The sequence below is a fragment of the Streptomyces flaveolus genome (genome assembly GCF_014648815.1).
Taxonomy (GTDB): domain Bacteria; phylum Actinomycetota; class Actinomycetes; order Streptomycetales; family Streptomycetaceae; genus Streptomyces; species Streptomyces flaveolus.
The window spans coordinates 56,750-172,092 of record NZ_BMRV01000014.1 but is presented as its reverse complement, the minus strand read 5'-3'; the positions used below and the strand labels follow the sequence as shown (position 1 = coordinate 172,092).

95 protein-coding genes, 1 pseudogene and 1 riboswitch (2 of these 97 running past the window's edge) are annotated in these 115,343 nt (G+C 72.3%); of the genes and pseudogenes, 27 read left to right on the top strand and 69 right to left on the bottom strand.

Features of this window, described 5'->3' with window-relative positions:
- The 6 genes from IEZ05_RS28555 to IEZ05_RS28530 all read left to right on the top strand — a co-directional run.
- Positions 1-369, top strand: the 3' portion of a protein-coding gene (locus IEZ05_RS28555) for an SCO5717 family growth-regulating ATPase (protein WP_189233142.1). The gene continues 2,628 nt to the left of window position 1, outside the view; 369 of the gene's 2,997 nt are visible here — the last part of the coding sequence; its start codon lies beyond the left edge, outside the window; the stop codon is at positions 367-369.
- A 358-nt stretch (positions 370-727) separates the two neighbouring features.
- Positions 728-2,611, top strand: coding sequence for an ABC transporter substrate-binding protein (locus IEZ05_RS28550; RefSeq protein WP_189233141.1), 1,884 nt, complete (start codon positions 728-730; stop codon positions 2,609-2,611).
- 12 nt (positions 2,612-2,623) lie between these two features.
- Positions 2,624-3,703 (top strand): ABC transporter permease, encoded by a 1,080-nt coding sequence (locus IEZ05_RS28545; protein ID WP_189233140.1) that lies wholly within the window; start codon positions 2,624-2,626, stop codon positions 3,701-3,703.
- On the top strand, positions 3,700-4,614 hold the full coding sequence (locus IEZ05_RS28540) for an ABC transporter permease (RefSeq protein ID WP_189233139.1): 915 nt from the start codon (positions 3,700-3,702) through the stop codon (positions 4,612-4,614). The genes IEZ05_RS28545 and IEZ05_RS28540 overlap by 4 nt, the downstream gene beginning before the upstream one ends.
- On the top strand, positions 4,611-5,609 hold the full coding sequence (locus tag IEZ05_RS28535) for an ABC transporter ATP-binding protein (RefSeq protein ID WP_189233138.1): 999 nt from the start codon (positions 4,611-4,613) through the stop codon (positions 5,607-5,609). The genes IEZ05_RS28540 and IEZ05_RS28535 overlap by 4 nt, the downstream gene beginning before the upstream one ends.
- On the top strand, positions 5,606-6,616 hold the full coding sequence (locus tag IEZ05_RS28530) for an ABC transporter ATP-binding protein (RefSeq protein ID WP_189233137.1): 1,011 nt from the start codon (positions 5,606-5,608) through the stop codon (positions 6,614-6,616). Before IEZ05_RS28535 ends, IEZ05_RS28530 begins: the two co-directional genes overlap by 4 nt.
- A gap of 79 nt (positions 6,617-6,695) precedes the next feature.
- Here IEZ05_RS28530 and IEZ05_RS28525 read toward each other — a convergent pair whose 3' ends face one another.
- From IEZ05_RS28525 to rimP, 9 genes are all read right to left on the bottom strand, one after another.
- The gene (locus IEZ05_RS28525) at positions 6,696-7,652 is read right to left on the bottom strand and encodes a bifunctional riboflavin kinase/FAD synthetase (RefSeq protein WP_189233136.1); all 957 of its coding nucleotides are present in this window, start codon (positions 7,650-7,652) and stop codon (positions 6,696-6,698) included.
- Between the two features lie 137 nt (positions 7,653-7,789).
- The gene (locus IEZ05_RS28520) at positions 7,790-12,055 is read right to left on the bottom strand and encodes a trypsin-like peptidase domain-containing protein (RefSeq protein ID WP_229869900.1); all 4,266 of its coding nucleotides are present in this window, start codon (positions 12,053-12,055) and stop codon (positions 7,790-7,792) included.
- A 262-nt stretch (positions 12,056-12,317) separates the two neighbouring features.
- Positions 12,318-13,223 (bottom strand): tRNA pseudouridine(55) synthase TruB, encoded by a 906-nt coding sequence (truB, locus tag IEZ05_RS28515; RefSeq protein WP_189233135.1) that lies wholly within the window; start codon positions 13,221-13,223, stop codon positions 12,318-12,320.
- Positions 13,220-13,675 (bottom strand): 30S ribosome-binding factor RbfA, encoded by a 456-nt coding sequence (gene rbfA / locus IEZ05_RS28510; RefSeq protein WP_189233134.1) that lies wholly within the window; start codon positions 13,673-13,675, stop codon positions 13,220-13,222. Before rbfA ends, truB begins: the two co-directional genes overlap by 4 nt.
- A gap of 47 nt (positions 13,676-13,722) precedes the next feature.
- A complete protein-coding gene (locus tag IEZ05_RS28505; protein WP_189233133.1) occupies positions 13,723-14,016 on the bottom strand; it encodes a DUF503 domain-containing protein in 294 nt (97 codons plus the stop codon).
- Positions 14,017-14,218: 202 nt separating this feature from the next.
- Positions 14,219-17,296, bottom strand: coding sequence for a translation initiation factor IF-2 (infB, locus tag IEZ05_RS28500; protein ID WP_189233132.1), 3,078 nt, complete (start codon positions 17,294-17,296; stop codon positions 14,219-14,221).
- 174 nt (positions 17,297-17,470) lie between these two features.
- Positions 17,471-17,752 (bottom strand): YlxR family protein, encoded by a 282-nt coding sequence (locus IEZ05_RS28495; RefSeq protein WP_189233131.1) that lies wholly within the window; start codon positions 17,750-17,752, stop codon positions 17,471-17,473.
- 137 nt (positions 17,753-17,889) lie between these two features.
- Positions 17,890-18,888 carry a transcription termination factor NusA gene (gene nusA / locus IEZ05_RS28490; protein ID WP_077801910.1) on the bottom strand — a complete coding sequence of 333 codons (999 nt, stop codon included), beginning with the start codon at positions 18,886-18,888 and terminating at the stop codon, positions 17,890-17,892.
- A 2-nt stretch (positions 18,889-18,890) separates the two neighbouring features.
- Positions 18,891-19,409 carry a ribosome maturation factor RimP gene (gene rimP, locus IEZ05_RS28485; protein ID WP_189233130.1) on the bottom strand — a complete coding sequence of 173 codons (519 nt, stop codon included), beginning with the start codon at positions 19,407-19,409 and terminating at the stop codon, positions 18,891-18,893.
- A gap of 235 nt (positions 19,410-19,644) precedes the next feature.
- Here rimP and IEZ05_RS28480 point away from each other — a divergent pair, with 235 nt between their 5' ends.
- From IEZ05_RS28480 to IEZ05_RS28470, 3 genes are read left to right on the top strand one after another with little or no spacing between them, the layout of a single operon-like run.
- Positions 19,645-20,175: a hypothetical protein gene (locus IEZ05_RS28480; protein ID WP_189233129.1), complete on the top strand. Its 531-nt coding sequence runs from the start codon at positions 19,645-19,647 to the stop codon at positions 20,173-20,175.
- Entirely contained in the window at positions 20,172-20,636 is a 465-nt protein-coding gene (locus tag IEZ05_RS28475; RefSeq protein ID WP_189233128.1) for a ferritin-like domain-containing protein, read from the top strand. Before IEZ05_RS28480 ends, IEZ05_RS28475 begins: the two co-directional genes overlap by 4 nt.
- Positions 20,637-20,677: 41 nt before the next feature.
- Positions 20,678-21,577, top strand: a complete 900-nt coding sequence (locus IEZ05_RS28470; protein ID WP_189233127.1) for an aminoglycoside phosphotransferase family protein — start codon at positions 20,678-20,680, stop codon at positions 21,575-21,577.
- 87 nt (positions 21,578-21,664) lie between these two features.
- Here the strand turns inward: IEZ05_RS28470 and IEZ05_RS28465 are convergent, their stop codons facing one another.
- The 7 genes from IEZ05_RS28465 to IEZ05_RS28435 form a co-directional block, all read right to left on the bottom strand.
- Positions 21,665-23,368, bottom strand: coding sequence for a proline--tRNA ligase (locus tag IEZ05_RS28465; RefSeq protein ID WP_189233126.1), 1,704 nt, complete (start codon positions 23,366-23,368; stop codon positions 21,665-21,667).
- Between the two features lie 106 nt (positions 23,369-23,474).
- On the bottom strand, positions 23,475-24,008 hold the full coding sequence (locus IEZ05_RS28460) for a GNAT family N-acetyltransferase (protein ID WP_189233125.1): 534 nt from the start codon (positions 24,006-24,008) through the stop codon (positions 23,475-23,477).
- A gap of 54 nt (positions 24,009-24,062) precedes the next feature.
- Complete coding sequence (locus tag IEZ05_RS28455; RefSeq protein WP_189233124.1) at positions 24,063-24,911, bottom strand: GNAT family N-acetyltransferase; 849 nt, start codon at positions 24,909-24,911, stop codon at positions 24,063-24,065.
- Between the two features lie 248 nt (positions 24,912-25,159).
- Positions 25,160-26,317 (bottom strand): flavodoxin-dependent (E)-4-hydroxy-3-methylbut-2-enyl-diphosphate synthase, encoded by a 1,158-nt coding sequence (ispG, locus tag IEZ05_RS28450; RefSeq protein ID WP_189233123.1) that lies wholly within the window; start codon positions 26,315-26,317, stop codon positions 25,160-25,162.
- A gap of 210 nt (positions 26,318-26,527) precedes the next feature.
- The gene (locus IEZ05_RS28445; protein WP_189233172.1) at positions 26,528-27,820 is read right to left on the bottom strand and encodes a M50 family metallopeptidase; all 1,293 of its coding nucleotides are present in this window, start codon (positions 27,818-27,820) and stop codon (positions 26,528-26,530) included.
- Positions 27,821-27,828: 8 nt separating this feature from the next.
- Positions 27,829-29,085: a 1-deoxy-D-xylulose-5-phosphate reductoisomerase gene (gene dxr, locus IEZ05_RS28440; protein ID WP_189233122.1), complete on the bottom strand. Its 1,257-nt coding sequence runs from the start codon at positions 29,083-29,085 to the stop codon at positions 27,829-27,831.
- A gap of 125 nt (positions 29,086-29,210) precedes the next feature.
- Complete coding sequence (locus tag IEZ05_RS28435; RefSeq protein WP_189233121.1) at positions 29,211-31,157, bottom strand: acyl-CoA dehydrogenase family protein; 1,947 nt, start codon at positions 31,155-31,157, stop codon at positions 29,211-29,213.
- 334 nt (positions 31,158-31,491) lie between these two features.
- Here IEZ05_RS28435 and IEZ05_RS28430 point away from each other — a divergent pair, with 334 nt between their 5' ends.
- Positions 31,492-32,505, top strand: a complete 1,014-nt coding sequence (locus IEZ05_RS28430; RefSeq protein ID WP_189233120.1) for a LacI family DNA-binding transcriptional regulator — start codon at positions 31,492-31,494, stop codon at positions 32,503-32,505.
- A 372-nt stretch (positions 32,506-32,877) separates the two neighbouring features.
- Positions 32,878-34,920: a glycoside hydrolase family 31 protein gene (locus tag IEZ05_RS28425; RefSeq protein ID WP_189233119.1), complete on the top strand. Its 2,043-nt coding sequence runs from the start codon at positions 32,878-32,880 to the stop codon at positions 34,918-34,920.
- 56 nt (positions 34,921-34,976) lie between these two features.
- On the opposite strand, the gene IEZ05_RS28420 is transcribed toward IEZ05_RS28425, so the two are convergent.
- Genes IEZ05_RS28420 through IEZ05_RS28390 form a run of 7 tightly spaced genes read right to left on the bottom strand, consistent with a single transcriptional unit; the run spans position 34,977 to position 45,923 of the window.
- Positions 34,977-35,684: a glycoside hydrolase family 12 protein gene (locus tag IEZ05_RS28420; RefSeq protein WP_189233118.1), complete on the bottom strand. Its 708-nt coding sequence runs from the start codon at positions 35,682-35,684 to the stop codon at positions 34,977-34,979.
- Positions 35,685-35,722: 38 nt separating this feature from the next.
- The gene (locus IEZ05_RS28415) at positions 35,723-37,996 is read right to left on the bottom strand and encodes a glycosyl hydrolase family 95 catalytic domain-containing protein (RefSeq protein WP_189233117.1); all 2,274 of its coding nucleotides are present in this window, start codon (positions 37,994-37,996) and stop codon (positions 35,723-35,725) included.
- Entirely contained in the window at positions 37,993-39,972 is a 1,980-nt protein-coding gene (locus IEZ05_RS28410; protein WP_189233116.1) for a beta-galactosidase, read from the bottom strand. Before IEZ05_RS28410 ends, IEZ05_RS28415 begins: the two co-directional genes overlap by 4 nt.
- Positions 39,969-42,164: an exo-alpha-sialidase gene (locus tag IEZ05_RS28405; protein ID WP_189233115.1), complete on the bottom strand. Its 2,196-nt coding sequence runs from the start codon at positions 42,162-42,164 to the stop codon at positions 39,969-39,971. Before IEZ05_RS28405 ends, IEZ05_RS28410 begins: the two co-directional genes overlap by 4 nt.
- Positions 42,165-42,223: 59 nt before the next feature.
- A complete protein-coding gene (locus tag IEZ05_RS28400; RefSeq protein ID WP_189233171.1) occupies positions 42,224-43,159 on the bottom strand; it encodes a carbohydrate ABC transporter permease in 936 nt (311 codons plus the stop codon).
- Between the two features lie 14 nt (positions 43,160-43,173).
- Positions 43,174-44,211 (bottom strand): ABC transporter permease, encoded by a 1,038-nt coding sequence (locus IEZ05_RS28395; protein ID WP_189233114.1) that lies wholly within the window; start codon positions 44,209-44,211, stop codon positions 43,174-43,176.
- A 26-nt stretch (positions 44,212-44,237) separates the two neighbouring features.
- Positions 44,238-45,923, bottom strand: a complete 1,686-nt coding sequence (locus IEZ05_RS28390; RefSeq protein ID WP_189233113.1) for an extracellular solute-binding protein — start codon at positions 45,921-45,923, stop codon at positions 44,238-44,240.
- A gap of 336 nt (positions 45,924-46,259) precedes the next feature.
- Between IEZ05_RS28390 and IEZ05_RS28385 the strand changes: the two genes are divergently transcribed.
- The gene (locus IEZ05_RS28385; protein WP_373298861.1) at positions 46,260-49,151 is read left to right on the top strand and encodes a glycoside hydrolase family 3 C-terminal domain-containing protein; all 2,892 of its coding nucleotides are present in this window, start codon (positions 46,260-46,262) and stop codon (positions 49,149-49,151) included.
- A gap of 78 nt (positions 49,152-49,229) precedes the next feature.
- Here the strand turns inward: IEZ05_RS28385 and IEZ05_RS28380 are convergent, their stop codons facing one another.
- The 3 genes from IEZ05_RS28380 to IEZ05_RS28370 form a co-directional block, all read right to left on the bottom strand.
- Positions 49,230-50,675 carry an aldehyde dehydrogenase family protein gene (locus IEZ05_RS28380; protein WP_189233111.1) on the bottom strand — a complete coding sequence of 482 codons (1,446 nt, stop codon included), beginning with the start codon at positions 50,673-50,675 and terminating at the stop codon, positions 49,230-49,232.
- Positions 50,676-50,836: 161 nt separating this feature from the next.
- Positions 50,837-52,519: a PucR family transcriptional regulator gene (locus tag IEZ05_RS28375; protein WP_189233110.1), complete on the bottom strand. Its 1,683-nt coding sequence runs from the start codon at positions 52,517-52,519 to the stop codon at positions 50,837-50,839.
- 135 nt (positions 52,520-52,654) lie between these two features.
- On the bottom strand, positions 52,655-54,796 hold the full coding sequence (locus IEZ05_RS28370; protein WP_189233109.1) for an ATP-binding protein: 2,142 nt from the start codon (positions 54,794-54,796) through the stop codon (positions 52,655-52,657).
- Positions 54,797-55,046: 250 nt separating this feature from the next.
- On the opposite strand from IEZ05_RS28370, the gene gabT reads away from it, so the two are divergent.
- Positions 55,047-56,381, top strand: a complete 1,335-nt coding sequence (gene gabT, locus IEZ05_RS28365; RefSeq protein ID WP_189233108.1) for a 4-aminobutyrate--2-oxoglutarate transaminase — start codon at positions 55,047-55,049, stop codon at positions 56,379-56,381.
- Positions 56,382-56,832: 451 nt separating this feature from the next.
- On the opposite strand, the gene IEZ05_RS28360 is transcribed toward gabT, so the two are convergent.
- Positions 56,833-57,639, bottom strand: a complete 807-nt coding sequence (locus IEZ05_RS28360; protein WP_189233107.1) for a tetratricopeptide repeat protein — start codon at positions 57,637-57,639, stop codon at positions 56,833-56,835.
- Positions 57,640-57,683: 44 nt separating this feature from the next.
- Between IEZ05_RS28360 and IEZ05_RS28355 the strand changes: the two genes are divergently transcribed.
- Positions 57,684-58,358: a phosphatase PAP2 family protein gene (locus IEZ05_RS28355; protein ID WP_189233106.1), complete on the top strand. Its 675-nt coding sequence runs from the start codon at positions 57,684-57,686 to the stop codon at positions 58,356-58,358.
- Here IEZ05_RS28355 and IEZ05_RS28350 read toward each other — a convergent pair.
- The 8 genes from IEZ05_RS28350 to IEZ05_RS28315 all read right to left on the bottom strand — a co-directional run bounded on the left by IEZ05_RS28350 (position 58,297) and on the right by IEZ05_RS28315 (position 67,977).
- Complete coding sequence (locus tag IEZ05_RS28350; protein ID WP_189233105.1) at positions 58,297-60,108, bottom strand: chitinase; 1,812 nt, start codon at positions 60,106-60,108, stop codon at positions 58,297-58,299. The two genes, IEZ05_RS28355 and IEZ05_RS28350, sit on opposite strands and share 62 nt — an antisense overlap.
- 87 nt (positions 60,109-60,195) lie before the next feature.
- Entirely contained in the window at positions 60,196-60,654 is a 459-nt protein-coding gene (locus IEZ05_RS28345; protein ID WP_189233104.1) for a hypothetical protein, read from the bottom strand.
- Between the two features lie 127 nt (positions 60,655-60,781).
- Positions 60,782-62,209, bottom strand: coding sequence for an NAD(P)/FAD-dependent oxidoreductase (locus IEZ05_RS28340; protein ID WP_189233103.1), 1,428 nt, complete (start codon positions 62,207-62,209; stop codon positions 60,782-60,784).
- Positions 62,210-62,242: 33 nt separating this feature from the next.
- Entirely contained in the window at positions 62,243-63,043 is an 801-nt protein-coding gene (locus tag IEZ05_RS28335) for an ABC transporter permease (protein WP_189233102.1), read from the bottom strand.
- A complete protein-coding gene (locus IEZ05_RS28330) occupies positions 63,044-63,973 on the bottom strand; it encodes an ABC transporter permease (protein ID WP_189233101.1) in 930 nt (309 codons plus the stop codon).
- Positions 63,973-65,133 carry an ABC transporter ATP-binding protein gene (locus IEZ05_RS28325; RefSeq protein WP_189233100.1) on the bottom strand — a complete coding sequence of 387 codons (1,161 nt, stop codon included), beginning with the start codon at positions 65,131-65,133 and terminating at the stop codon, positions 63,973-63,975. The genes IEZ05_RS28330 and IEZ05_RS28325 overlap by 1 nt, the downstream gene beginning before the upstream one ends.
- Before the next feature lie 5 nt (positions 65,134-65,138).
- Positions 65,139-66,386, bottom strand: coding sequence for a polyamine ABC transporter substrate-binding protein (locus IEZ05_RS28320; RefSeq protein ID WP_189233099.1), 1,248 nt, complete (start codon positions 66,384-66,386; stop codon positions 65,139-65,141).
- A 55-nt stretch (positions 66,387-66,441) separates the two neighbouring features.
- On the bottom strand, positions 66,442-67,977 hold the full coding sequence (locus IEZ05_RS28315) for a gamma-aminobutyraldehyde dehydrogenase (protein WP_189233098.1): 1,536 nt from the start codon (positions 67,975-67,977) through the stop codon (positions 66,442-66,444).
- A gap of 244 nt (positions 67,978-68,221) precedes the next feature.
- Here IEZ05_RS28315 and IEZ05_RS28310 point away from each other — a divergent pair, with 244 nt between their 5' ends.
- Complete coding sequence (locus IEZ05_RS28310) at positions 68,222-68,800, top strand: NADAR family protein (RefSeq protein ID WP_189233097.1); 579 nt, start codon at positions 68,222-68,224, stop codon at positions 68,798-68,800.
- 241 nt (positions 68,801-69,041) lie between these two features.
- On the opposite strand, the gene IEZ05_RS36565 is transcribed toward IEZ05_RS28310, so the two are convergent.
- Positions 69,042-70,073, bottom strand: coding sequence for a DUF4190 domain-containing protein (locus IEZ05_RS36565; protein WP_229869899.1), 1,032 nt, complete (start codon positions 70,071-70,073; stop codon positions 69,042-69,044).
- A gap of 168 nt (positions 70,074-70,241) precedes the next feature.
- Between IEZ05_RS36565 and IEZ05_RS28300 the strand changes: the two genes are divergently transcribed.
- Together IEZ05_RS28300 and IEZ05_RS28295 are read left to right on the top strand one after the other, a co-directional pair.
- Positions 70,242-71,303 (top strand): adenosine deaminase, encoded by a 1,062-nt coding sequence (locus IEZ05_RS28300; RefSeq protein WP_189233096.1) that lies wholly within the window; start codon positions 70,242-70,244, stop codon positions 71,301-71,303.
- Between the two features lie 23 nt (positions 71,304-71,326).
- Positions 71,327-72,052: a glycerophosphodiester phosphodiesterase gene (locus IEZ05_RS28295; RefSeq protein WP_229869902.1), complete on the top strand. Its 726-nt coding sequence runs from the start codon at positions 71,327-71,329 to the stop codon at positions 72,050-72,052.
- A 95-nt stretch (positions 72,053-72,147) separates the two neighbouring features.
- Here IEZ05_RS28295 and IEZ05_RS28290 read toward each other — a convergent pair whose 3' ends face one another.
- Complete coding sequence (locus IEZ05_RS28290) at positions 72,148-73,338, bottom strand: polyamine ABC transporter substrate-binding protein (protein ID WP_189233094.1); 1,191 nt, start codon at positions 73,336-73,338, stop codon at positions 72,148-72,150.
- Positions 73,339-73,497: 159 nt separating this feature from the next.
- A complete protein-coding gene (locus IEZ05_RS28285; RefSeq protein ID WP_189233093.1) occupies positions 73,498-74,937 on the bottom strand; it encodes a gamma-aminobutyraldehyde dehydrogenase in 1,440 nt (479 codons plus the stop codon).
- Positions 74,938-75,137: 200 nt separating this feature from the next.
- Between IEZ05_RS28285 and IEZ05_RS28280 the strand changes: the two genes are divergently transcribed.
- The 7 genes from IEZ05_RS28280 to IEZ05_RS28250 all read left to right on the top strand — a co-directional run bounded on the left by IEZ05_RS28280 (position 75,138) and on the right by IEZ05_RS28250 (position 82,015).
- Positions 75,138-75,653, top strand: a complete 516-nt coding sequence (locus tag IEZ05_RS28280; RefSeq protein WP_189233092.1) for an Lrp/AsnC family transcriptional regulator — start codon at positions 75,138-75,140, stop codon at positions 75,651-75,653.
- A 2-nt stretch (positions 75,654-75,655) separates the two neighbouring features.
- Positions 75,656-77,029 (top strand): aspartate aminotransferase family protein, encoded by a 1,374-nt coding sequence (locus tag IEZ05_RS28275; protein ID WP_189233091.1) that lies wholly within the window; start codon positions 75,656-75,658, stop codon positions 77,027-77,029.
- A 206-nt stretch (positions 77,030-77,235) separates the two neighbouring features.
- Positions 77,236-78,003 carry an ABC transporter ATP-binding protein gene (locus IEZ05_RS28270; RefSeq protein ID WP_189233090.1) on the top strand — a complete coding sequence of 256 codons (768 nt, stop codon included), beginning with the start codon at positions 77,236-77,238 and terminating at the stop codon, positions 78,001-78,003.
- Positions 77,985-79,463 carry a hypothetical protein gene (locus IEZ05_RS28265; RefSeq protein ID WP_189233089.1) on the top strand — a complete coding sequence of 493 codons (1,479 nt, stop codon included), beginning with the start codon at positions 77,985-77,987 and terminating at the stop codon, positions 79,461-79,463. Before IEZ05_RS28270 ends, IEZ05_RS28265 begins: the two co-directional genes overlap by 19 nt.
- Positions 79,464-79,570: 107 nt before the next feature.
- Positions 79,571-79,978 carry a VOC family protein gene (locus tag IEZ05_RS28260; protein ID WP_189233088.1) on the top strand — a complete coding sequence of 136 codons (408 nt, stop codon included), beginning with the start codon at positions 79,571-79,573 and terminating at the stop codon, positions 79,976-79,978.
- 26 nt (positions 79,979-80,004) lie between these two features.
- Positions 80,005-81,159 (top strand): LOG family protein, encoded by a 1,155-nt coding sequence (locus tag IEZ05_RS28255; RefSeq protein ID WP_189233087.1) that lies wholly within the window; start codon positions 80,005-80,007, stop codon positions 81,157-81,159.
- A 145-nt stretch (positions 81,160-81,304) separates the two neighbouring features.
- A complete protein-coding gene (locus IEZ05_RS28250) occupies positions 81,305-82,015 on the top strand; it encodes an LAETG motif-containing sortase-dependent surface protein (protein ID WP_189233086.1) in 711 nt (236 codons plus the stop codon).
- A 61-nt stretch (positions 82,016-82,076) separates the two neighbouring features.
- Here IEZ05_RS28250 and IEZ05_RS28245 read toward each other — a convergent pair whose 3' ends face one another.
- The 6 genes from IEZ05_RS28245 to IEZ05_RS36560 form a co-directional block, all read right to left on the bottom strand.
- Positions 82,077-82,874 carry a maleylpyruvate isomerase family mycothiol-dependent enzyme gene (locus tag IEZ05_RS28245; RefSeq protein WP_189233085.1) on the bottom strand — a complete coding sequence of 266 codons (798 nt, stop codon included), beginning with the start codon at positions 82,872-82,874 and terminating at the stop codon, positions 82,077-82,079.
- A 25-nt stretch (positions 82,875-82,899) separates the two neighbouring features.
- On the bottom strand, positions 82,900-83,919 hold the full coding sequence (locus tag IEZ05_RS28240; protein ID WP_189233084.1) for an ABC transporter ATP-binding protein: 1,020 nt from the start codon (positions 83,917-83,919) through the stop codon (positions 82,900-82,902).
- A 2-nt stretch (positions 83,920-83,921) separates the two neighbouring features.
- Entirely contained in the window at positions 83,922-85,523 is a 1,602-nt protein-coding gene (locus IEZ05_RS28235) for an ABC transporter permease (protein ID WP_189233169.1), read from the bottom strand.
- A gap of 68 nt (positions 85,524-85,591) precedes the next feature.
- Positions 85,592-86,680, bottom strand: coding sequence for a thiamine ABC transporter substrate-binding protein (locus tag IEZ05_RS28230; RefSeq protein ID WP_189233083.1), 1,089 nt, complete (start codon positions 86,678-86,680; stop codon positions 85,592-85,594).
- Positions 86,681-86,759: 79 nt separating this feature from the next.
- Positions 86,760-86,865: riboswitch (TPP riboswitch) on the bottom strand.
- 36 nt (positions 86,866-86,901) lie between these two features.
- Complete coding sequence (gene rlmN / locus IEZ05_RS28225) at positions 86,902-88,008, bottom strand: 23S rRNA (adenine(2503)-C(2))-methyltransferase RlmN (RefSeq protein WP_189233082.1); 1,107 nt, start codon at positions 88,006-88,008, stop codon at positions 86,902-86,904.
- Positions 88,009-88,098: 90 nt separating this feature from the next.
- On the bottom strand, positions 88,099-88,605 hold the full coding sequence (locus IEZ05_RS36560) for a VOC family protein (protein WP_229869898.1): 507 nt from the start codon (positions 88,603-88,605) through the stop codon (positions 88,099-88,101).
- Between the two features lie 17 nt (positions 88,606-88,622).
- Here IEZ05_RS36560 and IEZ05_RS28215 point away from each other — a divergent pair, with 17 nt between their 5' ends.
- Positions 88,623-89,069: an SRPBCC family protein gene (locus IEZ05_RS28215; RefSeq protein ID WP_189233081.1), complete on the top strand. Its 447-nt coding sequence runs from the start codon at positions 88,623-88,625 to the stop codon at positions 89,067-89,069.
- Positions 89,070-89,075: 6 nt separating this feature from the next.
- Here the strand turns inward: IEZ05_RS28215 and IEZ05_RS28210 are convergent, their stop codons facing one another.
- The 5 genes from IEZ05_RS28210 to rpsB form a co-directional block, all read right to left on the bottom strand.
- Positions 89,076-90,239 carry a phosphatidate cytidylyltransferase gene (locus tag IEZ05_RS28210; RefSeq protein ID WP_189233080.1) on the bottom strand — a complete coding sequence of 388 codons (1,164 nt, stop codon included), beginning with the start codon at positions 90,237-90,239 and terminating at the stop codon, positions 89,076-89,078.
- Positions 90,239-90,796, bottom strand: coding sequence for a ribosome recycling factor (frr, locus tag IEZ05_RS28205; RefSeq protein ID WP_189233079.1), 558 nt, complete (start codon positions 90,794-90,796; stop codon positions 90,239-90,241). Before frr ends, IEZ05_RS28210 begins: the two co-directional genes overlap by 1 nt.
- A gap of 181 nt (positions 90,797-90,977) precedes the next feature.
- Entirely contained in the window at positions 90,978-91,736 is a 759-nt protein-coding gene (gene pyrH / locus IEZ05_RS28200; RefSeq protein WP_007444937.1) for a UMP kinase, read from the bottom strand.
- 206 nt (positions 91,737-91,942) lie between these two features.
- Positions 91,943-92,779: a translation elongation factor Ts gene (gene tsf / locus IEZ05_RS28195; RefSeq protein WP_189233078.1), complete on the bottom strand. Its 837-nt coding sequence runs from the start codon at positions 92,777-92,779 to the stop codon at positions 91,943-91,945.
- Between the two features lie 95 nt (positions 92,780-92,874).
- The gene (gene rpsB / locus IEZ05_RS28190; RefSeq protein ID WP_189233077.1) at positions 92,875-93,792 is read right to left on the bottom strand and encodes a 30S ribosomal protein S2; all 918 of its coding nucleotides are present in this window, start codon (positions 93,790-93,792) and stop codon (positions 92,875-92,877) included.
- Between the two features lie 273 nt (positions 93,793-94,065).
- Here rpsB and IEZ05_RS28185 point away from each other — a divergent pair, with 273 nt between their 5' ends.
- On the top strand, positions 94,066-94,680 hold the full coding sequence (locus IEZ05_RS28185) for a murein hydrolase activator EnvC family protein (RefSeq protein ID WP_189233076.1): 615 nt from the start codon (positions 94,066-94,068) through the stop codon (positions 94,678-94,680).
- Positions 94,681-94,787: 107 nt separating this feature from the next.
- Here IEZ05_RS28185 and IEZ05_RS28180 read toward each other — a convergent pair whose 3' ends face one another.
- From IEZ05_RS28180 to IEZ05_RS28100, 17 genes and pseudogenes are all read right to left on the bottom strand, one after another.
- The gene (locus IEZ05_RS28180) at positions 94,788-95,345 is read right to left on the bottom strand and encodes a TetR/AcrR family transcriptional regulator (RefSeq protein ID WP_189233168.1); all 558 of its coding nucleotides are present in this window, start codon (positions 95,343-95,345) and stop codon (positions 94,788-94,790) included.
- Positions 95,346-95,473: 128 nt separating this feature from the next.
- Entirely contained in the window at positions 95,474-96,316 is an 843-nt protein-coding gene (whiG, locus tag IEZ05_RS28175; RefSeq protein WP_189233075.1) for an RNA polymerase sigma factor WhiG, read from the bottom strand.
- Between the two features lie 286 nt (positions 96,317-96,602).
- Positions 96,603-97,832: a DNA-processing protein DprA gene (gene dprA / locus IEZ05_RS28170; RefSeq protein WP_189233074.1), complete on the bottom strand. Its 1,230-nt coding sequence runs from the start codon at positions 97,830-97,832 to the stop codon at positions 96,603-96,605.
- Complete coding sequence (locus IEZ05_RS28165) at positions 97,829-99,454, bottom strand: YifB family Mg chelatase-like AAA ATPase (protein ID WP_189233073.1); 1,626 nt, start codon at positions 99,452-99,454, stop codon at positions 97,829-97,831. Before IEZ05_RS28165 ends, dprA begins: the two co-directional genes overlap by 4 nt.
- A complete protein-coding gene (locus tag IEZ05_RS28160; RefSeq protein WP_189233072.1) occupies positions 99,454-99,816 on the bottom strand; it encodes a YraN family protein in 363 nt (120 codons plus the stop codon). Before IEZ05_RS28160 ends, IEZ05_RS28165 begins: the two co-directional genes overlap by 1 nt.
- Positions 99,817-99,904: 88 nt before the next feature.
- Positions 99,905-100,213, bottom strand: coding sequence for a DUF2469 domain-containing protein (locus tag IEZ05_RS28155; protein WP_003965949.1), 309 nt, complete (start codon positions 100,211-100,213; stop codon positions 99,905-99,907).
- Positions 100,214-100,269: 56 nt separating this feature from the next.
- Positions 100,270-100,791, bottom strand: a complete 522-nt coding sequence (locus IEZ05_RS28150; RefSeq protein ID WP_189233071.1) for an NUDIX hydrolase — start codon at positions 100,789-100,791, stop codon at positions 100,270-100,272.
- Positions 100,781-101,557: a signal peptidase I gene (gene lepB / locus IEZ05_RS28145; RefSeq protein ID WP_189233070.1), complete on the bottom strand. Its 777-nt coding sequence runs from the start codon at positions 101,555-101,557 to the stop codon at positions 100,781-100,783. Before lepB (IEZ05_RS28145) ends, IEZ05_RS28150 begins: the two co-directional genes overlap by 11 nt.
- A 91-nt stretch (positions 101,558-101,648) precedes the next feature.
- Positions 101,649-102,641: a signal peptidase I gene (gene lepB / locus IEZ05_RS28140; protein WP_229869897.1), complete on the bottom strand. Its 993-nt coding sequence runs from the start codon at positions 102,639-102,641 to the stop codon at positions 101,649-101,651.
- Positions 102,532-103,614, bottom strand: a pseudogene (lepB, locus tag IEZ05_RS28135) (signal peptidase I); the annotation flags it as partial. The gene lepB (IEZ05_RS28140) and the pseudogene lepB (IEZ05_RS28135), both read right to left, overlap by 110 nt.
- Positions 103,607-104,335: a signal peptidase I gene (lepB, locus tag IEZ05_RS28130; RefSeq protein ID WP_189233068.1), complete on the bottom strand. Its 729-nt coding sequence runs from the start codon at positions 104,333-104,335 to the stop codon at positions 103,607-103,609. The pseudogene lepB (IEZ05_RS28135) and the gene lepB (IEZ05_RS28130), both read right to left, overlap by 8 nt.
- Before the next feature lie 45 nt (positions 104,336-104,380).
- Positions 104,381-104,731, bottom strand: coding sequence for a 50S ribosomal protein L19 (gene rplS, locus IEZ05_RS28125; RefSeq protein WP_108015375.1), 351 nt, complete (start codon positions 104,729-104,731; stop codon positions 104,381-104,383).
- 136 nt (positions 104,732-104,867) lie between these two features.
- A complete protein-coding gene (gene trmD, locus IEZ05_RS28120) occupies positions 104,868-105,701 on the bottom strand; it encodes a tRNA (guanosine(37)-N1)-methyltransferase TrmD (protein WP_189233167.1) in 834 nt (277 codons plus the stop codon).
- Entirely contained in the window at positions 105,701-106,255 is a 555-nt protein-coding gene (gene rimM, locus IEZ05_RS28115; protein WP_189233067.1) for a ribosome maturation factor RimM, read from the bottom strand. The genes trmD and rimM overlap by 1 nt, the downstream gene beginning before the upstream one ends.
- A gap of 86 nt (positions 106,256-106,341) precedes the next feature.
- Positions 106,342-106,581: an RNA-binding protein gene (locus IEZ05_RS28110; protein ID WP_009190870.1), complete on the bottom strand. Its 240-nt coding sequence runs from the start codon at positions 106,579-106,581 to the stop codon at positions 106,342-106,344.
- A gap of 2 nt (positions 106,582-106,583) precedes the next feature.
- Positions 106,584-107,003: a 30S ribosomal protein S16 gene (rpsP, locus tag IEZ05_RS28105; protein ID WP_189233066.1), complete on the bottom strand. Its 420-nt coding sequence runs from the start codon at positions 107,001-107,003 to the stop codon at positions 106,584-106,586.
- A 209-nt stretch (positions 107,004-107,212) separates the two neighbouring features.
- Positions 107,213-107,809, bottom strand: a complete 597-nt coding sequence (locus IEZ05_RS28100; RefSeq protein ID WP_189233065.1) for a hypothetical protein — start codon at positions 107,807-107,809, stop codon at positions 107,213-107,215.
- A gap of 671 nt (positions 107,810-108,480) precedes the next feature.
- Here IEZ05_RS28100 and IEZ05_RS28095 point away from each other — a divergent pair.
- Positions 108,481-109,347, top strand: coding sequence for an SAM-dependent methyltransferase (locus IEZ05_RS28095; protein WP_189233064.1), 867 nt, complete (start codon positions 108,481-108,483; stop codon positions 109,345-109,347).
- Between the two features lie 73 nt (positions 109,348-109,420).
- Here the strand turns inward: IEZ05_RS28095 and ftsH are convergent, their stop codons facing one another.
- From ftsH to IEZ05_RS28080, 3 genes are all read right to left on the bottom strand, one after another.
- Complete coding sequence (gene ftsH, locus IEZ05_RS28090; protein WP_189233063.1) at positions 109,421-111,364, bottom strand: ATP-dependent zinc metalloprotease FtsH; 1,944 nt, start codon at positions 111,362-111,364, stop codon at positions 109,421-109,423.
- Between the two features lie 121 nt (positions 111,365-111,485).
- Positions 111,486-113,036, bottom strand: a complete 1,551-nt coding sequence (gene ffh, locus IEZ05_RS28085) for a signal recognition particle protein (RefSeq protein WP_189233062.1) — start codon at positions 113,034-113,036, stop codon at positions 111,486-111,488.
- Between the two features lie 120 nt (positions 113,037-113,156).
- Positions 113,157-115,343: the 3' portion of a [protein-PII] uridylyltransferase gene (locus IEZ05_RS28080; RefSeq protein ID WP_189233061.1), read on the bottom strand. It continues 249 nt past the right edge of the window; the window shows 2,187 of its 2,436 coding nt (coding positions 250-2,436); its start codon lies off the right edge, out of view; the stop codon is at positions 113,157-113,159.

Sequence of the window (115,343 nt, the reverse complement as noted above, 5' to 3'; positions counted from 1 at the left end):
TGGACGTCCGACGGCAACCCGCCGCCGGTCGCCGCGCCGCCCATGCCGGGCCACGAGTTCCCGGGGCAGGCGATGCCGGGTCAGCCCGGACCTGGGCAGGGCTGGCCCGGACAGGCCCCCTATCCGGGCCAGCCGTACCCGGGGCAGCCGGGTGCGGGCCAGTTCGCGCCCCAGCCGCCCCATCCCGGGCAGCCCCAGCCGGGACAGCCGTACCCGGGACAGCCCCAGCAGTACGGGCAGCCCGCCCAGGGGCCGGGGCAGCCGTACCCCCAAGAGCCCGGGCAGCCGTACCCCCAGCAGCCCGGCCACCCCCAGCAGCCGCAGCACCCGCAGGGCCAGACCCCGCCCCCTCCCCCACCACAGCAGTGAGCCTGCGGTCCCCGGGCCCGCGTCGTCACCCGACGGCGCGGGCCTTCGCGCGTTCGCGGTCAGAACCGGCGGGAACGCGCCGCCACACTCTCACCAGCAAGGCGTCAATGGTCTCCACCAATGTGGGCGACCCGGCGGTGAACTCGTCGTTTCCGCAGGCCACATGGGGTTTGACACACCGTTGACGCGCGCAGACTGCCGCTGATAGACACACACTTCATTCCGTCGGCGTCAACCGATCAAGCTTCACACAAGGCTGCTCAAGCACGTTCACGTCTGTTCGCACCTGTTCAAGCCCGCCCCGTGTGGCACGCCGAGCGAGCGTCCCGCGCGAGTGATGACGCGAGGTCTCCGAACCATGAACACACAAGATCAGCACGGCAGAGGACGTATCGGCTCCCGCCTGAAGAGGATGCGGCTGCCGGCCGCCGCGGGCGCTGCCGCCGCCCTCGTCCTCGCGTCCGGCCTCGCCACCCCGACGGCCTCGGCCGGACCTCGCAGCGGCCCGGTACAGGCCGGGGAGGGCGAGGGCGGCAAGGTCCTCACCGTCGCGGTCGCGCAGAGCGTCGACTCGCTCAGCCCGTTCCTCGCGGTACGGCTGGTCAGCACGAGCATCCACCGGCTGACGTACGAGTACCTGACCAGCTACGACCCCAAGGACAACCACGTCATCCCCGGCCTGGCCACCCAGTGGCAGTCGTCCCCGGACAAGCTGACCTGGACCTACACCATCCGCTCCGACTCCAAGTGGTCGGACGGCCGGCAGGTCACCGCCGAGGACGCGGCGTGGACGTTCAACAAGATGATGACCGACGACGGCGCCGCCACCGCCAACGGCAGCTTCGTCACCAACTTCGAGAAGGTCACCGCGCCCAGCCCCACCCAGCTGGTGATCAAGCTGAAGACGCCGCAGGCCACGATGACCGCGCTCGACGTGCCGATCGTGCCCAAGCACGTGTGGGAGAAGGTCGACGACTTCTCCGAGTTCAACAACGACAAGAACTTCCCGCTCGTCGGCGACGGACCGTTCTTCCTCACCGACTACAAGCCGGACAGCTATGTGCGGCTGAAGGCCAACAAGGACTACTGGCGGGGCGCGCCGAAGTTCGACGAGCTGGTCTTCCGCTACTACAAGGACCAGGACGCCGCCGTCGCCGCCCTGCGCAAGGGCGAGGTGTCCTTCGTCGCCGGGTCCCCGTCGCTGACCCCCGCGCAGGCGGACTCCCTCAAGGGCGACAAGAACATCCACGTCAACGACGCGCCAGGACGCCGCTTCTACGCCCTCGCCACCAACCCGGGCGCGCAGTCCAAGGACGGCACGAAGTTCGGTGACGGCCACCCGTCGCTGCTCGACCAGCGGGTGCGCAACGCCCTGTTCATGGCGGTGGACCGCAAGACGATCGTCGACAAGGTCTTCCAGGGCCACGCGGTCCAGGGCGAGGGCTACATACCGCCACGCTTCTCCTCGTACTTCTGGAAGCCCTCGGCGAGCCAGGAACTCGCCTACGACCCGGCCGCGGCGGGCAAGCTGCTCGACGAGGCGGGCTACCGGAAGAACGCCGACGGCAAGCGCGTCGGCAAGGACGGCAAACCGCTGAACTACCGCGTCCTGTGCCACGCCACCGACCCCAACGACAAGGCGGTCGGCAAGTACCTCCAGGAGTGGTGGGGCGAACTCGGCATCGAGACCACCCTGAACTGCCTCGACAACGTGACCGACCCATGGCTCGCGGGCAAGTACGACCTGGCCTTCGACGGCTGGTCCGTCAACCCGGACCCCGACTTCGTGCTCTCCATCCACACCTGTGCCGCCCGTCCGCAGACGCCCAAGGACACCGGCGCCACGGACAACTTCATCTGCGACAAGACGTACGACGACCTCTACGCCAAGCAGCTCGCCGAGTACGACCCGGCCAAGCGGGCGGAGATCGTCAAGCAGATGCAGTCGCGGCTGTACGACCTGGGCTACATGAACGTCATGGCCTATCCGAACGCCGTGGAGGCCTACCGCACGGACCAGATCAAGTCGATCACCACGATGCCCTCAAAGGCGGGCAACATCTACGGCCAGGACGGCTACTGGAGCTGGTGGTCCGCCGTCCCCGCGGACTCCGGTGACTCCTCGGACGATTCGTCGTCGACCGGCGTGGTGATCGGGATCGCCGCGGGCGTCGTCGTACTCGTCGGACTCGGCGTGCTGCTCGCGGTGCGCCGCCGGTCCACGGCGGAAGAGCGTGAGTAGGCGGGCCCGCTCATGACCGCGGAAGCGACATCCTCCTCGCTCGGGACAGCGGCCGCGGCCGGTCCGGTGAAGTCCGGACCGGCCGGGGCGGGGCGCGCGTCACGGGCCGGCGCCGGGGCCGCGTACCTGCGGTACGTGGCCGGCAAGCTGGCCGGTGCGGCCGTCTCGCTGTTCGCCGTCCTCGTCACCAGCTTCTTCCTCTTCCGGCTGATCCCGGGCGACCCGGTGAAGTTCATGACCGGCGGCCGCCCGGTGTCCGCGGAGCAGATCGCCTCCTACCGGCGGGAGTTCGGTCTCGACCTGCCGGTGTGGCAGCAGTTCACCCAGTACTGCGGCAAGGCGTTGTCGGGGGACCTGGGGACCTCGTACCAGTTCCACGGCCCCGTCGTCGACAAGATCACCGAGGCGCTGCCGAACACGCTGCTGCTCACCGGCACGGCCTTCGTGCTGTACACGGCCCTCGGCATCTTCCTCGGCACCCGCTCCGCGTGGCGGCACGGCCGGCTCGGCGACCGGATCAACACCGGGCTGGCGCTGACGCTCTACTCCATCCCCTCGTTCTGGCTGGGGCTGCTGCTCATCATCGTGCTGTCGGTCGGCGTGGGCCCGATCCCGGGCATGTTCCCGACCGGGGGCATGGAGTCGGGCGGTGAGCAGGGCTTCGCGTACGTCCTCGATGTCGCCCACCACCTCGTCCTGCCGGTCGTGACGCTGGTGGCGGTGGAGTACGGGCAGACGCTGCTGGTCACCAGGTCGGCGCTGCTCGACGAGATGGGCGGCGACTATCTGACCACGGCGCGCGCCAAGGGCCTCAGGGACGACCTCGTACGGCGCCGGCACGCCGTGCCGAACGCGCTGCTGCCGACCGTGACGCTGATCTTCGTCAACCTCGGCCGGACCGTCGCCGGTGTCATCCTCGTCGAGACGGTCTTCTCCTGGCCGGGGCTCGGTGGGCTGTTCTACCAGGCGCTGAGCGTGCCCGATCTGCCGTTGGTACAGGGGCTGTTCTTCGTCTTCGCCTCGGCGGTGATCCTGATGAACACCCTGGCCGACCTCCTGTATCCACTGCTCGACCCGAGGGTGGCCCGATGACCGCCGAGACCGCTCCGCCGCTCGGCCCGCGCATGCTCGCGTGGCAGCGCCGCCGGGCCTCCGCCGCACGTTTCTGGAAGGAGTACCGACGGCACCGCGCGGGCCTGTTCGGGCTCGCCGCGCTGGTGCTGTTCGGGCTGCTGGCACTGACCGCGCCGCTGACCGTCGGGTCGGACGTGCAGAGCGTGACCGACGCTCCCGGGCAGCCGCTGGAGGCTCCCAGCGGCCGGTTCCCGCTGGGGACGGACCAGTTCGGGCGCAGTCTGCTGGGGCTGCTGATCTGGGGGTCGCGCGTCTCCCTGCTGGTCGGGCTGCTCGCCGCGGTGCTGTCGGTGGCCATCGGCGCGCTGATCGGCATCACCGCCGGGCACTTCCGCGGGTGGTACGCCACGGTGGTCATGCGCGTCACGGACTGGTTCCTGGTGATGCCGACGCTCGTGCTCGCCATCGTGCTCGCGACCGTCATGTCCCGTTCGCTGGGCACGATCGTCCTGGCGATCGGCGTCACCACCTGGCCGACGACCGCGCGGCTGGTGCGGGCCCAGACGCTGGCGGTGGAGTCGCGGCCGTACATCGAACGCGCGAAGGCGCTCGGCGGCGGGCACGGGCACATCATGTCCCGGCACGTGCTGCCGAACGTGATGCCGCTGATCCTCGCCCAGACCACCCTGATCATCTCCTCCGCGATTCTCGCCGAGGCCACCCTGGCGTTCCTGGGGCTCGGGGACCCCTCGGTCGTGTCGTGGGGCGGGCTGCTGCAGGACGCGCGGGAGGCGGGGGCGGTCAGCTCCGGCGACTGGTGGTACCTGGTGCCGCCGGGTATCGCGATCGCGGTCGTCGCGCTGGCGTTCACGCTGTGCGGGCGTGCGGTCGAGTCCGTTCTCAACCCCAGGCTGGGGGTGTCCCGTTGAGTCTGCTCGACGTCCGGAATCTGGAAGTGACCTACCCGGGCGGCGCGGCCGCCGTACGCGGGGTCGACCTGAGCCTCGCCGCGGGCGAGAAACTCGGCATCGCGGGCGAGTCCGGCTGCGGCAAGTCCACGCTGGCACTGGCGCTGCTGCGGCTGCTGCCCGCCGGCGCCCGGGTCGGCGGCGAGATCCTCCTCGACGGGGAGGACGTGCTGACGATGAAGTGGGGCCGGGTCCGGGCGGTGCGCTGGGCCGGGGCGTCGATCGTCTTCCAGGGCGCGATGCACTCCCTCAACGCCGTGCACCGCGTCGGCGACCAGATCGCCGAACCGATCCTGTTGCACCGCAGGGCCACCTCGGCGGGCGCGCGCAGGAGGGCCGGTGAGCTGCTGGAGCAGGTGGGCCTGCCGGCGGCACGGGCGTCCGCCTACCCGCACGAGCTGTCCGGAGGGCAGCGGCAGCGCGTGATGATCGCGATGGCGCTGGCCTGCGATCCGCGTCTGATCGTCGCCGATGAACCCACCACCGCACTCGACGTGATGGTCCAGGCCCAGATCCTCCGCCTGATCGAGGAGCTGGTGAGCGAGCAGGACGTGGGCCTGGTGATGATCAGTCACGACCTCGCCGTCCTCGCCGACACCTGCGACCGGCTCGCGGTGATGTACGCGGGCCGGGTGGTCGAGGAGGGCCCGGCACGGCTGGTCTACGACGACGCCCGGCACCCCTACGGCAGGGCGCTGTCGGAGGCGTTCCCGAGGATCGGCGACCCGCGGTCGCGGTTCGCGCCGCGTGGGCTGCCCGGCGACCCGCCCGACCCCGCCGCGGTCCCGTCCGGCTGCGCCTTCCACCCGCGCTGTCCCGTCGCGCTGGACGTCTGCGCGACCGACGACCAGGCGCTGCGCGCGGCGGGCGCGGACCGGCGGGCGGCGTGCGTGCACGTGTCCGCGGGGACACCGGCGGCCACGGAGGAAGCAGAAGTGAGGAGCAGCACCGCATGACGACCACGCCACCGCTGCTGAGCGTCGAGGACCTGCACGTCACCTTCCCCGGACGGCACGGCGCACCGCCCGCCCGGGCCGTGGACGGGGTCGACCTCGACATCCGGCCGGGCGAGATCGTGGCGCTGGTCGGCGAGTCCGGCTGCGGCAAGACGACCCTGGCCCGGTCCCTGCTGGGGCTGGTCCCGCCGGCCTCGGGCCGCGTCACCTTCGACGGGGCGCCGCTCGGCTACTCCTCACGCGCGCTCAAGGCCTACCGCAAGCGTGCCCAGCTGGTCCTCCAGGACCCGAGCGGCTCCCTCAACCCGCGGCACACGGTGTACGACGCCGTCGCCGAGGGGCTGCGCATCCACGGGCACGGCGGTGACGAGCGGGCGGCGGTCGCCGGTGCCCTGGCCCGGGCGGGGCTGCGGCCGCCGGAGCGGTTCTTCCTGCGCTACCCGCACGAGCTGTCGGGCGGCCAGCGCCAGCGGGTCGTCATCGCGGGCGCGCTGGTCCTGGAGCCCGAACTGGTCGTCGCCGACGAGCCGGTGGCGTCCCTCGACGCCTCGGTGCGCGGCGAGATCCTCGCGCTGCTGCTGCGCCTGCGTACCGAACTCGGGCTGTCCGCGCTGGTGGTGACCCACGACCTCGGTCTGGCCTGGAACATCGCCGACCGGGTCGCGGTGATGTACCTCGGCCGGATCGTGGAGACGGGCGAGGTCGAGCAGGTGCTGACGGCGCCGCGGCACCCGTACACCCAGGCCCTGCTGTCCGTCCTGCCCGAGGCCCCCGGGGCCCCGGTCGTCCTCACCGGCGAGCCCCCGGACCCGTCCCGGGTCCCCGGCGGCTGCCGCTTCCACGCCCGCTGCCAGGTCCTGGCGAGCGGCGAGGCGTCCCGCGTGGGCGTCGCCGACGCGTGCCGGACCCGGGACCTGGAGATTCTCGACGGCGGCGGGGAGGCGCAGGTGGCGTGCCACTGGGCGCGGGCGCAGGAGCAGGCGGGGGCGGAGACCGGGGCGGTCTGAGGGCGCCGGACGGCCCGTAGGCGGGTGGCCGCGACCGACGGCCACCCGCGGGGTCACCGTCGCCCGGTGCCGGGCGGGGTCAGGCCCGCTTGTCGTCCGCCGCGATGATCTCGCGGCACTCCTGGACGTCCTCGGCCATCCGCTCGAGGAGCGCGTCCAGCGTCTCGAACTTCGCCTGGCCCCGCACGAAGGCCAGGAAGTCCACGGCGACGTGCAGCCCGTACAGGTCGAGGCCGACGCGGTCGATGGCGTACGCCTCCACCGTGCGCTCGGTGCCCTCGAACTGCGGGTTGGTGCCGACGGAGATCGCGGCCGGCATCACCTCGCCCTGGGCGTGCAGCCGGCCGGCGTACACGCCGTCGGCGGGGATCGCGGTGTGCGGCAGGGTCTCCACGTTGGCCGTGGGGAAGCCCAGCTCCCGGCCGCGCTGGGCACCGCGGACGACCACGCCCTCCACCCGGTGCGGCCGGCCCAGGATCTCGGCGGCGCCCCGGACGTCGCCCTCGGCGACCAGGCGGCGGGTCAGGGTCGAGGAGAACGGCTCGCCGCCGCCCGCCTCGCCGGACACGTACAGGTCGACGACCTCGACCTCGAAGTCGTAGATCCGGCCCTGCTCGGTCAGGAAGTCCACGTTCCCGGCGGCCTTGTGGCCGAAGCGGAAGTTGGGGCCCTCGACGACGGCCCTGGCGTGCAGCTTGTCGACCAGGACCTTGACCACGAAGTCGGCCGCGGACAGCTTCGAGAACTCCGTCGTGAAGGGGAGGATCAGCACCGCGTCCACGCCCAGCTCGGCGCAGAGTTCGGCGCGGCGGTGGTGCGGGGCGAGCAGCGGCGGGTGGCTGCCGGGGCGGACGACCTCGCTGGGGTGCGGGTCGAAGGTGACGACGACGGCCGGAACGCCCAGCTCACGGGCGCGGTCCACGGCATGCTTGATGATCAGCTGGTGTCCGCGGTGGACTCCGTCGTAGGAGCCGATGGTGACGACGCTGCGCCCCCAGTCCTCGGGGATGTCCTCCAAGCCACGCCAGCGCTGCACTGTGTCTGCTCCTTGTCGCACACTCGTCGGAGTCGAAGCCTTCGATGCAGGTCTAAGGGTGCCATGCCGGGCGCCTCCCGCCCGCATCGGCATGGGTGCTGTGACCGGCCGCACGCCGCGCCGCGCCCCGGCCGCGGTCAGGCGGGGACGCGGGTGCCCGCCAGGCTCTCGATCGTGCGGCGTGCGCTCGGGCCGACCAGTGCCGCCCACTCGTCGGGGGCGTCCGCCAGCCAGCCGGTCACCCGGCCGGCGAACCCGGGGAGGTGGCGGGCCAGATCGACCAGGCCGCGGTCGAGGCGGGTGGTGCCGTCCGGGGTGCGGACCAGGAGCAGGGCGGTGCGGTGGACGAGGGCCCGCCCGCCGTCGCCGCCCTGGGAGGCGGCGGCGCGCAACAGGGCGTCCAGGACGGCCGGGTCGTCCTCGTGGGCCAGGAGGTGGTCCCGCAGCTCCCGGCGGAGGGAACCGGAGGCGGGGGCGCCGTCACCGGCGAGGACACCGGCCAGCGCGGCCCGCACCGGCTCCGGCCCGCCGTCGAGCAGTCCGGTGACCAGCGGGAGGAGTACGCCACGGGCGGCGGGGCCCTGGTCCAGGCGCCGGTCGGTGTACGCGGCCACGTGCCCGGCGGTCTCCGGACGTTCCGTCACGGCCTCCCCGATCAGTACGGCGACCCGCCGGGCCAGCTGAGGCGTGGTGGCGTCGAGGAGCCTGCGCAGCGCCTCCCCGGCGTCCGGGCCGCGCAGCCGGGCCCGGAAGGCGTCGAGGACCGGGTCCGGGTGGGTCGGCAGGGCGGCGGCCACCGCGCTCGGCGGCAGGTACGGGTCGCCCGCCGCGAAGTGGTCCAGCGCCCGCGGGAGGTGCCGGTCGCGGCTGCCCGGGTCCTGGACGAGCAGGGCGAGGGCGCCGCCGTGCAGCAGGCCGTCGGCGGGGCGGGTGAGCAGGACGAGGGCGGCGTGGCGCAGCAGGGTGCGGTCGGCGGCGGTCCGGGCGTGGGGCGCGGCGCGCAGCCCGTGGGTCACGGCCGCCGAGTGCCGGGCGGGGCGCTCGTCACGCGCCCACCGGTCGACGGCCCGGCACACGGCGGACGGCTCCTCCTCGGCCAGGACGGCGAGCAGCTCGTCGGCCCGTCGGTGCGTGCTGTCGGCGAGCACCTCGGTGAGGCCGTCCAGACCGCGGTGGCGGTGGGTGTGCAGCAGCGCCTGGGCGGCGGTGGCCACGGTGGCGTGCGGGGTGGCGGGCAGCGGGCGTTCGTCCTCGAACCAGCGGACGAGGAGCGGCTGGACGGTCGCGGGATCGGCGGCGAGCAGGCGGGCGACGGTGTCGAGGTGGCGGGGGCCGGCCTCGTGCGGGGCGCCGTCGGCGAGGAGCAGGCGGCGCAGCAGGTCGAGCCGCGTGGCCTCCGGCAGCCGCAGGTCCGTCCAGAACGCGGGCCCGAACTCCGCGGGCGCGGGGCGCCCTCCGCCCCGCCGCTCCGCGATGCCGTCGGCGAGCAGACGCAGCACCTCCGTGTACGGCGTCGCGTCGGGCACGCGCGTCAGCGTCCCGGCGAGGAGCCGGCCGGCCCACCAGGAGTGCGGCTCGGCGTCCAGGGCGTGCACCAGCTCCTCCAGTGTCAGCGCGAGCTGGGGAACGCCGTACTGCCGGCCGAGGTGCAGCAGGGCCTCGACGACGGGGCCGATGCGATGGCGCGGGACGGGGACGGTGTGGATGTCCTGCGGGGCATGGCGGTCGTGGACGAGGACGCGCAGGGCCTCGTCCAGGTCGAGGTGGGTGCCCTGGATCCAGTCGGCGAACTCCTCGTGGGCGAAGCGGTAGCCGCTGCCCGCGGTGACGAGGAGGCCTTCGGCGAGTACGGCGTAAGCCCATCCGGTGCCGCCGCCGAGCCGGGCCGGCGCCGGACCCCAGGGGAACAGCTCCCCGAAGGACTCCCGGTCCAGCTCACCCTGCCCGGGGCCGAGACTGCGCCGGGCGGCCTCGTGGACCTGCCCGGAGACCCGCGCCGCGAGCCGGCGTACGGCGGTGCCGCGCAGGCCGTTCTCCGCGGCCAGCCGGGCCGCGACGCGCAGGCACATGAGGTCCAGATAGGCGCCGAAGGCGGCGTCGCGATCGATGCGGACGGGTGGCAGGGCGGCGCCCGGGAGGGCGGCCTGGACCTCGGAGAGCAGGCGGAGGGTGAGGGGGTGGCGCCCGTCGCCGTCCGACAGAATGCCCTCCGCGATGCGGTAGCGCGCCCGCGCCTCCCGCGCCTCGTCGTCCCGCAGGTCACCGAGACGCACACAGGGCGGCAGCGCGCCGCACCCGACGGCGTCCGCTGCGGGACGCCGGGCGCCCACGGTCGGCAGCCTCACCGGGACAGCCCCGGACCACCCCGGGCTCCCGACGGTGGTCTGCGGCCCCAGCCGCGAGGGACCACCCCCGGACCCCGCAGAGTCCCGGGGGCCGGCCTCCGCCCCATTGCCCGGCCGGACTTCCCCCGAACGCCTCCAGCCTCCGACGGCCGCCTCCGCGCCCGACCCCGACGAACCGCCCCCGATTCCGGCAGAGCCTCCTCCGGGACAGGGGCGGGACGTCGCGGGCTTGCGGCTCGAGGCCGGCGGCGCGGGTGCGGTGCCGGCCGCGCCGGGTGCGGGAGGCGTCCGGACCGAGCCCGGCGATCGGAGGGACGGCAGGGTGGGAGACGCGCTCGAGGCAGGGGGTGGGGCGTCGGGCCCGAGGCCGGAAGAGCATGCTGCCGGTCCCGCGGGAAAGGCAGCGGACGCCGGGTCGGTCGGAACGCCGGCCTCCGTTCCCACGTCCGATGAGAAGGCCCCGCATCGGTCGAACGCCCCGGCAGCCCCCTCCGCCCCAAGGGGCCGGGAACCCTCGGCGCCGGTACCGGCCGCCCCCTCCCCGCCCGGCACCCGACGGGGCGCCGGCCCCGCATCACCGTCTCCGGACCCCAGCCCCCGCGCAGTCACCCCGGACAGCTCCCCTGCCTCCGCCGCCCAGGACGGCACCGGTCCCCACAGCCGCTCCCCCCGCCCGCACACAGCCGCCGGTTCCCCGGCCGCCGCACCGTGCAGCACCTCCCGTGGAAACTGCGCCCCCGCCCGCTCCCAGTACTCCGCCCGGCACGCCACGACCAGCCGTGCCCCCGTCTCCCTCAGCCACACCGTCGTGCCCTCGGTCCACTCGGCGAGGCGATGGGCCAGGACCGGCGGCATCTCCTCCGGGCCGTCGAGGAGGATCAGCAGGGGACGGCCGGCGGAGCCGGCGAGGCGGGCGAGGCGCTCCGGGGTGATGTCACCGAAACCGGCCGGGCGGGGCCGGTCCGAGGCGGCCACGACGCGCGCCGCGCGGGCCAGCGACCTGCGCGCCGCGTCGGCCACCGACGTGTCGTCGCCGCACAGATCGGCGCCGCGCAGCCACAGCGTGGGCGCGGGTTCCGGGCCCCGGGAACGGCGGGCGGCGAGGGCCGCCAGTTCGGTCGTGCGACCGGTCCCGGGCGCGCCGACGAGCCCGAGGACATGGACCGGCCCACCCGTGCGGGCGGCGAACGCGGTGAACTCGCGGGCGGGCGCGTCCCGTCCGACCGGTGCGGCAGGACCCGACGGATCCGAGCCGGCCAGGTCCACCGGCAGTACCGGCCCCGCCCCGTACGCGCCGTCACCCCGCATCGACGTCGCCGTGAGTTCGAGGATTCCCGCCAGGTTGAGGTCGGCGCCGTACGCCGGAACCGTCTCCGCGTTCTCGGCGAGCAGGTCGGCGAGCGGGCCGGTGGACGCGCGCAGCGGCACGGCGAAACCGACGTCGCGGTGGCCGGAGGTCAGGGCGGTGCCGAGGACGCCGAGGACGGTGCCGGTCGTGACGTCGAGCACGGGTCCGCCGGCGGCGCCGCCGCCCAGCCGCAGCGCGTCCCGCCCGGACGTGCCGAGCGCCAGCTCCAGGGCATCGCCGACGTGGTGGAAGCGGTCGGTGGCCGTGTAGGTGACGTCGGTGGTGCCGAGGACCCGCGCCTCGCGCCAGCAGCCGGCGGCGATCCGGACGTAGGTTCCCGCCTCGACGCGGTCCCGCACGGTGACGGGCAGCGGGCCGGTGCCGAGCCCTTCGGCGCGTACCAGGGCCAGGCCGAGGTCGGGCAGGGGGGTCACGTCCGCGGCGGCCACGACCAGGCGGCGGTCCCCCGCGGTGAGCAGGACGAGCCGGGTGAGGCCGTCGACCGCTTCGTGGCTGGTGATCACGGTGCCGTGGTGGTCGGCGGCGAATCCGGTGCCGCGGGGGCGGCCGGCCAGGTCCTGGATGCGGACCAGGGCGCCGTCCGCGTCGTCCGGCGACGGCAGGGCATCGTCCTGCGTGCCCGGGAGGTCGTTCCGCGGCAGTCGTCGTGCGCTGCCGTCCGCCTCCCGGGACCGGTTCCGCGACGCCATCGCCGCACCTCCCCGCCGTACCGCCGTACACCCGTGCTCTGTATGACGGTAGGCAGGTGAAGATCGGCGGGGCAGATCTCCTCGCGAACGCGCCCCCTTCCGCTCCCCCGGTTCACTCCGAGCGCCTGCCCGGACGGGTGAACAGAAGGGAGAGGTTGGATACACCCTAGGGGGTGGGGGAACCGAGGGGGACCGTGGAGCGGCGGAAACAGGCAGTCCCCGTGACCGCCGCTCCACGGACGGGAGTTGACGGGCCGTCGGCTCAGCCGAAGACGGCCAGGCTCTTCGCCTTGCCCCGGTGCTCCTCCACCAGCGCGAGGAAGCGGCCCTCGGGGTCGAAGACGGCCACGGCACCGGCGCCCGCGTAGGAGTCGGGCATCTCCAGCCGCACCCCGTTGAGGAGCAGCCGGGCCCGCTTGACGTCCACGTCCCAGCGCGGGAAGGCGGCGGCCGCCGCGTCGGCGACCGGCATGACCGCAAGGTCCTGCTGGAGCTGGTCCAGCGTCTTCGCCGCGTCCAGCTTGTACGGGCCGACGCGGGTGCGGCGCAGCGCGGTGAGGTGGCCGCCCACACCCAGATCGGTGCCGAGGTCGCGGGCCAGGGCGCGGATGTAGGTGCCGGAGGAGCAGGCCACCGAGACCACCAGGTCCAGCACCGGGGTGCCGTCCTCGGCGACGGCGTCCCGGACGTCGTACACCGCGAAGGAGGAGACGGTGACGGGACGGGCGGGGATCTCGAACTCCTCGCCCTCGCGCGCCCGCTTGTAGGAGCGCACGCCGTTGATCTTGATGGCGCTGACCTTGGACGGCACCTGCATGATGTCGCCGGTGAGCTTGGCGACGGCGGCGTCGACGGCCTCCCGGGTGACCTTCGAGGCGTCCTGCGACCTCGTGATCTCGCCCTCGGCGTCGTCCGTCAGCGTCGTCTGCCCGAGCCTGATGGTGCCCAGGTACTCCTTCTCGGTGAGGGCGAGGTGCCCGAGGAGCTTGGTGGCCCGCTCCACGCCGAGGACCAGGACGCCCGTCGCCATCGGGTCGAGCGTGCCGGCGTGCCCGACGCGCCGCGTCCGGGCGATTCCCCGCATCTTGGCGACGACGTCGTGCGAAGTGAAGCCCGACGGCTTGTCGACGATGACAAGGCCGTCGGGCGTGGGGTGCTTGTCGGTCATTCCGCGGTGTCGTCCGTCTCGTCGTCCTCGGCGCCCGGCTTCTTGTACGGGTCCGGCTCACCGGCGTACGCGGCGCCCGCGGACACCTCGCGCACCTTCGCGTCGGACTGGCGCGCCTTGTCGAGGAGGTCCTCGATGTTCCGGGCGGTGTCCGGGAGGGCGTCCATGACGAAGGTCAGGGTGGGCGTGAACTTCACGCCGGCCGCCTTGCCGACCTCGGAGCGGAGGATGCCCTTGGCGCTCTCCAGCCCGGCGGAAGCGGCCTTGCGCTCCTCGTCGTCCCCGTACACCGTGTAGAAGACGGTCGCCTCCCGCAGGTCACCCGTGACCCGGGTGTCCGTGATGGTGACGTGCGAGCCGAGCCGCGGGTCCTTGATCCCGCGCTGCAGCTTCTGGGCCACCACCTCTCGGATGAGGTCCGCCAGCCTTTTCGCCCGCGCGTTGTCGGCCACTGGTCCGTCTCCCGTTCTTTCCTGTCTCTGTTCTTGGGCTGGGGAAGTCAGTCGTCCTCGCCGTGGAAGCGCCGTCTGACCGACAGCAGCTCCACCTCGGGACGGGCGGCGACCAGCCGTTCGCACCGGTCGAGTACGTCGGTCAGGTGCCCCGCGTCCGCGGAGACCATGGCGAGACCGATACCGGCTCGCCGGTGCAGGTCCATGTTGTCCACCTCGGCCGCGCTCACGGAGTACTTCCGCTGGAGCTCGGCGACGATCGGGCGGACGACGGAGCGCTTCTCCTTCAGCGACCGTACGTCGCCGAGGAGGAGGTCGAAGGACAGCGTCCCCACGTACATGTGTGTATCCGGATGACCCGCCGGTACGGGATCGATGGCCCAGCCACAGGTGTGGGCAGGGACATCAAGAACGGTACCCCGATCCGGCCGGTGGCTCGACGGGGTTTCCCCGCCGGCCGACGGGCGACGCGGCGGGGTGCCGCAGACAGCGGCCGGCCGGCCGACGGGACAGGTCCCGTCGGCCGGCCGGAGCAGCCGGGTGTCACACCCGCGGCTTCTCGCGCATCTCGTACGTCGCGATGACGTCGTCGACCTTGATGTCGTTGAAGTTTCCGAGGTTGATACCGCCCTCGAAGCCTTCGCGGATCTCGGTGACGTCGTCCTTGAAGCGACGCAGACCCTCGATGTTGAGGTTCTCCGCGATGACCTTGCCATCGCGCAGCAGGCGCGCCTTGGTGTTGCGCTTGACCTCGCCGGAGCGGATGAGAACACCCGCGATGTTGCCCAGCTTGGACGAGCGGAAGACCTCGCGGATCTCCGCCGTACCGAGCTCGACCTCTTCGTACTCCGGCTTGAGCATGCCCTTGAGGGCCGCCTCGATCTCCTCGATCGCCTGGTAGATGACCGAGTAGTACCGGACGTCCACACCCTCGCGCTCGGCCATCTGCGCGGCACGCCCGGCGGCGCGCACGTTGAAGCCGATCACGATGGCGTCGGAGCCCATCGCCAGGTCGATGTCGGACTCCGTGACCGCACCGACACCGCGGTGCAGGACGCGGATGTCGACCTCTTCGCCGACGTCCAGCTGGAGCAGCGAGGACTCGAGGGCCTCGACCGAACCGGAAGCGTCACCCTTGATGATCAGGTTCAGCTGCTGGACCTCGCCGGCCTTGAGCACCTTGTCCAGGTCCTCCAGCGAGACGCGGCGCGTGCGCTTGGCGAACGCGGCGTTCCGCTCGCGGGCGGCGCGCTTCTCCGCGATCTGGCGGGCCGTACGGTCCTCCTCGACCACGATGAAGTTGTCACCGGCACCCGGGACGTTGGTCAGGCCCAGGACCTGGACCGGCGTCGACGGACCCGCCTCGGCGACGTTGTTGCCGTTGTCGTCGAGCATGGCGCGCACGCGGCCGTAGGCGTCGCCCACCACCATCGTGTCGCCGACCCGCAGCGTGCCTCGCTGGACGAGGACCGTCGCCACGGCACCGCGGCCGCGGTCGAGACGGGACTCGATCGAGATGCCCTGCGCGTCCTGGTGCGGGTTGGCACGCAGGTCGAGCGAGGCGTCGGCCGTGAGGATCACGGCCTCCAGCAGCGAGTCGATGTGCAGACCCTGCTTGGCGGAGATGTCGACGAACATGGTGTCGCCGCCGTACTCCTCGGCCACGAGGCCGTACTCGGTCAGCTGACCGCGCACCTTGGTCGGGTCGGCACCCTCGACGTCGATCTTGTTGACCGCGACGACGATCGGCACGTCGGCCGCCTTCGCGTGGTTGAGCGCCTCGACCGTCTGCGGCATGACGCCGTCGTTGGCCGCGACGACCAGGATCGCGATGTCGGTCGAGCGCGCACCACGGGCACGCATGGCGGTGAACGCCTCGTGACCCGGGGTGTCGATGAAGGTGATCTTGCGCTCTTCTTCGTTGACCTCGGTCGCGACCTGGTAGGCACCGATGTGCTGGGTGATGCCGCCGGCCTCGCCCGCGATGACGTTCGTCTTGCGGATGGCGTCGAGCAGTCGGGTCTTACCGTGGTCGACGTGACCCATGACGGTCACCACCGGCGGACGGACGACCAGGTCCTCCTCGGAGCCCTCGTCCTCACCGAACTCCAGGTCGAAGGACTCGAGCAGCTCGCGGTCCTCCTCCTCCGGGCTGACGATCTGAACGTTGTAGTTCATCTCGCCGGCGAGGAGCTGGAGCGTCTCGTCGGAGACGGACTGGGTCGCGGTGACCATCTCGCCGAGGTTCATCATGACCGCGACGAGCGACGCCGGGTTGGCGTTGATCTTCTCCGCGAAGTCGGTGAGCGACGCACCGCGCGACAGGCGAATGGTCTCGCCGTTGCCGCGAGGCAGCATCACGCCGCCGACCGACGGGGCCTGCATGGCCTCGTACTCCTGGCGCCTCTGCCGCTTCGACTTGCGACCGCGACGCGCGGGACCGCCGGGACGGCCGAAGGCGCCCTGCGTGCCACCACGGCCACCGGGACCGCCGGGACGGCCGCCGAAGCCGGGACGGCCACCGCCGCCACCGAAGCCGCCGCCACCACCGGGACGACCGGCGAAACCGCCGCCACCACCGGGACGACCGGCACCGCCGCCGCCACCGGGACGACCGGCGAAGCCGCCGCCGCCCGGACGACCGCCGCCACCGGGACGACCGGCACCGGCCGGGCCGCGGCCGCCGGGGCCACCGCCGGGACGCGGGCCGGCAGCGGGACGCTGCGGCATCATGCCGGGGTTCGGACGCGGACCGCCGCCGGGACGGGGACCGGCCGCACCGCCCTGCGGACGCGGCATCGAGCCCGGGCTCGGACGGTTGCCGCCCGGAGCCTGGGGACGCGGACCGCCGCCCTGGCCGGGAGCTCCCGGACGGGGACCGGCGCCGGGGGCACCGGGGCCGCCGGGACGCGGGCCGCCCTGCGGACGGGGCGCCTGCGGGCGCGCCATGCCGGCGTTGCCGCCGGAGGTGAAGGGGTTGTTGCCCGGACGCGGACCGCCGGGGCGGCCGCCGGGACGCTGTGCCGGGGCACCGGGACGCTGGCCACCGGGACGGCCCTGGCCGCCCTGCTGACCACGGTCCTGACCGGGACCGGCGGGACGACCGCCGGGCTTCGGGGCGCCGGGACGCGCGCCGGGCCGGGGGCCGGACGACGGCGCCGGGGCGGCGGGAGCCGCCGGAGGCGTCGGAGGCGCGGTGAACTCCGGTGCGGCCGGAGCCGGACGCGGGGCCGGCTTGGGACCCGGCGTCGGACGCGTGCCCGAGGCTGCCGGCGCGGGCGCCGACGGGGTCTCGGGCTGCTCCGCGGCCGGGGGCTTGGGTGCGGCCGGACGCGGCGCGGCCGGACGGTCTCCCGCTGCCGGAACGGCACGGGAGGGGCCCGCGGCCTGCGCCGGAGACGGCGCGGCGGGCCTGGGGGTCGCCTTGCGAGGGGCCGGCTTGGCGGACTTGCCGTTGCCACCGCCCTGCTGGAAGGCGTCTGTCAGCTTGCGTACTACGGGCGCTTCGATGGTCGAAGACGCCGAACGGACGAATTCACCGAGTTCCTGGAGCTTGGCCATGACGGCCTTGCTCTCCACTCCGAACTCCTTGGCGAGTTCGTATACCCGGACCTTAGCCACTTCGCTCCTCTGAGGTCCGGGTTGCGTCCGGACCGTCGCTAGTTCATGGGCGTACTCATCGCGTACTCATCGAGTGCTCATCGCAATCTCGACCTGCTTTCGACTCGCGAGGTACCAAGCCGCACGGGGTTCCGTACGGCATGTCTTCCTTACCACGTTGCTTACATGGTGCTTTCAGCAACCTTGTGCCTGCTCGACGTAGCGGCGCAACGCCTTTACGTCGAGCGGACCCGGGACGCGGAGCGCCCGCGGGAACGCCTTGCGGCGCAGTGCCTGGTCGACACAGACCGTGGCGGGATGCACATACGCACCCCGGCCGGGCAGCGTACCGCGTACATCGGGGACGCACGCGTCCTCGATCACCACGGTCCGCAGCAGCTCGCTCTTCACCGCTCGCTCCCGGCACCCCACGCAGGTGCGCTCAGGGCGTGCGCGGCTAGGTGTCCGGCCAGACACTCCTAAGTCTACCTCCCCGGACCGACCTCACCCCTTTGGGGCAAGAATCGAACACATGCCGTGCACCAACCTGTCGTGATCTCAGCGGCAGGCGGCTTGGATCTATTCCCCGTTCCCGGCCCGGTGGCCGGAAACTCCTACTCCGCGGGCCGCTCGGACGGCTGCTCGGTGTCCGGCCGGATGTCGATCCGCCAGCCGGTGAGCCGGGCCGCGAGCCGGGCGTTCTGGCCCTCCTTGCCGATCGCCAGCGACAGCTGGTAGTCCGGCACGATCACCCGCGCGGAGCGGGCCGCGAGGTCCACGACCTCCACCTTGGAGACGCGGGCCGGGGAGAGCGCGTTCGCCACCATCTCGGCCGGGTCGTCCGACCAGTCGACGATGTCGATCTTCTCGCCGTTCAGCTCACCCATCACGTTGCGGACCCGGCCGCCCATGGGGCCGATGCAGGCGCCCTTGGCGTTCAGGCCCGAGCGGGTGGAGCGGACGGCGATCTTCGTGCGGTGACCGGCCTCGCGGGCGATCGCGGCGATCTCGACGGACCCGTCGGCGATCTCCGGCACCTCCAGGGCGAAGAGCTTCTTCACCAGGTTGGGGTGCGTGCGCGACAGGGTCACGGAGGGACCGCGGACACCCTTCGCCACCCGGACGACGTAGCTGCGCAGCCGCGTGCCGTGCGGGTAGCTCTCCCCGGGGACCTGCTCCTGCACCGGCAGGATGGCCTCCAGCTTGCCGATGTCGACGAGCACGTTCTTCGGGTCGCGGCCCTGCTGGACCACTCCGGTGACGATGTCGCCCTCGCGGCCCGCGTACTCGCCGAGCGTCGCGTCGTCCTCGGCGTCGCGCAGCCGCTGCAGGATGACCTGCTTGGCGGTGGTGGCGGCGATACGGCCGAAGTCGGACGGGGTGTCGTCGAACTCCCGCGCCTGCTGGCCCTCTTCGAGGTCGTCGGGGTCCTCCTTCGCCCACACGGTCACGTGCCCGGTCTCCCGGTCGAGTTCCACGCGCGCGTGCCGGCGGCTTCCCTCGGTGCGGTGGTACGCGATGAGGAGGGCCGACTCGATCGCTCCGACCAGCAGGTCGAAGGAGATCTCCTTCTCCCGTACCAAGCCCCGCAGGGCGCTCATGTCGATGTCCACGGCTACGCCTCCTCCTCTTCCGTCATGTCCTTCTGGTCCTTCTTGTCCTTGCGGTTGAACTCGACCTGGACGCGTGCCTTGTCGATGTCACCGAAGGCGAGTCTGCGGGTGGTGGCCTTGCGGCCCTTCACGCCGGGCACTTCGAGGTCGAGTCCGTCGTCGTCCACACCGAGGATCCGGGCGACCAGTTCGCCGTCCTCGTGGAGCTGGAACCGCACCAGGCGGTCCACGGCACGCGTGTAGTGGCGGTGCTCGGTGAGGGAGCGCTCCGCGCCCGGGGTTCCGACCTCGAGGGTGTACTCCGCGTCGCCCATCGCGTCCGTCTCGTCGAGCTTCGCCGAGAGCGCGCGGCTCACATCGGCGATCCGGTCGAGGTCCGCACCGGTGTCGGAGTCGACGACCACCCGCAGCACACGCTTGCGCCCGACCGCGTCCACGGCGATCTCTTCGAGGTCCAGACCCTGGGAGGTGACGAGCGGTTCGAGCAGCTCTCGCAGCCTCTCGCTCTGGGTGGTGCTCATCCGGGTGACTCCTCGGCCGCGTGTGCTGTTGTGGGATGGGTCGCGTGTCAGGTCAAAGGGTATCCGGTCGCGGGGGGTGTTGCCGTCCACCCCGGACCGGCGGTGCCGCTGAGTGGTGCCCGGGCGAGGCCCGGGTACCGTGATCACGGGCGTGCCGCGCCGCTGGTCCCCGCTCTCCCGCCGCGCGCCCTCGCTCACCCGTCGGTTCCGTACGAGTCTGCCGAGGACGTCTGCCGTGTCGTTCCCCTCATCGCCGCGCGTGCCCTCGGGGCCGCGCCGAAGGAGCCTGCTCGCCTCGGCCGCCGGGGCCGCCCTGCTGGCCGGCTGTTCCGGCGGGTCCGGCTCCGACACCGCGCCCGCTCCCTCCGCCGACGAACGGGCCCGCGCGCGTGCGGCGCGGGACAGCGAGGTGCTGGCCGCGCGGTACGACGCGGTGATCGCCGCCCACCCGGGCCTGGCCGCGCGGCTGCGGCCGCTGCGGGACGAGGTCGTACGGCACGCCGAGGCGTTCGGCGGCGGCGCGCGGACCGCCTCCCCGACGGCGTCGCCGTCGGGGACGGCGCGGGCCGCCGGGCCGGGGGACGGCGCCGGTGTGCCGGTGACCGAGAAGGAGGCCCTGGCCGGTCTGGCCGCCGCCGAGCGCGAGCTGGCCGACCGGCGGGCCGGGGCGCTGCTGGAGGCACCGGGTGAGTCGGCACGGCTGCTGGCGTCGGTGGCGGCGGCCGGTGCGGCGCACATGTTTCTGCTGACGGAGGGTCACGGGTGAGCGAGGCGAAGGACCGGGTGCTGGACGCCCTCCAGGCGGCGCTGGCGGCCGAGCATGCCGCGGTGTACGGCTACGGAGTCGTCGGCGGGCGGATCGGCGAGGAACGGCGCGCCGAGGCGCGGACGGCGTACGACGCGCACCGGGCGCGACGCGACGCGCTGGCGCGCCAGGTCGGCGATCTGGGCGGCAGGCCGGTCGCCGCGGCGGCCGGGTACGCGCTGCCCTTCGCGGTGCCGGACGCGGCGGCCGCGGTGCGGCTGGCGGCCGAGCTGGAGAGCCGGACGGCGGGGGTCTACTCCGACCTGGTGCGGGCGGCCGAGGGCGGTCTGCGGGCCACGGCGGCCGGGGCGCTGCGGGAGGCCGCGGTCCGGGCCGTGCGCTGGCGCGGCGGGAGCGTAGCCTTCCCTGGGCTCGCCGAGCGGGCCGGCACACCGTCGGCTTCGGCGACACCGACCGCGTAACACGTACGGGAGGGCCCGTACGGGAAGGGAACGGCTCGCGCATGGCTTTCGAACCGCCGCGGCGTCTGGTCAGGGCGCTCGGTGAGACGGCACCGGTCGGTGACGAATGGCTGGAGAAGCTGCCGGAGACGGCGCGGGAGGCCGTGGCGCTGTGCGGGGCGACCGTGGAGCGGGTGCAGGTGCCCGGCGGACGCAGCAGCCTGGTGATCCTGGTACGGCGGGCCGACGGGACGCCGGCGGTGCTCAAGCTGGCTCCCCGCCGGGCCCGGCCCGGGAGCGAGCGGGCCGCGCTCGCCCACTGGGGCGGACTGGGTGCCGTGCAGTTGCTCCGGGAGGACACGCCGGAGGGGGTGCTGCTGCTGGAGCGGTTGCACCCGGACGTCTCGGTGCGGTCCCTGCCCGAGTCGAAGGCGCTGCTGGAGGCCGCGGGCACGCTGCGGCGGCTGTGGGTGGAGCCGCCCGCCGGTCACTCCTTCGAGACCGTGGCCGAGCGGACCGGGCGGCAGGCCGAGGCCATGCGGGCCGGCGCCGCGGCCGATCCGGCGGTGGCCGCACTGGTGGACGCGGCGCTCACGGCCCGCGCGGAGCTGCTGGCCGCGCCGCCCGAAGAGCGGCTGCTGCACGGCACGTTCCGGCAGAGCAAGGTGCTCGCCGGGGACCGGATGCCGTGGCTGGCCGTGGGGCCGGACCCCGTGGTCGGCGAGAGCGCCTTCGACCTTGCCCGGCTGGTGCGGGACCGGGTGGAGGACCTGATCGCCCAGCCGTCGGGCGCCTCGACGACCCGGCGGCGGGTGAAGCGGCTCGCCGAGTCGCTGGAGGTCGACCAGGAGCGGCTGCGCGGCTGGACGCTGTTCCGGGCGGTCGAGTCGGGCGTACGGGCCCACCGGGTCGGCCGCGAGCGGGACGCGGAACTGCTGCTGGAGTTCGCGACCTGGCTGTAGGGCGGCCCCGAGGCCCGCGGGTTGCCGGGCGAGCGGGAACACGCCTCAGGGGCGCCCGCCGGTCGCGGGCGCCCCTGGGTGGTGGGATCAGGCCGTCAGGCGGGCGATGGCCTCGTCGACCGTCAGTTCCTCGCGCTCGCCGGTGCGGCGGTCCTTCAGCTCGACCACGCCTTCGGCCGAGCGGCGGCCGGCGACCAGGATCTGCGGGACGCCGATGAGCTCGGCGTCGGTGAACTTGACGCCCGGGGAGACGCCGGCCCGGTCGTCCACCAGGACGCGGACGCCGGCGGCGGCCAGCTTGTCGGAGACCTCGAGGGCCAGCTCGGTCTGCAGGGCCTTGCCGGCGGCGACGACGTGGACGTCGGCGGGGGCGACCTCCTTGGACCAGACGAGGCCCTTGTCGTCGGCGTGCTGCTCGGCGAGGGCGGCCACGGCGCGGGAGACGCCGATGCCGTAGGAGCCCATGGTCACGCGGGCCGGCTTGCCGTTCTGGCCGAGGACGTCCAGCTTGAGGGCGTCGGCGTACTTGCGGCCCAGCTGGAAGATGTGGCCGATCTCGATGGCGCGGTCCAGCTTCAGGCCGGTGCCGCACTTCGGGCAGGGGTCGCCGTCCCGGACCACGACGACGTCGACGTACGCGTCGACCTCGAAGTCACGGCCTGCCACGACGTTCTTGGCGTGCGTGTGCTCCTTGTTGGCGCCCGTGATCCACGCGGTGCCCGGCGCCACGCGCGGGTCGGCGATGTACGTCACCTTCTCGCCCAGGCCCTGCGGGCCGACGTAGCCGCGGACCAGGTCGGGGCGGCCGACGAAGTCCTCGGCGGTGACCAGCTCGACGGCGGCCGGGGCGAAGTGCGCCTCGACCTTGTCCATGTCGACCTCGCGGTCACCGGGGACGCCCACGGCGACGATCTCGCCGTCCACCTTGACCAGCAGGTTCTTCAGCGTGGCGGAGGCCGGGACGCCGAGGGAGGCGGCGAGGGTCTCGATGGTCGGGGTGTCCGGGGTCGGGATGTCCTCGGCGGCGGGCACGCCGGCCGCGTCCACCGGCGTCAGCGCGTAGGTGATCGCCTCGGTGTTGGCGGCGAAGTCGCAGTTCGGGCAGTCCGCGAAGGTGTCCTCGCCGGCCTCGGCGGGCGCGAGGAACTCCTCGGACTTCGAGCCGCCCATGGCGCCGGCGGTGGCCGCGCAGATGCGGTAGTCGAGGCCGAGGCGCTCGAAGATGCGCTGGTAGGCGGCGCGGTGCAGGGCGTAGGACTCGGCGAGGCCCTCGTCGGCGACGTCGAAGGAGTAGGAGTCCTTCATCAGGAACTCGCGGCCGCGCAGGATGCCGGCCCGGGGGCGGGCCTCGTCGCGGTACTTGTTCTGGATCTGGTAGAGGATGACCGGCAGGTCCTTGTAAGAGGATGCCTGGTCCTTCACCAGCAGGGTGAAGATCTCCTCGTGGGTGGGGCCGAGGAGGTAGTCGCCGCCCTTGCGGTCCTGGAGGCGGAACAGCTCGGGGCCGTACTCCTCCCAGCGGCCGGTGGCCTCGTACGGCTCGCGCGGCAGCAGGGCGGGGAGCTGCACTTCCTGGGCGCCGATGGCGTCCATCTCCTCGCGGACGATGCGCTCGATGTTGCCGAGGACCTTCTTGCCGAGCGGCAGCCAGCTCCACAGGCCGGCGGCGGTGCGGCGCACGTAACCGGCGCGGACCAGCAGCTTGTGGCTGAGGACCTCGGCGTCCGCCGGGTCGTCGCGCAGCGTCTTCGCCATCAACTTCGACATGCGCTGGACCGGTGCGTTGGCCATGGTTCGAGACTCCTGCTGATGGGGGTCCCCCCGCTCGGGCGGAGCCGAGAGTGGAGGAGGGTGTTGGCAGGAGGTTAACCGGGCGGTCCATCCCGGCGGAAATCGGTTAGGGCCTGCGCAGGGGAAGGTGCGCGCCCATCACGGCGTACGGCCGGGGCGCGCTGGGGAACAGGACCTGGCGGGCGAGGTCGGTGTAGCCGAGGGAGCGGTAGAGGCCCCGGGCGGGGCTCTCGGTGTCGATCGCGGAGAGGATCGAGCGGGGCTCGGCGGCGGTGTCGGTGATCGTGGTGATCAGTGAGCGGCCCGCGCCGCGGTTCTGGTGGGCCGGGTGGACGTGCAGTTCGGTGATGACGAAGGAGTCGTCGAGCCAGGCCTCGTTGTGCTGGGCGCGGAGGTACGGCTCGACGACGGTGGACCACCAGTGGGTGCGGTCGTTGGGCATGCCGTAGACGAAGCCGGCGAGATCCCCGTCGGGAGTGGTGGCGCCGAGGGCGCGGGCGCCGGGGTAGGTCATGTGGCGCAGGACGATCTGGCGGCGGACGGCCACCTCGTCCGGGCCGAGACCGAAGGCGGCGGCTTGGACGGCAAGGGCCTCGTCGACGTGCGCCGACAGGTCCAAGGGGCCGATGACGAGGTCCATGGCGGGGAGCCTACAGGGGTGACGCGGCTGTGTGCCGGGGGTGATCGGCCGGGGTCAGAACAGCACGCTCATGAAGGAACCGACCTCCTGGAAGCCCACCCGCCGGTACGTCCGCCGGGCCGCGGTGTTGAAGTCGTTCACGTACAGGCTCACCACCGGGGCCACGTCGGCGAGGGCGTAGCGCAGGACGGCCGCCATGCCGGGGGCGGCGAGTCCCCGTCCCCGGTACTCGGGGGCCACCCATACGCCCTGGATCTGGCAGGCGCGGTCGGTGGCGGCGCCGATCTCGGCCTTGAAGACGACCCGCCCGTCGCTGTCGAACCGGGCGAAGGAGCGGCCGGAGCCGACGAGTTCGGCGACCCGGGCCTGATAGAGCAGTCCGCCGTCGCCGGCCAGCGGGGAGATGCCGACCTCCTCGGTGAACATCGCCACGCAGGCCGGCATGATCCGCTCCATCTCGTCCTTGCGGACCCGGCGGACGCGGGGATCGGGGGCGACGTCGGCGGTCATGCGGTCGGTGACCATGAGGGGCTGCCGGCCGCGGACTTCGCGGGCCGGGCCCCAGCCGGGTTCGAGGAGCCGCCACAGCTGGGCGGTGGACTCGGCGGGGCCGACGATGGAGGAGCAGCGGCGGCCGGCCCGCCGGGCACGGTCGGCGAAGGCGCGGACGGCACGCGGGGTGGCGCAGATGGGGACGAGGTTGGCGCCCGCGTAGCACAGGGAGGTCAGCATGCCGTCCTCGTACCAGCCCCACATCTCGCCGCCGAGGCGCCACGGGTCGAGGCCCGCGATCTGCACCCGGGCGGTCACGAAGGCGTTGGCGACCGGCTCGCGGTCGAGGACGGCGAGCGCGGCGTCCAGGTCGCTCGGTTCGAGCACGCGGGAGGTGGTCTGCGTCAACACGTGCGGGGCCTCACCCTAAGATCTGCTGATCTCCGCACTGTACCTGCGGATGCCGAGTGGCGTCGCCCCGCCTGCTGTTGCCGCGTGCTCACCGGTGCGGGTCGGGTGCCGTGCCGTCCGGGGGCTGCCGCCCCCGGGCCCCGCTTCGGCCCTGAACGGGCCGCGTCCTCGAACGCCGGACCGGCTGGAATCATCCGGAGCGTCCCAAGCACCCGGGCCGGCCCTGAGAAGCCGACGGGCGCGAAGCCTCAGCCCGCGACCGAGACCGACGGCTCGCCGGAGGTGACGCCGTCCTTCTCCATCTGCTCGGCGAGCTTCATGGCCTCCTCGATGAGGGTCTCCACGATCTTGGACTCGGGCACGGTCTTGATGACCTCGCCCTTGACGAAGATCTGCCCCTTGCCGTTGCCGGAGGCGACGCCGAGGTCGGCCTCGCGGGCCTCGCCGGGGCCGTTGACGACGCAGCCCATGACGGCGACGCGCAGCGGGACGTCCATGCCGGTCAGGCCGGCGGTGACCTCCTCGGCCAGCTTGTAGACGTCGACCTGGGCCCGGCCGCAGGACGGGCAGGAGACGATCTCCAGGCCCCGCTGGCGCAGGTTCAGCGACTCCAGGATCTGGATGCCGACCTTGATCTCCTCGACGGGCGGTGCCGACAGGGAGACGCGGATGGTGTCGCCGATGCCCTGGGAGAGCAGGGCGCCGAAGGCGACGGCCGACTTGATGGTGCCCTGGAAGGCGGGGCCGGCCTCGGTGACGCCGAGGTGCAGCGGGTAGTCGCACTGGGCGGCGAGCTGGCGGTAGGCCTCGACCATGACGACCGGGTCGTTGTGCTTCACGGAGATCTTGATGTCCCGGAAGCCGTGCTCCTCGAAGAGGGACGCCTCCCACAGGGCGGACTCGGCGAGCGCCTCGGGGGTCGCCTTGCCGTACTTCTGGAGCAGGCGGCGGTCCAGGGAGCCCGCGTTCACGCCGATGCGGATCGGGGTGCCGTGGTCCTTCGCCGCCTGGGCGATCTCCTTGACCTTGTCGTCGAACTGCTTGATGTTGCCGGGGTTCACCCGGACCGCGGCGCAGCCCGCCTCGATGGCGGCGAAGACGTACTTCGGCTGGAAGTGGATGTCCGCGATCACCGGGATCTGCGACTTCTTCGCGATCACGGGGAGGGCGTCGGCGTCGTCCTGCGTGGGGCACGCCACACGGACGATCTGGCAGCCGGAGGCCGTCAGCTCGGCGATCTGCTGGAGGGTCGCGCCGATGTCGGACGTACGGGTCGTCGTCATGGACTGCACCGACACGGGGGCGTCGCCGCCGACCGCCACGGGGCCGACCTGGATCTGCCGGCTCTTGCGGCGCACGGCGAGCGTGGTCGGAACGGACGGCATGCCGAGAGAAATCGCAGTCATCTGCTGTGCAACCCCAAGTCTTGGATCAAGATCCGGCCCCGGTCAGCGGCGGGCTCCGGCCCCAACGAGATTACGGCACGGACCTGAACCCCCGGCACACAGCGTACGGGGAATCCACCCGATGGCATCCATCTGCCCCATGACATGCGTGAAGCCCGGTCCGGAGGGACATGCTCCCCGGATCGGGCCTCTCGCCGGACCGTGGGGACGTCAGCTGATCCGTACGGGATTCACCACGTCCGCGACCAGGACGAGCAGGGTGAAGCAGACGAACACGCCCGCCACCACGTACGCCACCGGCATCAGCTTCGCCACGTCGAAGGGGCCCGGGTCGGGCCGGCGCAGCACCTTGGCGGTGCTCCGGCGCAGCGACTCCCACAGCGCGCCCGCGATGTGGCCGCCGTCGAGCGGCAGCAGCGGGAGCATGTTGAAGAGGAACAGGGAGAGGTTGAAGCCGGCGACCAGCATGACGAACATGGCCAGCTGCTGGGTGGGCGGTATGTCCAGCGTGGCGATCTCGCCGCCGACCCGGGCGGCGCCGACGACGCCCATCGGGGAGTCGGCCTCGCGGGGGCCGTCGCCGAAGGCGGCGTCCCACAGCGCGGGGATCTTGCCGGGCAGGGCGGCGAGGGAGTCGACGGCGTCGCCGATGCGGTCGCCCATCCAGGTCACGGACTGGCCGAAGTCCTGTTTCACCACGCCGGTGGCCGCGCTGAAGCCGAGGAAGCCGGCGGTGACGTACTCGCCCTGGACGATCTGTCCGTGGGAGTCCTTCTTGGCGACCTGGTTGGTGGCGATGTGGGCGTGGAGGGTGACCTCCTGGCCGCCGCGCTCGACGACGATCGGCACCTCCTCGCCGGGGGTGGCGCGGATCAGGTTGGACAGCTTGTCCCAGTCGTCGGTGCGGACGCCGTCGAAGGAGACGATCTTGTCGCCCGCCTTCAGGCCGGCCGCCGCGGCCGGGGAGGCCGGGTCGGACTTGGCGCAGTCGTCGCGGTTCTCGCTCTGCGAGATGACGCACTGGGAGACGGAGCTGACGGTGGTGGTCTGCTGCGAGATGCCGAAGCCCATCAGCACCGTGAGGAACAGCACCACCGCGAGGATCAGGTTCATGAACGGGCCGGCGAACATGACGATGACCCGTTTCCACGGCTTGCGCGTGTAGAACAGGCGCTTCTCGTCACCGGGCTGGAGTTCCTCGAAGGCCGCCGAGCGGGCGTCCTCGATCATGCCGCGCCAGGGCGAGGTGGAGCGGGCCTCCATCCGGCCGTCGGGACCGGGCGGGAACATGCCGATCATGCGGATGTAGCCGCCGAACGGGATGGCCTTGACGCCGTACTCGGTCTCGCCCTTCTTCCGCGAGAAGATCGTCGGTCCGAAGCCGACCATGTACTGCGGTACGCGGATGCCGAACATCTTGGCCGTGGAGAGGTGGCCCAGCTCGTGCCAGGCGATGGAGAACAGCAGGCCGACCGCGAAGAGGACTATGCCGAGGATGAACATCAGGGTCGTCATGCACGGGCCTCCGCCGTCTGTGCCGCCAGTTCCCGGGCCCGGGCGCGCGCCCAGGTCTCCGCTTCGAGGACGTCCGCGACGGTGAGCGAGGTTCCCGTACGGGGGGTGCCGTGTTCCTCGACCACCCGCGTGACGGTCTCCATGATCCCGAGATACGGCAGCGCGCCGGAGCGGAACGCCTCGACGCACTCCTCGTTGGCCGCATTGAACACCGCCGGGGCCGTGCCCGCGAGCGCCCCGACGTGCCGGGCCAGGTTCACCGAGGGGAAGGCCTCGTTGTCGAGCGGGAAGAACTCCCACGTCGAGGCCTTGCTCCAGTCGAAGGTGGGGGCGGCGTCGGGGACGCGTTCGGGCCAGCCGAGGCCGATGGCGATGGGCCCGCGCATGTCGGGGGGCGTCGCCTGGGCCAGTGTCGATCCGTCCGTGAACTCAACCATCGAGTGGACATACGACTGCGGGTGCACGACCACCTCAATGCGGTCGAAGGGAATGTCGTAGAGGAGGTGGGCCTCGATCACCTCCAGGCCCTTGTTGACGAGGGTGGCGGAGTTGATCGTGATCACCGGGCCCATGGCCCAGGTGGGGTGGGCGAGGGCGTCCTCGACGGTGACGGCCGCCAGCTGTTCCTTCGTACGCCCCCGGAACGGGCCGCCGGACGCGGTGACGACCAGCTTGCGCACGTCGGCGCGGGTGCCGGCCGCGAGTGCCTGGAAGAGGGCGGCGTGCTCGGAGTCCACCGGGATGATCTGCCCGGGCTTGGCGAGGGCCTTGACCAGCGGGCCGCCGACGATGAGCGACTCCTTGTTGGCGAGCGCGAGGGTGCGGCCCGCCTCCAGGGCGGCCAGGGTCGGGGCGAGCCCGATGGAGCCGGTGATGCCGTTGAGGACGGTGTGGCAGTCGGAGGCGGCGAGCTGCGTGGCCGCGTCCGGTCCGGCGAGGATCTCGGGGAGCGGCTCCCCGGTGCCGTACTGGGCTCCGAGCGCCTCCCGAAGCGCCGGTACGACGTCCTCGCGGGCCACGGCGACGGTCCGTACCTTCAGCCGGTACGCCTGCTCGGCGAGGAGGGCGATCCGGCCGCCGTTGGCGGACAGGCCGGTCACCCGGAAGCGGTCCGGGTTGCGCAGCACGAGGTCGATGGCCTGGGTCCCGATCGACCCGGTGGACCCGAGGATCACCACGTCCTTCGGGCCGTCGCCCGCCACCGGGTCGTAGACGAGGTGCGGGTCGGCGAGTGGGGCTGGACTGTCGCTCATTCCCCCATTGTGGCCGTAACCGCCCTCGGTGAGGACAGCGCGTCCCTCGGGCGGGTGGCGCGGGGCAACCGGGGCGGGCCCTGTCGTCGCCGTGCGGGCGAGGCGGTGACGACAGGGCCCGGGTGTCAGGGGATGGGGCGGTGGACGTTCTGCCTGGTGCTCGGCCCGGGTGTCGCGTCCGCGATCCAGGGGCCCTGGCCGGACGGGTCGACGACGCCCTGCTCCAGCCACTCGTAGGCGCCGCCCAGGACGCCCTTGACGACCTTGTGGTCGAGGTCGTCGGTGTTGGTCCACAGCCGGCCGAAGAGTTCTTCGACGCGGATGCGGGCCTGGCGGCAGAAGGCGTCGGCGAGCTGGTAGGCCTCGCGGCCGTGGTCGCCCTTCGCGCGCAGGTGCTCGGCGCGGACGCAGGCGGCGCTCATGGCGAACAGCTCGGCGCCGATGTCGACGATGCGGCCCAGGAAGCCCTGCTTGGTCTCCATCCGGCCCTGCCAGCGGGACATGGCGTAGAAGGTGGACCGGGCGAGCTTGCGGGCGGTGCGTTCGACGTACCTGAGGTGTCCGGAGAGGTCGACGTGGCCCGTGGGGTGGAATTCGGCGTAGGAGCGCGGGAGGTGGCCCGGTCCGGCGACCAGTTTCGGCAGCCACTTGGCGTAGAAGACGCCCGCCTGTGCACCGGCCCTCGCCTTGTCGGACAGGGACTTGTCCGGGTCGATCAGGTCTCCGGCGACCGACAGGTGGGCGTCGACCGCCTCGCGGGCGATCAGCAGGTGCATGATCTCCGTGGAGCCCTCGAAGATGCGGTTGATCCGCAGATCGCGCAGGAGCTGCTCGGCGGGCACCGCGCGCTCCCCGCGGGCTTCGAGGGAGGCGGCGGTCTCGAAGCCCCGTCCGCCGCGGATCTGGACCAGCTCGTCGGCGATCCGGCACGCCATCTCGGAGCCGTAGAGCTTGGCGAGGGCGGCCTCGATGCGGATGTCGTTGCGGTCCTCGTCGGCCATCTGGGAGGAGAGGTCCACGACGGCCTCCAGGGCGAAGGTGGTCGCCGCGATGAAGGAGATCTTGGCGCCGACCGCCTCGTGCAGGGCGACCGGCTTGCCCCACTGCTCGCGCGCCGCCGACCACTCGCGGGCGATCTTCAGGCACCACTTGCCGGCGCCGACGCACATGGCGGGCAGCGAGAGGCGGCCGGTGTTCAGGGTGGTCAGGGCGATCTTGAGGCCGGCTCCCTCGGGGCCGATGCGGTTGGCGGCGGGGACGCGGACCCGGTGGAAGCGGGTGACGCCGTTCTCCAGGCCGCGCAGGCCCATGAAGGCGTTGCGGTTCTCGACGGTGATGCCCTCGGAGGCGGCCTCCACGACGAAGGCGGTGATGCCGCCCTTGTGGCCCTCGGACTTGGGGACGCGGGCCATGACGACCAGCAGGTCCGCGACGACGCCGTTGGTCGTCCACAGCTTCACGCCGTCGAGGACGTACTCGTCGCCCTCCGGTACGGCGGAGGTCGCGAGGCGGGCCGGGTCGGAGCCGACGTCCGGTTCGGTGAGCAGGAACGCCGAGATGTCGGTGCGGGCGCAGCGCGGCAGGAACGTGTCCTTCTGCTCCTGGGTGCCGAACATCTTCAGCGGCTGCGGTACGCCGATCGACTGGTGGGCGGAGAGCAGCGCGCCGATCGCCGGATTCGCGGATCCGACCAGGGCGAGGGCCTTGTTGTAGTACACCTGGGTGAGGCCGAGTCCGCCGTACTTGGTACCGATCTTCATGCCGAAGGCGCCCAGCTCCTTCAGCCCCGTGATCACCTCGTCGGGGATCCGCGCGTCGCGTTCGATGACGGACCCGTCGATCTTCGTCTCGCAGAAGTCGCGGAGCTTGGCGAGGAACTCCTCGCCGCGCTGGACGTGCTCGTCGGCCGGGACCGGGTGGGGGTGGAGGAGGTCGAGGCGGAAGCGGCCGAGGAACAACTCCTTGGCGAAGCTGGGCTTGCGCCAGTCCTGTTCCCGGGCAGCCTCCGCCACCTGACGGGCCTCACGTTCGGTGACGGTGGGTCGGGAGGAAGGGGTGGGTGGAGCGGACATGAGGCTCACCTCGCCGCGAATCGGCATCGAAGGGAGGTACGGCCGCGAAGTACCCGATGGGCGAACTCGCGGGCGTACGTTACTAGTCGGTGCTACCCGATCGTGTGTACCCGTTCCGGGGCGGACCCACCACCCTTTGTGCGGCCGTTCGGCCGATGGCCGCGGGCGCGAGAGGATGGGCGGGAGGCCGGGGAAACAGCGGGAAAGTAAGCTGTCGAAGCGCTTCGACAGCCTATGGACACCCACTCCCACTGGGGCTACTGTCGAACCACCCTCACCCGCCCATATCCACCCCTCGCGCTGTCGAAGCGCTTCACAAAGCTTGGAGAGCTGGATGGTCACCCTCGCCGAGGTCGCCCAGCACGCCGGAGTCTCGGCGAGCACGGTGAGCTATGTCCTCAGCGGCAAGCGGTCCATCTCCACCACCACCCGGCAGCGGGTCGAGGAGAGTATCCGGAAGCTCGGCTACCACCCGAACGCCGGCGCCCGCGCCCTGGCCAGCAGCAGGTCGAACATCATCGCGCTGATGATCCCGCTGCGCACGGACATGTACGTGCCGGTGATGATGGAGATCGCCATCGCGGTCGCGACCAGCGCACGCGCCCACGGATACGACATCCTGCTGCTCACGGGCGAGGAGGGGCCCGACGCGGTGCGCCGCGTCACCGGCAGCGGCCTCGCCGACGCGATGATCCTTATGGACGTCGAACTCGACGACGAGCGGCTGCCCTTGCTGCGGGGCACCGACCAGCCCTCCGTGCTGATCGGGCTGCCCGCCGACACCACCGGGCTGACCTGCGTCGACCTCGACTTCCGGGCGACCGGTGCGCTGTGCGTGGAACATCTGGCGTCGCTGGGGCATCGCGACATCGCTGTCATCGGTGAGGCGCCCGCCGTCTACGAGCGGCACACGGGCTTCGCCGAGCGCACCCTCGACGGGCTGCGCACCCGCGCGCGTGAGCTGGGACTGCGGCTGCTGCACCGCCCGTGCGAGGGCGGCTACGACGCGATGTCCGCGACCCTCGCCCGAGTCTTCGACGAGCGCCCGGGCACCACGGGATTCGTCGTCCAGAACGAGTCGGCGGTCGAGCCGCTGCTCGCGCTGCTGCGTCAGCAGGGCCGGGCCGTGCCCGAGGACGTGTCGGTGGTCGCGGTCTGCCCCGAGCAGGTCGCCGTCCAGGCCTCGGTGCGGCTGACCTCGGTCGCCGTGCCCGCGCAGGAGATGGGCCGGCACGCAGTGGAGCAGCTCGTCGCCAAGCTCGACGGGCGCGGCAGCGAGGAGGTCGTGCTGCTCGCGCCGGAACTGACGGTGCGGGCCAGCTCGGGGCCGGCACCGGTCCGGCCCTAGGCGCCGCGGTCCGGGAGCGGGCCGTGGTCCCGGCCTGCCTGCCGTGTCGCAGCCCTGGCCCCTTCGCCACCGTCCCGCTCGCGGCTCACCCCGCCGAGGGCCACCGTCCCGTCCGTCGCCCGGCCCCCTCTCCCCCGTCCGCCCCGGGCCACCGTCCCGTCGCCATCGCCCCTTCGCGGCCCGATCCGTCGTGGGCCACCCCGCCGTAGGCCACCCTCCCGTCGCCGCCCCCCGTCCGGTTCTGATCTCCGCACCGCCGCACCGCCGCAGCGTCCCGCGGCCGCGCTCTTCGTCGGCCGTCGGCGCTCGGTGCTCACCCGTCCGGCCCGTGCCAGGGCACCGCCATGTCCGCACTCCCCAGGAGCACGCCTCGTGAATCAGCCTGCCCAGACACCGCCCGAGGTCGGCCTCGCCCAGTCCTCCCCCACCGTCGGCATCCTGCGTGAGCGGGACGGCGCGCTGGAGTGGAGCGGGCGCCAGGAGACCGTCCGGATCGAGCCGTGGGGGCCGGACGCGGTCCGGGTCCGGGCCCGGCTCGGCGGCCCCGTGCTGGAGGACCTCCCCGGCGCCCTGCTCCCGCACGCCCCGGCGACCGGGAGCACCGTCACGGTCGAGGACGGGCACGGTTCGCTGACCGTCGGCGCGCTGACCGTGGAGGTGGATCGGGAGGGACTGGTCCGCTTCGTGCGCACGGCCGACGGGGGCGAGCTGCTCGTCGAGGAGCGCGCCCACTTCTGGTGGCCCGGCCCCCGCCTGTACACGGCGGTCGGCAACGGGTACCACCGCCTGGAGCAGCGGTTCGCCGCTTACGAGGACGAGCGGCTGTACGGCCTCGGGCAGCACCAGCACGGTCGACTCGACCAGAAGGGCCTGGTCGTGGACCTGGTCCAGCGCAACGCCGAGGTGTCGATCCCCGTCCTCACCTCCAGCCGCGGCTACACGCTGCTGTGGAACAACCCGGCGATCGGCCGTGTGGAGCTGGCACACAACGGCACCCGCTGGGTCGCCGACTCGGCCCGGCAGATCGACTACTGGATCACCGCGGGCGCCCCGGCCGACGCGCAGCGCCGCTACAGCGCGGTGACCGGCCGCACCCCGATGCTGCCGGCCTGGGCGGCGGGCTTCTGGCAGTGCAAGCTGCGCTACCGCACGCAGGACGAACTCCTCGCCGTGGCGCGGGAGTACAAGCGGCGCGGGCTGCCCCTCGACGCGATCGTGTGCGACTTCTTCCACTGGACGCACCTCGGCGAGTGGACGTTCGACCCGGCCGAGTGGCCCGACCCGGCGGCCATGGTCCGGGAGCTGGACGAGCTGGGCGTCAAGCTGGTGGTCAGCGTCTGGCCGTCGGTGTCCCCGCTGAGCGAGAACCACCCGGTGATGGAGCAGCGCGGCTACTTCATCGGCACCCAGTACGGCCCGATGGCGCACGCCGACTGGCCGGACAAGGGGGTCGCCTCGACGGTCCAGGTGGCCTTCTACGACGCCACCAACCCCGAGGCCCGCGAGTTCGTGTGGTCGAAGGTCAAGGAGAACTACCTCGACCCGTACGGCATCACGGCGTTCTGGCTGGACGCCTGCGAGCCGGAACTGAAGCCGGGCTTCCCGGAGAACCTGCGCTACTGGGCGGGCCCGGGCCTGGAGGTCGGCAACCTGTACCCGGCCGAGAACTCCCGCGCCTTCGACGAGGGCCTGCGCGCGGCCGGCGTGGACGAGGTGATCACCCTCAACCGCTCGGCGTGGGCGGGAAGTCAGCGCCACGGCGCCGCGCTGTGGTCCGGTGACATCGGCACCGACTTCGCGACCCTGCGCCGCCAGATCGCGGCCGGTCTGAACACCGCCCTGTCGGGCATCCCCTGGTGGAACACGGACATCGGCGGTTTCCACGGCGGCGACCCGGACGACCCCGCGTACCGGGAGGTGATGATCCGCTGGTTCCAGTTCGGCGCGCTGTCCCCGCTGATGCGCCTGCACGGCTTCCGCGACCCGGGCATGCCGCTGGGCCCCGACATGACCGGCGGCCCGAACGAGGTGTGGTCCTACGGCGAGGAGGCGTACCCGGTCCTGGAGAAGTACCTGCGGCTGCGCGAGCGGCTGAAGCCGTACGTGCTGGACGTGATGCGCGAGGCGCACGAGGAGGGGCTGCCGGTGATGCGGCCGCTGTTCCTGGAGTTCCCCGGGGACCCGGCGGCGTGGGGCGTGGACGACGCCTACCTCTTCGGCCGGGACCTGCTGGTCGCGCCGGTGCTGACGGCGGGCGCCACGGCCCGGACGGCGTACCTTCCGGCGGGCGCGCGCTGGACGGACGCGTGGACGGGTGAGACCTACGGGGGCGGGGCGACCGTGACGGTCGACGCTCCGCTGGACCGCATCCCGCTGTTCCTGCGGGACGGGGCGCGGCTGCCGGTCGCGGAGTAGACGCGGGGAGGGGCCGGTCCCGGGCGGGACCGGCCCCTCGGCCGTGGTGCGGTGGGTCAGCCGCCGCTGACCGTCAGGTTGTCGGTGCGGAAGTCCAGACCGCCGGCGGACGAGGTGATCTCGTAGCCGAACTGCACGTCACCGATGGTCTCGTTGCCCATCCAGCCCTTGGTGTCCTTGATCCACTTGAGGATCGGCAGAATGTCGACCGTGCCGGAGCTGGAGTCCGAGGTGCGCAGGAACGAGAAGACCTCGTTGGCGCCGTTGTTGCCCTTGTAGACGTTCCAGGAGTGGCCGCCGAGGGTCACCGAACCCTGCGAGGTGCCGAGCGGGCCGACGGCGCCGTTGTGGTTGACCCAGAGCATGATCTCGTAGTCGTAGTCCGTGTCCCAGATGTCGTACGACGTGTTGTACGCGCCGGAGGACGGGACCGAGACCTTGTAGCTGCTGGTGAGCGAGCCGAGGGAGGTGATCGGCTTGTTGATCACCTTCTTGGCGTTCGGGTACGACTTGATGCCGCCGGTGTTCGGGTGATCGGCCCAGACGCCCCAGTTGGTGCCGGAGTTGGCCCAGACGCACTGGCTGCCGGCGCCGGAGCCCCAGATGTTGTTGTAGAGGGTGTAGCCGTTCAGGCTCGTGTTGCCCCACTGGTCGCAGGAGTTCCAGACGGCGGCCTGGGCGGGGGCGGAGGCGAGGCCGACGGTGGCGCCGAGCGCGAGGGCAGGGGCCAGGAGAGCGGTCAGGGTGCGCGTGCGTGGTGCCATGGCGTGTCCTTCCATGGGTGGGGGGAGGGGCGCTGGTGCTACCGCGCCTTGACGCTGATGACGCGGTCCTCCCCGGCGACGAGGTCGAGCGGTTCGGCGCCGGAGGGAGTCCTGAGGTCGATGCGGTGGGTGCGGTCCGGGCGCAGGACGGCCGTCGCACTGCCCTCGGACGTCCAGGTGAGGTCGAGTGCCGCCCCGAACCGGGTGCGCACGCCCCTGAGTTCGCCCTCGGGGCAGGTGGCCGGGAGTGCGGGGAGCAGGACCAGCCGGCCGGGCGTGGACTGCACGAGCATCTCGATGAGCACGGCCGGGAGGGCGTGCGCGGCGTCGGCGTTGTAGACGTCGCGGTGGGGGTAGTGCGCGCTCATCAGGGACGCGTGGAAGTAGTCGCCGTCGAGCACCCGGCCCAGGGCGTGGGCGACCCGGGCACCGTCCCCGAGCCGGGCGGCGACCAGGGCGTGGTGGAGGTGGCCGTGGGCCGAGTCGTTCTCGGCGCCCCGCAGTTCGAGGGCGCGCCGGGCGGCCTCGGCGAGGCCGGGGGTGTCGTAGGGGGTGATCTCGTCGAGCGGCCAGACGCCGTAGAGGTGGCTGAGGTGGCGGTGGTCGTAGGTGTCGGCCAGGCCGGGCCGGGCCCATTCGGCGAGGGCGCCGTCGGCGTTGATCCGGTGCGGCGGGAGCCGGTCGGCGAGGGCGCGCCAGCGGTCGGCGTGCTCGGGGTGGCGGTCGGCGGCGGTGCGCAGGGCGTGCCGGGCGGCGGAGAGGTCCATGGCCGCGTCGACGGTGCCCCAGCTCGCGTTCGCGGGCCGGTTCTCGGGCGAGTAGGAGGGGACGACGGCGAGCCGGCCGTCGCCGTCGGTGCGGGTGAGGAAGTCCTCGTAGAACAGGGCGACTTCGGCGAGCGCGGCGGTGGTGCGCGGGTCGTGGGTGCCGTAGGTCTCGTCGTGGTCGACGAGGGGCTTGAGCAGCCAGTCGGCGCCGGCCGTCCACAGGTGCAGGGGGTACTCGCGGCTGAAGTGGTACGTGTGGCCGCACTCGCCGTCGGTGTGGGAGGGCGCGACGACACCGCGGGTGCCGAAGACGTCGCGGGCGTTGTCCCGCCAGTCGGGCAGCTGGCGGTGGACCAGGGCCGCGTGTGCCTCGGTGACCTCGGGCAGGGCGGCCGCGGCGGCGGAGGCGGTCTGGAGGTTGAGGTTGGCGTTGGTGGTGAACGCCCCGGACCAGGCGGTGTTCCAGTCGCCGGTCCACAGGCCGGTCAGGCGGGGCGGGAGCAGGCCGCCGGCCGACAGCAGGTGGTAGCGGCCGGCGGCGAAGAGGCGCTCCAGGAGCGCCGGGCTGCGGGGGCACGCGAGCAACGCCGAGCCGGGCAGGGCGCGTTCGGCGGGCTCGGCGGCGAGGTCGAGGGTGACACGGTCGTACGCGACGCGGTGCAGGGCGAGGTGGCGGCCGAGGAGGACGTCGTACGACGTGCCGCCCGGCCCGTCGTCCCGTGCGTCGTCCGGTCCGTCGTCCGAGGTGCCGTCCGGTCCGTCGGGGAGACTCCCGGCCGCCAGGTCGCGCAGGGCCCGCCCCTCGGCGGCCACGTCCAGTTCGCCGGTGTGCCGGCGCACCCGGGTGAGGAGCAGGACCTCCGTGGCGCCCTCGACGAGCACGCCCGGCGGGACCAGTTTCGTGGTGCCGCCGGTGACGGCGACCAGGGTGACGCCGGTGTACGCCAGGTCACTGCCGGGGTAGCGGGCGCGCAGGCTGAGCAGGGCGCCCCCGGGGGTGAGCACGGCGCCGTGACCGATGCCCAGGCCGGCGGGGGCGCCGGGGAGGCGGGGGTCGAGGGAGATGTCGAGGGTGAGGTGGGGGGCGGTGAGGTGCTGGACGATCACGTCGTCGGCGCGGGAGACGAAGACCCGGCTGGTCCAGGTGGAGCGGGCCGCGGTCGTCTCGCCGGTGGTGAAGTCGACGGAGCGGCGGTAGGGGTGGCCGGTGTCGTCGGGGGGCCTGTTCAGCCGGATCTGGAACGCCGGGTGGAAGGGCCGGACCCACTGCAGCGGGCGGCCGTCCGTGAACTCCTCGGCGGCGGTCGTGTCGCCCGCCAGCAGGCGGTCCTGGAGCGCGGCGAGTCCGGCGGCGAGCCGGGGCGGCCGGCGGAGCTCGTCGCCGCCGTTCGGGCGTACGAGGGTGTGGTGGGTGACGACGACCCGGTCGGTCTGCGGGTCGCCGAACACCAGGGCGCCATGGTGGCCGTTGCCGCTGAGGAAGGCGTCCTCCCAGCGGGCGGCGGGCTCGGGCTCCCAGGTTCCGTGCACGGGCCCGCCGGTCATGAGGCCGGCCCCGCCAGGACCGCCACGCCGTAGCGGCCGAGGGTGACGCGGTCGGTGACGGTCGCCTCGGTCAGCAGGTCGTGGTGGGTGCCGGGGACGTCGACGGTGACCGGCTCGCGGCCGTGGTTGAGGACGAACAGCAGGTCGCCGCGGCGTACCGCCTCCACCTGGGCCGGGAGGCCGTCGAGCACCGGGCGGGCGCCCGCTTCGGCGGCGGCCCGGGCGAGCAGCCCGCGCAGCGCGTCCGGTTCCGGCAGGGTCGACACGTACCAGGCGCGGCCCTTGCGCAGGACGGCCGGGAGCCCGTCCAGCTCGCCGCCCCGGTACGGGAGGGTCTCGGTGGCGGTGCCGTCCGGTTCGATCTCCTCCGACCACAGCGTGCCCCGGAACCCGTCGCACGCGACCGTCTCGTCCGCCTCCAGGGGCCACCACTCGTGCAGGGTGCGGATGCCGAACAGGTCACGCAGCCGGGCGTCCATGCCGCCGGCCCTGACCCGGTCGTCCTGGTCGGCGACGCCGGTCAGGAAGCCGCAGACGAGGGTGCCGCCGCCGCGGACGTGGGCGAGGAGGTTGTCGATCGCGGCGTCCGTGAGTGCGTAGAGCTGCGGCACGACGACCGCCCGGTACGGCGTCAGGTCGTGCTCGGGGTGGGCGAAGTCGGTGGTGAGGTGGGCCTCCCACAGGGCCCGGTGCCAGGCGTGCAGGACGTCCGGGTAGTCGAAGCGGGTGGAGGGGCGGCCGTCCTGGGCGCCGGCCCACCAGGAGTGCCAGTCGTGCAGGACGGCGACGTCGGCCGTGATCCGGGTGTCCGCCACGTGCGGGCCGAGCTTCGCGAGGTCGGCGCCGAGCTGTCCGACCTCCTGGTACGTACGGCCCTGCTCCCCCGCGTGGCCGACCATGCCGGAGTGGAACTTCTCCGCGCCCTGCCTCGACTGGCGCCACTGGAAGTAGCAGACGGCGTCGGCGCCGCGCGCCACGGCCTGGAGGGACCACAGGCGGTTCAGGCCGCGCGCCTTGGGGTGGTTGGCGCCGCGCCAGTTCACCGGTCCGGCCGCCTGCTCCATCAGCATCCAGGGGCCGCGGGCCTGCGAGCGGGTCATGTCCTGGACCAGGGCGCCGTGCTGGGCGCCCAGGGGGTCGCGCGGGTCGGGGTAGAGGTCGACGGAGACGACGTCCTCCTCCTCGGCCCAGCGCCAGGCGTCCTGGCCGTGCCACAGCGGCATGAAGTTGGTGGTGACCGGGAGGTGCGGGGTGTGGCGCCGGACGATGTCGCGTTCGGCGGTGAAGCACTCCAGGAGCATGTCGGAGGTGAAGCGGCGGAAGTCCAGCACCTGGGTGGGGTTCTTCAGGTAGTGGGCGCGGCGGGCCGGGAGGATCTCCTCCCAGTCGCCGTAGCCCTGGCTCCAGAAGGCGGTGCCCCAGGCGGTGTTGAGGGCGTCGAGGGTGCCGTATCTGTGCTGGAGCCAGCGGCGGAAACGGGCGGCGGCCTCGTCGCCGTGGTCGAAGGTGCAGTACTCGTTGTTGATGTGCCACATGGTGAGGGCCGGATGGCCGGCGTAGCGGGCGGCCAGGGCCTCGGTGACGGCGGCGGCGTGGCGGCGGTAGGTGGCGCTGGAGTGCGAGAAGTGCTGCCGGCCGCCCCACCACTCGGTGCGGCCGTCCTCGTCGCGGGGCAGGGTGTCCGGGTGGAGGCGCCCCAGCCAGGGCGGGGGCGACGAGGTGGGCGTGGCGAGGACGACGCCGATGCCGTGCGTGTGCATCAGGTCCATCAGGCGGTCCAGCCAGGCGAAGTCGTGGACGCCGGGCCGGGGTTCGAGTGTGGACCAGGAGAAGACGCCGAGGGTGACGGAGTTGACGCCGGCGGCCTTCATCAGGCGGACGTCCTCGTGCCAGGTCTCCTCGGGCCACTGCTCGGGGTTGTAGTCGCCGCCGAAGAGGATGCGGCCGCGGGTGACGTCCGCGAGGCCCGGCGTCATCTGGGCTCCCCGTACTGGATGCCGCGCCCGTTGGTGGCGAGGTAGACGCGGCCGTGGACGCGCGGGTCGCCGGTGATGGTCTCGCCGGTCCAGCCCCACTGGTGCCGGTCGTCGTTGATCCGCGTCCAGCTCTTCGCCTCGTCGTCGGAGCGGTAGACGGCGGTGACGGCCTCGGTGGAGCCGACCTGGTAGATCGCCGGGTAGCCGGCGCCGTCGGCGGCCTTGCCGAAGCCGAGGGTGTAGGAGGACCGGCAGCTGTCGACCCTGGTGAAGGTGGCGCCTCCGTCGGTCGAGCGGTGCAGCCCGTTCCCCTTGGTGCTCAGCCACAGGTCGCCGGACCGGCCGGGCGCCGCGACCAGCTTGAACTGGCTGTCCCCGGACGGCAGTCCGGTCGCGCGGGCGCTGAAGGAGAGGCCGCCGTCGGTGCTGGCGAGCAGCGTTCCGGTGTCGGTGTCGTACGCGTAGAAGCGCGCCGGGTCGGCCGGGTCGGCGACCGGTACGGCGCCCTTCGGGAAGGTGGGGACCTCGGACCAGGTGGTGCCGTTGTCCGCGGAACGGTGGGCCGGGTACCTGGTGCCGTCCCAGTGCACGAAGGACCACAGCAGGACGCTGCCGTCGGCGTTGACGGCGATCGGTCCGGGCGCTTCCTCGGCGAGGGCCGGCTGGGCCGCGAAGGGCGTCCAGGTGATGCCGCCGTCGCCCGAGTACGCGCCGTTGCCGTGATCGCCCCAGCCCGCCCGGACGACGTACGCCGGTCTGCGCGCCGCCTGCGCGAGGCCCGTCGCGGATCCGGAGACGGGGTTCGTCGCCATGCCGCGGGCCGGTGAGGCGGTGAGCCGCTCGTGGTACATCACGCCGATGTCCCGCGACCCGCTGAGCAAGTGCGCCTGGCCCGCCGGGGGCGAGATCAGGTGGGTCACGGACGTCTCCTCCAGGCCGCGGATCCGCGGGGCCCAGCGTCTGAGGTCGCGGGTGCCGTAGACGGTGGCGCCGGTGCCGTAGAGGACGTGCCGCGAGTCGTACGGGTCGAGGGCGACGGCCTGGATCCACCAGCCGAACTTGGGCTGTTCCTCGCCCCATTCGAGGTAGGGCGTCTCCGACACGTCGAGGACGGCGGAGTCCTTGAGGGACGTCCAGGTCCGGCCGCCGTCGGTGGTCCGGAACAGGGTGTCGACCGCCGCCCAGCGGTTGTTGGTGGAGACGACGACGGTGCCGGGGCGGCGGGCGTCGACGGCGACGCCGCCGTAGCCGAAGGTGTCGTTGCCGCCCGGCGCGAGGGGCGTGACGTCGGTCCAGCGGCCGTTCGTGGTGCGCAGCTTGTGCACGCTGCCGGTGGACTGCCCGTTGGGTCCGGGTGCGTCGGCGTACGTCACGTACAGCTCGCGGATGTGCCCGTCGTACGCGGCACGGACCGGGACCCTCGCCGCGGCGGTGGAGGGCTGCCCGGGGACGGCGTCCCAGGTGAGGCCGTCGGCCGTGCGGAACAGGTTCGGCGCAGTGCCGTCGGCGTCGCCCCAGCCGGCGTACACGGTGCGGCCGGCGGCCACGAGGAGGGTCACGCCCTGTCCGGTGCCGGTCGGGGCGGCCGGGAAGCCGGGGGCGGGGGCCCAGGTGGCGCCCCGGTCCGTGGACCTCCACAGCCCGTCGTGCCGGGTGCCCAGCCAGAGGGTGCCGCTGTCGCGCGGGTCGACCAGGAGCCGCTCGCCGGTGCCCCGGCCGTCCTCGTTGGCGCCGAGCTTCACGGTGAGGTCGGTGCGCTGCCAGGTGGTGCCGCGGTCGTCGGAGCGCAGGATCGCGCCGTTGCCCGCCCAGGCCTGGGCGTAGGTGCCGCAGGCCAGGTAGAGCCGGTCCGGGTGGGCGGGGTCGACGGCCATCGCCTCGACGCCGAGCAGGTTCCAGTCGTCCCAGCCGAGGTGGTCGAGCAGCGGCGTCCAGCGGCCGGCGCGGTCGTCCCAGCGGTAGGCGCCGCCGATGTCGGTGCGGGCGTAGGCGAGCCCGCGGACGCGGGGATGGAACATGACGCCGGTGACGAATCCGGTGCCCCCGATGACGACGTTGCGCCAGTGGTAGGGGGTGTCCCCGCCGCCTTCGGCAGCCCGGGCTCGCGCGGGGGCGACAGGAACGGCGGCCAGCACGGCACCGGCCGCCGCCCCGGCGAGTACGGCGCGTCTGTTCGGGCGGAACGTGGACATGAGATACCTCGCTCTGCAAGGGACAGGGAGTGGAGAAACCCAAGGGGCGTACCGGAACCTCACCCCTTCACCGCACCGGTCAGCATCCCCTTCTTGAAGTGACGCTGGACGAACGGCGACAGCACGGCCACGGGCAGCAGCGCCATGACCATCACGGCCATCTGCACGGCCAGACCGGAGAGCTCACCGGTCTTGATGGCCTGCCCGAGACCGACGGGCGCCTCCTGCTTCTGCACGAGCTGGATCATGACGTTCTGCAGGGGCAGCATGTCCTGGTCGTTGAGGTACAGGGAGGCGTTGAACCACGCGCTCCAGTAGCCCACGGCGTAGAACAGGGTGATCACCGCGACGACCGCGCGGGACAGCGGCAGGACGATCTGCCACAGGATGCGCAGGTCCCCGGCGCCGTCGATGCGGGCGCTGTCGGTCAGCTCCTGGGAGATGCCCATGAAGAAGCCGCGCAGCACCAGGATGTTGAAGACGCTGATCGCGCTGGGCAGGATCAGCGCGAGGTAGCTGTCCGTCAGGCCGAGGGACTGCACCAGCAGGTAGGTGGGGATGAGGCCCGCGCTGAAGAACATCGTGGCCAGCAGCACCATGAGGATCCAGCGGTGGCCCAGCGAGCCGCTGCGGGACAGGCCGTAGGCGCACAGCACCGACACCGCCATCGAGAACAGCGTGCCGACGAGGGTGATGCCGATGCTGACGAGCGCGGCGCGGGTGACCTGGCCGCCGCTGAGCAGTTCCTGGTAGGCGACGAAGGTGATGTCCTTCGGGATCATCACCAGCCCGCCGGCCTCGTCGATGGCCTTGCGCGAGGAGAGGCTGGTGACGACGACGATCCACAGCGGGAAGAGGATGCCCAGGCAGGCCAGGAGCAGCACCAGCCCCTTGCCGGCGAGTCCGGCCCGGCTGGGTTTCTCCTCCCACACCGGCCGGGGCGGCGCCGCCCACCGGCCGGGCCCGCGCGCGGGCTTGTCGTTCACGGCGGTCACTTCCTGCACGGTGGTCACTTCTTGTACACCCCCTGCTCGCCCATGAGGTGGGCCACCTTGTTCGCGATCAGGACCAGGCCGAGACTGATGACGCCCTTGACGAGTCCCGCGGCGGCCGCGTAGCCGAAGTCCTGGTTGCGTACGCCGTTCCACCACACGAAGGTGTCGAGGACCTCCGCGGCTCCCGGTCCGACGGCGTCGCGTTGCAGCAGGATCTGTTCGAAGCCGACCGTCAGGGCGTCGCCGACGCGCAGCACCAGCAGCAGGGCGATCACCGGGCGCAGCGCGGGCAGCGTGACGTGCCACATGCGGCGCCAGCGGTTCGCGCCGTCCATCGCGGCGGCCTCGTACAGGTCGGGACTGACCGAGGCGAGCGCGGCGAGGAAGACGATGATCCCCCAGCCGGCGTCCTTCCACACGCTCTGCGCGGTGACCAGGAACTTGAAGGTGTCCGGGTCGGTCATGAGGCTGAGACCGTCGTACCCGTGGTCGCGCAGCAGCTGGGACAGCAGTCCCGCCCCGCCGAACAGCTGCTGGAAGACGGCGATGACCAGCACCCACGAGAAGAAGTGCGGCAGGTAGAGGATGGCCTGCGAGATCGCCCGCACCCGGGGCCGGACCACGCTGTTGATGAGCAGCGCGAGCAGGATGGGGACCGGGAAATACAGCACGAGCTGGAGGAGGAACAGCACCAGCGTGTTCCGCACGGCGTTCCAGAAGGCGGAGTCCTCGAAGATCCGCTGGAAGTTCTCCAGGCCCACCCAGGGGCTGTGCAGGATGGAGACGATCCCGTTGTCGCTGATGTAGGGGTCGTACTCCTGGAAGGCGACGACGTTGCCGAGGATCGGCACATAGTTGAAGAGCAGCACCAGCAGGACGGCCGGCAGCGTCATCAGTATCAGGACGCGGTCGCGTCGGAACCTCAGCCTGAGGCTCAGCTTCCCTGAGTGCGGCTTTCCCTTGCGGGAGCGGGCGGCGTCGTCGGACGCCGCCGGGGTCTTCTTCGTCGCGTCGGCCTCGGCCCTGGTCCGGGGCACCGTGCTGTGGGACACGGCCGTTCTCCTCGCCTCGGTACCGGTCAGTTCGCCGCCGTGCCGTTCTCGTCGAGCAGCTTCTTGTACCAGTCGCGCAGTTCGTCGCCGCCCTTGCTCCGCCAGTCGGAGACGGCCTGCTGCATGTCGCTGACCTTCTTGCGGCCGCGGACGATGTCGTCCTCCAGCTGCTCGAAGTCGTTGGAGAGGTTGGTGTAGCGGGCGGGCTCGACGATCTGCATGCCGTAGAACGTGGGCTTCTTGGTGAAGGCGCCCATCCGCTGCTGCCACTCGACCTGCCCCTTGGCGACCTCGGGGAAGTCGGGGTGGGCGATGGTCGCCGCGGGGCTCGCCACCATGACGAAGGCGTTCATCACGTCGATGTTGCCCTGGTCGGTCTTGGTGGGCACGCCGTCCTCGACGGTGTAGTGGGTGCCCTCCACGCCGTAGTTGGTCGCCATGTACTCCTTGGTGCCGTACGGCGCGGCGGTGACGTTGGCGACGGCCAGCACGTCGCGGATCACGGACTTGGACGCCTTCTTGTTGACGAAGGCGAAGATGCTGGCCGGGTTCTGCGCCCACAGGGTGGGGTCGCCGCCGTCGTGCCCGAAGAAGTCCATGCCCCAGATCTTGAACTCGGGATTCTGGGTGGCCTGTTCCGCGGTGCGGCTCCACCACTGCGACATGTCCTGGTTGTAGACGAGGAACTCGCCGGCGGCGAACTTGGGGCCGGGGTCGGTGGCGTTGCTCTTGCCGAGCTTGGCGTCGGGGTGCACGACCCCGGCGGCGAACAGCTTGCGCGTCCACTCCAGCGCCTCGAGGTACTCGTCGGTCTCGGCGCGGTGGATCAGCTTGCCGTCGACCTGGTTCCAGCCGAGCGACTTCTCGTTGCCGGAGAGCACACCGAAGGCGTTGAAGGCGGTCCACTTCATGTCCAGGCAGGCCCAGCGCTTGGCCTTCGCGTTGGTGGCGTCCTTGGCCAGTGCCATGAACTCGGCGCAGGACCGGGGGACTTCGTAGCCCTCCTTCTCGAAGATGTCCTGCCGGTACAGCGGCACGATGCCGGACACGTACGAGGACGGCATCGGCAGGCCGAGCAGCTTGCCGCCGAAGATGGACCGCTGCCAGGCGTCGGTGGGGATCGCGGCGAGGTTGGGGTACTCCTTGACGGCGTCGCCGGAGAGGTACGGGCCGAGGTCGGCGAACTTGCCGATGATGGCGCTGGGGATCTTGCCGGTCATGTTCCAGCCGGGCACGACGACCACGTCGGGCACCTCGCTGGAGGCGAGTACCGCGCCGAGCTTCTGGTCGTAGGTGTTGCCGTCCTGGTTCTGCCAGACCACGTCGACGCCGATGAGGTCGTTCATCGCCTTGTAGTAGGCGTTGTCCGCCTTCGGCGGGGACCCCCAGAACGGCGACATGATGGTGACCCTGCCGCCCTTGCCGAGCTTCTCGGGCACCGAGGTCTTGAGGTCCGCGAGCTCCAGCTTGCCGGTGAAGCCGACCGCGGAGCCGTTCTTGCTGGGGATGTCGGGGGTGACCACGTTGCTGGCCACGTACGCCGGCAGCAACTTCTCCGCGTCCTTGCCCGACGTGGTGCCGTCGCGCGAGCCGCCGTCGGATCCGCCGCAGGCGGTCAGCAGCGGCATTCCACCCGCCACCGCTGCGGTGGCGACCGCCGTGGAGGCGAGGAACTTTCTCCGGCTGGGGCCGGAGGCGGCGTTCGGCGTCATTGCGTCAACCCTTCATGGCGCACCAGGACACCCGGCGGTGTTGCCGTCGGCTGCGGTGTCTTCAGTGGAACTGGCTGAGCTGAAGCGGTCGTCGGAGGAATACGCGGTTCCGGACGCACCCCCGGCGCGTGCCTGGTTCACCGGTTCCGTAGTCGAAGCGCTTCGATGTTGCTGCGAGGTTAAGTGAACGCCTGAGGGCGCACAAGGGCCGCTTCCAAGATTCCTCCGAGGCGTGCCGGGTGGGCGAGCGATTGACCGTGTTCGTGCCGCACTTGGAGAGTGACGAGAAGTCGGAGTTCGTCCGTGGAGACGGCTTGACACCCGCACCGGAGCCGAATGAGCATCGAAGCGCTTCGAAAGCGTCTCGCCGCTCCATCGCAAGGGGATCTCCACGTGACCGCACCCACGCCGCCTTTCCGTGATCCGCACCTGCCGTTCGGGAAGCGCGTCGACGACCTGATGTCGCGGCTGACGCTCGACGAGAAGACCGCGTTCCTGCACCAGTTCGCCCCGGCCGTCGAGCGGCTCGGCATCGCCGCGTTCCGCACCGGCCAGGAGGCGCTGCACGGGGTGGCCTGGATGGGCCCGGCGACCGTGTTCCCGCAGGCCGTGGGCCTCGGCGCCACCTGGAACGAGGACCTGGTGCGCCGGGTCGGCGAGGCGGTGTCCAAGGAGGCCCGGGCGATGCGTGCCCGCGACGAACGCGTCGGCCTCAACGTGTGGTCCCCGACCGTCAACCTGCTGCGCCACCCCCTGTGGGGCCGCAACGAGGAGGGCTACTCGGAGGACCCGAGGCTCACCTCGGCCATCGCCACCGCCTACACCCGCGGACTGCGCGGCAGCCATCCGACGTACTGGCGCACGGCGCCCGTGCTCAAGCACTGGCTCGCCCACAACAACGAGACCGACCGGGACACCTCCTCGTCGTCCGTCCGCCCGCGCGTCCTGCACGAGTACGACCTGCGCGCCTTCCGCGAGACGGTCGAGGCGGGCGCGGTGGCCGGAGTGATGCCCGCGTACAACCTGGTCAACGGCCGCCCGAACCACGTCTCCCCGTACCTGCGCGAGCAGCTGCGCACCTGGACGGACGAGGAGCTGCTGGTCTGCTCGGACGCCGGCGCCCCCTCCAACCTGGTCGACTCCGAGCACTACTTCGACACCCACGAGGAGGCGACCGCCGCCGCGCTGCACGCCGGGGTGGACAGCTTCACCGACCACGGCACGGACTCCACGAAGATCGTCGCGCGCGTCCGGGGCGCCCTCGGGCAGGGGCTCCTCACCGAGGCCGACCTCGACGCGGCCGTGCGCCGCCAGCTCGCGGTCCGCTTCCGCCTCGGCGAGTTCGACCCGGAGCTGGACCCGTACGCCGCCACCGCCGACTTCGACACCCCGGAGCACCGCGCGCTGGCCCTGGAGGCCGCCGAGCAGGCGGTCGTCCTGCTCAGGAACGACGGCGTGCTGCCGCTGGCCCCGGACACCCGTGTCGCCGTCGTCGGACTGCTCGCCGACGAGTGCAAGCTCGACTGGTACAGCGGCACGCTCCTGCACCGCTCCACCCCGCTGGAGGGCCTGTACGAGCGGTTCGGCGCGCAGAACGTCAGCTTCGCGGAGGGCGTGGACCGGGTCCGGCTGAGGACCGCCGCCGGTACGTTTCTGCACGTGCTCCCGGCAGAGGACTCCCCCGACGGGGGGCCCGGCGCCGAGGGCGCCCTCGACCCGGCCCTGATCGCCGGCCGCACCGACCTGCCGCCGCTCACCACCGACGCCACCGGCAGCGAACTCGCGCTCGTCGACTGGGGCGAGGGGGTGCTCACCCTGCGCGCCCACGACGGCCGGTACCTGTCCGTCGCCGAGGACGGCTTCGTCCGCGCCTCCGCCGACCAGCCCGGCGGCTGGGTCGTGCAGGAGACGTTCCGCCTGGAGCCCCACGGGAACGGGCACCTCCTCCGGCACCTGGGGACGGGTCGTCCCGTCTGTGTCGCCGCCGACGGCGTGAAGGTTGCCGCGGACGACGCGGGCGGCGAGGTCTTCGAGCTGGTCGTCGCCGAGCGCGGCGAGGAGGCGGTGACGCGGGCCGCGGCCGGGGCCGACGTGGTCGTGGTGGTGGCGGGCAACGACCCGCACATCAACGGCCGGGAGACCGAGGACCGTACGACCCTGCGGCTGCCGGACCACCAGGAACGGCTGCTGCGCGCGGCCCGCGCCGCCAACCCGCGCACGGTGCTGGCGCTGGTCTCCGCCTACCCGTACGCGGTCGACGCGGAGCCCCTCCCGGCCGTGCTGTGGACCGCGCACGGCGGCCAGGCGGCCGGCACCGCGCTGGCCCGGGTGCTGGCCGGTGACGTCTCCCCCGCCGGCAGGCTCCCGCAGACCTGGTACGCCGACGACGCCGACCTGCCCGGTCTGCTCGACTACGACGTGATCGGCGGCCGCCAGACCTACCTGTACTTCGAGGGGACCCCGCTGTTCCCCTTCGGGCACGGCCTGTCGTACGCGTCCTTCGCGTACGCGGACCTCTCCGCCCGGGTCGGGGACGGCTCGGTGTCCGTGTCCTTCACGGTCACCAACACCGGCGACGTCACCGCCGACGAGGTGGCGCAGCTCTACGCCCGCGCCGAGGCGCCCTCGGTCCCGCGCCCCCGCCGGGAGCTGCTGGCGCACCGGCGGCTCACCCTGGCCCCGGGCGAGCGGGCGGAGGTGTCCTTCGACGTGCCGCTGTCCGCCTTCGCGTTCTGGGACGTCGCGCACGGCCGGTGGCGGCTGGAGCCGGGCCCGTACGCCCTGCTGGCCGGCGCGTCCAGCGAGGACGTGCGCCTGGAGACGACGGTCGCGCTCGACGGGGAGCCCGCCGCGCCGCGCCCGGTGCGCGAACGGGGCCTGGAGGCGGCCTGCTTCGACGAGCAGAGCGGCACGGAGATCGTGGACCGCACGAAGGCGGCGGGCGACGCGGTGACGCCGGTCGCGGGCGGGGTGGGCGAACTGCTCTACCGGGCCTGCGACTTCGGTTCCGGCGTCACGCGGGTGACCGTCGCGGTGGCGGGCGGGGGCACGGTGGAGATCGCCCTCGACGGGGGTCCGTCGTCGGCGGTGCTGTCGCCGCAGGCGCCGACGCCGGGCCCGTACGACTACGTGGAGCTCGGCGCCGCCCTGACCGCCGAGGGCGTGCACGATCTGACCGTCAGGCTGCGCGGCGCACTGCGGCTCGCGCACGTCGGCTTCTCCGGTTGAGGGTCCGGAGGCAGCCGGCACGCCGACGGCCCGAACCCCCGCACAGTGGGCTCGGGCCGTCGGCCTTCTCGGGGTGGGTCAGAGGGCGAGGCCCGTCAGCACCAGCACCCGCTCGTAGGTGTAGTCGTCCATCGCGAACTTGACGCCCTCGCGGCCCACGCCGGACTGCTTGGCGCCGCCGTACGGCATCTGGTCGGCGCGGTAGGAGGGCACGTCGCCGACGACGACGCCGCCGACCTCCAGGGCGCGGTGGGCGCGGAAGGCGGCCTGCACGTCGTGGGTGAACACGCCTGCCTGGAGGCCGTACTTGGAGTCGTTGACGGCGGCGAACGCCTCGTCCTCGCCGTTCACCTTCTGCACGCTCAGCACGGGACCGAAGACCTCCTCGCAGGCGAGGGTGACATCGGCCGGCAGGTCGGTCAGGACGGTCGGCGCGTACGAGGCGCCGTCCCGCTTGCCGCCGGTGAGGAGCTTCGCGCCCGCGGCGACGGCCTCGTCGACCCAGGACTCCACGCGCTCGGCGGCGGCCTCGCTGACCAGCGGGCCGACGTCCGTGGCGTCGTCGTTCGGGTCGCCGGTGACCTGGGCCTCCACGGCGGCCACGATGCGCGGCAGCAGACGGTCGTACACGGCGGCGTCGGCGATCACGCGCTGCACCGAGATGCAGGACTGGCCGCCCTGGTAGTTGGAGAAGGTCGCGATGCGGGTCGCGGCCCAGTCGAGGTCCTGGTCGCTCGCCCAGTCGCCGAGGACGACGGCCGCGCCGTTGCCGCCCAGTTCCAGGGTGCAGTGCTTGCGCGGCACCGAGTCCATGATCGCGTAGCCGACCGTCTCGGAGCCGGTGAAGGAGATGACCGGCAGCCGCTCGTCCTGGACGAGGGCGGGCATGCGGTCGTTGGAGACCGGCAGGATGCTCCAGGAGCCGGCGGGCAGCTCGGTCTCGGCGAGCAGGTCACCGAGGATCAGGCCGGAGAGCGGGGTGGCGGGGGCCGGCTTGAGGATGATCGGCGCACCGGCCGCGATCGCCGGGGCGATCTTGTGGGCGCACAGGTTCAGCGGGAAGTTGAACGGTGCGATGCCGAGGACGACGCCCTTGGGGAAGCGGCGGGTGAGGGCGAGCCGGCCCTGGCCGCCGGCGTCGGTGTCCAGGCGCTGCGCCTCGCCGCCGTTGAAGCGGCGGGCCTCCTCGGCCGCGAAGCGGAAGACGGACACGGCGCGGCCGACCTCACCGCGGGCCCACTTGATCGGCTTGCCGTTCTCGGCCAAGATCAGCCGGGCGAGCTCCTCGGTGCGCTCGGCCAGGCGGCGGCTGACGTGGTCCAGGGCGGCGGCGCGGACGTGGGCGGGGGTGGCGGCGAACTCGTCCCGTACGGCGTACGCGGCGGCCACGGCCTCCTCGACCTGGGCGTCGGTCGGCAGGCTCACCGTGGCGACGGTGCGGCCGTCCCAGGGGGACGTGACGTCGAAGGTGTCCTCACCGGTGGCCTGGCGGCCGGCGAGCCAGAAGGCGTGGGTGGAAGTCATAGGGAGTCCCGGCCCTTCCGCGTTGGGGGTGTGTGTACGGGGTGTGCGGAGTCCACGGTAGGGCGGGGGGCGGCGGGTGGCGTTTGTCCGAGTCGTAGTGGTGGGGGGTGGGGGTTCGACGGATTGGCGGGGTCCGGGGCTCGGGGTGGGCCGCAAACCGGTTATTCGGTCGTCGTCGCCTTCAGGGCCAGCCACAGCTCCATCCGGACGTCCGGGTCGTCCAGGGAGCGGCCGAGGATCTCCTCCACGCGGCGCATCCGGTAGCGCAGGGTGTGGCGGTGGACGCCCAGGTCGGCGGCCGCCGCGTCCCACTGCCCGTGCCGGGAGAGCCAGGCGCGCAGGGAGGCCACCAGGTCGCCGCGGCCGGTGGCGTCGTGGTCGCGCAGCGCCCGCAGCAGGCCGTCGGCGAAGGCGCGCACCGCGTCGTCGGCGAGCAGCGGCAGCACCGAGCCCGCCGCCAGGTGTTCGTGCTCCACACAGACCCGGCCACGGCGGCGGGCCACCGACAGCGCCTGCTCGGCCTGCTTGTACGCGGCGGACGCGGCGATGGGCCCGGACGGCGCCGACAGGCCGACGACCAGCCCCTCCTCGTCGCCGCCCGTGATCGGCTCCGGCGTCGGCCGGGACGCTTCCAGGGCCGCCGCGTACGCGGCGCAGGCGGCGACGGCCGCGCCCTCGTCGGTGGCCAGGACCACCAGACGCTCCCCCTCGGGCACCACCAGCACCGCCTCGCCCGCCCGGGCCGCCGCCGACTCGACGACCTCGGCGAGGGCCCCGAGCGGGTCGCCGCCGGTGTCGGCCGCGGCCAGCGCGGCGGCGGAGGGCTTGGTGACGGGCACGCGCGGTTGCGGCCCGGCGTGCGCCCGGGCGGCCGAGGCCGACGCGGGCTCGGCGACGATCATCCGGAAGGGCGCGTCGAGCAGGTCGCCGTACAGGTCCCCGGCGACCGCGCGGGCGTGGTCCGGTTCACCGGCGAGCAGCATGTGCAGCACGGCCGCGCCGATGCGCTGCTCGGCCGCGTGCAGGGAGCGGGAGCGTTCCGTGGTGAGCGTCAGCAGGGCGATGGCGGAGTGGACGGCGTACCGCTCGGCGGTGCCGAGGGTCGCGGCCGTGCCGACCGCGAGCGCCGCGCGGGCCTTGCGGGAGGTGCCGAGGGAGTGCAGCTCGACCCGGTCGGTGTTCTCGGGCTGCTCGGAGTCGCCCGCGCCGCCCCCGACCACGGAGGAGGCCGGCGCCGGCCGCTCCCGCAGCCGCTGCACGTCCGCCGTGAGCCGCGCCGCCCTGCGGCCCGCCCACTCGGGTGCCGCGGCGACGACGGCGCCCGCGGTGTCGTACAGCGCCGCCCAGCCGTCGACCTGCGCGGCCAGCGCCGCCAGCAGCCCCTCCGGGCCGTCGGTCAACGCCTGCTTGGTCAGCTCCCGCTGCGCCGCGAAGCCCGCCGTGACCGCCCGGTACTGGTCGGCGGCGATGGCGGCGGACACGGCCTTGCTGATGGCGAGGAAGGGCGTGCGGCGCGGGACCTCCAGCAGCGGCAGGCCCTCTCCCCGCGCGGCCTCGACCAGCGCGTCGGGGATGTCCTCGTAGTGGACCCCGACGGCGAACCCGAGCCCCACCACCCCGGCCCCGGCCAGCCGTCTCACGTACTGGCGCATCGCCTGCGGGTCCTCCGCGTCCAGCTTGAGCGCGGTGATCAGCAGGAGCTCGCCGCCCTCCATGTAGGGCACGGGGTCGGCGAGCTCGCTGGAGTGGGCCCAGCGGACCGGCACGTCGAGGCGGTCCTCGCCCGCGCGCACGGTCAGTTTGAGCGCGGAGTGGTGGACGAGCGAGGCGAGCGTCGGGGGCATGGGGCCTTCAGATCTGCGTCAGGTGTGCGAGGGCGGTGCGGAATCTCTGTGATCTTTTAGCCGCCGCGTATGAACGGCCTGTGTCGATTCTGCCTCACCGTACGGTCCCCGCGGGTGCGTCCCCGGGCGGGGACCTCAGCCGCGCAGATCCACCAGCAGCGGCGGCGCGTGCTCGCCGCCCACGGTGGTCAGTGACAGCACCGCATGCCCCGCCGGCACCGCGTGCGCCAGCTCGGACGCGGACCACCGCTCGCGCTCGACCTGCCGCACGGTGACCGCCCGCGCGGTGGGCGCCTTGCCCGTGATCACCCGGCGCAGCATGTGCACGGCCTTGCCGGCCGGGGTCTCGGCGATGATCTGCCGGTCGGTGACGTCCCGGGCCTCGGTCCACTCCTTGCCCCACACCTCGGCGAAGTCCTGCCCGTCCCAGGGGGTGAGCCCGGACAGCGCCATCCGGCAGCCGATGGACCCGAGCAGCGGCCCGCGCAGCGGACGCGGTACGTCGTCCAGGGTGCGCAGGGTCAGGACGACCCCGGCGCCCGCGGAGCGCAGCCGCTGGACACCTCGTACGGCCTCCGGCGTCACGACGCCGCTCGCGTCGTCCAGCACCAGGCACGCGAACAGCGATCGGTCCTCCCGTACCGACACGCTCGCGGTGAACTGGGCGAGCACCAGCCGGGCCAGGATGCGCGAGGCGTCCGCGTGGCCGCGTTCGGGCAGGTCGATGCGGACCCGCACCGGATGGTCGAGGGCCTTGAGGGAGAACGGCCGGGTCTGCCCCGAGGTGTCGAAGAAGGAGGCGAAGGCGGGCCGGTCGAGGAGCGCCACCCGGTCGGCCAGGACGCCGCCGACGTCACCGGGGTGCCCCATCTGGCGCTCGCGGGCGTCCAGCTCGCGCAGCAGCGACTCCTGTCCGGCCTCCTGGAGGCCCTGGCGCAGCTCGGCCAGCGGTCCGGGCGTCCCGTCGAGGAGCTGCCGCAGCTCGGGTACGCCGGGGAAGCGTCCGTGCACCGCCCGGAACGGGCCGAGCAGCTGGGCGAGGACGGTGGTGGAGCGGCGGCTGTCGCTGCCCGGGTGCGGGTCGGCGAGATCCCCGACGAGCGCCTCGGCGAGCACGGCGGCGGCCTCGTCGGGATCGGTCGTGCCGCCGTAGAGGTCGAGGTCGTACACGGAATCCGGGTTCCCGACCCGCACGACGACGTCGTAGGCGTCGGCCGGGCCGAGCCCGGCGCCGGCCGCGCCGACCACGACGACCGCGGCCCGGCCGGCCAGGGCGTGCAGGCACAGGGACTCGGCGAGCGGCCGCACGACCGCGCCGGTCTTGCCGGACCCGGCCGGTCCGACGGCGAGCAGGGAGGTGCCGAGCAGGTCGGGCCCGAGGGCGAGGCCGGTGCCGCGGTAGGCGTAGGGGTTGCGGTCGTCGTCGGCGGTGGTGCCGAGCCGTACCTGCCCGGTGACCAGGTCGTGCCGGGCCTGCCGGGAGGGCAGGTCACGGGCGCCGGAGGGGTGCGGGCAGGCGCCGGCGCCATGGCTGAGCACGGCACCGGTGAAGGTGGCGAGGCTGTGCCGGCCGCGCGCCACGCCCTGCCAGGCGCGGGCGATGCGGGCGTGGTCGACGTCCCGCATCAGCCCGGAACGCGCGTCGGCGGCGAGCCGCTCGGCGGCGTCGACGGCACCGGCGGCACGCAGGGCGGGCCAGGCGGCGGGGTCCTCCTCGGGCGCGGGCGGGGGGCCGTCGCCCGGGGCGGCGCGACGCCAGGCGGGCGGGCCGTAGCGGCGCCAGATCTCACTCCAGCGGCCGAGCCGGCCGACGCCGACCATGATGATCGCGGCGACCAGGACGTAGTAGGCGTAGACGGCCACGACGGCGCCGAAGCTGTGCGGCTCGGCCCAGGAGTCCGGGATCATCGCGTAGAGCGGGAGCAGCCACCAGCCGCCGAGGTAGCCGTTCCACAGCAGGGACCAGATCAGCCAGCCGACGAGGAAGGCGATCAGCGCCCCGCTCAGCAGCTGCCGCCCCGGGATCCGCTCGGGTTCCTCCTCCGGCCGCGGCCGGTGTCCGAAGCGCCACACGCCGGGCAGCGCCTCGGGGCGCGGGGTGCGCAGCCAGGTCAGGAAGGCGGAGCCGTCCGGCAGCGGGGGCACGGCCGGTGCCGCGGGCGTCCCGGGCTGCCGGGCAGGCCGCGGCGGCACCGCGGGCACCTCGGGAGGCCCCGCCGGACGCGGCACAGGATTCGCGTGCGTACCCCGCGTGTCCCGCATGCCGTCGCTGTCCATCGACTCTGCCCCCTGACCAGCCGCTCCGTCCACCATCAGCGAGCCAATCTAACGCCCTGGCAGGGCGAGTTCACCGCTTACGCGGCCGGGCCCGCATCGACGTGTCCGCATGCCGCCGTACGCGCCACCTGTCCACCGCGGACAACCGACGACGCGGACAACGCCCACATGGAGCATGCCCACCCCCCGCTCCCGGTCCTAGCCTGCGAGAAAAGAAGGCAAGCGTCCGAAAAGATCCACAGGAGCCCCCATGACCGCACTTCCGCAGGAGCGCCGCGTCGTCACCGCCATTCCCGGCCCGAAGTCGCAGGAGCTGCAGGCCCGCCGGACCGCCGCGGTCGCGCAGGGCGTGGGCTCCACGCTGCCCGTCTTCGTCACGCGCGCCGGCGGCGGCGTCATCGAGGACGTCGACGGCAACAGCCTGATCGACTTCGGCTCCGGCATCGCCGTGACCTCCGTCGGCGCCTCCGCCGAGGCCGTCGTACGCAAGGCGTCCGCGCAGCTCGCCGACTTCACCCACACCTGTTTCATGGTCACGCCGTACGAGGGCTACGTCGCCGTAGCCGAGGCGCTGGCCGAGCTGACCCCGGGCGACCACGCCAAGAAGTCGGCGCTGTTCAACAGCGGCGCCGAGGCCGTCGAGAACGCCGTCAAGATCGCCCGTGCGTACACCAAGCGCCAGGCCGTCGTCGTCTTCGACCACGGTTACCACGGCCGTACCAACCTGACGATGGCGCTGACGGCGAAGAACATGCCGTACAAGCACGGCTTCGGTCCGTTCGCGCCCGAGGTCTACCGCGTGCCGGTCGCCTACGGCTACCGCTGGCCGACCGGCCCGGAGAACGCCGGCCCGGAGGCCGCCGCCCAGGCCATCGACCAGATCGCCAAGCAGGTCGGCGCCGAGAACGTGGCCGCGATCATCATCGAGCCGGTGCTCGGCGAGGGCGGCTTCATCGAGCCGGCCAAGGGCTTCCTGCCGGCGATCCGCCAGTTCGCCGCCGACAACGGCATCGTCTTCGTCGCCGACGAGATCCAGTCCGGCTTCTGCCGCACCGGCCAGTGGTTCGCCTGCGAGGACGAGGGCATCGTCCCGGACCTGATCACGACGGCCAAGGGCATCGCCGGCGGTCTGCCGCTGGCCGCCGTCACCGGCCGCGCCGAGATCATGGACTCCGCCCACGCCGGCGGCCTCGGCGGCACCTACGGCGGCAACCCGGTCGCCTGCGCGGGTGCGCTCGGCGCGATCGAGACGATGAAGGAGCTCGACCTCAACGCGAAGGCGAAGCGGATCGAGGAGGTCATGAAGGCCCGCCTCACCGCCATGGCCGAGAAGTTCGACATCATCGGCGACGTCCGGGGCCGCGGCGCGATGATCGCCGTGGAGCTGGTCAAGGACCGCGCCACCAAGGAGCCGAACCCCGAGGCGACCGCCGCGCTCGCCAAGGCCTGCCACGCCGAGGGCCTGCTGGTCCTGACCTGTGGCACCTACGGCAACGTGCTGCGCTTCCTGCCGCCCCTGGTCATCGGCGAGGACCTGCTGAACGAGGGCCTCGACATCATCGAGCAGGGCTTCGCCCGCGTCTGAGCGGAGCACCCGCGCGAGCCCGGGTTCGGGCATGTGCACGACCGTCCGAACGCGCATCTGAGCTGCGGTTCGCACGCCTGGTGCGGCGAACCGCAGAGCGTGTGAAGAACGTGTGCGGGGTGGATGGCAGGACGCCGATGCCCCTGTCGTGGGCGGACCCCCTGTCGTAGGTTCTACGCAGATGAGAGATACACCCGCCCACGGGGGACCGTGAGCGGAGCTCAGGCCGGGGCCTCCCCAGCTTCGACCTGGTCGTGCCTCGCGCACACAGCCGGAACCCGCGGGTTCCGGGTCTCCTCACCGATCGGACGGTCGCCCGCCCCAAACCCCCCGGGGCGCGCGACGTTCCGGTCAGGACGCCGCCTCGGCACCCGGGACGGTGGTTCACCGAAGGGCCGGCACACTCCCCCCCTTGTGCCGGCCCTTCGGTGTGTCCGCGCGCGGGTGCCCCTCACTCCTCCCCGGTGATGCGGGCGAGCAGGGCGCGGGCCTCCCGGATGCGCGGATGGGCCGGGTGCAGGTTCCGCTCGCAGTCGGCCAGCGCCCGCCGGGCCGCCTCCCGTGCCTCGCCCTGACGGCCGAGTCCGTGCAGCGCCTCGGCCGTGACCAGGTCCAGCCGTCCGCTGTCCCTGCGGGACGGGGGCGGGGTGAAGCGCCGCGCCTCGGTGAGCGCCTCCGCGTACCGGCCCTGGCCCGTGAGGCAGCGCACCAGGGTGGCATGCAGGGCGGAGAGGACCGCCGCCTCGGCGCGGGGCAGGTTGCCACGGACGACGGCCTCGGCCTCCTCGTGGCGGCCCTGGCCGCACAGGGCGGCGGCCAGGTGGGACAGGGCGATCGGTTCGACGGCGCCGGGCGAGGTGAGCCGGGCCAGCCGATTCGTCCCGCGCAGCACGTCGAGGGCCTCGGCCTCCGCCTCCCGGTGGCGCTCCTCGCCGATCAGGACCAGAGTGCGGTGGTTGCGGACCACCAGCCGCAGCAGCTCGGTCTCGACGTCGACCGGCTCCAGTTCCGCGATCAGTGCCTCCAGTTCGGGCAGCACCTCCGTGCCCCGGCCGTGCGCGACGGCCGCACCGGTGGCCAGGGTGAGCGCCTGCCACCGCGGCAGGGGCCGTTCTCTGCGCCAGGGGTGCGGCGGGATCGCGGCGAGCGCGCGGGCCGCGGCCTCGACCTGCTCGTAGGCGCCGGCCCGGAACTCGTCGAAGAGGCCGGCGAAGGTCTCCTCGCGCTTGCGCTCGCGTGGCGTTCGTATGCTCTTCACGGGCGGGGAGCGTACGCGAGCGGGGAGCCTGTCAGGCTGAGGACATGCCGGTCTCCTCACCCCGCCCGTTCCGTGCCCTGCTCGGGCTGCTCGCCGCCCCCGCGCTGCTCTTCGCGCTGATCACCTGGCAGGTCGTCGCCGACGGGCCCCTGGTGGGGCTGGACGAGCGGGTGAGCCGGGCGCTCGTCCATCCGGACCGGTTCTCCGAACTGCTGGCCGACCTCGGCAATGTGCAGGTGGCGGTGCCCGTCCTCGCGCTCGCGCTGGCCGGCGTCGCGTGGTGCGGGCGCGCCAGAGGTGTGGACCGCTGGTGGCTGCCACCCCTCGCGGGAGTCGCGGCGATGGCCTTGGTGCCGGCGCTCGTCGCCCCGCTGAAGGAGTGGACCGACCGCCCCGGCACCCCGGCGGTACCGCCGGCCGTCGGCTACTACCCCTCCGGCCACACCGCCACCGCCCTCGTCGCGTACGGCGCGGCGACGCTGCTGCTCCTTCCGCTGCTGCGCGCGCCTGCCGTCCGCCGCCTGCTCGTCGTGTTCTGCGCCGTCCTCGTCCTCGGCGCCTCCTTCGGGCTGGTCCGCCGGGGCTACCACTGGCCGCTGGACGTGGTGGCCAGTTGGTGCCTGGGGGCGGTGCTGCTGACGGGGGTGTGGTCGCTGCTCAGCCGAAGTACGCGTCGAAGTTCTTCTGGAACTCCCAGTTCGCGTACCGGTCCCAGTTGATCGACCAGGTCATCAGGCCGCGCAGGCCCGGCCAGGTGCCGTGGGTCGCGTACGAGCCGCAGTCGGTCTTCCTGGTCAGGCAGTTCAGGGCCTTGGTGACCTCGGCCGGGGAGACGTGACCGTTGCCCGCGTTGGTGGAGGCGGGCATGCCGATGGCGACCTGGTCGGGGCGCAGCGGCGGGAAGACGTTGTTCGCGTCGCCGGCGACCGGGAAGCCGGTGAGCAGCATGTCGGTCATGGCGATGTGGAAGTCGGCTCCGCCCATGGAGTGGTACTGGTTGTCGAGGCCCATGATCGGGCCGGAGTTGTAGTCCTGGACGTGCAGCAGGGTCAGGTCGTCGCGCAGGGCGTGGATGACCGGGAGGTAGGCGCCGCAGCGGGGGTCCTGCCCGCCCCACTTGCCCGTGCCGTAGAACTGGTAGCCGTTCTGCACGAAGAAGGTCTCCGGGGCCATGGTCAGCACGAAGTCGTCGCCGTACTTGGCCTTCAGGGTCTTCAGGGCCGAGATCAGGTTGACGATCACCGGGGTCTTCGGGTTCCTGAAGTCCGTGTCGTCGGCGTTCAGCGACAAGGAGTGGCCCTCGAAGTCGATGTCGAGGCCGTCGAGCCCGTACTCGTCGATGATCTTCGAGACGGACGAGACGAACAGGTCGCGGGCACCGGTCGTCGACAGCTGCACCTGGCCGTTCTGGCCGCCGATGGAGATCAGCACCTTCTTGCCGGCCGCCTGCTTGGCCTTGATCGCCGCCTTGAACTCGGCGTCGCTCTCCACGTTCGGGCATGCGGTGACCGGGCAGCGCGTGAAGCGGATGTCGCCGGAGGTGACCGAGGTGGGTTCGCCGAAGGCCAGGTCGATGACGTCCCAGCTGTCGGGCACGTCGGCCATGCGGGTGTAGCCGGAGCCGTTGGCGAAGCTCGCGTGGAGGTAGCCGACCAGGGCGTGGGCCGGGAGGCCGGATCCGCCTCCGTCCGAGCCCTGGGTGGTGGTGGCCGTGACCGTCGCGGACCGTGCGGACTCACCGGCGTCGTTGACCGCCGCGACCTGGAAGGCGTACGCCGTCGACGGGGTCAGGCCGGTCACGGTGGTGGAGGTGCCGGTGACCGTGCGGACCCTGGCGCCGTCGCGGTAGACCGCGTAGCCCGTCGCGCCCGGGACGGGCGACCAGGACAGGGCGACGCTGGAGGAGGTGACGGTGCCGGCCGTCAGACCGGCGGGGGCCGCCGGGGGCTGACCCGCCTCGCCGCCGGGCCCGGTCAGGGAGATGTCGTCGGCGTGGTAGGCGCCGGTGCCGTACCAGCCGTGGGTGTAGACGGTGACCTTGGTCGTGGTCGGGCCGGTGCGGAAGGTGGTCGTCAGGCGTTGCCAGTCGGGGGCGGACTGGGCCCAGGTGGAGACGTCGGTGGTGCCGGTGCCGCTCGCGCCGAGGTAGACGTACGTGCCGCGGACGTACCCCGACAGCGTGTACGCGGAGTCGGGTTTCACGGTCACCGTCTGCGCGCAGCGGGCGTTGTCGGCGCCGGCCGGGGTGGCCTTCAGGGCGGAGGTGCCGCCGTGCACGGGCGAGGTCACGGTCGTGCCCGCCGTGCAGGTCCAGCCGTCGAGACCGGACTCGAAACCGCCGTTCCTCGCGAGGTCCGCGTCGGCCGCACGGGCGGCCGACGAGAGCGCGGTCATGCCGGTCACGGCGAGAGCCGTGGCGGTGAGCAGCGTGACGAGGGGTCGTCGGGCGAGAGGTCTGGAGCGTTCCACAAGTGCCTCCGGACATGGGGGAGATGGGGAGGGTGGAGCGCGCCCAACTTGGTCCAGACCAATTCGGTTGTCAACCCCTCGCGCGGCTCACCGCCCGTCCTCTCCCGCCGCGAGAGCCGCCGCCGCCTCGTGCATCGCCAGTTCGAGGAGCGCGGGATCGGTGAGGGTGCCGGACCCGTCGGGCGGGATCAGCCAGCGGACTCCGGAGGCCGACGGCCGCCCCGGGTAGGGCACGACGATCCAGGTGCCGGGTCCGGCCGTCCGGACGCCGGTGCCCAGCCAGCGGGCGGCGGTGCCGGGCGGCACGAGGAATCCGGTGCGTGCGTCGCCGAAGTCGACGAGCACGGGTCCGGGTTGGTCCAGGACGCGGGAGAGCACGTCGAGCGTCGGATAGCCGAGCCGGCTCGGCAGGATGAGCACGTCCCAGGCCTTGCCGGCGGGCAGCAGCACGATCCCCTGGGGGTTGCGCTCCCACTCCCGCCGGCAGGACTCGGGATCCGGTGCGACGGATGCCAGCCACGCGACCGCCGTCTTCGCACCAGGCATGTGAAGACCTCCCTCTCTCTCGTGGACGCGGGGTGCGTCACGAGAGAGAGGGAGGTCCGGGGCAGGCATTACGCGGGTTGCCGCGACTCCTTGGGGTGAACCGGATCACACCCCGGGTCCGGCCGGGTCAGCTGTCGAAGCCCAGACCCAGCTTGTCCATCGTCCGCAGCCACAGGTTGCGCCGGCCGCCGTGCGCGTCCGCGCGGGCCAGCGACCACTTGGTGAGCGCGATGCCGGTCCAGGCGAAGGGCTCGGGCGGGAACGGCAGCGGCTTCCTGCGGACCATCTCCAGTTCGGTGCGCTCGGTGCGCTCCCCCGCCAGCAGGTCGAGCATCACCTCGGCACCGAACCGGGTCGCCCCCACGCCCAGGCCGGTGTACCCGGCCGCGTAGGCGACCCTGCCCCGGTGCGCGGTGCCGAAGAACGCCGAGAAGCGCGAGCAGGTGTCGATGGCGCCGCCCCAGGCGTGCGTGAAGCGGACGCCCTCCAGCTGCGGGAAGCAGGTGAAGAAGTGCCCGGCGAGCTTGGCGTACGTCTCCGGGCGGTCGTCGTACTCGGCGCGCACCCGGCCGCCGTACGGATAGATCGCGTCGTAGCCGCCCCACAGGATCCGGTTGTCGGCGGACAGCCGGAAGTAGTGGAACTGGTTGGCGCTGTCCCCGAGGCCCTGCCGGTTCTTCCAGCCGATCGAGGCCAGTTGCGCGTCGGTGAGCGGCTCGGTCATCAGGGCGTAGTCGTAGACCGGGACGGTGTACGAGCGCACCCGCCTGACCAGGTTCGGGAAGATGTTGGTGCCGAGCGCGACCGTGCGGGCGCGGACTCCGCCGTACGGGGTGCGTACGGCCATGCCGGCCCCGTACGGCCGCAGGGTGAGCGCCGGGGTGTGCTCGTAGACGCGGACGCCGAGGCCGAGGCAGGCCCGCTTGAGGCCCCAGGCGAGCCTGGCGGGGTTGACCATGGCCACGCCCCGGCGGTCGTACAGGCCCGCCCGGAAGGTGGGCGAGTCGACCTGCTCCCGCACGGCCTCGGCGTCCAGGTACTCGACGCCCTCGGCGAGGCCCTTGGACCGGATCTCCTCGTACCAGTCCGACAGCTCGCGGGCCTGGTACTCCTCGGTCGCGACGTCGATCTCGCCGGTGCGTTCGAAGTCGCAGTCGAGGGAGTGCCGGGTCACCGCGGCCTCGATCGCGTCGAGGTTGCGCGCGCCCAGCTCCTCCAGCTTGTGGATCTCGCCGGGCCAGCGGGTGAGGCCGTTGGACAGCCCGTGCGTGAGGGAGGCCGCGCAGAAGCCGCCGTTGCGGCCGGAGGCGGCCCAGCCCACCTCGCGGCCCTCCAGCAGCACCACGTCCCGCTGCGGGTCGCGCTCCTTGGCGATCAGCGCGGTCCACAGTCCGCTGTAGCCGCCGCCGACGACCAGCAGGTCGCAGGTCTCGGGGCCGGTGAGGGCGGCCTCGGGGCGGGGGCGGCCGGGGTCGTCCAGCCAGTACGGGACCGGCTGGGCGTCGGAGAGTGATGTCGTCCAGTCGTTGCTGCGGCTCATGGCGCTCGGGGCCATGATTTCAACTCCCTACGAATGCACTGATGCGCTTTATGCCTTGCGGCGGTTTCGGCGGTTGCCGAGGACCATGGAGGCCAGGACGAACAGTACGGCGACGACGAACATGGCCGTACCGACGACGTTGATCTGAACGGGCGTTCCGCGCTGCGCCGATCCCCACACGAACATGGGGAAGGTGACGGTGGAACCCGCGTTGAAATTGGTGATGATGAAATCGTCGAAGGAGAGCGCGAAGGCGAGCAGCGCGCCGGCGGCGATTCCGGGTGCGGCGATGGGCAGCGTGACCCGGACGAAGGTCTGGAAGGGACCGGCGTACAGGTCCTGGGCGGCCTGCTCCAGTCGCGGGTCCATCGACATCACGCGCGCCTTGACGGCCGTCACCACGAAGCTGAGGCAGAACATGATGTGGGCGATGAGGATCGTCCAGAAGCCCAGTCGGGCACCCATGTTGAGGAACAGGGTGAGCAGCGAGGCGGCCATCACGACCTCGGGCATCGCCATCGGCAGGAAGATCAGCGAGTTGATCGCGCCGCGCGCCCGGAAGCGGTAGCGGACCAGCGCGAAGGAGATCGCCGTGCCGAGGGCGGTGGCGCCGAGCGTCGCCCAGAAGGCGATCTGGAGGCTGAGCGACAGCGAACCGCACAGCCCGGCGACCCCGCACGGGTCCTTCCAGGCGTCCGTGGAGAACTGCTGCCATTCGTAGTTGAAGCGCCCGTTCGGTTTGTTGAACGAGAACACCGTGACGATGACGTTGGGCAGCAGGAGATAAGCGAGCGTCAGCAGTCCGGCGATCACGACCAGATTGCGCTTGAACCAGTTGACGAAGGCCATTTAAACCAGATCCTCCGTGCCGGACTTGCGAATGTAGACGGTGACCATGGCGAGAATGGCGGCCATGAGGATGAAGGACAGTGCCGCGGCCGTCGGATAGTCCAGCACCCGCAGGAACTGGGACTGGATCACGTTGCCGATCATTCCGGTGTCGGCCGAGCCCAGCAGGGAGGCGTTGACGTAGTCGCCGGTCGCCGGGATGAAGGTCAGCAGCGTGCCGGAGACCACGCCCGGCATCGACAGCGGGAAGGTGACCTTGCGGAACACCGTGGACGGCTTCGCGTACAGGTCGCCGGCCGCCTCGTGCAGCCGGCCGTCGATCCGCTCGAGCGACGTGTACAGCGGGAGGATCATGAACGGCAGGAAGTTGTACGTCAGACCGCACACCACCGCGAGCGGGGTGGCCAGCACGCGGTCGCCGGCCGTCCAGCCGAGCCAGCTGGTGACGTCCAGGACGTGCAGGGTGTTCAGCGCCCCGACGACGGGTCCGCCGTCCGCCAGGATCGTCTTCCAGGCCAGGGTGCGGATCAGGAAGCTGGTGAAGAACGGCGCGATCACCAGGATCATGATCAGGTTGCGCCAGCGGCCCGCCCGGAACGCGATCAGGTAGGCGAGCGGGTAGCCGAGCAGCAGGCACAGCACGGTCGCGGAGGCGGCGTAGGCGACCGAGCGCAGGAACTGCGGCCAGTACTCGGACAGCGCGTCCCAGTAGGTGGCGAAGTGCCAGGTGACCTTGTAGCCCTCCTCCAGCGAGCCCGTCTGCACGGAGGTGGAGGCCTGGTAGATCATCGGCGCGGCGAAGAAGACGACCAGCCAGAGGATGCCGGGGAGCAGCAGCCAGTACGGGGTGAGGCGGCCCCGCTTGCGCGGGGGCTTCTTCGCCGGTGCGGCCGGGGACAGCGGCGGTGGCGCCTCGGTGAGGGTGGACATCAGGCGGCCTCCCCCTCGGCCACACCGGCGTCGATGTCCTGGGAAGCGTCCAGGCCGAAGGTGTGTGCCGGGTTCCAGTGCAGGACGACGTCGGCGCCGGGGGCGAGCCGGGCGTCGCGGTCGATGTTCTGGACGTAGACCTCGAACTCGGGACAGGCCGCGCAGTCGACGACGTACTGCGTGGAGACGCCGATGAAGCTGGTGTTGACGATCTTGCCCGTGATGCGGTTGCGGCCCTCGGGAAGGGAACCGGCGTCGTCCGCGTGCGTGAGGCTGATCTTCTCCGGGCGCACGCCGACCAGGACCTTGCCGCCCGCCTGGGCCGGCGCGGAACATCGGGCGCCGGGCAGGACCAGCTTGTCGCCGGCCGCCTTCACCGCGATGTCGTCGCCGCTGGTGGAGACGACCTCGGCCTCGATGAGGTTGGAGGTGCCGAGGAAGTTGGCGACGAAGGTGGTCCGCGGGTTCTCGTACAGGTCGGCGGGGGCGCCCAGTTGCTCGACGCGGCCGCCGTTCATCACGGCGACCTGGTCGGCCATCGTCATGGCCTCCTCCTGGTCGTGCGTGACGTGCACGAAGGTGATGCCGACCTCGGTCTGGATGCGCTTGAGCTCCAGCTGCATCTGGCGGCGCAGCTTGAGGTCGAGGGCGCCGAGCGGCTCGTCGAGGAGCAGCACCTTGGGGTGGTTGATCAGGGCGCGGGCGACCGCGACGCGCTGCTGCTGGCCGCCGGAGAGCTGGTGCGGCTTCTTGCGGGCCTGCTCGCCGAGCTGGACGAGGTCGAGCATCTCCTCGACCTGCTTCTTCACGCTCTTGATGCCGCGCCGGCGCAGGCCGAAGGCGACGTTCTCGAAGATGTCGAGGTGCGGGAAGAGGGCGTAGGACTGGAAGACCGTGTTGACCGGCCGTTTGTACGGTGGGAGCACGGTCACGTCCTGGTCGCCGAGGTGGACGGTGCCGCTGCTGGGCTCCTCCAGTCCGGCGATCATGCGCAGGGTCGTGGTCTTGCCGCAGCCGGAGGCGCCGAGCAGGGCGAAGAAGGAGCCCTGCGGCACGGTCAGGTCGAGCGGGTGCACGGCGGTGAAGGAGCCGTAGGTCTTGCTGATGCCGGAGAGGCGGACGTCGCCGCCGCGGTCCGTCGCGTCTGTCGTCGTCTTCATCGTCGTCACGCCCCAGTGAGCTTCGCGAACTTTTCTTCGTAGGCCGTCTCTTCCTTCGCGCTCAGGGAGCGGAAGGCGTGGGACCTGGCCTGCATGGCCTTGTCGGGAATGATCAGCGGGTTGTTCGCCGCGTCCTCGTCGATCTTCGCGAGCTCGCCCTTCACGCCGTCCACGGGACAGACGTAGTTGATGTAGGCGGCGAGCTGCGCGGCCGGACCCGGCTCGTAGTAGTAGTCGATGAGCCGCTCGGCGTTGGTCTTGTGCCGGGCCTTGTTGGGGATCAGCATGCTGTCGCTGGACGTGATGTATCCGCTGTCCGGGATGAGGAAGTCGACGTCCGGGCTGTCCGCCTTGAGCTGGACCACGTCACCGGCCCAGGCCAGACAGGCCGCGAAGTCGCCCTTGGTGAGGTCGGACGTGTAGTCGTTGCCGGTGAAGCGGCGTATCTGGCCGCTGTCGACGCCCTTCTGGAGGCGGGCGATCGCCGCGTCGTAGTCGTCGTCGGAGAAGCGGGCCGGGTCCTTGCCCATGTCGAGCAGCGTCATGCCGACGGAGTCGCGCATCTCGGTGAGGAAGCCGACGCGGCCCTTGAGCTTCGGGTTGTCGAGCAGGTCGGAGACCGACGTGACCTCGATGCCGTCCAGCGCCTTCTTGTTGTAGGCGATGACCGTCGAGATGCCCTGCCAGGGGTACGAGTAGGCGCGGCCCGGGTCCCAGTCCGGGTCGCGGAACTGCGGGGACAGGTTGGCGAAGGCGTGCGGCAGATTGGACGGGTCCAGCTTCTGGACCCACCCGAGGCGGATCATCCGCGCGGCCAGCCAGTCGGTGAGGACGACGATGTCGCGGCCGGTCTCCTGGCCCGCGGCGAGCTGCGGCTGGATCTTGCCGAAGAACTCGTTGTTGTCGTTGATGTCCTCGGTGTACTTGACCTTGATGCCGGTCCGCCGGGTGAACGCGTCCAGCGTCGGGTGCCGGTTGCCGCTGTCGTCGACGTCCATGTACTCGGTCCAGTTGGAGAAGGAGATCTCCTTCTCCTCCTTCGACCGGTCCTCGGAGGACACGCCGCCCTCGGTCTTGCCGGCCGCGGGGATGCCGCAGGCGCTCAGCGCCCCGAGGCCGCCGACCGCGAGCGCGCCGCCCGCGGAGGCCCGCAGCAGCGAGCGGCGGGTGAGGGCGGCCCTGCCGTTGGTGAAACTGCGCCGCATGGCGGCCACTTGGGCCGGGGACAGGCGGTCGGGCTCGTACTGCTCCATGCGCGTGATGGCCCTTTCGGGTGGGTCGGCCGTGGTCGGCGGCCTGGCGTGATGGCTATCGGTCCCCGAAGACGGTGCGGTGCCAGTCCTTGCGGACCACCGCGGTGTTGTCGAACATGACGTGCTTGACCTGCGTGTACTCCTCGAAGGAGTAGGCGGACATGTCCTTGCCGAAGCCGGACGCCTTGTACCCGCCGTGGGGCATCTCGCTGATGATCGGGATGTGGTCGTTGATCCACACACAGCCCGCCTTGATCTCGCGGGTGGCGCGGTTCGCGCGGTACACGTCCCGGCTCCAGGCGGAGGCGGCCAGCCCGTACGGCGTGTCGTTGGCCAGCCGGATGCCCTCCTCGTCGCTGTCGAAGGGCAGGACGACGAGGACCGGCCCGAAGATCTCGCACTGGACGGCCTCGCTGTCCTGCGTGGCGTCGGCGATGAGCGTGGGCCGGTAGTAGGCGCCGTCCTTGAGCTCGCCCTGCGGGGCCTCGCCGCCGGTCACCACGCGCGCGTAGGAGCGCGCCCGGTCGACGAAGCCGGCGACGCGGTCCCGCTGGACGTGGCTGACCAGCGGACCGAGGTCGGTGTCCGGGGCGAAGGGGTCGCCGACGCGGACGGTGTCCATGAGGGCCGCGGTCCTCTCCACGAACGCCTCGTACAGGGGCCGCTGCACGTACGCGCGCGTGGCGGCCGTGCAGTCCTGGCCGGTGTTGATGAGCGCGCCCGCGACGGCTCCGTTGACGGCGGCGTCCAGGTCGGCGTCGTCGAAGACGAGGAAGGGCGCCTTGCCGCCGAGCTCCAGGTGGATGCGCTTGACGGTGGCGGTGGCGACCTCGGCGACGCGCTTGCCGACGGCGGTGGACCCGGTGAAGGAGGTCATGGCGACGTCGGGATGGCCGACGAGGTGCTCGCCGGCCTCCTGCCCGGTGCCGGTCACGATGTTGATCACGCCGTCGGGGATGCCGGCCTCGGTCGCCGCCTGGGCGAACATCAGGGAGGTGAGCGGGGTGATCTCGGCGGGCTTGAGCACGACGGTGTTGCCCGCGGCGATCGCCGGGAGGATCTTCCAGGCGGCCATCTGGAGGGGGTAGTTCCAGGGCGCGATGGAGCCGACGACACCGATCGGCTCGCGCCGGACGTAAGAGGTGTGGTCGCCGGAGTACTCGCCGGCCGACTGCCCCTGGAGATGCCGGGCGGCACCGGCGAAGAAGGCCGCGTTGTCGACCGTGCCCGGCACGTCGAACTCGCGGGTCAGCTTCAGCGGCTTGCCGCACTGCAGGGACTCGGCGCGCGCGAAGTCCTCGGCGCGCTCGGCGAGGACGGCGGCGAAACGGTGCAGGGCGTCGGAGCGCTCGCCCGGGGTGGCGCCGGACCAGCCGGGGAACGCCGCCCGCGCGGCGGCCACGGCCGCGTCGACGTCGTCCGCGCCGGCGAGCTCGTAGGTGAGGACGCCCTCGCCGGTCGCCGGGTCGACGACCGTGTGCGTGCGGCCGGAGGTGCCCTTCGTCAGGCGGCCCGCGATGTACTGCGCGCCGTCCGAAAAGCGCTGCTGGGCCGGGAATCGGTCCGGGGTGGCATTGCCCGGGTTGTGCATGTCGGCTCTCCTCGATGTCCCCGCGACAGGTCCTCGCGTCAGGAAGGCCCGCGACGGGAGTCCCCATGACGGGGCCGGCGTGGCTCAGGCTCGATGTGAGTGCCGATCCTGGCAGAGCACCACGCCCCCAACAAGTGATTCCGTTGTTGCCATTTGGTTACGCGACGGAATCTGTCGACCAGGTGTCGAGTCGCCACGGAAAAGGACGGACGGAGTGTCAGTGGCGCGTGCCAGACTCGCGTGCATGGAGAGGATCACGGGGGCGGCGGAGATGATCGACAGCAGAGAAGCGCTGCTCAGGGAGGTCCGGGCGGGCGCGAGGATCAAGTACCTCTGCTTCTGGGGGCACCGGCCGCTGCCGGACGGCCGGATCGGACCGAGCTGTCTGAGCCAGTGGTGGCCGTCGCCCTTCACCGTGGACGGGGTGGAGTACGCGACCGCCGAGCACTGGATGATGGCGGGCAAGGCGCGGCTCTTCGAGGACGCGGAGGCGGAGCGGCGGGTACGGGCCGCGGGGCATCCGGCGGAGGCGAAGAAGGCAGGGCGGCTGGTGCGCGGCTTCGACGAGGCGGTGTGGGAGCGGGAGCGCTTCCGGATCGTCGTCGAGGGCAGCGTCCACAAGTTCGCCTCGGACCCCGTGCTGCGCGCGTTCCTGCTGAACACCGGCGAGCGCGTGCTGGTGGAGGCGAGCCCGGTGGACCGGGTGTGGGGCATCGGCCTGACGGCGGACGACGAGGCGGCGACGGACCCGGAGCGGTGGCGGGGCGCGAATCTGCTGGGGTTCGCACTGATGGTGGCGCGGGGGCGGCTGCGGGCGAGGTGACGCAGAACGCGGCGTCGGAACGGGCGTGAGGACCGGCGCAGCTACGGAACGGGCAGCCGTAGCCGCCGTAGCTGCGGGCAGTCGTGCCGCTGGGGCGGCACGGGTGGGCGCAGCGGCACCCCGCAAGCGCGGGGCCACGCGACCGACCCGTGCCCCGCACCCGCGCCGGGCACCCCACAACGCCGGGCCACACGGCCCCTTACACGTGCCCCCCTACAGTCGGCGCACGTCAGGGCGACCGCTAGGTGAAGATCACCAGAGCACCGAAGCCGATGCCGAGCACGATGCCGGCGGCTCCGCAGATGATGCCGGCCAGGGCCTGCCCCGGGTTGGTGGCCTCGCCCCCGCGGGCCTTGCCGCGGCCGAGCGCGCCGAAGACGACGCCCAGGACACCCAGGACGATCGCGAGCGGCCACAGGCAGAAGACGACGGCCGAGACGATGCCCAGCACGAGACCTGCCGTCCCCATCCCGTTGCTCGGCATCGGCGCCATGCCGGGCCAGCCGTAGTAGCCCTGCGGCTGGGGACCGGCGTAACCGCCCTGGCCGGGATAGCCGTGGCCGCCGGGATAGCCGTAGGGCACCTGGCCGGGGCCGTCGGGGGCGATGGGCGGCGGGGGAACGGCCTGGCCCTGACCGGCGTACGGCGGTGCCGCGAAGGGACCCGCCGCACCACTCGCCGGCGAGGCGGCCCCCGGCGGCGCGAAGGGATTGGCACTGCTCGCAGGGTCCGCCGCACCCGGTGCCGCGAAAGGATTGGCGCCGCTCGGAGGAGGCGTCGCCCCCGGCGGCGCGAAGGGATCGGCGGCGCTCGGATGGGCCGTCGCACCCGGCGCCGCGAAGGGGCCCGTCGTGCCGTCCACCGGTGTCGTGGCCCCGGGGTTCGCCCACGGCGGGGGCTGCATGCCCGCGGCCGGCATGGACGTGACCGTCTGCTGGTCGTGGACGGACGGGGCCGGCCGCGGCGCCGGCCCGTTCGACGCGAGGGTGTCTCCCGGACCGCCGGCGGGCGGCGCCCACGGATCGGCCCCGGGGCCCGCGTCGGCGTCCTGTCCCGCGGGCACCGGCCGGCCGTCGCTCCCCGCCGAGCGGTCCGGCTTGTCGAGGCCGACTCCGGGGACCGCGTCCGCGATGCCGTCGTCTCCCCCGCCGGCCGGACCGGCCCAGGTGCCGCCGGAACCCGCACCCGGAGGGGCCGGCCGGGACGTGGGATCGTTCCCCGCGGCTTCCGGCGCCTGCGCGTCGGCTCGCGGCGGCTGCGCGTCGTCGGACATGCGCGGGGTCCCCTCTGTTCGAACGTCCCGTCATGCTACGGCCCGTCCCCGTCCCGCACGGCCCCGGCCTACGATGATCCCGAGTCACCGATCAGCCGATCACCCGCGTTCCACGGGACCCGCCCCCACCAAGGGCGGCACCGGGACGCCGTTCCGGGGAGGAACCCCTTGACCGAGCACCTCGTCGACCCCGACGTCCCGCGCGACCTGCACGCCTTCATCGCCGGACTGCCCAAGGCCGAACTGCACGTCCACCACGTCGGCTCCGCCTCCCCGCGCATCGTCTCGGAGCTGGCCGCGCGCCACCCCGACTCCAAGGTCCCCACCGACCCCGAGGCCCTGGCCGACTACTTCACGTTCACGGACTTCGCGCACTTCATCGACGTGTACCTGTCCGTCGTCGACCTGATCCGCACCCCGGAGGACGTACGGCTGCTGACGTACGAGGTGGCCCGGGACATGGCCCGCCAGCAGGTGCGCTACGCCGAGCTGACCATCACCCCCTTCTCCTCGACCCGGCGTGGCATCGACGAGGGCGCGTTCATGGACGCGATAGAGGACGCCCGCAAGGCGGCAGAGGCCGAGTTCGGGACCGTGCTGCGCTGGTGCTTCGACATCCCCGGCGAGGCCGGGCTGGAGTCCGCCGAGGAGACGACGCGGCTCGCCACCGACGACCGGCTGCGCCCCGAGGGACTGGTCTCCTTCGGCCTCGGCGGACCCGAGATCGGCGTTCCCCGGCCGCAGTTCAAGCCGTACTTCGACCGCGCCATCGCCGCCGGGCTGCACTCGGTGCCGCACGCGGGCGAGACGACCGGCCCGCAGACGGTCTGGGACGCGCTCACCGACCTGCGCGCCGAACGCATCGGGCACGGCACCAGCTCCGCGCAGGACCCGAAGCTGCTGGAGCACCTCGCCGAGCACCGGATCCCGCTCGAGGTGTGCCCGACCTCGAACATCGCCACGCGCGCGGTGCGCACCCTGGACGAGCACCCGATCAAGGAGTTCACCCGCGCCGGTGTCCTGGTGACGATCAACTCCGACGACCCGCCGATGTTCGGCACCGACCTCAACAACGAGTACGCCGTCGCCGCCCGGCTCCTCGGCCTCGACGAGCGAGGGCTCGCCGACCTCGCGAAGAACGGCGTCGAGGCGTCCTTCCTGGACGGGCCCGGCAAGGCCCGGCTGCGGGACGAGATCGACACGTACACCTCCTCCTGGCTCGCCTCCTGAGACGGCTCCTCACCGTGAATCCCCTGCGTGACGTGACCGCCGTGGCCCACCGCGGCGACCCCTACCGCTTCCGCGAGAACACGATCGCCTCCCTGCGCTCCGCCCTGGCCCGCGGCGCGGACGCGGTGGAGGTCGACGTCCGCCTCACCCGGGACGGCGTGCCCGTGCTCCTGCACGACGAGACGCTGAAACGGCTGTGGGAGCGGGACCGGCCGCTGCGCTCACTGTCGGCGCGGGAGGTGAACGACCTGACGGAGGGCCGGGTGCCGACCCTCGCGGAGGCGCTGACCGCCTGCGCCGGCAGCCGGGTGATGCTCGACCTGCCGGGCGCGCCCGACGTGCGCGCGGCACGCCGGGTGGTGGACGCCGTGCGCGAGTGCGGTGCGGACGACCGCGTCTACTATTGCGCGGGTCCCGCCGCGATGCTCGCCGTGCGCGCCGCCGACCCGGCCGCCGAGATCGCGCTGACCTGGACGACGGCCGCGCCGCCCCGGCCCGCGCTGCTGGCGGCCGTCCGGCCGCGATGGCTCAACTACCGGTTCGGGCTGGTGGACCGGGCGCTGGCCGAACGCGTGCACGACGGCGGGTACTTGCTGTCCGTGTGGACGCCCGACACCCGCCGCTCCATGCGGCGCCTGCTGGCCCTGGGGGTCGACTCGATCACGACCAACCGCGTCGACACGCTGCACGCCCTGCGCGCGGAACGCCGCCCCGTAGGGGCGATCCCGGTGAAGTCCCCGCGTACGTAAGGGAATGCAGCCCGGACGAGCCGTCGCGCCACGGTGTGCGACACGACGGTCGCCGCGCCCGCCGATCCGAGCCCGGGGCGAGGCTCCGCGGCCCGCTACACGCCCACGATCCCGTTCCACCGCTTCGCGAACTCCGCGCGCTGCCCCGCCGGGATGTCCTTGGCGATCGCCAGCCGCTGGCGCATCGCCGCATCGGGGAAGATCAGCGGGTCCTCGGCCAGGGCGGCGGTCTCCTCGTCGTCGCTGGAGGCGAGCACGTCGCGCGCGGCGGGGACCGGGCAGACGTAGTTGACCCAGGCGGCCAGTTCGGCGGCGACCTCGGGCTGGTAGTAGTAGTCGATCAGCCGCTCGGCGTTGGCCTTGTGACCCGCCAGGTTCGGGATCATGAGGGACTCCGCCCACAGTTCGGCGCCCTCCTCGGGAACGACGAACTCGATGTCCGGGTCGTCCGCCTGGAGCTGGATCACGTCACCGGAGTAGGCCTGGCAGGCCAGGACGTCGCCGCTGGAGAGGTCCTTGATGTAGTCGTTGCCGGTGAAGCGGCGGATCTGGCCCCTGCCGACCTGCTTCTCCACCTGGTCGCAGACCGTGTGGAAGTCGTCCGCGGTCCAGTCGGTGATGTCCACCCCGTTGCCGAGCATCAGCAGCGCGAACGCCTCGTCGAGCCCGGAGAGCAGGGTCACCCGGCCCTTGAGGTCGTCGGCCCACAGGTCGGACACCTGGCGGATCTCCCTGCCGAGCCTGCGGCGGTTGTACGCGATGCCGGTGATGCCCGACTGCCAGGGCACGGTGAACTTCCGGCCCGGATCGAAGGCGGGCGAACGCAGCAGCGGATCCAGGTACGCGGTGACGTTCGGCTGGCGGGAGCGGTCCATCTCCTGCACCCAGCCGAGCCGGACGAACCGGCCGCACATCCAGTCGCTGATGACGATCAGATCGCGGTCGGTGGGCTGGTGGTTCATCAGGGACGGGCTGATCTTGCCGAAGAACTCGTCGTTGTCGTTGATCTCCTCGATGTAGTCGACGGAGATCCCGGTCCGCTTCCCGAACGCATCGAGCGTGGGCCGCCGGCTCGGGTGCTCGTCGTCGGTGTCGATGTAGAGCGGCCAGTTCGCCCAGGTGAGCCGCCGTTCGGAGGCGGACCGGTCGGCCGCTGCGCGGTCACCCGGCGCGACGTACGCGGCCGGGACCCCGCAGCCGGCCAGCGCGGCGGACACGGCGGAGCCGCCCAGGCCGCGCAGCAGGTTCCGGCGGGAGAACGAGGGCGTCTTCGTCAGGAGGGGCATGGCCGCAGCTTGCCGCGCCCGCCGCCGGACGGACAATCGACGCTGCGTCGAGCGCCGCGGTCCAGGTCCGACACCCTGTCGAGCGGGGGGAGTTCACGGTCGACGCACCGCGGCCCCGGACGGGGGTTCCCGTCCGGGGCCGCGCGCGGGCGGGGTGCGTCACGCGTCCAGCGACGTCATCACGTGCTTGATCCGCGTGTAGTCCTCGAAGCCGTAGCCCGACAGGTCCTTGCCGTAGCCGGACTTCTTGAAGCCGCCGTGGGGCATCTCGGCGACCAGCGGGATGTGGGTGTTGATCCACACACAGCCGAAGTCGAGCTTCTTGGACATCCGCATGGCACGGCCGTGGTCCCTGGTCCACACGGAGGAGGCCAGCGCGTACTCGACGCCGTTGGCCCACTCCACGGCCTGGTCCTCGTCGCGGAAGGACTGGACGGTGATGACCGGGCCGAAGACCTCGTTCTGGACGATCTCGTCGTCCTGCTTGAGGCCCGAGACGACGGTCGGGGCGTAGAAGTAGCCCTTGTCGCCGACCTGGTGACCGCCGGCCTCGACCTTGGCGTGGGCGGGCAGGCGCTCGATGAACCCGGCGACCTGCTTGAGCTGGTTGGGGTTGTTGAGCGGGCCGTAGAGCACGTCCTCGTCGTCCGGCTGCCCGGTCTTGATCTCGGACGCGGCCTTGGCGAGGGCGCTCACGAACTCGTCGTGGATCGACTCGTGGACCAGCACGCGGGTGGCCGCGGTGCAGTCCTGGCCGGCGTTGAAGTAGCCCGCCTCCGAGATGCCCCCGACGGCCTTGGCGATGTCGGTGTCCTCGAAGACCACGACCGGCGCCTTGCCGCCCAGCTCCAGGTGGACCCGCTTGAGGTCCTTGGAGGCGGACTCGGCGACCGACATGCCGGCTCGCACGGAGCCGGTGATGGAGGCCATCGCCGGGGTCTCGTGCTCGACCATCAGGCGGCCGGTGTCGCGGTCGCCGCAGACGACGTTGAAGACGCCCTTGGGCACGATCGAGCCGATGATGTCGGCCATCAGGACCGTCGAGGCGGGGGTGGTGTCCGAGGGCTTCAGGACGACCGTGTTGCCCGCGGCGAGCGCCGGGGCGAACTTCCACACGGCCATCATCATCGGGTAGTTCCACGGCGCGACCTGCGCGCAGACGCCGATCGGCTCGCGGCGGATCATGGAGGTCAGGCCCTCCATGTACTCGCCGGCCGAGCGGCCCTCCAGCATCCGGGCCGCGCCCGCGAAGAAGCGGATCTGGTCGACCATCGGCGGGATCTCCTCGGAGCGGGTCAGCCCGATGGGCTTGCCCGTGTTCTCCACCTCCGCCGCGATCAGTTCCTCGGCCCGCTCCTCGAACGCGTCCGCGATCTTGAGGAGGGCCTTCTGCCGCTCGGCCGGGGTGGTGTCCCGCCAGGCCGGGAAGGCCGCGGCGGCGGCCGCCATGGCGGCGTCCACGTCCGCCTGCCCGGACAGGGGGGCGGTCGCGTAGGCCTCGCCCGTTGCGGGGTTGACCACCTCGGTGGTCCGTCCGTCGGCGGCGTCCCGGAACTCACCGTCGATGTAGTTGCGCAGACGACGCAGCTCGGTGCTCACTGCCGGCCCTCCAAGTTCGGTGTCTACTTCGGGTCTCTCGGTTCGGACCTTGCCGATGCCCAAACACTGAGACACCCACCCTAGACGGAGACCCGACGTTTTCAACACCCCCAGCGCCCCCCGCATTGCGAAATCCGCACACTCGAAGCACTCAGACAACGAATTTCATCGATCCCGCCTTGCAAAACTGTCGATACGTCGTGCACAGTGAAGTCGTGGCCAGTCGAAGCGCAGACCCGAAGGACTCCCGCGAGTCCAGGAACGGCGGACCCCAGTTGGACGCCGTCTCCCTCGCCATCATCGAACAGCTCCAGCAGGACGGCCGCAGGCCGTACGCCGCGATCGGCAAGGCCGTCGGCCTGTCCGAGGCGGCCGTGCGCCAGCGCGTCCAGAAGCTGCTCGACCAGGGCGTGATGCAGATCGTCGCCGTCACGGACCCGCTCACCGTGGGCTTCCGCCGGCAGGCGATGGTCGGCGTCAACGTCGAGGGCGACGTGGAGTCCGTCGCCGACGCGCTGGCGGCCATGCCGGAATGCGAGTACGTGGTGATGACCGCGGGCTCCTTCGACCTGATGGTGGAGGTCGTCTGCGAGGACGACGACCACCTCCTCGAGGTCATCAACCGACGCATCCGGGCCATCCCCGGAGTGCGCTCCACCGAGAGCTTCGTCTACCTCAAGCTCAAGAAGCAGACCTATATGTGGGGAACCCGATAATCGTGAGCACCGACAGCCCCAAGGACCTCAGCAGGACCGCCTACGACCACCTGTGGATGCACTTCACCCGCATGTCGTCGTACGAGAACGCCCCCGTCCCCACCATCGTCCGCGGTGAGGGCACCCACATCTACGACGACAAGGGCAGGCGCTACCTCGACGGCCTCGCCGGCCTGTTCGTCGTCCAGGCCGGACACGGCCGCCAGGAGCTGGCCGAGACCGCCATGAAGCAGGCGCAGGAGCTCGCCTTCTTCCCGGTGTGGTCCTACGCCCACCCGAAGGCCGTCGAGCTGGCCGAGCGCCTGGCGAACGAGGCCCCCGGCGACCTCAACAAGGTCTTCTTCACCACGGGCGGCGGCGAGGCGGTCGAGACCGCCTGGAAGCTGGCCAAGCAGTACTTCAAGCTGGTCGGCAAGCCGACCAAGTACAAGGTCATCTCCCGCGCGGTCGCCTACCACGGCACCCCGCAGGGCGCCCTGTCCATCACCGGTCTGCCCGGCCTGAAGGCCCCCTTCGAGCCGCTCGTGCCCGGCGCGCACAAGGTGCCGAACACCAACATCTACCGCGCCCCGCTCTTCGGCGACGACCCCGAGGCCTTCGGCCGCTGGGCCGCCGACCAGATCGAGCAGCAGATCCTGTTCGAGGGCCCGGAGACGGTCGCGGCCGTCTTCCTCGAGCCCGTGCAGAACGCCGGCGGCTGCTTCCCGCCCCCGCCCGGCTACTTCCAGCGCGTGCGCGAGATCTGCGACCAGTACGACGTGCTGCTCGTCTCGGACGAGGTCATCTGCGCCTTCGGCCGCCTCGGCACGACGTTCGCCTGCGACAAGTTCGGCTACGTCCCGGACATGATCACCTGCGCCAAGGGCATGACCTCGGGCTACTCCCCGATCGGCGCCTGCATCATCTCCGACCGCCTGGCCGAGCCGTTCTACAAGGGTGACAACACCTTCCTGCACGGCTACACCTTCGGTGGCCACCCGGTCTCCGCCGCGGTCGGCATCGCCAACCTCGACCTGTTCGAGCGCGAGGGCCTCAACCAGCACGTCCTCGACAACGAGGGTAACTTCCGCGCCACTCTGGAGAAGCTGCTCGACCTGCCGATCGTCGGCGACGTCCGCGGCAACGGCTTCTTCTACGGCATCGAGCTGGTGAAGGACAAGCACACCAAGGAGTCGTTCAACGACGAGGAGACCGAGCGGATCCTGTACGGCTTCCTGTCGAAGGCGCTCTTCGACAACGGCCTGTACTGCCGTGCCGACGACCGCGGCGACCCGGTCATCCAGCTCGCCCCGCCGCTGATCTCCAACCAGGAGACCTTCGACGAGATCGAGCAGATCCTGCGCGCCACCCTGACGGAGGCGTGGACCAAGCTCTGATCCCGCGGCGCTCCGATCATCCTTCCGGATGATCATCACCGGCCCCGGTGCCGTCCGTTCGAGTGAGAAACGGCGGCCCGGGGCCGCGTGCTGTCCGGCCGCGCGCCGGCGACTGCCTACGGTGCCTCGTGACCGATCGGCCCCGCCTTCGTTCACCCGGACGGGGGAACGACGGGGAAAACGGATCAGAACCGAGGTGTACGCCCATGGAGGCTCCGCCGGACAACGACGTGCTCTGGGCACGCGCCCTGCACTTCCAGCACCACGACGGCTCTCCCGCGCTGCAGGGCGTCTCGCTCGGCGTCCGGGAGGGCGAGATCCTCGCCGTCAGCGGCCCGCGCGGCAGCGGCAAGACGACGCTGCTGCGGTGTCTGTCGGGGCTGCTGCGGGTGCAGGAGGGCGAGGTCTGGTTCAACAGCGTGCCGGTGCACACCATGGGCCCGATCGGCCGCGAACGGCTGCGTCGCGACCGCTTCGCCTGGATCGACCCCTCCCCCGTGCTCGTCCCGGAGCTCAGCGTCTGGGAGAACACCGCCCTGCCCCTGATGCTGCGCGGCACCGGCCGGCGCCGGGCCAAGACGACCGCCCTGGAGTGGCTGGAGCGCCTCGACGTCGGCGGCGCGTCCCGCCGGCGCCCGCACGAGCTCCAGCAGGCCGAACGGCAGCGTGTCTGCATCGCCCGCGCGCTCGCCGTCACCCCCTCGGTCCTGTTCGCCGACGAGCCGACGGCGCCCCTGCACCGTGCCGACCGCGCCCATGTGCTGCGGACGCTGACCACGGCGGCCCGCTCCCACGGCATCACCGTCGTCCTCGCCACGCACGACGCGCAGACCGCCGCGCTCGCCGACCGCACGGTCTCGCTGCTCGACGGGCGGCGGGTCAAGACCGTGCACCTGCCGCCGGTGTCCGAGACCACGGCGGCCTCCGGAGGCTCCGCGACGGAAGGCCGGGCAGCGTGCTCGCTCTCCGTCTGACCCGCCGCGCCCGGTTCGCCGTCCAGCTGCGCCGCCTGCTGGTCGCGGCGTTCTCGGCGGGCACGGGCTTCCTGCTGCTGTGCGCCCTCGGCCACGCGATCGGCCACCCGGGCACGCCCGGCGCCTCCGCCCTCCGCCTGGCCTGGTGCGCGGCCCCCCTCGCCGCCACCGTGTACTTCGCCCTCGCCGTGGCCCGTACCGACCCGGGCACCCGGCCCCGCCCCGGCCTGTCGGCGATCGGCCTCGGCCCCGGCCGGCTGATGGCCGTCTCCGCGACGACCACGGCCCTGGCCGGAGCGCTCGGCTCGCTGGTGGCCCTGCTCGCCTTCCTCCACCTGCGCGGCGACCTGACCGCCAGGCCCTTCGGCGGCGCCGCGGCCGACTCCCTCGCGGTCGGCCTGCCCCTCCCCTTCCCGGCGGCCGTGACCCTCCTGACGCTGCTCCCGGCGACCGCGTCCGCCGCGGTGGCCCTGTCCCTGCGTCCCCGCGAAGCGCGGTCCGCCCGCGCCACCGGTACCCGCGGCTACGGCCGTTTCGGCGCGTACGGCTGGGGCGCGGCCCGCGAAACCTTCGGCACCTACGGTCGCTTCGGCGCCCGCTGGGCCCCGAGACCTGCCACGACCGACACCACCGCCGCGGCAGCCGCCTCGGCTTCTCCGGCCGCAGCTACGGCCACCGCCGTCTCTGCCGACGTCCGCACCGCCGAGCCTGAGGGCAGTCACGTCGCCCAGCCTGCGGGCAGTCTCACCGCCGGGGCGGCACGGGTGGGCGCTGGGCGTACCCCCTCCGGGGGAGGCACCCTGTACGCACCGGCAAGCGCCCCCCACCCCCCGGCTCCCGCGGACGCGCTGCCCCACACGCCGGACACCCCCCGCCGCCAGGGCAGCACCACCACCCTCCCCTGGGGCATCGCCCTCCTCACCGCCGGCCTCGCCGTCGAGACCTACGCCCGCGACACCACCTCCCACCCCACCCCCTCCGCCGGCGTCCTCCTCGGCTGGACCCTGACCGCCCTCGGCCTCGCCCTCGCCGGCCCCGGCCTCACCCACCTCTGCGGCCGCGTCCTCCAGGCCGCCCGCCCCGGCGCCCTGCGCCTGCTCGCCGGCCGCGTCCTCATGGAGGAGTCGAGCCGCATCGGCCGCCCCCTGGGCGTCGTCTGCGCCGTGACCTCCGCGCTCTACGCGGCGGTGATGCTGTACGGCCGGGACGGACCGGGGTCCCACCCCCTGGGCACCCTCGGCGCCCTGGTCGTGGCGGGCGCCACCGTGGCCACCCTGCTCACCGCGGCCGTCGAGGCCAAGCAGACCCGCGTCGACGCCACCGCCGCCCTGCTGCGGCTGGGCGCGCCCCGGTCGACGCTGCGCGCCGCCGCCGCCGTACGGGCGACCGCACTGCTCGCCGTCTTCGGCCCGGTGACCCTCCTCGTCGCGGCCCTGGCCGCGCTGCCCCTGGCCCGCTGAAAAATCCCGCGAGATTTTCCGCGGTCCACCGATGATTTCCGCGCCGCCCTCCCGTCCAACTCTGCGAACGGCACGACACCGGCACGGCATCGACGGGAGAGCCCCCCATGTACCAGCAGATGATCTTCGTGAACCTGGCGACGAACGACATCGACGCCTCGAAGAAGTTCTTCACGGAGCTCGGCTACACGATCAACGCCCAGTTCAGCGACGAGGACACCGCCTCGGTTGTGATCAGCGACACGATCATCGCGATGCTGCTGACCAAGGAGAAGTACGCGCAGTTCACGAAGAAGGAGATCGTGGACTCGACGAAGGCCAGCGAGGTGCTGATCGCGCTGAGCGCGGAGAGCCGCGAGAAGGTCGACGAGCTGGTGGACAGGGCGGTCGCCGCGGGCGGTTCGATCTCCGGCGAGACCCAGGACCACGGCTTCATGTACGGCCGGGCCTTCGACGACCTCGACGGTCACACCTGGGAGGTCGCGTGGATGGACCCGGCGGTCGTCGAGGGCTGATCCGGACGCGGACCTAGCATGGGCGGGTGGATCCGACACCCGCCCAGCCCCAGCAGCCGTGCCCGTCCCAGGCGCAGTCCCACCACGCCTCGCACGACCGGGAGATAGAGACCCTCGCCGAGTTCGACGAGGTCGTCTCCGTGCACGGCACCCTCGCCCACTACCGCGTCCAGGCCGTCGACCTGACGGACCGTACGGACGTCCTGCTCTCCACGGACCCCACGGGCGCCGTCTTCCTCGGCTGCCCGATGACCCCCGGGGCGGCGGTCCATGTGCGCGCCGCCGGGGCCCTGGTCTTCCCGCCGATACCGGGCCTGCCCTTCGACCCCTACCGCGGACACGTCTACTCCCCCGACGAGTTGTACGCCTGTCTCGACGGCGGCTACGAGGCGACGCCGGACGCGCTGGCCTACGACTGGTTCCAGCGCACCAAGGCGGACGGGGACGTGTTCGCCTCCATGCTGCGCGCGATCCACGACGACGCGGTCTCGGACGCGGTGGACGAGCTCCTCGTCGGCACACCGGTGGTGGGCGTCATGGGCGGCCACGCCATGGCCCGCGGCACCGACGCCTACGCGGGCGCCGCGCGTCTCGGACGCGAGCTGACCCGCGCCGGGTTCACGGTGGCCACCGGTGGCGGACCGGGCGCGATGGAGGCCGCGAACCTCGGTGCGTACGCCGCCCCGTTCCGCGACGGCATGCTGGACGACGCCCTGCTCATCCTCGCGAAGGTCGCCTCGTTCACGCCGTCGGTCACCGACTGGGCGCGCTCCGCCTTCGAGGTGCGTGAGCGCTGGCCCCGCGGTGGTGCCTCGGTCGGCATCCCGACCTGGTTCTACGGCCACGAGCCGCCGAACGCCTTCGCGGCGCACATCGCCAAGTACTTCGCCAACGCCACCCGCGAGGACGGCCTGCTGGCGCGCTCGACCGCGGGCGTGGTGTTCCTGCCGGGCGCCGCCGGCACCGTACAGGAGATCTTCGACAACGCCACGCCGAACTACTACGAGTCGCGGGGTGAGCCCACCCCCATGGTGCTCGTGGACCGGGCGCACTGGACGCGGACGCTGCCGGCCTGGCCGCTGCTGACGTCGCTGGCCGAGGGGCGGTCCATGGAGACCCGGATCGCGCTGGTGGACCGCATCGAGGAGGCTCCCGAGGCGCTGAAACGTCTCGGCGGTTAATAAGAGAGCAAAGCCAACGCCCTTGACAGGCATATGCGTTGACACTGCTTATGGCCCGCTTATAGACCAGTGAGGCTCGTGGGTGTGCTGATGACGTCAGCACCCTCTCCACCCCCCGCATCCGCGCTTCCCGTAAAGGAAAAACGTGGCAGTCCTGTCCATACTCAGCCGCACGGCGTCACGCCGTAGCGTCCGTGCCCTCGGCGTCGCCTCGGCCACGGCGGCCCTCGCGATCGGCGCCGCCGGCAACGCCTTCGCCTGCAACATCGGCGAGTTCTCCGCCGCCGCCAAGTGCGACGGCGACAAGGGAGTCATCACCGTCACCGACGTGGACCCCGCCGGCATCCCCGCCACCGTCACCGTGTACCTGGAGAACAACGGCGGGGACGCCCAGAAGATCGACGAGCAGGTGGTCAAGGGCTCCCGCGAGGGCAGCACCATCACCTTCGCCGCGGACTGGAAGCCGAACGCCGAGTACCGCATCCACGTCAAGGCCGGCGGCTACGTCGACGAGGACATCAAGCCGAACCTCGTCACCCCGGCCACCGCCTGCAAGACCGAGGACACGCCGTCCCCGACCCCGTCCCAGAGCTCGTCCGCCCCGGCCGAGGAGACCGAGACGCCGGCTCCGGCCCCGTCGCCGTCGGCCCCCGCCGCCTCGCAGAGCGAGAGCAGCGCCCCGGCGGCCGTGCCGAGCAACGCCCCGTCCCCGGCGGCCGGTGAGTCCAACCTCGCCGAGACCGGTGCCAACTCCAACACCGGCATGATCGTCGGCATCGCGGCGGCCCTCGTCGTCGTCGGTGGCGGCGCGGTCTTCTTCGGCCTGCGCCGTCGCGGGGCGAACAGCAGCCGCTGACGTCCCGTAGGAACCGTGCGTACGGTGGCCCGTCCCCGGCCGGGGGCGGGCCATCGGCGTGTCAGCCGAACGACGCCCGCTCCAGCCAGAACTCCAGCAACTCCCGTTCGCCGAGCACCTCGATGCCGGGGGCGTCCAGCGGCAGCCTGCGGTAGAAGGCGAGCAGGACGTCCGTGAGGGGCCCCCGCAGAGCGACGGTCGCCTTCTCGTGGCCGCGGCGCCAGGTGAAGCCGTCCTCCCCGAGCTCGATCAGCCATTCGGCATCGAACCCCGGGGCGGCGTCGGTGGCGTGCAGATGGATGCTCCGGCCGGGCCCGCGCAGCTCGTTCGCCTCGGGGTCCGTGCCGGTCCGCTGCACGAACTCCACGATCTCCAGCCATTCGTCGATCGCGTCGGCGGCGATGTCCGGCGCGACCCGGTAGGGCTGTCCGGCGGTGAGCACGGCGTCCGCGCGGTGGACGGTCACCTCGTGCGTCATCCGGCGCGCCCAGAAGCCCGCGTCGTGCCGCTCGCCCCACGACCACACCTTCGCGTCCGGCCCGGCCTCGCGCAGCGCGCCGACGACCGCCTCGCCGGACTCCGCCAGCCAGGCGTCCAGCGCGGCGGCGTCGCCCCGGGCGTCGGGACCGGCGGCGCCCGGCACCTCCTCGTCCGGGACGTTCTCCTGGGCCCGGGTGCGCACCAGCAGCCCCGCCCAGCGCAGGGCGCCGCCCGTGTGCCGGACCAGATCCTCCAAGGACCAGTCCGGGCAGGTCGGGACGGTGGCGGAGAGGTCGGTGCCGGAGGTCACCAAGTCCCTCAACTGCCCGACCTGGTGGGCTATCTCGGCGCAGTAGCGCTCGTGTGCCAGTGACGTCATGCTCCGCATCCTAGGAGCGGGACGATCATCCGAGCACCACGATTTCCGCCCCGTCGAACTCGACCCCGACCGTGTCCCCGACCTCCGGAGCCGCCCGCAGCGCGCACGCCGCCTCCAGCCGCGGCGCGTCCTCGGGCTGCAGGTGGACGGCGACGTGGGTGCCGCGGAAGGTGCGGGCGGCCACCGTGCAGCGCAGTCCGGCGTCGGCGGGCACGATCCTGACCCCGGCGGGCCGCACGAGCACGGTCCGCGCCCCCTGCGGGGCGTCCTCGGCGACCGGCACCTTGCCCCAGGGGGTGGCCGCGGCCTGCCCGGTGACGGTCCCCTCGGCCACGTTGTCGAAGCCGAGGAAGCGGGCCACGAAGGCGTCCGCCGGCCGCTGCCACACCTCCAGTGGCGTGCCCTCCTGGGCGATCCGCCCGTCCCGCATCACCACCACCCGGTCGGCGAGCGCGAAGGCCTCCGACTGGTCGTGCGTCACGGCGAGCACGGTGGTGCCCAACAGGCCGAACAACTCGCGCAGTTCCACCACCAGCCGCTCCCGCAGCGAGCGGTCGAGCTGGCCGAGCGGTTCGTCCAGCATCAGCAGCCGGGGCCGGGGCGCGAGGGCGCGGGCCAGCGCCACCCGCTGCTGCTCACCGCCGGAGAGCGCGGCGACGGACCGGCGCTCGGCACCCGGCAGCCCGACCAGCTCCAGCAGCTCCCGCACGTCCTGCTGCTGCCGGGACCGCGACGCCCCGCGCATCCGCGGTCCGAAGGCGATGTTGCCGGCCACGTCCCGCTGCGGGAACAGCTGGTGGTCCTGGAACATCAGCCCCACCTCGCGCTTGTGCGCGGGAACCCCGGACTGGTCGCGCCCGTCCAGCACCACCCGCCCGGCGTCCAGTCGCTGCAGCCCGGCGACCGCGCGCAGCAGTGTCGACTTGCCGCTGCCGCTGGGGCCCAGCACGCACACGATCTCGTGCTCGGCGACATCCAGATCGACGGCGTCGAGCACGGCCCGCCCGCCGAAGCGGACGGTAGCGTCCCGCAGACTCAGCAGCATTGCTAGAACTCCCCGCTCCGGTCGGTCCGCAGCCGCTCCAGCACCACGAGGGCCACGGCGCACACCACCATCAGAATCGTCGACAGGGCCATCGCCTGCCCGTAGTTCATGTCCCCGGGCCGCCCCAGCAGCCGGGCCACGGCGACCGGCAGCGTCGGGTTGTCCGGCCGCGCGATGAACACGGTCGCCCCGAACTCGCCCAGCGACACCGCGAAGGCGAACCCGGCCGCGATCAGCAGCGCCCGCCGCACCATCGGCAGGTCGACCTCCCGCCACACCCGCCACGGCGACGCCCCGAGCACCGCCGCCGCCTCCCGCAGCCGGACGTCCACCGCGCGCAGCACCGGCAGCATGGTCCGTACGACGAAGGGGACGCCGACCAGCGCCTGTGCGAGCGGCACCAGGATCCAGGAGGACCTCAGGTCCAGCGGGGGCTCGTCCAGCGCGATCAGGAACCCGAAGCCGACCGTCACGGCGGACACCCCGAGCGGCAGCATCAGCAGCGCGTCGAAGCCGCGCACCAGGCGGCCCGCGTCCCGCCGGGTCAGCGCGGCCGCCGCCAGACCGCCGATGACCACGGCGACGGCGGTGGCGGCGAGGGCGTACTGCAGGGAGTTGCCGATCGCCTCGATCGGCGGGACGAGGAAGGTGCCGCCGTCCTCGTGGGTCAGGGCCCGGTAGTACCCGAGGCCGCCGGCGCCGAACGACCGCTGGACCAGTACGGCGAGCGGCAGCACGACGAGGACGGCGACGGAGACGAGGACGCCCGCCAGCAGCGCCCACTGCCCGGCGCCGCGCGGGCGGCGAGCGGTGCGGGACGCGTCGACGAGCCGCAGGGCCGTCTCCCGTCGCCGGACCGTCCAGGCGTGCACGGCGAGGATCGCGCAGACCGCCGCGAACTGGATCAGCGTCAGCACGGCGGCCGTGGACAGGTCGAAGACGTGCGACGTCTGCCGGTAGATCTCCACCTCCAGGGTGGAGAAGGTGGGCCCGCCGAGGATCTGGACGACGCCGAAGGAGGTGAAGGTGAACAGGAACACCATCAGCGCGGCGGCGGCCACGGCGGGCGCGAGCGCCGGCAGGGTGACCCGCCGCCAGGCCCGCAGGGGGGACGCGCCGAGCATCCGCGCCGCCTCCTCCTGGCGCGGGTCGAGCTGGGCCCACAGCCCGCCGACGGTGCGTACGACGACGGCGTAGTTGAAGAAGACGTGCGCGAGCAGGATGGCCCACACCGTGGTGTCCAGCCGGACGCCCCACAGCTCGTCGAGCAGTCCGCCCCGCCCGACGAGTGCCAGGAACGCGGTGCCCACCACGACCGTCGGCAGCACGAACGGCACGGTCACCACGGCCCGCAGCAACTGCTTGCCGGGGAAGTCGAGTCGGGCGAAGACATAGGCGCCGGGCAGGGCGATCAGCAACGTGAGCGCGGTGGAGGCGAGCGCCTGCCAGGTGGTGAACCACAGCACGTGCCGGACGTCGGACTGGGCCAGGACGTCCCCGATCCGCCCGAACCGCCAGACCCCGTCGACCTCCAGTCCGCGCGCGACGATCGCCGCGACGGGGTAGGCGAAGAAGACCGCGAAGAACGCGACGGGGCCGGCCATCAGGGCCAGCCGCGCCGCGCTCCCGCGCCGCCGGGTCGGAGCGGACCGGGCGGCCTTGGTCACTTTGGTCACTTCAGGAGGAGCGAGGTCCACGACTTGACCCACTGGTCACGGTTGTCGGCGATCTTCTTCGGGTCCAGGGTCTGCGGGTTCTTGGCCTGCGGGCCGTACTTCACGAACTCCGGTGGCACCTGGGCCGCTTCCCGCACCGGGTAGACGAACATGTTCAGCGGCATGTCGTCCTGGAACTTCTTGCTGACCAGGAAGTCCAGCAGCGCCTTGCCGCCCTCGGTGTTCTTCGCGCTGCTCAGCAGGCCCGCGTACTCGACCTGGCGGAAGCAGGTGCCGGTGGCGACGCCCGTGGGCGCGGTGTCCGGCTTCGGGTCGGCGTAGATCACCTCGGCGGGGGGCGAGGAGGCGTAGGAGACGACGAGCGGGCGGTCGCCCTTCGCCTTCTTGCCGCCGGACGAGCCGGAGAACTCCTCGTTGTACGCCTGCTCCCAGCTGTCGACGACCTTGACCCCGTTCGCCTTCAGCTTCTTCCAGTAGTCCTGCCAGCCGTCGTCCCCGTACTTGGCGGCGGTGCCCAGCAGGAAACCGAGCCCGGGCGAGGAACTGCCGGCGTCCTCGGTGACGAGGAGGTCCTTGTACGCGGGCTCGGCGAGGTCGTCGAAGGAGTCGGGCGGGGTCAGCTTGTGCTCGCTGAAGTACGCCTTGTCGTAGTTGACGCAGATGTCGCCGGTGTCGATGGGCGTGACGCGGTGCTTGTCCTGGTCGACCCGGTACTCGGGCAGGATCATGTCGGAGCCCTTGGGCTCGTACGACTGGAACAGGCCGTTGTCGAGCGCGCGGGACAGCAGCGTGTTGTCGACGCCGAAGAAGACGTCGCCCTGCGGGTTGTCCTTGGTGAGGATGGCCTTGTTGACGGCCTGCCCGGCGTCGCCGTCCTCGAGGACCTTGACCTTGTAGCCGGAGCTCTTCTCGAAGTCCGCGATGACGCTCTTGGACGCGGCCCACGAGTCGTGGCTGACGAGGGTCACGGTCTTGGAACCGCCGGACCCCTGGTCGTCGCCGTCGGACGACGATCCGCAGGCGGCCAGGCCGCCGACGAGGCCGAGCCCGACGGCCAGGACGCTGACCTTCTTGGTGATGCTCACGGAATTCCTCCTGGGTTACCAGGAGAAGACGCGGCCCCGCCCGGGACCCCTGGCGAGGGACCCGGGCAGGGCGCAACAGCTCGAGTGATGACCGATCTCCCTACCCAGAATGACCTGGGCCAGGTTCGGAGGGTCTGCGGCCGGTGCCGCACTCTCAGCGCTGTGGCGCTCCCCTGTCGGAATATGAAGATGTCTGAATATGAAGATGTACGCGGGTCAGATTACCGCTCGGTCGCGGCGAGCTGACCACACGCCCCGTCGATCTCCTGCCCACGGGTGTCCCGGACGGTCACCGGCACACCGTGCGCCTCGATCGCCGCGACGAACGCCTTCTCGTCCTCGGGCCGCGAGGCGGTCCACTTCGAGCCCGGCGTCGGGTTGAGCGGGATGAGGTTGACGTGCACCGGCTTGCCCTTGAGCAGCCGCCCGAGCCGGTCACCGCGCCACGCCTGGTCGTTGATGTCACGGATCAGGGCGTACTCGATGGACAGCCGGCGCCCGGACTTCGCCGCGTACTCGAAGCCGGCGTCGAGGACCTCGCGCACCTTCCACCGCGTGTTGACGGGCACGAGGGTGTCGCGCAGCTCGTCGTCGGGGGCGTGCAGGGAGATGGCGAGGCGGCACTTGAAGCCCTCGTCGGCGAACCGGTGGATCGCCGGGACCAGGCCGACCGTGGAGACGGTGATGCCGCGCTGGGACAGCCCCAGCCCGTCGGGCTCGGGGTCGGTGAGGCGACGGATGGCCCCCACGACCCGGTTGTAGTTGGCGAGGGGCTCGCCCATGCCCATGAACACGATGTTGCTCAGCCGGGCGGGGCCGCCGGGGACCTCACCGTCCCTGAGCGCCCGCACGCCGTCCACGATCTGGTGCACGATCTCGGCGGTGGACAGGTTCCGGTCCAGGCCGGCCTGCCCGGTGGCGCAGAAGGGGCAGTTCATGCCGCAGCCCGCCTGGGAGCTGATGCACATGGTCACCCGGTCCGGGTAGCGCATGAGCACGGACTCGACGAGCGTGCCGTCGAACAGCTTCCACAGCGTCTTGCGGGTGGTGCCCTGGTCGGTCGACAGATGCCGGACGACCGACATCAGCTCGGGCAGCAGCGCGTCCCGCAGCCCCTGCCGCGAACCGGCGGGGATGTCGGTCCACTGCTCGGGGTCGTGCGCGTACCGCGCGAAGTAGTGCTGCGAGAGCTGCTTCGCACGGAACGGCTTCTCACCGATCGCGGCGACGGCCTCCTTGCGCTCGGCAGGCGTGAGATCGGCGAGATGCCGCGGCGGCTTCTTGGCTCCGCGCGGGGCGACGAATGTGAGTTCTCCGGGCTTAGGCATGACCCAACCAGTGTCGCAGATCCACTCGGGTGACCTGCGGCCGTCGTCCGACCGTGGCCGGGGCCCGTTTTCGCCCGCTCCTCGTACCGCCTAGCCGCAGGCACAGCCCGCGGCGCTCGGAGCGTCTTCGGCGGCCTGGCCGGTGCAGCAGCCGTCGCCGCCGGCACGGGGGTCGGCGCTCTTGCCGAGGGTGTCGGCGTCGGCCTTCACGACGTAGACCTCCCAGGGCTCCTTGCCGGGGCCGTGCACCCACACCTTGTCCTGGAGGGCGTAGCAGCAGGACGTGTCGTTCTCCTCGAAGGTGGCCAGGCCGGCGTCCTTGAGCCGGGTCGTGGCCGCGCCGACCTGGTCGGTGGACCCGACCTCGACGCCGAGGTGGTTCAGTCGGGTCGAAGCTGTTCGGCACCGAACCGGCCAAGCGGCGCGAGGGCCTGTCCGCTCACCTGTCTGGACTTGCCGGACTGTGCAGGCGGTGCGGTCGGCGTGAGGCTGGAAGCCGAACCCGTGGACCGGCCGGCGAGAACGGCCCGGTGCGCCGGGCCTGCCCGTCGAGCCGAGGTGTGGCCGAGTCCCCACGCCCTGGCTCGAGCCGCCCATCCTGCAGGAGCGTGACCATGGCCCGGAACCGCTGTCTGATCCTCAGCTCACCGTCCGAGGTCTGGAGCCTGCTGTCCGACGGCCGCCGCTACGGCGAGTGGGTGACGGGAACGCAGCGGGTCCTTGCCGCGGACCCGCATTGGCCCGAGGTGGGCGCCCGGCTGAAGGTCCGCGTCGGCGCCGGCCCCGTGACCCTCGACGACACCTGCGTCGTCCGCATCTGCGAACCTCACCGCCGTCTGGAACTGGAAGCGAAGGCAGAACCCTTCGGCGCGGCTCGCATCGCCATGAAGTTGACGCCCTGGGGCAAGCACACCCTCTTCACCCTCGATTGGCACCCCCTCCGGGGCCCGGGCGCCCGGATGCACGGGCTCCCCGTGGACTACTTCGTCTCGGTCCGCAACGGCATGATGCTGACGAAGCTGGCCCGGATCGCGGTGCGCGAGCACGCCGCGAGCGTTTGAGGGCGCTCAGCCGGACCCGACGAACACGACGAGCAGCAGCCACACCACCGGTGCCGTCGGCAGGAGCGAGTCCAGGCGGTCCATGATGCCGCCGTGCCCCGGCAGCAGCGTGCCCATGTCCTTGATGCCGAGGTCCCGCTTGATCATGGACTCGCCGAGGTCGCCCAGCGTGGCGCTGGCCGCGACCGCGAGGCCGAGCAGCAGGCCCTGCCACCAGGAGCCGTCGTCGATCAGGAACTGCATGCACAGCGCGCCCGCCACCATCGCGAAGCCGATCGCCCCGAGCAGGCCCTCACGGGTCTTGCCGGGGCTGATGCGCGGGGCGAGCTTGGTCCTGCCGAAGCGCCAGCCGACCGCGTACGCACCGGTGTCGCTGACGACCGTCAGCAGCAGGAAGGTCAACACGCGCCACGGACCGTCGTCGGCCATCAGCATCATGGCGACGAACGTGGCCAGGAACGGCACGTAGAAGGCCGCGAACAGGCCCGCCGTGACGTCCTTGAGGTAGCCCTCCGGCGGCTCGGTCATCCGCCATACGAGGACCGCCAGCGCCGTGAGCGCCATGGCGACCCACGCGCCCTCCGCGCCGCGCACATACCCGGCGACCACCATCGCCGCGCCACCGATCGCGAGCGGCACGAGCGGCGCCCTGATGCCCTTGCGCTCCTGGAGACGTGTGGTCAGTTCCCACAGGCCCACCACGACGGCTATCGCGATCACACCGACGAAGACGGCCTTGACGACGAACAGCGACGCGATGATCACCACGCCGAGCCCGACACCGACCCCTATCGCGGAACCCAGGTCGCGCCCCGCGCTCTTCTTCTGCGGCTGCGGCTGCGGCTGCGCCGGCTGCTGGGCGTCGGGCATGGGCTCCGGATTCTGCGGCACCGCCGCATACGGCTGTGCCGACGGGGTCTCGCCGCGGTACGTGTCGTCGCGGAACGGCTCGTCTCGGAACAGGAGGCCGCTCAGCCGAGCGGCCCCCTGGCCGTCATCCTGGGCTCCGCCGTGTTCGGGTACGTCGGCCACGATGGGCATGGGGCGAGTCTGCTGCGCGTTGTGCGCATCGTACGCGGGACCCGCCGGGGCAGCCCCCTGGACAGGCCCCTGGTCGGACGGCCCCCAGTACCCGGATTGTGGCGGCGCTCCCCAGGAAGAGTCGTTCATCAGACCTCGAGCAGTTCGGCTTCCTTGTGCTTCAGGAGCTCGTCCACCTGGGCGACGTACTTCGCGGTGGTGTCGTCGAGCTCCTTCTCCGCACGGCGGCCCTCGTCCTCGCCGACCTCGCCGTCCTTGACCATCTTGTCGATGGCGTCCTTGGCCTTGCGGCGCACGGAGCGGATGGACACCTTGGCGTCCTCGCCCTTGCCCTTGGCGACCTTGATGTACTCGCGGCGGCGCTCCTCGGTGAGCTCGGGGAACACCACCCGGATGATGTTGCCGTCGTTGCTCGGGTTGACGCCCAGGTCGGAGTCGCGGATCGCCTGCTCGATGTTGCGCAGGGCGCTCTTGTCGAACGGCGTCACCACGGCCATGCGCGGCTCGGGCACGGAGAACGAGGCCAGCTGGTTGATCGGCGTCGGCGCGCCGTAGTAGTCGGCCACGATCTTGTTGAACATCGCCGGGTGCGCACGGCCGGTGCGGATCGCGGCGAAGTCCTCCTTGGCGACCACGACGGCCTTCTCCATCTTCTCCTCGGCCTCGAGGAGGGTCTCTTCGATCACCACTTGCTCCTGCGTGTCTTGAGTAGGCCCGGCTGCGGTCCTGTCTGAGCTGCGGCCGGCTGCGTCGCGTCTTCTTCCTGCACGGTTCCCGACCGGTGGGACATTGTCCATCCCCCGGCCCGGCCCCGTCCCGTCCGTCCCCCGGACAGGTGGTGTCCGCGGACAGGGGGTGGTTCTCCGGTCAGTCCCGGCTGCCTTGGTCACCCACAAGCGTGCCGATCTTCTCACCCTTGACGGCGCGGGCGATATTGCCCTCCTTCAGAAGCTCGAAGACCACGATCGGGAGGCTGTTGTCGCGGCAGAGCGTGACGGCCGTGGCGTCGGCGACCTTGAGGTCGCGGGTGATGACCTCGCCGTAGCCGAGCGCGTCGAACTTCACGGCGTCCGGGTTGGTCTTCGGGTCGGAGTCGTAGACCCCGTCCACGCCGTTCTTGCCCATGAGCAGTGCCTCGGCGTCGATCTCGAGGGCGCGCTGGGCGGCGGTGGTGTCGGTGGAGAAGTACGGCATGCCCATACCGGCGCCGAAGATGACCACGCGGCCCTTCTCCAGGTGGCGCACGGCGCGCAGCGGGATGTACGGCTCGGCGACCTGGCCCATGGTGATGGCGGTCTGCACACGGCAGTCGACGCCCTCCTTCTCCAGGAAGTCCTGGAGGGCCAGGCAGTTCATCACGGTGCCGAGCATGCCCATGTAGTCGGAGCGGGCGCGGTCCATGCCGCGCACCTGCAGTTCGGCGCCGCGGAAGAAGTTGCCGCCGCCGATGACGATGGCGATCTGCGCACCGTCGCGTACGACGGCCGCGATCTCGCGGGCGATGGCGTGCACCACGTCGGGGTCGACGCCCAGGCCCCCACCGCCGGAGAAGGCCTCTCCGGACAGCTTCAGCATGAAGCGGCCGCGTACTTTGCCGTCGTCGCTCTTCTCGGCCTTGGTGGTCATGGAGATCTCGCCTCTTTTACGTGGGTCACACACACGAAGAAGGCCATTGCCGGTGGGGGCGTGTTTCGCATCCCATACGCGGCAATGGCCTCCTCGTCAGATCTGCTGTCGTCCGCCGCCACGCGCGGGTGCGCAGCGGCAGACGGCAACGGCGCGGACGACTGCTGTCGACCCTACCGGGGTCGTGCGTCCGTCGCGGTACGGACTCAGATGCCGACCTTGATGCGCGAGAAGCGCTTCAGGGTGACACCGGCCTCGTCCAGCACCTTCTGGACGGACTTCTTGTTGTCCAGGGCGTAGGGCTGGCCGAGCAGGGTGGCGTCCTTGAAGAAGCCGTTGAGGCGACCCTCGACGATCTTCGGCAGGGCGGCCTCGGGCTTGCCCTCGGCGCGGGTGGTCTCCTCGGCGACGCGGCGCTCGGACTCGACGACCTCGGCCGGGACGTCGTCCTTGGAGAGGTACTTCGGCGCGAAGGCGGCGATGTGCTGGGCGACGCCCTTGGCGATCTCGGCGTTCGGCTTGTCCAGCTCGACGAGGACACCGATCTGCGGGGGCAGGTCGGGCATCGTGCGGTGCATGTACGCGGTCACGAAGCCGCCGGAGAACTGCGCGAAGCGGTCCAGGACGATCTTCTCGCCCAGGTTGGCGTTGGCCTCGTCCACGAACGCCTGAACGGTCTTGCCGGGCTCGATCTCGGAGGCGAGCAGGGCCTCGAGGTCGGCCGGGGCGGCCTTGGCGACGTGCTCGGCGATGGCCGTGGCGACGGCCTGGAACTTCTCACCCTTGGCGACGAAGTCCGTCTCGCACTTCAGCTCGACGAGGACACCCGAGGTGTTGTCGTCGGCGATGATCGAGACGACGGCACCGTTCTCGGCGGAGCGGCCCTCGCGCTTGGCGACGCCCTTCTGGCCCTTGATGCGGAGCGCCTCGACGGCCTTGTCGACGTTGCCCTCGGCCTCGTCCAGCGCCTTCTTGCAGTCCATCATGCCGGCGCCCGTGAGCTCACGAAGCTTCTTGACGTCGGCGGCGGTGTAGTTCGCCATGATTCCGGAATCTCTCTCGAAGTCTGAAGATCTACGGGCCGAACGGCGGGGACTGGTGTGGTCCCCGCCGTCCAGCACCCGAAGCTGGTGAGGGGTCAGGCCTGCTCGGCGTCCGCGGCAGGGGCCTCGGCCGGAGCCTCGGTGGCAGCCTCGGCCGGAGCCTCGGCGGGGGCCTCAGCGGCAGCCTCGGCCGGAGCCTCGGTGGCGGCCTCGGCGGGCTTCTCCGCCTCGTCGGCCTTCTTCTCGCCCTCGAGCAGGTCGCGCTCCCACGCGGCCAGCGGCTCGCCGGCGGCCTTGTCGCCCTTGCCCTCGGTGGCAACACCGGAGCGGGCGATGAGGCCCTCGGCGACGGCGTCGGCGATCACGCGGGTGAGCAGGGTGACGGAGCGGATCGCGTCGTCGTTGCCCGGGATCTTGTAGTCGACCTCGTCGGGGTCGCAGTTGGTGTCGAGGATGGCGACGACCGGGATGTTGAGCTTCCGGGCCTCGCCGACCGCGATGTGCTCCTTCTTGGTGTCCACGATCCAGACGGCGCTGGGCACCTTGGACATCTCGCGGATACCGCCGAGGGTCTTCTCCAGCTTGGCCTTCTCGCGGGAGAGGACCAGCAGCTCCTTCTTGGTGAGGCCGGAGGCGGCCACGTCCTCGAAGTCGATCTGCTCGAGCTCCTTCAGGCGCTGCAGGCGCTTGTAGACGGTCGAGAAGTTGGTGAGCATGCCGCCCAGCCAGCGCTGGTTGACGTAGGGCATGCCGACGCGGGTGGCCTGCTCGGCGATGGCCTCCTGCGCCTGCTTCTTCGTGCCGACGAACATGACCGTGCCGCCGTGGGCGACGGTCTCCTTGACGAACTCGTAGGCGCGGTCGATGTACGACAGCGACTGGAGCAGGTCGATGATGTAGATGCCGTTGCGCTCGGTGAAGATGAAGCGCTTCATCTTCGGGTTCCAGCGACGGGTCTGGTGACCGAAGTGGACGCCGCTCTCCAGCAGCTCCCGCATCGTGACGACGGCCATGGCCGTATCTCCTTGAGTTTCTCGGTTGTGCCGCGGAAGCCGGACGGCTTCCGCGCCTGACGCCCGCGATGCGCCGTGCCGCAAGGGACCGAGGGGCGCTGACACGAGATCGTTGACGGCCTCGTGTCGGGGCGTGCGAAGTCGACCCGGTCACCCGGGTCGCCACCAGAAGTGTACGGGACCGGAGGGGCGCCGGGTGACGCAGCTGTCCACAACCGGCGAGTGGTCCACAGGGCCGGAAGGTGGCCGGTCCCGGTGGGGGACGGTTCTCGCATGCGAGCGAGGCGATGTGCGGGTGTGTGTACGTGGGTGGCGATGCTGCTGGCCGTCATGGCTCCGGCGCCGCCGCGACCGGAACGGCCGGTGGCGCAGGTGGCGGTCTCGGTGGCGGGCCCCCGGCAGGAGTCGGGCCCTGCGGTGCCGGCCGTCGCCCGGTTCTGGCCGGTCGGCACCCGGCCCGCGGTGCTGCGGGGCTGGGAGCCTCCGCCGACGCCGTACGGCCCGGGCCACCGCGGCGTGGACCTCGCCGCGCCGGCCGGGACCGCCGTACGGGCGGTGGCTGCGGGACGGGTGTCCTTCGCCGGGCGGGTCGCGGGGAGGGGTGTCGTCTCGCTGGAACTGACGGGTACGGGCGACCCGCCCCTGCGGACGACGTACGAACCGGTGCGGGCGTCGGTGCGCAAGGGCGCCGAGGTCGCCGCCGGGGAACTGCTGGGCACGGTGGAGCCGACGGGTTCCCACTGCTCGGCGTGCCTGCACTGGGGTGTGCTGAGGGGCGAGGTCTATCTGAACCCGCTCGCGCTGCTGCCGCCGTGGCTGCTCGGCGCGGGCCCGTCGAGACTGCTGCCGGTGCTGGGAGTCCCCCTCCCCGCCGGGCAGCGGCCATAGGCAGCCTGCCCGAGCCTGAACGACCTGGTAGGCACCGCCGCGGAGGCAGGGGCGGCCCCGGTGAACGCCGGGCGCCCTGTGCGCACCAGGGCCTCGACGGCCCCGGGTCAGCCCCGGATGCCTCGCAACGCCATGGAGACAGCCGCCTCCGTGATCACCGCCGGTTCCTCGGCCGCCCCGAGCTCGATACGCCGCACGGCCGCGTCCACGACCCCCTGGAGCAGCATCGCCGCCAGCCGCGGCTGCTCGTGCCCCATCTGGCCCAGCGCCGCGACGATCATCGCGACCAGACCACCGTGCGCCGCCCGGATCTTCTCCCGGGCGCCGGCGTCCAGTTCGCTCGCGGAGATGGCCACCACGGCGCGGTGCCGCCGGTCCCCGACCAGGTCGAGCTGCCGGCGCACATACGCCTCGACCTTGCCCTCGGGCGTCGCCTCGCGCTCCATCGCCGCCTCGACCTCCGCCGCCCAGACGGGGAAGTCGACGGCGCACAGCTCCTCGACGACCGCGGCCCGCGACCGGAAGTACTCGTAGACGGACGAACGGGCGAGACCCGTCCGCTCGGCGAGGGCGGGGAAGGTCAGCGCCTCCGTCCCGCCGTCGGACAGCAGGGAGCGTGCCGCGTCCAGCAGGGCGGCACGCTGCATCGACCGGTGCTCGGCCACGGAGGCCGCTCGAATCCTTGGCACGTCACCACTTTACGGAGGCGTTCCCCCGTACGGGAGTCACCCGCCCGGCCCGGGGGTCGCCGACCAGGCCACCGGTGGGGCCGGACGGGGAACGCAAGACCAGGTCAGCGGCCGAATGCCGCCAGCTTCGCACGCAGCTGCAGTACGGACTTGGTGTGGATCTGACTGACCCGGCTCTCGGTCACGCCCAGCACGTTGCCGATCTCGGCGAGGGTGAGCCCCTCGTAGTAGTACAGGGTGACGACGGTCTTCTCCCGTTCCGGCAGCGTGTTGATCGCCCGCGCCAGGAAGCGCCGCAGCTCCCGGTCCTCGGCGACCTCCACCGGGTTGTCGGCGGCGGTGTCCTCCAGGGTGTCCATGAGGCTGAGCCGGTCCCCGCCGTCGCCCCCGGCGTGCAGCAGCTCCTCCAGGGCCACGACGTTGGCCAGCGACAGCTGGCTGAAGACCGCGTGCAGGTCCTCCACCGCGATGCCCATCTCGCCGGCCACCTCGCCCTCCGACGGGGTCCGCCGCAGCCGCGCCTCCAGCGTCGCGTAGGCCCGCTCCACGCTCCGTGCCTTCTGCCGCACGGACCGCGGGATCCAGTCCAGCGCCCGCAGTTCGTCGATCATCGCGCCCCGGATCCGGGTGATCGCGTAGGTCTCGAACTTGATCTCCCGGTCGACGTCGAACTTCTCGATCGCGTCGATCAGCCCGAACACCCCGGAGGAGACGAAGTCCGCCTGCTCGACGTTGGGCGGGAGCCCCACGCTCACCCGGCCCGCCACGTACTTCACCAGGGGCGAGTAGTGCAGGATCAGCTGTTCCCGCAGCCGCTCGTCCCCCGTCGCCTTGTACGACCGCCACAGCTCGTCGAGCGTCGAGGGGGCGGGCGGTCGCACGCTGCCACCGTCGCGGGCGGCTGGGGGGAGCGCCGCCCGGTCGGACCCGGAGGTGTGCTGGGGCATTCGTCGCCTTGTGCCGTTCTGCCGTGATGTGGTGTGCCTGGGGTGAGGCCGCCGGTCTGCTGTCTGGTTGTCGCCTGTTGTCGCCGGTCTGCGTGGGGGTCCTCGTGAGCGTAGCGTGACTGGACTGTCGCGGTGGGCGAAGAACGGCCGGGGGGTCGTACGCAGATACGTTCCGCTGAACGCCCTACAGGGGGGACGGTGATCGCTCAGCGTGATCATCCGAATCGCCCAACTGCGGGAATCCCCAAGGGCGTCGGGCTTCCCCCGGACGGCCGAACACGCTCGGTCAGCGCGGGCCACGGCCACCACGGACCGAGATCATCGCCTGGCGTGTCAACTTCCAGCCGTCGCCGTGTCGTTCGACGTAACCGAGTGCTCGAAGCTCGTACAGTCTCGCGACCGCGTCGTCCTGCGTGGTCTGTGCGCGGCGCGCGACGTCGGCCACCGCGGTCGTGCCGCGCGCCGGGAGCCCGGCGAGCACCTGCCGGGTCCGGGGTTCCAGTAGGTCGGTGGGCAGTACCGGACCTCGCCGGTCCGGGGCCAGTTCCCCCATGTCGCCGACCAGTTCGACGACCTCCGCGGCGTCGGTGACCAGTACGGCGTCGCCGCGGAGCAGCTCGTGCACTCCCGCGGACAGCCCGCTGGTGACCGGCCCCGGCACTCCCATGGTGTGCCGGCCCAGACGCTGTGCCGCCCGTGCCGTGACCAGCGAGCCGCTGCGCAGGGCCGCCTCGACGACGACGGTGCCCCGGGTGAGCGCGGCGATCACGCGGTTGCGCAGGACGAATCTGCTCGGTGTCGGATGATCGCCCGGCGGCAGCTCCCCGACGACCAGTCCCTGCTCCGCGATCCTGGTGATCAGCCCGGTGTGTCCGGGCGGGTAGGGACGGTCGACACCGCAGGCGAGGACGGCCGCGGTGGCGCCGCCCGCGCCGAGGGCACCCCGGTGCGCGGCGCCGTCGACGCCGTAGGCCCCGCCGGAGACCACGACCCAGCCGCGTTCGGCGAGGCCGGCGGCGAGGGTGGCCGCCATGTGGGCGCCGTACTCGGTGCAGGCGCGGGCGCCCACGACCGCCACCGACCGCAGCGCCCACATGCGCAGGCTGGGCCGGCCGCGCACCCACAGCCCGAGGGGCCGGCCGTCCCCCAGGTCGTCGAGCTGCCGGGGCCACTCGGTGTCGCCGGGCGCCACGAACCGCACCCCGGCCGCCCGCGCGACGGCGAGGTCCCCGCGCGGGTCGGCCCGGTCGGCCCGTGCGCACAGGCCGGCCCACCGCTTTGCGCTCGCCCCCGGCAGGGCGCGCCCGCCCTCGCGCAGCCGCCGCACCACCTCCGCGACCCCGCACTCCCGCACCCACCGTCCGCCGGCCTCGTCGCCGGGCTCGATGACCCGCGTGAGGAAGATCCGGCCGAGCAGCTCACCCGCCGCGGACTCGCCGGCCGCCCGCTCCTCCCGGCCCACGCCGTCGCCCCGGCTCCCGTCGCCGCCCGCATCACTGCCGCCGCCCCTGTTCATGTCAGCGCCCCCAGCTCCATGGGAACGCCTCGCGGCACCCCCGTGCGCAGTTGCAGTGCCAGGGCGACGTCCCTCGCGTCGGGCCGGTCGTGGCCGACGAGGTCCGCGACGGTCCAGGCGACGCGCAGGACCCGGTCGAGGCCCCGAGCGGTGAGCACGCCCCGTTCGAGGCAGCGCTCCGCGTCCTCCAGGGCACCGGGCGCGGCGTACCAGCGGCTGCGCAGCTCCCGGCCGGGCACCTCGCTGTTCGAGCGCCACGGGGTGCCGGCGAGGCGGGCGGTGGCCCGCTCGCGAGCCCCGCGCACCCGGTCGGCGACCGTCGCGGTGGAGTCGCCCCGGGTGCCGTCCCCCGCAAGCTCCCTGCGCGTCACCCGGTCCACCTCGACGCGGAGGTCGACCCGGTCGAGCAGCGGGCCGGACAGCCTGGCCTGGTAGCGGCGGATCGACGCCGGCGAGCACTCGCACAGGTCGTCCTTCTGTGAGAAGCGCCCACACGGACAGGGGTTGGCGGCCAGCACCATCAGGAAACGCGCCGGGAACCGCACCACGCCCGCGCTGCGCGCGATGACGACGTGTCCGGCCTCCAGGGGCTGGCGCAGCGCGTCGAGGGCATGGCTGCTGAACTCGGGGGTCTCGTCCAGGAACAGGACGCCCCGGTGCGCCAGCGACACGGCACCGGGCCGTGCCACGCCGGGCCCACCGCCGACGAGGGCCTGCATCGTGGCGGAGTGGTGCGGCGCGCAGTAGGGGGCGACGTCGATGAGGGGTTTGCCCGGCGGCAGCAGGCCCGCCACCGAGTGCACCGCGGTGACCTCCAGCGACTCCGCCCGGCCCAGCCGGGGCAGGATCGCGGGCAGCCGCTCGGCGAGCATGGTCTTGCCGGCGCCGGGCGGCCCCTCCAGGAACAGGTGGTGTCCGCCGGCCGCGGCGACCTCCACCGCCGTGCGCGCCGAGGTCTGGCCGACGACGTCGGCGAGGTCGTGATCGTGGTCGTGCTGGGCAGCGCCCATGCTGTGCATGCCCGTGGCCGCGCCCGTGCCGGGCATGCGCAGGCCGGCCATGAGCGGGTCGGGCCCGCCCTGCCGGTCCTGCTCCTCGTCCGGCACGGGTTCGTCGGCGAGGACGGCGATCAGCTGGCGCAGGCTGCGCACGCCGAGGATGGACACGCCGGGCACCAGGGACGCCTCTGCGGCGGCGCACTCGGGCACGACCACCTGCTCGTACCCGGCCTCCGCGGCGGCCAGTACCGCCGGCAGGATGCCGCGCACCGGCCGCACCCGTCCGTCCAGGCCCAGTTCCCCGATCATCAGGATGTCGGCCAGCACCCGCGGGTCGATCCGCTCGGCGGCGCCGAGCACGGCCGCGGCGACCGCCAGGTCGAATCCGCTGCCGCTCTTGGGCACCGATGCCGGGCTCAGTCCGACCGTCAGCTTTTTCTGCGGCCACTCCGCGCCCGAGTTCACCACCGCCGCCCTGACCCGGTCCCGGCTCTCGGTCAGGCTCTTGTCCGGCAGTCCGACCAGCGTGAACGCCGCCACGCCCGGTTCGAGGTCGGCCTGCACCTCGACCACCACGCCTTCGACGCCGACCAGCGCCACGGAGCACGTACGCGCGAACCCCATCACGCCACCCCCCGCGCGTGCTCGACGACGGGCGCGCCGCGCCGCGGCAGGAGCACGCCCACCAGGTCGATGCGGACGCCTCCGGGCGGGGCTCCCCCGTGGGTCTGGATCCAGCGCTCGGCGAGACGGCGCAGCCGTTCCGCCTTGTCGGGGGTCACGGCGGCCATCGGGTGTTCGAACGCGCCGCCCCTGCGGGTCTTGACCTCGCAGACGACCAGGACGTCCCCGTCCCGGGCGACGATGTCGATCTCGCCGGCCCTGCCGCAGCGCCAGTTGCGTTCCAGGACCGTCAGTCCGGCCTCACCCAGCCGGCGGGCGGCGAGCGTCTCGCCGTACTTGCCCAGCGCACCTCGTGCGTTCATGTCGGCACCACCTCCGGCGCCAACGATCACGCAGACGGGCCGAGCCCGTCGCTCACGGTGAACTACTCACCGGTTGTGGAAAACTCCGTCACCCGCCGGGAAGCTCCAGGTCGCTCTTGTTGAGCTCCTCGATGTTCACGTCCTTGAACGTCAGCACCCGCACCTGCTTCACGAAGCGGGCGGGCCGGTACATGTCCCACACCCAGGCGTCGGCCATGGAGACCTCGAAGAACACCTCGCCCTGGACCGAGTGCACCTGCATCTCGTAGTCGTTGGTGAGATAGAAACGCCGCTCGGTCTCGATCACGTATTTGAACAGACCGACGACGTCGCGGTACTCCCGGTAGAGCTTGAGCTCCATCTCGGTCTCGTACTTCTCGAGGTCCTCGGCGCTCATGGCATGTTCCCCTTCAGCCGTGCGATCCCCCCATTGTGCGCCAGTCCCGCGTGCCCCTAGACGATTTCGGTGTCCAGGGTCACCGGTCCGGCCGGAGGACCTTCGTCGAGCAGCGTGCGCAGCAGCTCGGCGAGTCTGGTCGGATACACCGTCTCATGTGCGCGGGTCAGTTCCCGACACGTCCACCAGCGCGCTCCGGCGACGCTGCGGCGCTCCAGTTCGGTCAGGCCCACGGCCTCGGTCACGGTCTGGGTGGTGCGGGCCAGGTAGTACCACTCGTCCTGGTCCCAGCGGCGGCCCGCGAACGGGAAGGAGCATCTGCGTCGCCACAGCACGGGGCCGAGTTCGACGTCGGTGATGCCGGTCTCCTCCTCGAGTTCCCGCCGGGCTGCCTCCTCGCGGGTCTCGTCGCCCTCCACGCCGCCGCCGGGGGTGAACCACCAGTCGTCGGCCGGGTCGTCCGGTTCGTGGCCGTGCAGCAGCAGGATGCGGTCCTCGGGGTCGAGCAGCACCACCCGGGCGACCTTGCGCAGCCCGCCCTCGTAGGTGTCCCGGCCGGCCGTCGTCTCAGCGGCCACCGGTGGGCTCCGTCCCGGCCCTGGCGCGGGAGGCGGCGGACCGTTTGGCGATCGGGCCGTACGCGGCGCCGCCGAGGATCAGTACGGCACCGGCGATCACGAGCGCGACGACCGTGCGCAGCGGGCCCGGCGAGGAGAGGCCGCCCAGCGTCTCGAAGCCCGCCGGCCGTTCGAGCATGCCGTTCATGGGCCATACGACGGCGTCCACGCGGGCGTCCACGGCGCCGCGCGACACGCTGCCGCCGGCGGCGTCGGTGAGGTGGGCGGTGGAGTCCACGGAGTTGTCGCGTTCGTCGCCCAGCAGGAACAGGCGCCCCTCGGGGACGGTCACGGTCGGGAAGTTGGTGATCTCGGCCGGCGTGCCCGCGGGCAGGTAGGACTCGTCGATCACCTTGCCGTTGACCTTGAGCTTGCCCTCCTGGCAGCAGGAGACGGTGTCTCCGCCGATGGCGACCACGCGCTTGACCATGGGGGCGTTGGCCCAGGTCGCGTCCTTGAAGACGACGACGTCGCCGCGGTGGACGTCCGTGCCGTCGATCCGCTGCGCGAGCACCCGGTCACCGGCGTGGATCGTCGGCGTCATGGAGCTGGTCGGCACGGTGTAGGGCCGGTAGACCACCGCTCCCCAGGCGAAGCCGCCGAGGAACAGCACCAGGCCGAGCGCCACGGCGATGCCGGACAGCCGCTGCCCGGTCCTGCCGGCCGCCGGGGCCTTGCTTGCGCCGCCGCCGTGCGGGGCCGTACGTGTCGTGCTCTCGCCACCCATGGATCCGCACCCTACCGGGCAGTACCCGAACGGGGCAGCCCCTTCCGGCGCCGGAGACCGGCCGGCCCGGAGGGACGGGCTCCGCGGTGCTTCAGCGGGTCTCGGCGGGGACGGTCCTCCTGCGGCGCCACCAGACGACCGGGGCGACACCGGCGAGGGCGAGGCCCTGGGGTGCGACGGTGAGCGCGGCGGCGGCCGACGCCTGGTTCGTCAGACCGTCCTGGTCGAAGGTCTCCGGCACCGGCAGGGTGTCCCAGTGGTTGACCGGCCAGGCGACCACGATGGCGCGGCCGACGACCTCCTTCACGGGGACCATGCCGCCGTGCTTGTCCGACTGGTTGTAGCGGGAGTCCGCGGAGTTCTGCCGGTGGTCGCCCATGACCCAGATGGAGCCCTCGGGGACCTTCACCTTGAACCGGCCGCCCTGGTCGTCATCGCTGCACGGCGTGTTGCCGGGGTAGACGTACGGCTCGTTCAGCGCCATGCCGTTGACCTTGAGCGGGCCCGTGCCGTTGCACTCGACCGTGTCGCCGCCGACTCCGATGACGCGCTTGATCAGGTCCTTCTCGTCCGCGGACGGCATCAGGCCGATCCAGCTGAGGACCGTCTGCAGCGCGTTCGGCTCGGGCGTCGGCTCGCCCGCCAGCCACTGGTCGGGGTCGTGGAAGACGACGACCTCGCCGCGCTCGGGTTCCGAGCCGAACCACGGGGTGAGCTTGTCGACCAGGACGCGGTCACCCTCCGTGAGGGTGTTCTGCATCGATGCGGACGGGATCGAGAAGGCCTGCACCAGGAAGGTCTTGATCAGCAGCGCGAGCACCAGCGCGATGCCGATGAGGATCGGCAGTTCCTTCCAGAAGGAACGCTGCTTCTTGGCCTCGGGACGCTTCTTGGGCGGGGTCCCGCCCACTCCTTCGTCCTCGGTCCCGTTCTGTTCGTCCGTCACCCTGCTGTCCTCGGCCGTCCCGGAGTCGCTCGCGAAGGCCTGGGCGCCGTCCGTGGACGGGCCGGCCGCTTCCGTGGGGCGTCCCGGGTGTTCCTCGCCGTCGTGACCGGACCGTGCGCCAACCGCCACATCCCCCACGCCAACTCCTTACTCTCTGCCACCGCCTGCCCCGTACACGGCGCAGGCCCACCACTCCCATAACGAGCGGGAGTTCCGCAGGGATCGGGAGTTGAATCATCGCGTTCGGATCGTCGGGGGCAACCCTATGCGACAGGGCGGAGGCAGCGGCCGAACCGGAGGCCGCGTCGGACACGGACGCGTACGTTTTCGGCTCGTCCAGCGTGGTCCAGTGACCGAACGGCCAGGCGATCACCATGGCCCGCCCCACCACCTCGTCCTCGGAGACCGTGCCGTGGTCGGTGTCCTGGTGGACGCGGGAGTCGGCGGAGTTGGACCGGTGGTCGCCCATCACCCACAGCCGCCCCTCGGGAACGGTGACGTCGAACGGCGTGGTGGAGGGAACGTCGCCGGGATACAGGTAGTCCTCGTTCAGCGGAACGCCGTTGACGGTGATCCGCCCCTGGGCGTCGCAGCACTTGACGTGGTCCCCGCCGACTCCGACGACCCGCTTGATGAGGTCCTTCTCGTCGTCGGACGGCAGCAGGCCGATGAAGGCGAGGCCCTCCTTGACCTGCTTGACGACGACGGGGTCGTCCTTCCTGGTGGTCTGCTCGCCCTGGAGCCAGCCGCCGGGGTCGCGGAAGACGACGACGTCCCCCCGCTGCGGCTCGGAGCCGAACCAGGGGGTGAGCTTGTCGACCAGGACCCGGTCGCCGATCCGGATCGTCTGCTCCATGGAGCCCGACGGGATGACGAAGGCCTGGACGAGGAAGGTCTTCAGGACCAGCGCGATGAGGACGGCGACGCCGATGAGGAGCGGTATCTCCTTGACGGCACTGCGCCTGCGACGCCGCTTGACCTTGCGCTGGAGCTTGCGCCGCTCCGCACGGGACCGGCCGCCGGACGGGGCGGCGGCGCGCCGGGACCCGGTGGGCAGGAGGTCCTCGGCGGGGCTGCTGGGCGCCCCGCGCGGCTTGCCCCGGCTACCCATCGACGCCCTTGGCGGCCGGTGCCGTCGCCGGCACGCGCGCGTAGGCGTCCGGACGGTCGAGGTGGGTGGCGTGGCCGAAGGGCCAGACGATCCAGTCGGCGCGGCCGATCACCTCGTCCACCGGGACCATCCCGCCGCCCGGCGAGCCCAGGTGGTCGCGGGAGTCGCTGGAGTCGCCGCGGTGGTCACCGAGGACGAACAGGGTGCCGTCGGGCACCACGACGTCGAAGGGCACGGTGGACGGACGGTCACCGGGGTACAGGAACGCCGACTCGTCGACCGAACGGTCGTTCACCAGGACCCTCCCCTCCTTGTCGCAGCACACCACGTGGTCCCCGCCCACACCGACAACGCGTTTGATGTAGTCGCCGTGCCCGAAGAACCCGGTGCCGTCGAAGACGACGATGTCGCCCCGCTGCGGCCGGCCACCGAAACGGTACGCCAACTTGTTTACGAGAACCCGGTCGCCGATCCTCAATCCGCGCTCCATGGATCCGCTGGGGATCTGGAAGGGGCGCAGCACGAAGGTGCTGAGCAGCAGCAGGAGGGCCAGGAGGGCGAGCAGGGCCACGGTGATCCGCCCGCCCGGCACCCAGTCGGCGAGCCACGCCGAGAACGCGGAACGCGACCGTCCCTCCGGGCCCTCCGGGACCGAGGTCTGCTCGGCGTCGGAAGGGCGGGAGGAGCGGTCGCGCTCCGTGGGCTGTGCTTCGGTGTCCATCGGAGCCAGATGTTATCCGGCTCCGCCGTAGACCTCGGAGAGCGCTCAGCTCTCGCGCTTCTCCTTGATCTTCGCGGCCTTGCCGCGCAGCTCGCGCAGGTAGTACAGCTTGGCGCGACGGACGTCACCGCGGGTGACGAGCTCGATCTTCTCCACGATCGGGGTGTGCACCGGGAAGGTGCGCTCGACGCCGACGGAGAAGGAGACCTTGCGGACCGTGAAGGTCTCGCGCACGCCGGCACCCTGGCGGCGGATGACTACGCCCTTGAACTGCTGCACACGGGAGCGGTTGCCCTCGATGACGCGGACGTGCACGTTGACGGTGTCGCCGGGGCGGAAGGCCGGGACGTCGCTGCGCAGCGACGCGGCGTCGACGGTGTCGAGCAGGTGAGACATTTCGTCTGCTTTCCTCGCTGATGCCACAGGTCATCAACGGAAACTAGGTGTTTCGGAATCAGGGTCGTGCGGGTCGGGACGGGCGTCGTGTCCCCCTGTGGCAGGGGCGCGCTCCGGACGGACGCACAACAGCGGCCTATTGTTCCACGCCCGGCGTCCTGCGCCAAAATCGGCCGTACGGTTCCCCGTCCGGGTCGGGTTCCCAGCCCAGGATGGAGAGCATCTCGCGGTCCTTCTTGTCGAAGGCCTCGGGGTCGCACCGCTCGATCAGGTCGGGCCGGTTGGCCGTGGTGCGCCGCAGGGCCTCGTCGCGGCGCCAGCGGGCGATCTTGCCGTGGTGGCCGCTGAGCAGCACGTCCGGGATGCCGCGCCCGCGCCACAGGGGCGGCTTGGTGTGGACGGGGCCCTCCAGGAGGCCGGCCATGGCGCCGGGGGCGAAGGAGTCGTCCCGGTGGGACTCGGCGTTGCCCAGGACACCGGGCAGCAGCCGTGCCACGGCCTCGGTGACGACCAGTACGGCCGCCTCGCCGCCGGCGAGCACGTAGTCGCCGATGGACACCTCGTACACGGGCATCCGGGTCGCGTACTCGTCGATGACGCGGCGGTCGATGCCCTCGTAGCGGGCGGGCGTGAAGATCAGCCAGGGGCGCTCGGAGAGGTGGACGGCGAGTTCCTGGGTGAAGGGCCGGCCGCTGGGCGTCGGCACGATGAGGGCGGGCTCGCCGGAGCCGGTCTCGTAGCCGTCGGCCAGGACGGAGTCCAGCGCGTCGCCCCACGGCTCGGTCTTCATCACCATGCCGGGGCCGCCGCCGTACGGGGTGTCGTCGACGGTGTTGTGCCGGTCGTAGGTCCAGTCGCGCAGGTCGTGCACGTGGACGTTCAGCTGCCCGCGCGCGCGTGCCTTGCCGACGAGGGAGACGTTCAGCGGTTCCAGGTACTCGGGGAAGATCGTGACGACGTCGAGCCGCATCACGCATCGTCTCCGGAGGCGTCGCGCGAGGAGGCGATCTCGGCCCGGTCGTCGATCAGGCCGGGCGGCGGGTCGATGACCGCGCGCTGCTCCTCCAGGTCGACCTCGGTGACGATCTCCGACACGAACGGCACGTAGACCTCGCTGCCGTCGGGGCGCTCCACGATGAACAGGTCCTGGGTGGGCAGGTGGGAGATCTCCGTGATGCGGCCGACCTCCTCGCCGTCCTTGGTCACCACGTCGAGGTCGATGAGCTGGTGGTCGTAGTACTCGTCCTCCTCCTCGGGCAGCTCGTCGGGGTCGACGTCGGCGATGAGGAGGGTGTTGCGCAGCGCCTCGGCGGCGGTGCGGTCGCTCACCCCGGCGAAGCGCAGGAGGAGGCGGCCGCTGTGGACCCGGCCGGTCTCGATGGTGAGCGGCCCGACGGAGGCGGGGTCGGTGGTCAGTACCGCACCGGGCCCGAGCCGCAGTTCCGGCTCGTCGGTGCGGACCTCGACGGTGACCTCGCCCTTGATCCCGTGGGCGCGGCCGATGCGCGCGACTACCAGCTGCACTGTGCTTGATCTCCTGTCATACGACTGCGGGCCGGGGACGGCCCAGTGGCCTTCCCCGGCCCGAGCCGGTGCTGCGTTGCGAAGCGTCAGCGGACGTGGTCCACGTCGACGAGGTCGACGCGGACACCGCGGCCGCCGATGGCGCCCACGACGGTACGCAGGGCGCGTGCGGTGCGGCCGTTGCGGCCGATCACCTTGCCGAGGTCTTCCGGGTGGACCCGGACCTCGAGCACCCGCCCGCGGCGCAGGTTGCGCGAGGCTACCTGCACATCGTCAGGGTTGTCGACGATGCCCTTCACGAGGTGCTCGAGAGCCTCCTCGAGCATGCTCAGGCCTCGGTCGACTCGGACTCGGCGGCAGCCTCGTCCTTCTTGTCGGCCTTCTTCTTCTGGGTGATGGCCTCACCCTTGCCCTCGTCGTCGCCACCGAGCGCCTCGAAGGACGGACGGGCCGACTTCTCGGGGGCCACCAGCAGCGGAGCCGGGGCGGGCTCGCCCTTGAACTTCTGCCAGTCGCCGGTCTTCTTCAGGATGGCGAGCACGGGCTCGGTCGGCTGGGCGCCGACACCGAGCCAGTACGCCACGCGCTCGGCGTCGACCTCCATCACCGACGGGTTGTACGTCGGGTGGTACTTGCCGATCTCCTCGATGGCCCGGCCGTCACGGCGGGTACGGGAGTCGGCGACGACGATGCGGTAGTGAGGCGAACGGATCTTGCCCAGACGCTTCAGCTTGATCTTGACTGCCACGGGAGTGGGTTCTCCTGGATTGACGTGGTTGGGCACGGCGAGAGAGCCGCGTGGGGTTGCGGTACCCGAGTGCCCGACGGACGCGTCAGCCGGAGGAGAGAGGGGTCCTGTGCGGCTGTCGAGTACAGCTAGCCATTCTGCCACACGCTGCCGGCCCTCCCGACCGAGGGCACTGGGTCACGGTCCGGCCGCCACGAGCAGCCGGACCGTCAGCTCGCCGCCGCGCCCACCACCTCCGGGATGCGGAACGGCTTGCCGCAGCCGCCGCACACGATCGGGGCCTGCGCCAGGACCGACGGGACGACGCGCACGTTGCGGCCGCAGTCGCAGACCGCCTTCACGCGGACCCCGCCGCCGGAGGAGCCGTGGCGGGCGGCCGGACCGCGGAAGCTGCGGGCCGAGTCGGTCGCGGTCGCGGCGGTGTGGGCCTTCAGCGCGCGCTGGAGGCGTTCGATCGTCGGACGGTAACGGCGCTTCGCCTCGGGGGTGAGCGTGACCAGCGAGAAGCCGCTGCTGGGATGCGGCTCCTCGGGGTGGTCCAGACCCAGCTCCTCGGCGATCGCGAGGAATCGTCGGTTGTGGTAGCGGCCGGCGCGGGAGGTGTCACGCACTCCGCGCGCGGCGGCGATGCCGTGGACTGCCTCGTGAAGCAGTCGTTCGAAGGAGAGTTCGTGCCCGCAGGCGGACGACGACTCTCCGATCAGGGACTCGGGCGCGGCAAGATCGGGCAGCTCGGGGTGGTGCCGCTGAATGTCGGCCCACGCCTGCGCCAGCTCTGCGGCGAGAACAGGTGGTGTCGTGCTCACGTAATGACAACGAGCCGGGGTGCCGCTGTGTTCCTATTCCGGGGCATCCCAAATAATTTGCACGTACCCGTCAGTTGCCACTGATGCGTCCCGACGAGGGCGGGTGCGCTGATCTGCGGAGAAGCCTCACAGCTCGTACCAAGCCGGGGCGTAGTCCGACGTACGCGCCGGCGCGTAGCCCCGTCCACGCGCCGGGGAGGGGCGGGGCTCGCGGACGCGCAAGGGGCGTTTCGGCCGCCGTCGAAACGGAAGGGCGCCACCTGAGCGGGCGCGTCGACGGGCGTGACGTTACCGGGTCGGCCGCCGGCGTGCGGCACCGCCCCGCCCCGGGAGCGTTCCGGGCACCGCGGGACGTCCGCACGGCCCGCCGGCCTTGGCCGAAACGGCCTCTTCGGCGCCGCCGCCACCCGCTGTCATCGCCGACCGACACGATCCCGCCATCCGCCGGGAAGCCCGGGCAGGGGCTACCGGGCGTACCGCGCGGCCAGGCGCACGTTGCCGGGAAGTGAAATCTCGCCACTCGGGCGGGGATCGGGCAAACCGGTCGTCGCTACCACTGGACGCCACGGCGAGCCCGGAGTTACCTGGCATACGGGGGGAGTGCGAGCGCACTGCACGGGGGCCATGGAATCGGGCACATCGGCAACGGTCGGCGATTGGGGTACTTTCCTATGACACCTACGCTCGTGCGGCAGCACTCACCCCACGCGAGGGCGACGCCCGGCGTGGACCTGGATGCACGCGCGCGTGACTGGTCCGAGATTCAGGAGCGGATGCTCGTGCCGCTCTACGAGGCCGTCTACGAGCGACTGGACGTCGGCGGCGGCACGCGGATGCTGGGTCTGGGCTGCGGTTCCGGGCTGGCCCTGCTGATGGCCGCCTCGCGGGGCGCGGCGGTGACCGGCGTCGACTCCGGCTCCCCGGAGCGCCTGGCCCTCGCACGGCGGCGGCTGCTGTCCGAGGCGCCGGAGGCGCGGGACGCACGCGCGCGTGCGGACGCCCGGATCGTCGAGGGCGTCCCCCGCGACGCACGGGACCCGGCGGCGCCCGCGTTCACCCTGGTGACCGCCTTCGAGCCCATCGGATGCCTCGCGGGCGACTCCGAGGGACTGGGCGGGCTGCTGGCGGAGGCGACGCCGCTCGCCGCGCGGGGGGCTGCCGTGGTGCTGGCCGGCTGGGGCCCGCCGGAGCGGTGCGCCACGACGTCCGTGCTGCGGGTGGCCACCAAGCTGGCGGATCCGCTGCGCAGCCCGGGCAGCTGGCGCCCGGCCCTGCGCGACGACCTGGAGGAGGTCGCCCACCGGGCCGGACTCGCGCCGGACGGTTCCGGCCGCGTGGCGTGCCCGTTCGGGTACGCCGACGTCGACAGCGCGGTGCGCGGGCTGCTGTCGACGGGACTGTTCGACGCGGCGATCGCCGCCACCGACCAGGAACAGGTGGACAAGGAACTGGCCGAGGCCCTGCACCCCCACCGGCGGCCCGACGGCACGGTGTGGATGCCGAACGTGTTCCGGTACCTCGTCGCCCGCACGGGCTGACGGCGACCGCGGCTCGCCGTCCCCGCCTCCCGCCGGGGGTCCTCACCGTGCGCGGGGGCGGGGACGGCGGCGCTCACGCCTCCGGGACGTCCTTCGTCAGCCGGGTGATCCCGGCGATCCGGTAGGCGTCCGCCTCGTCCAGCGTCTCGTTGGCCAGCAGCGCCTCGGCGAGGGCGTCGAGCTGTCCGCGGTGGTCGCGCAGCTTGCGGACGGCCTCCGCGTAGCACTCGTCGACGACGCGCCGCATCTCGTCGTCGATGGCGTCCAGGGTGCCGGGGGCGGCGGCCAGCCCGTAGGCCTGCTGGGCGTCGCCGGGCAGGGCGGACAGCCGGCCGACCAGTTCGCTCATGCCCCAGCGGCCGACCATGCCGCGCGCGATCCGGGTGACCTGTTCGAGGTCGCTCTCCGAGCCGGTGGTGATCACGTCGTACACGACGTGCTCGGCCGCCATCCCGCCGAGCGCGCCGATGATCCGGCCGCGCAGGTACTCCTCCGTGTACGCGTACTTGTCGGCGTCCGGCGTGGACAGCGTCACGCCGAGCGCCCGCCCGCGCGGCACGATGGTGATCTTGCGGACGGGGTCGGCGCCCGGCTGCAGCATGCCCAGCAGGGCGTGCCCGCTCTCGTGGTAGGCGGTGCGCCGGCGTTCCTCCTCGGGCATCACCAGCGGGCGTTCGGCGCCGAGCTGGACCTTCTCCAGGGCCTCGGAGAGGTTCGCCTGCGTCACCCGGTCCTGCTTGCGCTTGACCGCGAGGAGGGCCGCCTCGTTGGCGAGGTTGGCCAGTTCGGCGCCCGTCATCCCCGGCGTCGTACGGGCGACCTGGGCGAGGTCGACGTCCGGGGCGAGCGGGATCTCGCGGGTGTGGATCTCCAGGATGGCCTCCCTGCCGCCCCGGTCGGGGGGCGAGACGCTCACCACCCGGTCGAAGCGGCCCGGGCGGGTCAGGGCCGGGTCGAGGATGTCGGCGCGGTTGGTGGCGGCGATGACGATGACGCCCTCGGCGCCCGAGAAGCCGTCCATCTCCGTGAGGATCTGGTTCAGGGTCTGCTCACGCTCGTCGTGGCCGCCCATGCCGGAGCCGCCGCCCCGGGCACGGCCGATGGTGTCGATCTCGTCGATGAAGATGATCGACGGCGCCACCTTCCGGGCCTCGGCGAACAGCTCCCGCACCCGGGAGGCGCCCACGCCGACGATCATCTCGATGAACTCGGACGCGGACGCCGAGAAGAACGGCACCCCCGCCTCACCGGCCACCGCGCGCGCGAGCAGCGTCTTGCCGGTGCCGGGCGGGCCGGTCAGCAGGACGCCCCGGGGCATCTTGGCGCCCATCCGCCGGTAGGCACCGGGATTCTTCAGGAAGTCGACGACGTCGTTGAGCTCGCCCTCGACCTCGTCGATGCCGGCCACGTCCGCGAAGGTGGTGCGCGGCTTGCCCGCCTCCAGTTCGACCGGCTTGGGCGGTGCCTTGCGGCCGAGCATGCCGCCCGCGCCGCCCATCGCCCCGCGCATCCGCCGGGCGATGACGAGCCACAGGACGACCAGGATCAGCATCGGGGCGAGCGCGATCAGCAGGTTGGCCAGCCAGCTGCGGTGCTGGACGACCGGCTCGGCCGTGACGGTGACGTCGTGCTCGGTCAGATCCGCCCAGAGCTTGTCGTCCGCGAACGTCGGCCGCTCGGTCGTGAACTTGGTGTACGTCCCGTCGCCCTCGGGATTGTCCCGGGCCTTCTTCAGCTGGCCCTGGATCGCGTCGCCCTTGGCGTAGATCTTGCTGACGTTGCCCTCGTCGACCTGCTTGCTGAACTCGGTGTACGAGATCGTCGGCTCGTCGCCCTCGTTGAAGAACGACAGCACCAGGTTGGCGATGAGGTAGACGACCAGCGCGGCGAGGACCAGGTTCCACCAGCCGCCGCGCATCCTGCGCCCACCGGACGGCGGCTTCGGCGGCTCGTCGGGCGTGCCCTCGGTGCGCCAGGGCGGCTCGGGGGCCTTGCGCGGCGGGGACGGGTTGGTCATACCGGGACGTTACGACAGGAACGCCGCGCGGGCATGTGCGTGTACGACGCCGGGGGCGCCCCCTGCGGCAGGGGGCGCCCCCGGTGACGTACGACGGAACGGGCGCCGGGCGGAGCCGGTGTCAGCCCATGAACTTCTTGAACTCGTCCGGGAGCTCGAAGTCCCTGCCGCCCTGCTGCGGCAGCCCGAAGGCGTTGCCGCCCTCGGCCGCGGCGGCGCGGCGGGCGGCCTCCTCCTGCTCCTGCTGCTTGCGCTTCATCGGGTTGCCGGAGCGCTGCTTGCCCTTCGCCTTCTTCTGCTGCTTCTTCTGCCGGCCCGGGCCGCCACCCATGCCGGGCATCCCCGGCATACCGGGCATGCCGCCGCCCTGGGCCATGCGGGACATCATCTTGCGCGCCTCGAAGAACCGCTCGACCAGACCCTTCACCGCGCTGACGTCGACACCGGAGCCCTTGGCGATACGGGCGCGGCGCGAGCCGTTGATGATCGTCGGCTCCTGGCGCTCGGCCGGGGTCATCGACTTGATGATGGCGGCCGTGCGGTCGACGTCCCGCTCGTCCAGGTTGGCGATCTGGTCCTTGATCTGGCCCATGCCGGGGAGCATGCCGAGCAGCTTGGAGATGCTGCCCATCTTCCTGACCTGCTCCATCTGGGCCAGGAAGTCGTCCAGGGTGAAGTCCTGGCCCTTCTTGGACGCCAGCTTGGAGGCCATCTTCTCGGCCTCTTCCTGGCTGAACGTCTTCTCCGCCTGCTCGATCAGGGTGAGCAGGTCACCCATGTCGAGGATGCGGGAAGCCATCCGGTCCGGGTGGAAGGCGTCGAAGTCCTCGAGCTTCTCGCCGTTCGAGGCGAACATGATCGGCTTGCCGGTCACCGAGGCGATCGACAGGGCCGCACCACCACGGGCGTCGCCGTCGAGCTTGGACAGCACCACGCCGTCGAAGCCGACGCCGTCGCGGAAGGCCTCGGCGGTGTTGACGGCGTCCTGACCGATCATCGCGTCGACGACGAAGAGGATCTCGTCGGGCGAGACGGCGTCGCGGATGTCCGCGGCCTGCTGCATCAGCTCCTGGTCGATGCCGAGGCGGCCGGCGGTGTCCACGATCACGATGTCGTGGACCTTGGCCTTGGCGAACTCGATGGAGTCCTGGGCGACCTTGACCGGGTCCCCCACGCCGTTGCCCGGCTCGGGCGCGTAGACCGCGACGCCGGCGCGCTCGGCGACGACGCTCAGCTGGTTGACGGCGTTGGGGCGCTGGAGGTCACAGGCCACGAGGAGGGGAGAGTGTCCCTGCTCCTTGAGCCACTTGCCGAGCTTGCCCGCGAGGGTGGTCTTACCGGCACCCTGCAGACCCGCGAGCATGATCACGGTCGGCGGCTGCTTGGCGAAGCGCAGGCGGCGGGTCTCGCCGCCGAGGATGGTGACCAGTTCCTCGTTGACGATCTTGAGGACCTGCTGGGCGGGGTTGAGCGCCTTGGAGACCTCGGAGCCCAGCGAGCGCTCCTTGACCTGCTTGATGAAGGCACGCACGACCGGCAGGGCCACGTCCGCCTCGAGGAGCGCGATGCGGATCTCGCGTGCCGTGGCGTCGATGTCCGCCTCGCTCAAGCGCCCCTTGCCGCGCAGGTTCTTGAAGGTCGCTGAGAGGCGATCGGAGAGAGTGTCGAACACGGCGGCGTCGGTCCTCGGAGTCGGGGGCAGTCTGAGCGTCTTCCAGGGTATCCGGCCACGCAAGGCATTCGTCCCCGCCCGACGCATTCGGCGTGCGGGAACCGCGCGGCAGGAGCCGCGTCAGCCGCGCAGCGCCTCCTCCAGCACCCGCGCCACCTCCCCCGCCTCCTCCCCGGGCAGCCGCTCCCCCGCCGCACCGGTGACGTAGAACGCGTCGACGGCGTTCGACCCCAGGGTGGACACATGGGCGCTGCGCACCCGCACGCCCGCGCCCTCCAGTGCCCGTCCGATGCGGAACAGCAGGCCGGGCGCGTCCTGGGCGCGGACCTCGATGACGGTGGCGTGGCGGGACGCGGCCGGCTCGACGCTCACCCGGGGCGGGGGCGGGACCACACCCCGGCGGCGCGGGTAGGCCGCGTCCCGCTCGGCGAGGCGGCCCGCGATGTCCAGGGTGCCGTCGAGGGCGCGGACCAGGTCGGCGCGCAGCCGGGCGGCCTGGGGCAGGGAGCCGTACTCGGCGGCGACCCGCCAGGCCAGCAGCAGCACGGAGCCCTCGACGCCGTCCGGCAGCGGAAGGGAGCGCAGCTCGGCCGTGCGGACGGTCAGGCGGTGCATGGCCAGGACACCGGCGACGGCGGGGAGCACGCCCGCCTGGTCGGGCACGGCGATGAGCAGCTCCACCCCGAGGGGCTCCTGCTCCGCGGCCGACGGCTCGGCATGGGCCCGCAGGGACAGCACCGGCCCGCCCGTGCGGAACGCCTCGACGGCGAGCCGTTCCTGCTGGGCCGTGGGCGCGGGGGCCTCGGGTTCCTCCAGCGGATCCCCGGCGAGGACCGCCGAGACCCGTTTGACCAGGTCGGCGACGAGCGATGCGCGCCAGGCCGACCAGGCGGCCGGCCCGGTGGCCAGGGCGTCCGCCTCGGTCAGGGCGTGCAGCAGCTCCAGGGTGCCCTGGCTGCCGACCGCCTCGGCGACCGCGCGGACGGTGGCCGGGTCGTCCAGATCGCGCCGGGTGGCCGTCTCGACGAGCAGCAGGTGGTGGCGTACGAGGGTGGCGAGGACGGCGGCGTCCGTACGGTCGAAGCCGATGCGGGCGGCCACGTCCCGGGCGATGGTCTCGCCGGCCACCGAGTGGTCGCCGGGCCAGCCCTTGCCGATGTCGTGCAGCAGCGCGGCGACCAGGAGCAGGTCGGGGCGGTGGACGCGGCGGGTGAACGCGGAGGCGCGGACGGCGGTCTCGATGAGGTGCCGGTCGACGGTCCACAGGTGCACGGCGTTGCGCTGCGGGCGGCAGCGGACCCGCTCCCAGTCGGGCAGCAGCCGGGTGATCAGGCCCTCGGCCTCCAGGGCCTCCCAGACCTCCACGGTGGGCCTGCCCGAGCCGAGCAGGGTCACCAGCTGTTCGCGTGCCTCGGCGGGCCAGGGCGCGGGCAGCGGGCGCGCCGTGGCCGCCAGGCGCCGTACGGCGTGCAGGGAGAGCGGCAGGCCGGCCTGTGCGGCGGCGGCCGCGGCGCGCAGCGGGAGCACGGGGTCGCGTTCGGGGCGTGCGGTGCGGGCGAGCACCACCTCACCGTCCTGCTCGACGACGCCCTCGGCGAGCGGGGAACGCTCGGCGACCTGCTTGCCGCCGCCCAGCATGGCGCGCAGCCTCGGCCGCACGGAGCGCGACCGGATCACGCGCCCCACCTCCCGCCAGGTGACGTCACCGGCGTACGAGATGACGCGCGCCGCCTCGTACACCTGCCGCAGCAGCGCGTCGGCGTCCAGCAGGCCCAGCTCGGCCGCAACCTGGTCCTGTTCCTGGAGGGCCAGCCGGTCGGTCGCCCGGCCCGTCGTCAGGTGGAGGGCGTCGCGTACGTCGAGCAGGCGGCGCCGGGCGTCGGCGAGGCCCTCGCGCGGGGCGTCGGCGAGCCAGGAGGCGGCGACGGCGCGCAGGGCGGTGGCGTCGCGCAGACCGCCGCGGGCCTCCTTGAGGTCGGGTTCGAGCAGGTACTGCAGCTCGCCCTGGCGTTCGGCGCGCTCGGCGCAGAGCTCCCGCAGTTCGGGGAGGCGTTTGGGGGCCTGGTTGCGCCAGTCGGCGAGGACGGCGGTGCGCAGGGAGGCGGTCAGTCCCAGGTCGCCCGCGAGATGGCGGGCGTCCAGCAGGCCCAGGTGGACCTTCAGGTCCTCGCCCGCCGTTTTACGGGCCTCCTGGGGCGTGCGTACGGAGTGGTCGAGGGCGAGGCCCAGGTCCCAGACGGGGTACCAGAGGCGGTCGGCGAGCGCGGCGACCGCCTTGTCGTCGCTGCCGTCGTGCAGCAGGAGCAG

What these genes read in the sequence shown, in the direction of transcription:
- IEZ05_RS28550 (WP_189233141.1), top strand. Translation starts at nt 728, where the DNA reads ATGAACACACAAGATCAGCACGGCAGAGGACGTATCGGCTCCCGCCTG.
- IEZ05_RS28545 (WP_189233140.1), top strand. Translation starts at nt 2,624, where the DNA reads ATGACCGCGGAAGCGACATCCTCCTCGCTCGGGACAGCGGCCGCGGCC.
- IEZ05_RS28540 (WP_189233139.1), top strand. Translation starts at nt 3,700, where the DNA reads ATGACCGCCGAGACCGCTCCGCCGCTCGGCCCGCGCATGCTCGCGTGG.
- IEZ05_RS28530 (WP_189233137.1), top strand. Translation starts at nt 5,606, where the DNA reads ATGACGACCACGCCACCGCTGCTGAGCGTCGAGGACCTGCACGTCACC.
- IEZ05_RS28520 (WP_229869900.1), bottom strand. Translation starts at nt 12,055, where the DNA reads ATGGCGTCGCGGAACCGGTCCCGGGAGGCGGACGGCAGCGCACGACGA.
- truB (WP_189233135.1), bottom strand. Translation starts at nt 13,223, where the DNA reads ATGACCGACAAGCACCCCACGCCCGACGGCCTTGTCATCGTCGACAAG.
- IEZ05_RS28505 (WP_189233133.1), bottom strand. Translation starts at nt 14,016, where the DNA reads ATGTACGTGGGGACGCTGTCCTTCGACCTCCTCCTCGGCGACGTACGG.
- rimP (WP_189233130.1), bottom strand. Translation starts at nt 19,409, where the DNA reads ATGAGCACCACCCAGAGCGAGAGGCTGCGAGAGCTGCTCGAACCGCTC.
- IEZ05_RS28470 (WP_189233127.1), top strand. Translation starts at nt 20,678, where the DNA reads ATGGCTTTCGAACCGCCGCGGCGTCTGGTCAGGGCGCTCGGTGAGACG.
- IEZ05_RS28465 (WP_189233126.1), bottom strand. Translation starts at nt 23,368, where the DNA reads ATGGCCAACGCACCGGTCCAGCGCATGTCGAAGTTGATGGCGAAGACG.
- IEZ05_RS28460 (WP_189233125.1), bottom strand. Translation starts at nt 24,008, where the DNA reads ATGGACCTCGTCATCGGCCCCTTGGACCTGTCGGCGCACGTCGACGAG.
- ispG (WP_189233123.1), bottom strand. Translation starts at nt 26,317, where the DNA reads ATGACTGCGATTTCTCTCGGCATGCCGTCCGTTCCGACCACGCTCGCC.
- IEZ05_RS28445 (WP_189233172.1), bottom strand. Translation starts at nt 27,820, where the DNA reads ATGTTCATCCTCGGCATAGTCCTCTTCGCGGTCGGCCTGCTGTTCTCC.
- dxr (WP_189233122.1), bottom strand. Translation starts at nt 29,085, where the DNA reads ATGAGCGACAGTCCAGCCCCACTCGCCGACCCGCACCTCGTCTACGAC.
- IEZ05_RS28435 (WP_189233121.1), bottom strand. Translation starts at nt 31,157, where the DNA reads ATGTCCGCTCCACCCACCCCTTCCTCCCGACCCACCGTCACCGAACGT.
- IEZ05_RS28430 (WP_189233120.1), top strand. Translation starts at nt 31,492, where the DNA reads ATGGTCACCCTCGCCGAGGTCGCCCAGCACGCCGGAGTCTCGGCGAGC.
- IEZ05_RS28420 (WP_189233118.1), bottom strand. Translation starts at nt 35,684, where the DNA reads ATGGCACCACGCACGCGCACCCTGACCGCTCTCCTGGCCCCTGCCCTC.
- IEZ05_RS28415 (WP_189233117.1), bottom strand. Translation starts at nt 37,996, where the DNA reads ATGACCGGCGGGCCCGTGCACGGAACCTGGGAGCCCGAGCCCGCCGCC.
- IEZ05_RS28410 (WP_189233116.1), bottom strand. Translation starts at nt 39,972, where the DNA reads ATGACGCCGGGCCTCGCGGACGTCACCCGCGGCCGCATCCTCTTCGGC.
- IEZ05_RS28405 (WP_189233115.1), bottom strand. Translation starts at nt 42,164, where the DNA reads ATGTCCACGTTCCGCCCGAACAGACGCGCCGTACTCGCCGGGGCGGCG.
- IEZ05_RS28390 (WP_189233113.1), bottom strand. Translation starts at nt 45,923, where the DNA reads ATGACGCCGAACGCCGCCTCCGGCCCCAGCCGGAGAAAGTTCCTCGCC.
- IEZ05_RS28385 (WP_373298861.1), top strand. Translation starts at nt 46,260, where the DNA reads ATGAGCATCGAAGCGCTTCGAAAGCGTCTCGCCGCTCCATCGCAAGGG.
- IEZ05_RS28380 (WP_189233111.1), bottom strand. Translation starts at nt 50,675, where the DNA reads ATGACTTCCACCCACGCCTTCTGGCTCGCCGGCCGCCAGGCCACCGGT.
- IEZ05_RS28375 (WP_189233110.1), bottom strand. Translation starts at nt 52,519, where the DNA reads ATGCCCCCGACGCTCGCCTCGCTCGTCCACCACTCCGCGCTCAAACTG.
- IEZ05_RS28370 (WP_189233109.1), bottom strand. Translation starts at nt 54,796, where the DNA reads ATGGACAGCGACGGCATGCGGGACACGCGGGGTACGCACGCGAATCCT.
- gabT (WP_189233108.1), top strand. Translation starts at nt 55,047, where the DNA reads ATGACCGCACTTCCGCAGGAGCGCCGCGTCGTCACCGCCATTCCCGGC.
- IEZ05_RS28355 (WP_189233106.1), top strand. Translation starts at nt 57,684, where the DNA reads ATGCCGGTCTCCTCACCCCGCCCGTTCCGTGCCCTGCTCGGGCTGCTC.
- IEZ05_RS28345 (WP_189233104.1), bottom strand. Translation starts at nt 60,654, where the DNA reads ATGCCTGGTGCGAAGACGGCGGTCGCGTGGCTGGCATCCGTCGCACCG.
- IEZ05_RS28340 (WP_189233103.1), bottom strand. Translation starts at nt 62,209, where the DNA reads ATGGCCCCGAGCGCCATGAGCCGCAGCAACGACTGGACGACATCACTC.
- IEZ05_RS28335 (WP_189233102.1), bottom strand. Translation starts at nt 63,043, where the DNA reads ATGGCCTTCGTCAACTGGTTCAAGCGCAATCTGGTCGTGATCGCCGGA.
- IEZ05_RS28330 (WP_189233101.1), bottom strand. Translation starts at nt 63,973, where the DNA reads ATGTCCACCCTCACCGAGGCGCCACCGCCGCTGTCCCCGGCCGCACCG.
- IEZ05_RS28325 (WP_189233100.1), bottom strand. Translation starts at nt 65,133, where the DNA reads ATGAAGACGACGACAGACGCGACGGACCGCGGCGGCGACGTCCGCCTC.
- IEZ05_RS28320 (WP_189233099.1), bottom strand. Translation starts at nt 66,386, where the DNA reads ATGGAGCAGTACGAGCCCGACCGCCTGTCCCCGGCCCAAGTGGCCGCC.
- IEZ05_RS28315 (WP_189233098.1), bottom strand. Translation starts at nt 67,977, where the DNA reads ATGCACAACCCGGGCAATGCCACCCCGGACCGATTCCCGGCCCAGCAG.
- IEZ05_RS28310 (WP_189233097.1), top strand. Translation starts at nt 68,222, where the DNA reads ATGGAGAGGATCACGGGGGCGGCGGAGATGATCGACAGCAGAGAAGCG.
- IEZ05_RS36565 (WP_229869899.1), bottom strand. Translation starts at nt 70,073, where the DNA reads ATGTCCGACGACGCGCAGCCGCCGCGAGCCGACGCGCAGGCGCCGGAA.
- IEZ05_RS28290 (WP_189233094.1), bottom strand. Translation starts at nt 73,338, where the DNA reads ATGCCCCTCCTGACGAAGACGCCCTCGTTCTCCCGCCGGAACCTGCTG.
- IEZ05_RS28270 (WP_189233090.1), top strand. Translation starts at nt 77,236, where the DNA reads ATGGAGGCTCCGCCGGACAACGACGTGCTCTGGGCACGCGCCCTGCAC.
- IEZ05_RS28260 (WP_189233088.1), top strand. Translation starts at nt 79,571, where the DNA reads ATGTACCAGCAGATGATCTTCGTGAACCTGGCGACGAACGACATCGAC.
- IEZ05_RS28245 (WP_189233085.1), bottom strand. Translation starts at nt 82,874, where the DNA reads ATGACGTCACTGGCACACGAGCGCTACTGCGCCGAGATAGCCCACCAG.
- IEZ05_RS28240 (WP_189233084.1), bottom strand. Translation starts at nt 83,919, where the DNA reads ATGCTGCTGAGTCTGCGGGACGCTACCGTCCGCTTCGGCGGGCGGGCC.
- IEZ05_RS28235 (WP_189233169.1), bottom strand. Translation starts at nt 85,523, where the DNA reads ATGGCCGGCCCCGTCGCGTTCTTCGCGGTCTTCTTCGCCTACCCCGTC.
- rlmN (WP_189233082.1), bottom strand. Translation starts at nt 88,008, where the DNA reads ATGCCTAAGCCCGGAGAACTCACATTCGTCGCCCCGCGCGGAGCCAAG.
- IEZ05_RS36560 (WP_229869898.1), bottom strand. Translation starts at nt 88,605, where the DNA reads ATGGGCGGCTCGAGCCAGGGCGTGGGGACTCGGCCACACCTCGGCTCG.
- IEZ05_RS28215 (WP_189233081.1), top strand. Translation starts at nt 88,623, where the DNA reads ATGGCCCGGAACCGCTGTCTGATCCTCAGCTCACCGTCCGAGGTCTGG.
- IEZ05_RS28210 (WP_189233080.1), bottom strand. Translation starts at nt 90,239, where the DNA reads ATGAACGACTCTTCCTGGGGAGCGCCGCCACAATCCGGGTACTGGGGG.
- pyrH (WP_007444937.1), bottom strand. Translation starts at nt 91,736, where the DNA reads ATGACCACCAAGGCCGAGAAGAGCGACGACGGCAAAGTACGCGGCCGC.
- tsf (WP_189233078.1), bottom strand. Translation starts at nt 92,779, where the DNA reads ATGGCGAACTACACCGCCGCCGACGTCAAGAAGCTTCGTGAGCTCACG.
- rpsB (WP_189233077.1), bottom strand. Translation starts at nt 93,792, where the DNA reads ATGGCCGTCGTCACGATGCGGGAGCTGCTGGAGAGCGGCGTCCACTTC.
- IEZ05_RS28185 (WP_189233076.1), top strand. Translation starts at nt 94,066, where the DNA reads ATGCGAGCGAGGCGATGTGCGGGTGTGTGTACGTGGGTGGCGATGCTG.
- whiG (WP_189233075.1), bottom strand. Translation starts at nt 96,316, where the DNA reads ATGCCCCAGCACACCTCCGGGTCCGACCGGGCGGCGCTCCCCCCAGCC.
- dprA (WP_189233074.1), bottom strand. Translation starts at nt 97,832, where the DNA reads ATGAACAGGGGCGGCGGCAGTGATGCGGGCGGCGACGGGAGCCGGGGC.
- IEZ05_RS28165 (WP_189233073.1), bottom strand. Translation starts at nt 99,454, where the DNA reads ATGGGGTTCGCGCGTACGTGCTCCGTGGCGCTGGTCGGCGTCGAAGGC.
- IEZ05_RS28160 (WP_189233072.1), bottom strand. Translation starts at nt 99,816, where the DNA reads ATGAACGCACGAGGTGCGCTGGGCAAGTACGGCGAGACGCTCGCCGCC.
- IEZ05_RS28155 (WP_003965949.1), bottom strand. Translation starts at nt 100,213, where the DNA reads ATGAGCGCCGAGGACCTCGAGAAGTACGAGACCGAGATGGAGCTCAAG.
- lepB (WP_189233070.1), bottom strand. Translation starts at nt 101,557, where the DNA reads ATGGGTGGCGAGAGCACGACACGTACGGCCCCGCACGGCGGCGGCGCA.
- lepB (WP_189233068.1), bottom strand. Translation starts at nt 104,335, where the DNA reads ATGGACACCGAAGCACAGCCCACGGAGCGCGACCGCTCCTCCCGCCCT.
- rplS (WP_108015375.1), bottom strand. Translation starts at nt 104,731, where the DNA reads ATGTCTCACCTGCTCGACACCGTCGACGCCGCGTCGCTGCGCAGCGAC.
- trmD (WP_189233167.1), bottom strand. Translation starts at nt 105,701, where the DNA reads ATGCGGCTCGACGTCGTCACGATCTTCCCCGAGTACCTGGAACCGCTG.
- IEZ05_RS28110 (WP_009190870.1), bottom strand. Translation starts at nt 106,581, where the DNA reads ATGCTCGAGGAGGCTCTCGAGCACCTCGTGAAGGGCATCGTCGACAAC.
- IEZ05_RS28095 (WP_189233064.1), top strand. Translation starts at nt 108,481, where the DNA reads ATGACACCTACGCTCGTGCGGCAGCACTCACCCCACGCGAGGGCGACG.
- ftsH (WP_189233063.1), bottom strand. Translation starts at nt 111,364, where the DNA reads ATGACCAACCCGTCCCCGCCGCGCAAGGCCCCCGAGCCGCCCTGGCGC.